The following is a 115,343-nucleotide window of genomic DNA, read 5'->3' as shown; positions in this document are numbered from 1 at the left end:
AATTTCTATACTGGTACAATTGATTTTGCGACTTTCTCAACAGTTCTTCAAACGTTTTTCCTTCTACTGGATAGCTAGCTGCTCCAAATAAAAGAGTGACACTGAGTAAATCACCTTCTATTTCACTTTCAATATTTTTCATTAATCGTTTTGTTATTGTTGATGTTTCATGACCATTATCAATTGCTACAATAACGTACTTATTTTCATCCCACTTTGTAACAACATCGCCCTTCCGAATTGTCTTTACAATGGTACTCTCTAATTTTTGTACTAACACTCCCAACTTTTTTTCTTGCAACGTGTCTTTTAATCCTTCCCATTCTTTTACAGAAAGAATGTACACTGTAATATTACGAGAATCTCTTTCAGATAAAGCAGCTACTTTCCCAAAAAAATCAACAACAAAATCATTGCTTGCCATTCCTCCTACTTCCATACCCATACGCTCGTTCGCTCTTTTATCGTACCAATGTCCAAAATAATAACTTAGTATCATTTGCAATATATAAATAATAAAGACGGTATAAAATGATCGTGAATCCAGTTTTGCAATTACATCCTGAAGTGCAATCCATTCTGTAACTGCCACAGTATTGCCAAGCAATAATCCACTAATTTTCCCTTTATGTTTCATACTTTTCCCCCTTTTATACCAATATATGTTTCTATATCAATAATGTTTTTCTACAAAATAAAAAATGTACATATGCAATGTACATTTCTGCTTAAGCTTGTATACCTTTTCTACTCTATTTCATATATATATAATATAACTTTTATAGAAAGGAGTAATCTATATGCTACAAAAAGAGAATCTATCAGATGCTATGCGTTTACTAGCTGGTTTTCTATTATCATTAAAATTATTATTTACCTCTTTCGGCATACACTTTATTACAAACGATCAAATCGACGCTATTGTTAATGTTGTTTCATTTTTATTTATTCTATACTTTGGCTACAAAAATAACTATGTAGGAAAAAAAGGAATGGAGCAAAAGAAAATACTCAAAAAACACAACCTTCACTAAAAAAGGAACCTTTTGTACAGGTTCCTTTTTATCATTGACGCACAACAACTTCATTTGTTTGCAGTGGGCCATATGATATCTCTTTATCTTGAAATGTATATGTAGCCTGAAAGAATGTTTGTTTAAGAGCTTTATCTTTATTAGCTTTTATTTTACAACGTAGTTCCACCTTCTCATTCGGTAACAAATCATCAATTCGCCATCTGACAAGCTGGAATAAAAACTCACTTATCCCCTTATCAACTTTTAAAGAATTAGGAATATAAGCAAAGTAATCTCGAATCATATGACTTACAACAACTCTCGAAATCATTTCTACTCCTTTATTTTCCACTTCAATTCGCATAATAAGTATGTCGTTTACATCGTAGGTCAATTCATACGAAAACTGTTCTGTATACATACTACCAATTTGTAATGTAACGGCTACTTGAGGAAATTCGTTTTCCTTTTTCGATCCGTCAATCCACAATACTGGTTGTAGCGGTATTGAATACTTTCCTGTATCCGAAATTCGTCCCCATATTTTCATAATATATATTCACCTCATTTCAGATGTAACATACACACAATGAATTCCCCAAATTACTAAAGCTTGCTACAAGCAATGTTTAATATTTCTCTTCCTTTTATCCTATTCGACAATATGAAGAAAAAACCATTTTTCATCTATTAACAGAAGGTGTTCTTTATGAAATTTTTTTACAATTTACTTCATTTCCTTTATAGCAATATTCAGTATGGCTCACTCGTTCTCTACTCATACGAAAGAATATTTTGACGGAAGAAAAAGTTTGCCTTATAGTCAAATTTGACTATAATATTCTTTATGGCATATCAGTGCACTTATGGAAAAGAAATTAAAATCAACTATACATTAAAATTTTTTATCCACTGCACTCAAAACTTAATATAGTTTACTTATTTCTAAAGGAGGGTTATATTTGGAAACTCAACCATTAAAAAAAGACGCCAACAAGACAAAATTTGTTGTTGCTGGTTTACTGCTTGGTATATTAATGGCCGCAATGGATAATACAATCGTTGCAACCGCAATGGCAACAATCGTTGGAGACCTAGGAGGATTTGATAAGTTTGTTTGGGTCACATCAGCTTATATGGTAGCAACAATGGCAGGGATGCCTATCTTCGGGAAACTTTCTGATATGTACGGACGGAAACGTTTTTATATTGGTGGCCTCATTCTTTTCTTATTCGGTTCTGCGCTCTGCGGAACAGCTTCAAGTATTGAGCAATTAAGTATTTATAGAGCTATTCAAGGTATCGGTGGTGGTGCCCTTATGCCTATCGCCTTCACAATTATGTACGATATCTTCCCACCAGAAAAACGCGGAAAGATGACAGGACTATTCGGTGCTGTTTTCGGGACATCTAGTGTATTCGGTCCTTTATTAGGTGCTTATATTACAGACTATATAAGTTGGCATTGGGTCTTCTATATTAATATTCCATTAGGACTTATCTCCTTTTTCTTCATTACTAAATACTACAGTGAGTCTCTAGAATTTAGAAAACAAAAAATTGATTGGGCTGGTGCTATTACACTTGTCATAAGTATCGTTTGCTTAATGTTCGCATTAGAACTTGGTGGTAAAGAATATGCCTGGAATTCTACTGTAATTATTGGCTTATTTACAACAGTAGTTATTACGCTTATTATTTTCTTCTTTGTAGAACGAAAAGCAACCGAGCCTATTATTTCGTTCCATCTATTTAAAAAACCTTTATTCGCAGCTAGTCAAGGAGTTGCCTTTTTCTATGGTGCCGCTTTTATTATCTGTACAGTTTATATTCCAATCTTCATTCAAGGCGTTCTTGGAGGTTCCGCCTCTAATGCTGGATTAATTTTAACACCAATGATGGTTGGTTCTGTAATTGGAAGTCAAACAGGAGGACAATTAGCGTCTCGAACAAGCTATCGTAACATTATGATGGTATCTGGTGTCTTCTTCGTTCTTGGTATTTATTTATTAAGTACTTTAACAATGGACACACCTCGTTTACTCGTAACACTATTTATGATTCTCGCTGGACTTGGTGTCGGTTTCTCATTCTCAGTATTAAGTATGTCTTCTATTCACAAGTTGGAAATGCGAGACCGTGGTTCGGCGACATCAACAAACTCATTCTTCCGATCACTCGGTATGACTCTTGGTGTAACGATTTTCGGTACAATTCAAAATCATATTTTTACAGATAAACTAAACTCTGTATTCCCCCCTGAACTAGCAAAATTAGCTCCAAAAGGCGGAGACACAAGTTTCTTATTATCACCAGGCGCTACCGCAAAAATTCCTGCTGAAATATTAGCGGGTATTAAAGAAGCTCTCGCTACATCTATTGCGAATACATTCTTCTGGGCACTCATCCCGGCTGTACTAAGTATTATTTGTATTTTACTTATGGGAAATGAACGCCTCTTTACTGGCCCTAAAAAGAAAGAAAAACAAAAGCAAGTTAGTTAATATAAAAAAGAAGCGGCATATTCCTTTATGAAAAAGGATATGCCGTTTATAATATGTATAAAGTGAAACTTTAATCAGTGGGGGTTGTTCATCTCCCACTGATTATTAGCCCTCACCAATCTGGTTTTTACGGGCAGTTAATCCCCACCTAACTTCTTTGCTTCCACTGAATTTTTGGGTGGGGTCTTACTGCCCGTTAATGCGGGATAAAGTTTTTGTATACAGGAGTTGAGACAGCATGAGCATGAAATTAGTCATTCTCGGCTTGCTACTCGAAGGAGATAAACATCCATATGAAGTGCAGCATATTATGAAAGAACGACAAATGGATTGTTACATTAAATATGCTAAAGGATCACTTTATTACGCCTTCGAGCAATTAGAAAAGCAAGGTGCAATTCATATTACAAATGTAATTAGAGACACAAATCGACCGGACAAAACAATTTTTCATATAACAGAAGAAGGCAAAAAACTATTCCATACTTTACTATTAAAACAATTTGAAGCCAAAAACCAAATATATAAACCTATTTATTCAGCATTATCTTTCGCTCACTTTAGCAATGATCACGAATTAGTTCCTATTTTAGAAAAAAAGAAAAACGATACTCTTCAATATTTACATACTATGCAAACGATATATGATTGTAATAAAGGAAAGGTTCCACGTGCACAACTATATATTTTGCAAAGTGTAATTGAGCATATTACAGTTGAATTACAATGGTTAAACACCCTCCTTAAAGATGCTATAGCAGGCCGACTTTCAGAAGTTGCTATAGATGAAAATTGAGCTATGAAAGAAGACATCCCTACTTCTTTCATAGCTCAATTTCTCTTTTTATACAGTACTATTATTAATTAATTCAGAATAATAAGAAATAAAAACTTTAGAATTTTCTTATTTCAAAACAGTAGACAAAATTCCAAAAATTGTGTTAGAATTTGTTTCAATATCATATCGCTTGTTAAATTCCTTTCAAAAGGAAAATAGGTACACGAAAGTTTCGTTTCGTGTTTAAAAGGGAAGCTTGGTGAAACTCCAACACGGTCCCGCCACTGTAAATGCTGAGATTTCTTTTTAGTACCACTGTGAAAACGGGAAGGTGAAAGAAATTATATGAAGCATAAGTCAGGAGACCTGCCTGTTTTAACAACACTGATAGATTCACGGATGATGATGAGGTGTTAAAACAAAAAGGAAGGCTTATTTTCTATGTCTTTGTACTTTTTGTTATAGGTATTTCCTAGTAAACGGAAATGCTTACTTTCAATTAGGGAGGAATTTAAAATGGCAATTCAAACAAGTAACTTAGGTTATCCACGTATCGGACTACAACGAGAGTGGAAAAAAACATTGGAAGCATTTTGGTCCAATAAAATCGATGAAGAACAATTTTTAACAACAATGAAAGAAATTCGCCTTCAACACGTAAAAGTACAGCAAGAAAAAGGGATTGAACTCATTCCAATTGGCGACTTTACATATTATGATCACGTTTTGGATACTGCCTATATGCTAGGATTTATTCCATCACGTTTTTCTGAGTTTACATCTTACCTTGATGTATATTTCGCAATGGCGCGTGGCTCTAAAGATCACGTAGCTTCCGAAATGACAAAATGGTTTAACACAAACTATCACTATATCGTTCCTGAATATGAAGAGGGATTACAAATCTCTTTAAAAGATAATCGTCCACTTCGCTTATACGAAGAGGCAAAACAAGAATTAGGAGTAGATGGAAAGCCTGTTATTTTAGGACCATATACTTTCTTAAAATTAGCTAAAGGCTATACACAAGAACAATTTTCTACCATTTTAAAACAGTTAGTTGTACCTTACGTACAACTGCTTTCAGAACTACATGCAGCTGGGGCACAAGCCATTCAAGTTGATGAACCGATTTTCGCTTCTTTAACGAAAGAAGAAGTTCAACAAGCAAAAGAAATTTATGAAGCTATTCGTAAAGAAGTTCCAAATGCGACTCTTCTTTTACAAACATATTTTGATAGCGTAGAAGAAAACTATGAAGAAATTATTACATTCCCGGTATCCGGTATTGGATTAGATTTCATTCATGGTAAAGAAGGCAATTTAAATGCTATTTCAAAATATGGGTTCCCAGCTGATAAAACTTTAGCTGTCGGTTGTATAGACGGCCGTAACATTTGGAGAGCTGACCTTGATGAAGTACTTACGTTATTTACAACGTTACAAAAACAAGTCCAAACGAAAGATATCATCGTTCAGCCTTCTTGTAGCTTATTGCATACACCAATCGATAAAACAGAAGAAACTCACTTATCGACTGAGCTGTTTGATGCGTTAGCATTTGCAAATCAAAAATTAGAAGAGTTAGTTCTTATTCATTCCGCTCTCACTCAAGGTACAGAAAGCATTAGTAATGAGCTGGAAACATATCGAAACGTACATCATACAATTCGTTCATCTGCTGCACGTAACCGAGAAGATGTCAAAGCAGCACGAACAGCACTAAAAGAAGAAGATTTTTCACGTCCTCTTCCATTTGAAAAACGATACGAATTACAACAAGTTGCCCTGGAGTTACCGCTATTACCAACAACAACTATTGGTAGCTTCCCGCAAACAACTGAAGTTCGTCAAACGCGAAAAGAATGGCGTAACGGTGTTATTTCAAATGAACAATATGAACAATTTATTGAAAAAGAGACAGAAAAATGGATTCGTTACCAAGAAGAAATTGGGCTTGATGTACTTGTACATGGTGAATTTGAAAGAACTGACATGGTTGAATATTTTGGTGAGCGCCTTGCTGGTTTCTCATTCACTAAAAACGGTTGGGTACAATCTTACGGTTCCCGCTGCGTAAAACCACCTGTTATTTATGGTGATGTAGCCTTTATTAACGGCATGACTATTAAGGAAACAGTTTATGCACAAAGCTTAACGGAAAAAGTTGTAAAAGGAATGTTAACCGGACCTGTTACAATTTTAAATTGGTCCTTCGTTCGAAATGATATTCCAAGAAAAGAAGTTTCGTATCAAATTGCACTAGCTCTTCGTCACGAAATTGAACTACTTGAATCTTCCGGAATTAGAGTAATCCAAGTCGATGAGCCCGCACTTCGTGAAGGAATGCCACTAAAAGAAAAAGATTGGGATGCTTATATTACATGGGCAGTACAATCCTTCCTTTTAGCAACTTCTTCTGTAGCAAATGAAACACAAATTCATACTCATATGTGTTACAGTAACTTCGAAGATATTGTTGACGCGATTCGCGCATTAGATGCAGATGTAATTTCTATCGAAACATCAAGAAGTCACGGAGAATTTATTGATACATTAAAACATACAACATATGAAAAAGGCATTGGCCTAGGTGTATATGATATTCATAGCCCACGTGTACCGAGTAAAGATGAAATGTATAAAATCGTAGAACAATCTTTAGAAGTATGTGATCCTAAATATTTCTGGATTAATCCCGATTGTGGTTTAAAAACGAGAAGAACAGAAGAAGTTATTCCAGCTTTAGAACATATGGTGCAAGCAGCGAAAGATGCTCGTTCCCTTTTAAAAACAAACGCATAACAAAAATGGGTTATCCTGAGAAAAGGATAACCCATTTTTTATTCTTTACTTTCAAAAAAGAATTCATATTGTATTTTATATAATTCATCATCCGTTGGCTCTTCAAGAGGAATTGCTTGTAATACAACTGTATACTCACCATTTGGAATAGGTATTTGAAATTTATTAGAAAGAATACTCGTTATAACGATACTTTCATTTTCAACTGTAAAAGGAACCGTAATCGTTCTAACTACTTCTTCTTTTTCAATATGTTTCCCTGGGGTCACTTTCACTTCACAAGTATAATCAGAAAGTGCTTCAAAAATAACAGTTCCATCTGCCTTAGCATAACCTCTTTCAAAATCTTCATCAGTCCAATCTACATAAGGCTGCTCACCGTCATAGTTCATCAACATTAATTGCGAATAAGAAATCGTTAACTCCATAGTTCCCCTTCTCCTTCATTATGAAATATACAACTACTACTTCACTTCAAATTTTACTCGCGTACCATCTGGGTATTTATCTAACTTATTCCCTACCCAAGAGCCTGCTCCACGGTTATCCGCCGGACTTATATATTCAATATGTGCTCCTTTTCCGCCTTCCTTGCACATCGCCATTGGCCATTCATCACGATCATACCCTTTTTTTGATGGATATGGTGCTAACGACAATTTCCTTCTATCTGCAGCACCACCACGATCGATTGTACAAACTTCTGAATGTCCTTCTTTTATAGCATCCGTAATATGTTTTCCTGTCTCTGGATAACGTTCTTTCGGAAATTCTAACACTTGATCATACGTATTCGTTTTCTTTACACTTGTTTCCTCTGGCACAAGTACTTCATAAACTGCTACTAAAATAGACAGAATTGCGATAATTGAAATGATAATACCTTTTAATTGCTTCATGTATACCTCCATGTTTCTACCAGTTTCTTTTCCTCCGTTATTATAACAAACTTCTCCTGTATATGTTTTCAGACATTATTTTAGTTATTCCTTGCCATTCCGCCAAAAATTTTCATTTTTTCACTAATGCTGTAGAAAACTAATAGCCTTCCGACATTCTTTTTCAAAGGAAGTCCTCATAAAAGATTGAAATGATATATACGATACTTTTTGGGGAGGAAATATGATGGAAGCTACCTATAAAACGAAAGATGTCACGAATAAAACAGGCATCCCAAAACATATAGTTCGCAAATATAGTCAACTGTTAGAGGAACATGGTTATATGATTTCCAAAACAGCTGATGCTCGTATTTATAAACTTGATGATTTAAAATTATTGAAATCTATACACGAAAGAGCTGCTACATTACAAGAAGATATTTCAGAAACGATACCGATTATTTTAAAAGAAAAAGAGGCCCCACCTGTACCAGTTATACAAGATAAGCAAGAGATACAAACGAAAGAAAAAGAAGATGGGCGTAACTTTGAGGAGTTCATGTTAAAACTTGAAATGCTAGCTCAATTAAATGAAGCAATTATTCATCAAAATTCTACTCTAATTACACAAAATCGTTTAAAGGATGAGAAACTAGACGAATTGATGCAACAAGTTTATGTAAAAGAAGGCTCTCAAGAAAAAATGCTTCAAGAGTTAGTCGATCACGCCGCTCAAACAGATGCACTGCAAAAAGAAAAGATGGACTTATTAATGAATCATATGTATAAACGAGAATCCAAACAGGAAGAAAAAATGAATAAACTTGTTAGTCAAATTTATAACAAAGACAGTAACCGTGATGCACAGCTTATGCAAGTTATTCGAGAAATTCAAGAAACAAAAAGAATGGTTGCTGCCTCAAAAGAGCAAAGCTTCTTTCAATCATTTAAAAGTTTATTTAGCCGAGCAAAACAAGAAAAAACAAATGAATAAACAATATAAAATAAAAAGTTACCTTTCATCGGTAACTTTTATTCCTTATTTTGTACAGCTGGTAATATAATAATTGCTTCAGTGCCTTTTCCGCTCTCACTCTTATATTCCAATGTACCATTATGCGCTTGTAAAATACTAAATGTTACCATAAGTCCTAATCCTGTCCCTTTTTCTTTTAAAGAATAATATGGTTGCCCAAGCCTTGCTAACTGTTCTTTCGTCATACCAACACCACTATCTTTAACTCTTATTATGATTGTTTCATCTTTTTGAATAGCTGTTACTTTTAAATATCCTTTATTTCCTTGAATTGCTTCAATACCATTTTTAACAACATTCATAATAGCTTGCTTCAATTTTGTCTTATCACCAATCGTATAAAGACTTTCTGAAATTTCAACTTGTAAATATACACCTTGCATCGCTGCAAATGACGACATAAGAGTGGTCATTTCTATTAATTGGGCTGATAAACAAATGTGTTCTTTTTTCTCAATTTGCGGCCTTGCTAAATTTAAGTAATCTGAAATAATTTGTTCCGCCCGATCCAATTCAGCTAATACGAGACGCATATAATCCTTATTCTTCACATCTTCCGTACTTTCTAGCAATTGGATAAATCCACGAACAACAGTTAGTGGATTTCGAACTTCATGTGCCACACTTGCTGCTAACTCACTTACAATATTAAGCTTTTCTGATTTTTGCATCTCTGTACGTAGCAATGCATTTTCATTTAAATATTCAGTTAAATACACCTGGAATACCATTGTCATGACCATGATAAGCGAGGCAAATATAAATCCGCTATATATTTGCGAAATATACGGTGTAAATCCTGTTTCCAAAAGAACATTAATCATGCCTAATACTAAAGAAACAAGCACATAAAATGATGAAATCATAAATGCTAAAATTAATTTCTTATCCCTTGAAAAAAGAGACCATTTCTTTGATAAAAATAGCGGAACTATCAATAAAAATATTACTTCTAAAACTGGAAGAAAGCTCATTCCCTTTAGTAACCATTCATATGCAACAAAAATAACCGCTGGGATTAAACCAACAATCCCACCATATAAAAAACCACTGACAATTGGAATGGGGTGAAAGTTATACCCACACACATTGCCAAAACAAATAGAGTATGTCATGGAGAGAACGAGCGTAACGCTAGATAAAAACATAATAAAGTAACGATTTGGCTTCGGAGGCATTTCTTGATAGCGATTTAAACGAATCGCTTCATATAAAAATAGTGGCAAAATTATGATGGCAATTTGAATCAATAAATCACGGATAAGCTCCATAACCTCTCATCCCCTATATGTATTTTGATATGATTATATCATTTTATAGGTTTATTTGTTTTAAAATTTTGATTTTTCTTAACATATTTGTTAATTCTTTGTTAACAACTCATAATAATTGTTACAGATTTTCGAAATGATTGTAAACCCTGTACCAAATTTCCTTCGTGCAGTATACAATGAATACGGATTACAAAGAAAATATAAAAATACTTTTTTAGACGGACAACTATAGCAAAATACAGCATATAATCCATACTATCTATGTTTACAAATAAGTGATCATTACTTTAGTAGGAGGAAGATAAATATGGCGGGTACTACGCTTGTTTTAAAAGAAGAAAATTTGGTTGTTCTAGAAAATGTTGAAAAATCAGTATATGAAGAGTTACAGCATAAAGCGGGAGAAGAAAACTGCACATGTGCTGTGAACGAATCAGTTGTTCACCTTGGCAAGGTATCCTCTGTACTCTGGAATGAAGATGAAATAGATTGGGAATACGGATATTAAAAAGTCGCTTATAGCGGCTTTTTTTCTCTTTTCTCTCTCTTTCTAAATAACATATACAAAGCGTAATCATAGAAAATGTGATAAAATGAACTTAATTTTCAAACGGAAGAAAGGGAGATACAATGGAACAATTCATTAACCCTAGAGTGAAGGATATCCAAATTTCTGGAATCCGTCAATTCTCTAACATGATTCAAAACTATGGTAATTTGATTTCTTTAACAATTGGACAACCCGATTTCCCTACACCTTCTCTCGTGAAAGAAGCGGCAAAACGGGCTATTACAGAAAACTATACAAGCTATACACATAACGCTGGTTTACTAGAATTACGTAAGGCAGCTTGTAACTTCGTAAAAGATAACTACGATTTACATTACTCACCTGAAAACGAAACCATCGTTACAATCGGTGCTAGCGAAGCAATTGATGTTGCATTCCGAACGATTTTAGAGCCAGGAACAGAAGTAATTTTACCTGCTCCTATTTATCCAGGCTACGAACCTATTATTCGATTATGCGGTGCTACGCCTATTTTTGTAGATGTTCGTGAAACTGGATTTCGTTTAACAGCTGAAGCGCTTAAAAATGCTATTACAGAAAAAACAAGATGTATCGTACTACCGTATCCTTCTAACCCAACCGGTGTAACTTTATCAACAGAAGAGCTAAAAGATATTGTAGATGTTTTAAAAGATAAAAATATTTTCGTCCTTTCAGATGAAATTTATAGCGAGCTTGTATATGAACAAAAGCATACATCTATCGCTCATTTCCCAGAAATGCGTGAAAAAACAATTGTCATTAACGGTTTATCTAAATCACATTCTATGACTGGCTGGCGTGTTGGACTTTTATTTGCACCAAGTTATTTAGCAGGACACATATTAAAAGTTCATCAATACAATGTAACGTGTGCTACTTCAATCGCTCAATACGCTGCAATTGAAGCATTAACAGCAGCTAAAGACGCACCAAAAATGATGCGCCACCAATATAAAAAACGCCGTGATTACGTATATAATAGACTCACTCAAATGGGATTAACAGTTGAAAAGCCAACAGGTGCATTTTACTTATTCCCATATGTTGGTCATTTGACATCTTCATCATTTGATTTTGCACTTGATCTTGTCAAAGAAGCGGGACTAGCTGTAGTTCCTGGAACAGCATTCTCTGAATACGGTGAAGGCTACCTTCGCTTGTCCTATGCGTATAGTATCGAAACTTTAAAAGAAGGCTGCGACCGATTAGAAGCCTTTCTAATGAAAAAAGCTAAGAGTTAAACTCTTAGCTTTTTTATGCATAATGATCACAAGTTTGACGTTTTAGTAATTTATGAGGAATAATGATACACTTTGCAGTGGATTCTGCATTCTCTACTTTATCAACTAAAGCTTTTGCTGCCTCATATCCTAGCTGATAAATATTCACATCAACTGTCGAAAGTGGAGGGCTCGCAATTTCTGATAATAAAGCATTATTAAAGCTTACAATAGAAACATCTTTCGGTACAACGAATCCTTTTTTAGAAAGAGCACTTAACACACCAAGTCCAATTAAGTCATCCGTTGCCATAATTGCCGTTGGCGGTTGCTGCAGTCCCATTAATTCCTCAACAGCTTGTTGACCACTTTCCCTCGAAAAATCAAAATGTAAAATATATTCTTTTGGTAATACAATGTCTGCTAATTTCAAGGCATCACTCATACCAGCTAAACGATCTCTCGTTACAAGTAAATCTGATCCACCACCAATGAACGCGATTTGCTTATGCCCTAATGAAATTAAATATTCTGCCACTTCTCTTGCAGCTGTATAATTGTCATTATCTACATATGTAATTTCATCTTTTCGATCATATGGTTTTCCTATTAAAACAAACGGGAAGTTTTGTTCATGTAAATATTGAATAATCCGATCATTCTCCCTTGAATATAAAAGAATAATGCCACCAATTTGGCGTCCCTGTACCATCTTTACGACACCATTAAAAATTTCTTCTTCCGTTTCACCTGTCGACATGTAAAGCGCATAACCTTCTACGTGTGCAAATGAACTAATCCCTCTTATAACTTCTGGGAAAAATGGATTTTGAAAAGCTTTACTTGCAGAACTTGGCATAACAAGACCAAGTGTTTTCGTCGTTTGGTTCGCAAGATTTCTCGCATTTAAATTGGGATGATACCCTAATTCACTCATCACTTTCCTAACACGGCGCTTTGTCTTTTCACTTATACTTGGATTATCAGCAATTACACGAGAAACTGTTGATGGTGCAACATTCGCTTGCTTCGCCACATCTTTAATTGTAACTGTCATAAAAATCCCCCTCCTCTCATTTCTCTGCCATTTTTCATATATTTTATCTCGCACTCATTGCAAGTCATAAACTTTCATTTCTTATATCTTGCAAAACTAATCCTATTCTCCCTCTTCATGTATTGTAAGGGATATAGCTATTTTTTCCTATACTATAATATACTATTTATTTCACTTCTTTTCACATGTGATGTCAAATCTCTTTTCATCTCCCTATAAACTTATTTATAGGGAGATGAAAAGAAAAATGGGACGTAATGTCCCATTTTTCATCCTTTTGTACCTCCAGCTGTTAAACCAGAAATAAAGTATTTTTGTAGTGATAGGAATAAAATTGAAATTGGGATCGCAATTAACACAGAACCCGCTGCAAACGTTGTAAATTCATTACCGAATTTCTTCGCAACCATTTCATATAATCCAACTGCTAAAGTATAATTTTCTGGTGTTCGCAAAATAATACTCGCTAAAATGAAATCTGTAAATGGACCAATGAAAGTAAATAACGCTACAACCGCTACGATTGGCTTTGCAAGTGGCATAATGATTTGCCAAAAAATACGAAAATGTCCTGCTCCATCCATTCGAGCTGATTCATCCAGTTCTTTCGGAATCGTATCAAAATACCCTTTCATAAGCCATGTATTCATCGGAATAGCCCCGCCTACATAAATTAAAATTAATGCAAGGTGTGTATCAATTAATCCTGTTAATTGAGCTAATACGTATAAAGCAATTAACGCTGCAAAGTTTGGAATCATTTGCAGAATTAAAAATGTTAATAAACCATTTTTTCTTCCAACAAAACGATATCTCGAAAATGCATAAGCGGTAAAACTAATTGCTAACACTGAGAAAATCATCGTTAAAACACTTACTTTTAATGTGTTTTTATACCATAGTAAGTAATTACTATTCTCTAGATCTAATAACTTACGATAATGATCTAACGTTGCATTTTGTGGAATAATACTTGATCCAGATAAACTATCACCTGGATTAAACGATGAGCCAATAATCCATAATAACGGATAGAAAATGATGGCACACATTACGAAAATAACTAAATAACTTAATGAGAGACGTAACATCTTCTGTCTTTTAATATTCATTTACATCATATCCTCTTCTTGGAATGATTTTGTTCTCTTAAATTGCCATAACGCAACTGTAATAACAATTAACGATAATATCATTGTAAGAGCTGCTGCTTTTCCGTACTGCGCTGAAGTCATCGTTAACTTATAAATCCATGAAATTAAAATATCCGTTCCACCTGCGTCTTGTCCAGCTACAGCAGGACCTCCACCATTAAATAGATAGATGATACTAAAGTTATTAAAGTTAAACGTATATTGCGTAATTAATATTGGTGCTGTTGCATATAACACAAGTGGCAATGTAATTTTACGAAACTGTTGCCAAGCTGTCGCTCCATCTACTGTAGCCGCTTCATATAATTCTCCCGGAATCGATTGCAGTATACCTGTTGTCATCGCAAAGATAAACGGGAACCCAAGCCACGTTTGAATCATAATTAAAGCAATCTTCGCCCAAAATGGATCTGTCATCCAAGCAATCTTTTCAATTCCGAATAAAGCTAATACTTGATTGTTAATCGCTCCGAATGTTTCATTAAACATACCAGAGAAAACAAGAATAGATACGAATGCTGGAACCGCCCACGGTAAAATGAAGATTGTTCGAATAATCGCCTTTCCTTTAATACCAGGCTGATTTACGATAATCGCTAAGAAAATACCAAGTGCAACTTGTAATGTTGTTGCAACGAATGTCCAAATGACAGTCCAAGAGAATACACTTACAAATGTCTCTCTCCACATCGGTAAAGTGAAAATATCAATAAAGTTTTTAAAGCCCACCCAATCTACTAATTTAGCTGGAGGAGAATGATATAAATCATAGTTTGTAAATCCAATTAAAATTACGAAGATGATTGGAAATACGACAACAAAGATAAGTAGTAGAAAACCTGGTGAAACCATTAAATAAGGAAAACCTTGATCTAACAAATTACGATATTGCTCTTTTACAGAATTTAACGGTGTTCCGCTATCACGTTTCTTTCCATTTTGGTATGCATCATATAAGTTAAATGCATATATGCCTAGCCCAAAAGCGATAACGATAAGGGCCAAGATTCCTTCTACTAATAGAAAGACAGAATGGTCACGTGGAACTTCTGTACCAAGCGTTACAATACCCCATAATCCCATATTTAATAAATCAGCAAAGGCTACAATAAAAGAACCTGTTAATACTAGAAAAATAAGACCTTTTACAAATTGTTTATTATACATTTGGCCCACGCCTGGAATGATTGATAACATGGTTGCCATTTTCCTATGCTTTGAACGGTTTAACCCATTTGCTGGTTCCATAGATGTTTGCATGTTCCTTCCCCCTTTTTTCTTCCTACATGGAAGGGAGAGAATTCGTGCCTCTCATATTAGAGGCACGAATTTCACCTTATTTTTTCTTGTTATGATTTGCCTCAATATTACCTTTAATTTGTTTCACTGCACTATCAAGCGCCGCTTTTGGTGCCTCTTTATCTGTAACAACTAATTGAAGCGCATCTCCAGCTGGTTTCCAAACTTCTTGCATTTCTGGAATGTTTGGCATTGGAATTCCATTTTCAGATTGCGTTGCAACTGCTTTTGCAGCTTCGTTATCTTTAATAATTGGATCTTCCATTACTGATTTTACTGGAGGAATTTCTTTTGTTTTCTCAAATCGAATTTTTGCGTTTTCTTCATTTGTTACCCACTCAGTGAATTTTGTAGCTAAATCATTTTGTTTAGAGAAACTTGTTACATGCCATCCTTTAACCCCAACAAACGTTTTCATTGGTTGACCATTTGGTAATTTCGGCATTGGAGCAACGCCATAATCAATCCCGTTCTTTTCCATTGCTTGGAATGCCCATGGGCCATTCATGATAGAAGCTGCTTTTCCTTCATTGAATAGTCCATCAGCAGCAGGCCCACCTGATTCACCGATAATACCTTTTGGGAATAATTTTTCCTTGTACCATTTTTGAAGATATTCAGCACCTTGTACTGCTCCACTATTATTTAATCCAACATCACTTGCATTTGGCTTTCCATCTTTTTCACCAAATACATAACCGCCCATACCTGCCATGAATGCATTAGCAAAGTAGAAGTTATCTCCTAATGCTAAAAATCCGTACTTGCCATCTTTCGTAAATTCTTTTGAGAAGTTAAACAGCTCGTCCATCGTTTCTGGCGCTTTTGGCATTAGTTTTTTATTGTAAATAAAGACTGGTGTCTCAATTGCTTTTGGTAAACCATATAATTTTCCGTTATATGTCTGTGCTTCTATTGATGAATTAGTAAATTTACTCTTTACAGCATCATCTGCTTTCACTTCAGAAAGTAAACCTTCTGTTACTGCATTTCCGATTTGATCGTGTGGCAATGTTACAACATCTGGTCCAGTCCCCGCTGGCCCATCAAGGCGTAACTTCTTCACTTGATCTGTCATTTGCATTTCAACAACTTTTACTTTTACTTTATATTTTTCCTCAAAGCTTTTCACTGCTGGTTCTAAACCAACACCTTTTTTATCATCTTCCCAAACAAGAAGATCATAGTCTTTTTTCGCTTTACTTTCCTCTTTTTTCCCTGAATCTTTCGGTCCACATGCAGATAACATACCAATAGATAATGCTGAAACCGTTAATAATGATAATGCTTTCTTCATCCCAAAAACCTCCCTAAATTGTCTATGTACCTCAGTGACTGAAAACGTTTGCATTTGATAGTTTAATTGAAGCGCAAACAATATCTCAATCTATGAAAACGTTTGCGCTATTTGTCTATCATTATACATTCTTTTATTCATTTTGCAAATATTAATTTAAAAATTATGTCATTATACTCTTTATACATTGACTTTATATAAAATGAATACTACTCTTATAAGCAATATTAAAGCTACGAGAAAGGCAATCGTTTGCAATACAGGCTTTATTATTACACTTAAGGGAATACTATGTATAGAGATATTGAAGGGGGATTTTCTATATGTTTAAAGAAGCCATTTATCATAGGCCGAAAGATAATTATGCATACGCTTATGATGAACAAACAATTCACATCCGAGTACGTACTAAGAGAGATGATATTCAAAGCGCCGATCTTATTTACGGTGATCCTTACGAATGGAAAGACGGGAAATGGATATCAGCAAGTACACCCATGAAAAAAACGGGTTCTACTGCATTATTTGATTATTGGTCCATTGCAATCGAACCAAAATTTAAGCGCTTACGTTATGGGTTTGAATTAAAATCTGAAACAGACACTCTTATTTATGCAGAGCGAGGATTCTTTTCTAGCATTCCAAATGATGATGTTGGTAACTTTTTCTGTTTTCCATTTATTCATGCAGATGATGTATTCAAAGCACCATCTTGGATTAAAGACACCATTTGGTATCAGATTTTCCCTGAGCGATTCGCTAATGGCGATAGTACGCTGAATCCAGAAAACACCCTTCCTTGGGGAAGTGCGAATCCAACTCCAACTAATTTTTTCGGCGGAGATTTTTCTGGTGTTATTCAAAACCTTGATTACCTTGTTAAGCTTGGCATTTCCGGAATATATTTCACACCTATTTTCAAAGCTCATTCAAACCATAAATATGACACAATTGACTATATGGAAATTGACCCACAATTTGGGACGAAAGAAACTTTTAAAGAGCTCGTTGAAGAATGTCATAAGCACGGTATAAAAGTAATGCTCGATGCTGTGTTTAATCATAGTGGATACTTTTTCGAGAAATTTCAAGACGTACTAGAGAATGGTGAGAAGTCCGCATATAAAGAGTGGTTCCACATTCATGAATTTCCGATTATAACCGAACCACTTCCAAATTATGATACTTTCGCCTTTACACCGTATATGCCTAAATTAAATACAGCTCATCCAGATGTAAAAGAATACTTACTTGAAGTAGGACGTTATTGGGTACGAGAATTCAATATAGATGGCTGGCGCCTTGATGTCGCCAATGAAGTCGATCACAACTTTTGGAGAGAATTCCGAACTGAAATAAAGACACTAAATCCTGAAGTATATATTTTGGGAGAAATTTGGCACGATGCCCTTCCGTGGCTACAAGGCGATCAATTTGATGCTGTCATGAGCTATCCTGTTACAAATGCTCTACTTTCTTACTTTGCTAACGATTCCATTAAAGCAAGTGAATTCATGAAGCAAATTACAGAATCTCTACATTCCTACTCTATGAATGTAAATGAAGCAGCATTTCATTTATTAGACAGCCATGATACTCCAAGAATTTTAACAACATGCAACGGAGATAAAAATAAGTTGAAATTGCTCTATGTATTCCATCTTTCTTTCATCGGCTCTCCTTGTATTTATTACGGGGATGAAATTGGTATGGATGGCGGCATGGACCCTGATTGCCGTAAATGTATGATTTGGGATACTAAAGAACAAGATCATGCATTATTTACCCATATACAAACATTGATTTTATTACGTAAACAACATAAAGCATTTGGAGGACATGGTACTTTTCGATTCATCGAAGCAAATGATGAACATAATTATATTTCTTATACGAAAACATATGAGGATGAAACTATCTTTTTCGTTTTAAACCCTACTAATAGTGAAGTTACAGTTTCACTCCCTCTTCATGTTACTGGTAAGAAAATAATTAACATTTATACAAACGAAGAATTTTCAGCGGAAGCAAGTGTATTACAAGTTACACTTCCTCCATATGGATTCTCCATATTAAAATGGTAATCCAAAAAAGCCTTATGCCAAGTTCGAAATGGCATAAGGCTTTTTCTTATTTCAATTTGAACACTATCGCTTCATACGGACGTAATGGAATGTTATCTATTGATCCGATTTCTACATCGTAATTGTGTATAAATAACTCTGATTCACTATAACTAATATCCTTAGGCATTTCAAATACACTTTCATCCGCAGTAAAGTTTGCAATGACAAGTAGTTTTTCATCTCCATATGTTCTTACATAAGCAAAAATAGAAGGGTCATTATCTAATATTAAATCATATGATCCATACACAACTATTTCATTATTTTTGCGTAGTTCAATTAATTTCTTATAGTAATAAAAAATTGAACCTTCATCTTGGATTGCTTGTTTCACATTAATCTCTTTATAGTTAGGATTTACAGTAATCCAAGGTTCACCTTTTGTAAATCCAGCGTGATTCTGATCATTCCACTGCATCGGAGTTCTAGCATTATCACGACCCTTTATATAAATAGATTCCATTACTTTTTCTATATCTTCACCATGGTCTATCACTTTTTCTTTATACATATTTAACGTTTCAATATCTCGATATTCATCAATTGATTGGAATCGAACGTTCGTCATTCCAATTTCCTCTCCTTGATAAATATATGGCGTTCCTTTCATCATATGAAGAACTGTCGCTAACATTTTTGCTGATTCAATGCGATACATTCCATCATTACCAAAACGAGATACAACGCGAGGCTGATCATGATTATTCCAATAAAGGCTATTCCATCCGGTATGCTCTAATGCTTTTTGCCACTTTGTTAAATTCTCTTTTAAAGTAAGAAGTGAGCATGGTTTTACATCCCACTTTCCACCTTCTCCTGAATCTAAATCCATATGTTCAAATTGGAATACCATTTGCAACTCTTTTCGTTCTTCTCCAGTATACAATTTCGCTTCTTCTGTCGTTACACCAGGCATTTCACCAACCGTCATAATATCATAATGCGATAATACTTCCTCATTCATTTCATGTAAATATTTATGAATGTTTGGACCGTTCATAAAATGCTTATGACCTGAAACATACCCCTCTTCTTCTGTTTCAACAGCTGGTAATCCCTCTTCTTTAGAAATAAAATTAATAACATCCATACGGAAGCCATCAATTCCTTTTTCTAACCAAAACTTCATCATTTCATAAACATCTTGTCTTACCTTTTCATTATCCCAATTTAAATCTGGCTGTTTTTTAGAAAACAGATGTAAATAATATTCATCCGTCATTTCATCATACTGCCATGCAGATCCACTAAAAGCAGCTCCCCAGTTGTTCGGTTCTTTCCCTTCTTTTCCAGGGCGCCATATATAGTAATCTCTATATTTATTATCTTTTGATTTACGTGATTCAATAAACCAATTATGTTCATCCGAAGTATGATTAACAACTAAGTCCATCATAAGTTTCATATTACGTTCATGCATTTCATATAATAGCTCATCCCAATCTTCCATTGTTCCGAACTCGTTCATAATTTTACAATAATCGCTTATATCATAACCATTATCATCATTTGGAGATTCATAGACTGGTGATAACCAAATCACATCAATCCCTAACTCTTTTAAGTAATCTAGCTTTGAAATAATCCCTTGAAGATCTCCTATACCATCACCATTACTATCCATAAAGCTACGAGGATAAATTTGATATACTACACTTTCTTTCCACCATTGTTTTTCCATTATGCTACCCCATTTCATTCATCATTCATTTTTCTCTTTTTTAAGGCGCAAACGTTTTCATTAATGAATGATAACAGATTCTATCTCAATTTAAAATAGCGCTTACAATTTTTATTGTTCTTTTTCTAAGAAAACATATGAAAACCACTAATAAATCTCCAATAAATGAAAACGTTTTATTTTTTTATTTATTTTTTGAATCTATTCGTTTATAATGAACTCAAAGAAAACGTTTGCATAATTATTTCTAGGGGGAAATACCATGGCAGAACTTAAATTAGAAAACATTTATAAAATATATGATAATAACGTAACAGCTGTAACTGATTTTAATTTACACATTCAAGATAAAGAATTTATTGTATTTGTCGGTCCTTCTGGATGCGGAAAATCTACAACATTACGAATGGTAGCTGGACTTGAAGATATTTCAAAAGGCGAGTTTTCAATTGATGGTAAACTAATGAATGATGTTCCTCCAAAAGATCGAGATATCGCTATGGTATTCCAAAACTACGCTCTTTATCCACATATGAGTGTATATGATAATATGGCATTTGGATTAAAACTTCGAAAAATACCAAAAGATGAAATCGATCGTCGTGTGAAAGATGCAGCAAAAATTTTAGGACTTGAACAATATTTAGATAGAAAACCGAAAGCATTATCAGGTGGACAGCGCCAACGTGTTGCGTTAGGTAGAGCAATCGTTCGAGATGCAAAAGTTTTCTTAATGGATGAACCATTATCAAACTTAGATGCTAAACTCCGTGTTGCAATGCGCTCAGAAATTTCTAAGCTACATCATCGCCTTGGAACAACAACAATTTATGTAACACATGACCAAACAGAAGCAATGACTATGGCTTCGCGTCTTGTCGTTATGAAGGATGGAAAAATCCAACAAATTGGAACTCCAAAAGAAGTATACGAAACGCCAGAAAACATTTTCGTGGGTGGATTTATCGGCTCACCAGCGATGAATTTCTTCCGTGGTAAATTGACTGAAACCGATTTCGTTATAGACAATACTATAAAAATTAAAGTATCTGAAGGAAAAATGAAGATGCTACGTGAACAAGGCTATGTAAATAGGGAAATTGTTTTAGGTATTCGCCCAGAGGACATTCATGATGAACTACTATTTTTAGAAGCTTCGCAATCTACTGCCTTCACAACAAAAATTGAAGTCGCTGAATTATTAGGTGCTGAATCCATTTTATATATGAAACTTGGAAATCAAGATTTTGCAGCACGTGTAGATGCAAGACATACATTTTCACCTGGTGATCAAATTAAATTAGCATTTGATATGAATAAAGCACATTTCTTTGATAACCAAACTGAACAACGTATTCGCTAAAAAATTTATCTTTACTATACACATACAAAAAAACCGTCCACATATATTGAGGGCGGTTTTTATTATTATACTAGGGCTTCTACTGTATGAAATGATTGTCCTTTTGTGCTAATAATACCGAAAATCGGTAAATCACTAAGCACCACTTCTTCTTGCTGTTTCATAAAAGATGACGTTAATTGTTTTATCTCTATCCAAACGTCATTAATACAAAGTACATTGGAATCGTTCTCTTGTTGGCGAGAAAAAATAGAATCTATTTTATATAAACCTGCATTTTGAAAAAGCATATCAATGCGACTGAATGCATTCAAAGTAATGCTAATAACGCGTTGCCAATCTCCTTGCTTTCCCATATCATAGGATACAAAAAGTGCCTCTCCGCCTAGATTCATAATTTCCTCCACTGTTGCTTGTCCACTCTCTTGATCAATGTCCGTCACAATAACTTTTGCGCCTTGTTTAGCCAACAAAAGAGCTGTATTACGTCCAATACCGATGCCACCGCCAGTTACGATAGCAACTTTTCCTGCAAGCTTCATTTTCATTACCCCTTCTATAAGTCTTACCGTCATTCAGTATACTCCTTTATAAGATTAATCTGCAAGCAAGAAAATTGCTATCTCATTTGTAAACGTTTACTTTTTATCCTTCTTTTTTCTTATTATTACGCTGGTCGAAAACTAAACCGATGAAAATTAAAATCCCCCAAAAGATTACACTACCTCCAGTCATTTTAATCTCCCCCTTATTATATAAAGTGAAATTTTAATCAGCCCCAATATGGCGGAATAAAGATATTATTTTTAATCATTATATCATTTTCTTAATTTTCAATCTATTATAAATAGAATTAACACATTTTAGCTTTTCCTTACTGTAAACATTCCCCATATACTTATAAAATCAAAAAGACCCTTTTATATATAAAAAGGTCTTTTTTTCATTATACAAGACTTATTACTTTCGTTTTTGTAATTAAATCCTGAAAACCACAATTATCTTTGCGGAACAACATCATATATATATTACATATTAATGGAATTCCTAATAGCAATATGTTCGGTAATAACACTACAAAAAATCTTATAATTAATGTTTGCAACGTTAGCTTTTCACTCTTCAATGAAATTAATTTTATTCTCGTTACCTTTTTTCCAAGTGTAACACCGTTCCAAATAAAGGGTAACACAATAAAATATATCGCCATTAATATAAAAACTACTGCGAAATCATATCTAAAATCACCTAAGCTTATATTAAAGCGCTTAAACATAGCACTATAGTTTCCGGTCATAACAGCTACTACTGCACCATACATAACCGAGATTAAAAACATGTCAATTAGGGAAGCACCTATGCGATTCATTACAAGCGCTGGACGATGCATCTTTAACTTCATTTTATGTCGACTCCTTCATATCCTTCTTTACCCGTCTCATCGTACCACTTCTAAAAAACATTGTAAACTAGCGTTTCTCTTACTTTTCTTGTACAATTTGTTACAATAGCATTATAAAGGAGGTTCCCATATTGAAAAAATGGATAATCCTATTCGTCGCCTTCCTATTAACTGGTTGTGCAGGAAACACAGGTCACTTAACTTATACGGTTAACGATGAATACGAACTCATACGTACTTCTGGAAATGCATTTGAACTTTTCCCCTCGCAAGATGCTGTATATGCCACACAATACATCCCTGCAAAAATTACAGACATTGCTTGGGATGATAAATACATTATTGCAAAACAAACCGAGGAAAAATCAGATCCGAATAACCCTGACGCAGCAATTGCAAATAAAAAAAGTGAACATTATTGGATTATTGACGTAAAGCACAATAAACGTTTCGGTCCCTACAATGAAAAGCAATTTAATGAACAAAAAGATGCGTTTAAAATTAAGGTACCTTTTCAAAATGTAGATTCATACATAAAAGAAATAAAAAAACAGTCAGCATAATATTTGAATGCTGACTGTTTTGTCTTACATTATTTTAGTGAGATGTTAAACGTTTGTGGCTCTTTTACAACATCTTGTGTTTCTGAATCCCCTGCAAGTAAATCATCAGTTGTAAACTGAATATCCTTTACCTTGTCTTTTCCATCGTCAAGTATTAAACCAATAATACCATCTCTTGTTTCACCAGGCTTATAGTCTTCTCTTGATACATTTTTTGTACCAACTAACGTATCTTCGTCATATAAAAAGTTTTGAGTGGCTACTTTAAAATGTTGCTTACCATTAATCATAACATCATTCATAGAGAAAAATTGCATATTTTTATTTCCGGTATTCTCCACTTTATATGTAATCTCAACGTAACGAATTGTATTACTAATCTCTGTTCCACTTAGCGATGCATATAATTCTGCATCTTCTTGGCTTACTTTATCCCCTAATCTCCGTTTTACTTCTTCAGGGGTTAGTGCCGTGTATACTTTCAATGTTTTTTTTGCCTTTTCACTCATCTGTGATAAAGAAATTACTTTCACATCTTGTACGTGAATTTTCATTGGCGCTACTTCAAATGTTTGATTCACAGAATGCATCTGCTCTAACTTGAAAGTACCCCATCCTGTTTCTTTCACTTTTTGTCCTACTTTTTTCAGCTCACGCCCACCATATTCTTTTGTTTCAGGAATAGATTCTTTCTTCTTTGGTTCAGCTTTCTTTTCTTCTTGATGGAAGCAACCACTTAACATAAGAAGAAAACTACATAAAACAAAAATACTTTTCCATGCTTTCATCATTTCATTTCTCCTAACGCTATCATTCATGAATATAAAATTAGTCCCTGGCTTTGTAAACTATAGAAACAATGACAAGTCCACAAAATGAACTTGTCAGTCCAGATACTATTATACCTCCAATTTGGAAAATATGAAAATAGGGATCTAGGAACGCGTGCACGATAAATATAATAGTTGCTACAACAATTACTGAAACCCAATACTTTCTTTTTTCCGAAGCTAAAATAAGATCTTTACCCATTTCATTTCTATACTTCCATAAAACGTATACTAATAGTAGAACACCAATACATGTACTTCCATGTTGCATATATTTATAAACAGAGATACCGTACCATTCTCTTTGTAATAATGGTATTTTCATAACAAAATAGCCTGTATTATGAGTAAATGCATCCCAAACGACATGCGTGAGCATACCGAATAATGCAGAATAGCAAAATACAAAGAATTCTTTCCATGTATATAGCCCCCACCTCTCATCTATTGCATATGAATAATAACCAGCAAACGGTTTAGGCAAATGCGTTATAAACGGCTTTTTTAAAATGTAATGATATATGTATGCTAACAAAAAGACAAGTGGTAAATTGAAATATAAGAATCCAAGCCACGTATGCCCAATTACACCATACGGTCTAAAGTGTAAGAAATATTCAAAGTCAGGCGCCATACTACCTAATATAAGAGCCGTTACTGAAATATGTTTAGAATGCTTTTTCGCAAAAGGAAGAACTGCTGCTGGATGTGCAAATGTAAACGGCATACTTTAACTCCTTCTCACATTTTCAATAGAATACCATATATCATAACGAGAGAATGGATCTTCATGCAATATTTATTTTCACATTGGAATATGATAGTTTAAATGATATAATCCACATAAAATATTCAGAAAATAAGGAAGGAATTCAGGTGTCATTAACACTTGTATTTGCCGCCTTTTTAGAATCAAAATCCGTTATGAATTGAGGTTTATATATTGATTGACGTACCCTTTTTACAAAATGTTACATTAAAAAAAGAAAATATCCCTAATTTTTCCGGATATCCTTACTGCTTACCTGCTATCCGAACATTACAATCACTAGTTTTTCATCCAAATGTAACATTCATTATTGGAGAAAATGGAACGGGTAAATCAACATTACTTGAAGGAATTGCAATTGCGTTAGGCTTTAATGCAGAAGGTGGAACGAAGAATTTCCGCTTTAGCACTAACGATTCACATTCATCTTTACATGAATACCTTCGAATTTCCAAAAGTTTCAATACACCAAACGACGGTTTCTTTCTTCGCGCTGAATCATTTTATAACGTTGCTTCTTATATTGATGAAATAGATGCTATAAAATCTTACGGCGGCGTTTCACTACACGAACAATCTCACGGCGAATCATTCTTTTCCTTATTTATGAACCGTTTTTCAGGACAAGGTTTATACATTTTAGATGAGCCTGAGGCAGCTTTATCACCAATGAGACAACTTTCCATGCTCATTCGAATGCATGAGCTAGTGGAACAAGGTTCACAATTTGTTATTGCGACGCATTCTCCTATTTTAATGGCCTACCCTGAATCCACTATATATTCTTTAACACAAGAAGGGATTCACGAATCCACATTAGAAGAAACTGAGCATTACCAAACGACGAAACTTTTCTTTGAAAATCGTGATCGATTATTTCATCATCTATTTGAGTCGTAAAAAAAGAAGCAGCAATAGCTGCTTCTTTTTTATAGTGCTTCTATAAATAAGGCAACCCCGATACCGCCACCGACGCATAAAGAGGCAATTCCTTTTTCTAACCCACGTCTTTTTAATTCGTGAATTAAACTTACTGTAATACGAGCCCCTGTACAACCAATTGGATGCCCAAGTCCTACGCCACTACCGTTTACGTTCACTTTTTCACGGTCTAAGCCTAACTCTTTCTCTACAGCTAAATATTGAGCCGCGAAAGCTTCATTAATTTCAAGTAAATCTGCATCTTCCAATGACCAATCTACTTTTTCTAAACCTTTACGAATTGCTGGTGCTGGTCCAATACCCATAATTTTCGGGTCTACTCCAGCTACTGAATATCCAACAATTCTAGCTAACGGTTGTAAGCCTTTTTCTTTCGCTTTTTCTTCGCTCATTAATACTAGAACTGCACTTCCGTCATTCAGGCCAGATGCATTACCTGCAGTTACAGACCCATCTTTACGGAATGCTGGTTTTAACCCTGCTAATTTTTCCGCTGTAATATCTGCACGTGGATGCTCATCCTTCGAAAATACTACTTCTTTTCTACGTTCTTTTATTGTAATAGGAACAATTTGATCGTCAAAGTGTCCAGACTCGATTGCCTTCAGTGCCAATGTATGACTGCGAAGAGCAACTTCATCTTGTTCCTCTCTTGTAATTTCATATTGTTCAACTAAATTTTCCGCTGTTTCACCCATCATAATATGGTGAATCGGATCTTCTAACACTTCCCACACCGTATCACGAATTTCTCCGTGCTGTAGACGTTGTCCCCAGCGGTGCTGTTTCAATGCATAAGGGCTCGAACTCATCGCTTCTACTCCACCTGCAACAACAACATCACTTACACCTAATTGGATTTGCATTGCAGCTGACATAATTGCTTGCATACCTGAAGAACATTGACGTTGGATTGTATACCCTGTAACTGTGTCAGGAAATCCTGCCGCTAATGCAGCTGTTCTCGCTGTATTTGCTTCATCAGTTCTTTGAATACAATGACCTAAAATTACTTCATCAACTTCATGTGGTTCTACCCCGCCTCGTTTTACAGCTTCCTGAAGTACAGGAACAGCTAATTCTACTGGCGTTACATTTTTTAGCGCTCCTCCAAAAGTTCCAATTGGCGAACGAACTGCAGCTGTAATAACAACATTATGCATTTTGTACTTGCCCCTCTCTTATGTACCCTAGTAAGTTTTTAGGTGAAATTCCATAAGATGTATATCTATAACTATCATACTATAAACATACTAAAAAATCAAAATATTTAATATAATAAAAATAGAAGGAATTAACCTTCTATTCTGTCAGTGCATATAAAAACTTTTGCAAAATTTTCTCTGTCGTTTCATTCAATTTTGGCAACTTATCTACTGGAAAATATTGAAGTTTCAACCCTTCATGATCGAGCTTTAATTCCCCGCTCACATGATGTGCCTGATACAGATGAATGACATTGAAAATTTCATCGCCATTCGGATAACGAAAATATACTTCTTTTCCTGATAGAACACCAAGAAATTGCATTATTTTTGCAGTTAACCCCGTTTCCTCAAATAACTCTCTACGTGCCGTTTCTTCTGTCGTTTCACCCAGTTCCATCGCCCCGCCAGGTACACCCCAATCATATGTATCTGAACGATATTGAAGCAATACTTCTTGTTTATCATTTAATATAATGATTGCTGATCCTACGAGAATAAGCGGTCTTGTACCAACGACTTTTCGTAACTCTTCAATATACCCCATATGTAAATTCCCCTTTCCCTAACCTCCCTTATCATAACAAAATTTCTCTCTTTTTGTTCATGTAATTTTAAAGAAAAAAAGGAAGCTTTCGCCTCCGTTTTTTCATCTTTATTTCTTAAAACTTTCATATTTTACAGCTTCAAAAGCTTCCTCAATTTCATCATTACGATAATGGACATATGTAAAACGACCCAATTCTACTAATCTTGCTATTTCCTGTAACGCTTTATGCTGCTCATATGTTTCTTTCAGCTTAATATGTACATAAAACTTCATTAAAGGATGTTCATATAAAGGTTCTCCCACCTCTACATATACATCTTCAACCCCTTGTACAACTCTTACATAACTCGCAAATTGATAAAGTGCTTCTCTGTCTGAAACGATTTTTAATGTATACATATATTCTCCCCCTTTCCTTTACTATATCAAAAAGACGACCATACCATGTTATAGAACTATGAAATTTTTTCGACTTGTCATCTATATATTCAATAAAGAAGGCGTTTATCCATACATGACATCTTTTCCCCACATATATTATAGGAAGAACTTTTTTCATTTGAGGTGTTCCTTATGGATCCATACGTCAATATATGTATTTGCATTACTCCCGGCGCCGATATTTCTGATGACCGCATCGCAAAAGATTTAGCTGTTGCAGAATCAATTTGGCACCCCATTACATTTCAAATTCAAGAAGTAATTGTATTAAATGAACTTTTCCGTTTTTTTGACCGTGAAATCAGTTATAAAAATTCCATTCAAAGTCAAGAAAAGTTGGCATCCTTTTTCCAAACATGTGTAAATGAAGCTCCTGAATGCGACCTTTATATTTGTTATATTGGCAGTGATTATTTCAAAGAAACAGCAGTAATTGCCTGCGCTTATTCTTTAGCAAAACAACAGCAACTTACTGGCTATATCGTTTTAACAAATTCGGCTGCCCCTATGAAAAATATATATACGCTCGCTCACGAAATCGGTCATATTTTATTTACAAGACGTATTCATGGAAAACTTACTCATGCAGATCCTCATTCTCCAACCGGCTCGGAGCACCACCCTTCTCCAACAAATCTTATGTATCCGATAGTCCCTCGTCCAGAAAACGTTCATATTCATTCCTTATTAACAGCAGAACAAAAAGCGCTCTCTTTACAAAGCTCTTTATTACAAAGAAAAAAACAGTAACCCTCATGTTACTGTTTAAAACAACTTATTCCAATCAACAAAACAAATCCCGGCTGCTAGAAATAAAAATAGACAACTAAATGTAAATGTAATCCCTCTAAAAATCCCTATATAATATTTCTTTGGAAATAATTTTTGGTATATCCAGAGCAGCCGCTTTTTATTGAATTTCTAGTTCATACTTTTTCTTTCTTCAATTTTTAAAGACCATTTCATTAATCCATATATACTTCCATACATAAGTAAGACCTTTGCAATTCCCCAAAATACATTACTTTCTTCTAAGTCTTTAAATAAGAACATAATCATAAGAGGAACAATTAGTACAAAAACACCCATCCAGCCAAGAACATATACTTCACCAATAAGAAGTAATAAAAAGATAATTGCTGCTAATATATATGTTTGCATTGTCGCCAATTGCAATACAGGTGTCCCATACCATTTATTCATAAACATCAATAACACCAATAATAAAATAGGAACCATTACTATTACATAAATCATTCCAAATTCTACTAATTTACTTTTAAAAGAAGACATTCTAAATGCAACAATCGTTCCAATAATCGTAATGATTAAAACGATAGGATAACCAATTAACTGTACATTTGTTAACGTAAATTGTTGATCTGGACTTCCAAATAAAATATTTGTCAGTAACCAATATCCACCAATACCAATAATCATCCCTAAAATACTTTTTATGCTCCCGCTTTTATCCTTCTCCATCTCTTTCGCTAATTCTTCCGCATACTCTTTTGGTGAGTCACCAAATATGTCACTTACTGTCTTTCCCTTTTTTTCACCTTCTATTAAATGAAGCTCTGCATCTTCTAGAAAAGCGTCCACATCTTCTTCTTTAATCCCTTTTGTTATTAAATATACTTTCGTATCGATTAAAAACTTTTCACCTTCTTTAGAAATCTTCATTATAACTCCTCCCTTATTTAACCATTTCTCTTCTATTCGTCTTCATCATAATTTCAACAAAAATTAAAATAAATAAACTTCCGTATAAACATATAATTTGAAATAGCATTGGCATAAGTTCTTCCGTTGTAAATGTTTTAAACACTAACATAATTGAAAGTGGAATGATTAAATATAAATTTTTAAACCATCCTTCAAAATATATATTTATAGTTACTGTGATGATAAAAATCCCACCAGACACTATATAACTTTGCACTTCGGTGAATGTGAGCATTTTTGTCGGATGTATCACATCTAATATCGTAACAGCTCCTAATAAAAACATTGGAGCAATCATAACTAAAGACCACATAGAAAACCATGTTTTTGTAAAGCTTGTTACGAAGGTCATTTTGCGAAGTAGAAAATTAGGACCTATAACAACTAAAATAAATGAAAAACTATAACCGATACACTGAATAAGTGAAATCTGTAACATTCCATTATTCACTATTAAGATAGAAGCAATAATCCAAAACGTTACGATATTCATTACTGTAAAACCAATTTGCTTCCACGTTTCCCGTCTATCCTTTTCCATTAACTTTACAAGTTCATGCGCATATTCTTTCGGGGAGCTTCCGAAAATATCTTCTACACTCTTCCCCTCACTCTCACCTTCTATTAAATGCAACTCTGCATCTTCTAAAAAGTTTTCAATATCACTTTCTTTTACACTCTTTGCCGTCAAAAATAATCTCATATCTAACAAAAACTTTCGTGCTTCTCTTGATAGCATTATTTTTTTCTCCCCTTCCCTACCAGTAGACGCTCTACACTACTTTGCATCGCTTCCCAGCGATCCATAAATTCATCAAGTGCTTCCTCGCCTTTTTCTGTTAATGTATAATATTTTCGCTTTGGACCAGATGGAGATTCCTTCATTACGCTTGTTATTAGTCCTTCTTTTTGCATTCGTATTAATAACGGATAAATACTCCCCTCACTCGCCATTGTAAAACCATACTTCGCTAGCTTTTCACTCATTTCATAACCGTATATTTCGCCTTCAGAAATAATAGCAAGTAAGCATCCTTCTAAAATCCCTTTCAGCATTTGACTTGTCGACATAATTCAAATCCTCCTACTATCTTGCTTTACAAAATAGTATAGCAAAGACTATTTTGCAAAACAAGATAGCTAACGATATTTTTTCCAAATGTTTGCAGGAATTTCATTATAGCTTCTCTAAATAGAGCACTATGAAAACTTTATTATGAAGGGATGTTTTTCATCATGGTTACAAATCGAGTTGTCTTTTTAACAGGTGCTGCAAGTGGCATTGGTTATGAAATGGGAAAGGCTTTTGCAAAAGAAGGTGCAAAAGTTGTGATTACCGATCGACTTGAAGAACGTGCAAAAGAAGCTGCTGAACAATTACAAAATGAAGGTTTTCAAGCTATCGGTTTAAAATGTGACGTTACATCTGAAGAGGAAATTACAGCAGCAATTTCTCAAACAGTTGATCATTTCGGTTCATTACATATATTAATTAACAACGCAGGAATGCAACACGTTTCACCCATTGAAGACTTTCCAACTGAAAAGTTCGAGCTACTAATTCAAATTATGCAAATTGCTCCGTTTATCGCAATTAAGCATGCCTTTCCGATTATGAAACAACAAAAATATGGTCGTATTATTAATGTCGCTTCTATTAACGGCCTTGTCGGATTTGCTGGAAAAGCTGCCTACAATAGTGCAAAACATGGCGTAATTGGATTAACAAAAGTTGCTGCTTTAGAAGGTGCTACGCATGGTATTACTGTTAATGCCCTTTGCCCTGGTTATGTCGATACCCCTCTTGTACGTAATCAACTACAAGACTTAGCTACTACACGAAATGTACCACTTGAAAATGTTTTAGAAGATGTTATTTATCCACTCGTCCCACAAAAGCGCTTATTACAAGTACAAGAAATCGCTGATTATGCGATGTTTTTAGCGAGTGAAAAAGCTAAAGGTATAACGGGACAAGCTGTTGTTATAGATGGTGGTTATACCGCTCAATAAAAATAAAGTTTGCTCAAGAAGAGCAAACTTTATTTTTATTCCCGAGGATCTTCGTACTTTAGTAATTGCCGCGGGAGCTTCTCAATTGCAACAATTACCCCCTCTAGTTTACTTTCAATACGGTGGAGTAAATATAATGTTACAACAATCGGAAACCCTACATTACCTATCATCTTGATCCACTCTTCCATCCTCTTCCCCTCCTTTCATTATATAAGTAAGAGAAAACACTGCATTTAGGCATAAAAAAACAAGCTATTATGTATTAGCTTGTTTTTCAAATAATGATGCAATTTCTCGTTTATAGTCCCCGCGTATAATACCTTTCTCAGTAATAATTCCTGTAATTAATTCATTCGGCGTTATATCAAATGCTGGATTATAAACATCCGTTCCAATTGGTGCTACTTGTTTTCCAAAGATTTTCGTAACTTCTGTTTCATCTCTTTCTTCAATAATAATTTCAGCTCCAGTTTCTTTCGTAACATCAAATGTTGACAGTGGAGCAGCAACGTAAAATGGGATATTAAAGTGCTTTGCTAAAATAGCTAAATTCATTGTCCCTATTTTATTTGCCGTATCTCCATTTGCGACAATTCGATCCGCCCCTACAATAATTGCATTTATTTCTTTCGTTTGAATAGCATGAGCTGCAGTATTATCTGTAATAAGGGTCACATCAATATTTGCTTGCTTCAATTCCCACGTCGTTAAGCGACCACCTTGTAAAACTGGTCTCGTTTCACACGCATATGCATGTAAACGCACACCTTTCTCTTTTCCAATATAAAAGGGAGCTAATGCAGTTCCATATCTGGCAGTTGCGATACTTCCAGCGTTACAGATTGTTAAAATATTATCGCCATCTTTAAAACATGTTAACGCATATTCCCCAATATTTCGGCACACCTCTTCATCTTCCTGCTGAATGCGAAGCGCTTCTTCTTCTAATATTTTTTGTGCTTCTTTTATTGTAGTAATCTCTCGAATAGATTCTCTCATACGATCCATTGCCCAAAATAAATTTACTGCCGTTGGGCGTGATGTCCCTAAATAGTTACAGTCTCTATTAAACTTCTTTTGAAATTCTTCGATATGTAAAGTATTATATTTTTTCGCTGCAAGCGCCAAACCAAATGCAGCTACAATTCCAATTGCAGGCGCTCCGCGTACTTCTAACATTATGATACTTTTCCAAACCTCTTCAATAGTCGTTAATGTTTTGTATTCTGTGCTATGTGGCAATTTCGTTTGATTTAATACCGCAATTGCATCACCTTTCCAACTTACAGATCTCGGAACAGTAACGATTGTACTCATACTTTTACACCCCTTGAAACTGTCTGTTGAAATAATGTTCGAAACAGTTGAATATCAGCACTTTTAGATTCATATTTTATTAGTTCTTTTCCTAAGGATAGCGCTTGTTTCTTAGCTTGAATTCTTGTTTCTTTATTTTCTATTTCATCTAAATCTGCTACATGAGCTAAACCAATTGTTCTACGAATTAGTTCACATCCGGCAAATCCAACAGCATCAGTAAAGATATTTTGCAAAATAATTGGTAACCATTGTTTTTCTTTCGTATATGCTTCTACACCTTCCCCAATCCATAACTTTGTAAAAGTCTCTACAAAATTACTCCACGTCTTTTCTATATGAAAAAATAGTACTCTTCTCTTTTCTTCTTCTCTAGATAAAGCATTTAATAATAGATTTGCAATAAATTGACCTATGTCAAATCCAAATGGGCCATATGTCGCAAATTCTGGATCAATCACTTTCGTTTCAGAAGGTGACGAAAAAATACTACCAGTATGTAAATCACCATGAATAAGAGTTTCTTTTCTTGTTAAGAACTTATATTTATATTGTGCTACTTTTAGTTTTAAAGTTTTATCACTCCAAAGTTCATCAACCACGAGCTGTAAATCTGGCTCATAATCATTTGTATCATAATGTCCAAATGGATCTGTAAACACTAAATCCTCTGTAATTTTACAAAGGTCCGGATTTACAAAGGCACCTTCTAGTACCCTCTTCTCTTCTGACTGTAAACCAAAATCTGAAGTGTAAAATAAAACATGTGCTAGAAAACGACCAATATGCTGGGATAAAAGCGGATATTCTTCTCCGTCTATTAATCCTTTTCTTGTAATTGTTAGTCTTGATAAGTCTTCTATTACCGTTATCGCTAACTCTTCATCATGACTGTACACTACTGGAACATAATCCGGTACATACTGCGCAAAAATTTGCAGTGCCTTGCTTTCAATCGTTGCTCTTTTTATAGACAATGGCCAGCTTTCACCAACTATTTTAGCATAAGGCAGTGCTTGTTTTATTATAATGGATTTCTCTCCATCATCTAATTTGAACACGTAATTTAAGTTTCCATCTCCAATTTCATGACAAATGACATTTGCCTTCTCTTCAAAATAGCCATGATCTTTCGCATATTGTACAGCTGTTATTTCTGTTAATGAATAATATCCCATCGTCTTCTCCCCCTTTTTAAATTCAGAGGTTTTTCTAACATAGAAAAACCTCTTTCCACTAAGAAAGAGGTTTGAAGTTTATCTTCTCCCCTCTTATCTGCCAGAAAGTTTTACTTTCTGCTGGAATTAGCACCGTGCCTTTTGGCGTAATAAACGCCCCATTTCACAATGGTATTACGGTCGGTTGCTGGGCTTCATCGGGCCAAATCCCTCCACCTGCTCTTGATAAGAGTTGTATAATTTTTTGAATTTTTAACTTTATGTTGAAGACTATACCAAGAATAAAAATCACTTGTCAACATTTTATTTGTATAATTCTGGACGGCGATCCGCAAAAACTGGAATTCCTTTACGTACTTCTTTAATTTTCTCGAATACAAGCTCTCCAAATAAAATTGATTCCTCTTCATTCGCCTCTACTACAACTTCACCCCAAGGATCCACAATTAAAGAATGACCTGCAAACACATTATTCGAATCCTTTCCTGCTCTATTACACGCAACAACATAACATTGATTTTCAACTGCTCTTGCTTGCAATAGCAAACGCCAATGTGCTAAACGAACTAATGGCCATTCAGCTACAACAAATAATACTTTTGCCCCTTTAGCAGTATGGACACGCATCCACTCTGGAAAACGAATGTCATAACAAATTGTTCCAGCGCATTCAACATCATCTAGCTTAAATTCGCCCGTACCATTACCAGCTATTAAATATTTATGTTCATCCATAAGCTGAAATAAATGTACTTTACTATATTCGTTGACTAGCTGTCCTTCATTATTTACAACATACATCGTATTTGTAACGCCTTGATCCGTTTGCTTCGCTATGGACCCACCAACAATATGTACATTATATTGCTTCGCCCATTCTATTAACTTTTCTTTCGTTTCCACTCCATCCTTATCTGCAATTTCAGAAAGTCTCGTTAAATCATATCCTGTTGTCCATAGTTCTGGTAAGACGATAACATCTGGCCTTTCCTTCATAGCTTCGCTTATTTTATTTTTAGCATTTTCAATATTTTTTTCTACCTCTCCAAAAACAATATCCATTTGAATACATGCGACTTTCATTTTTTCAGCCCCATTCTTATTTTTCTCTTTACAAAATACTGGAAAGATTATATCATTTGTCACTAGAATTGTAACAACTTTCAAAAGAGGTGGAAAGTATGAAATTATTTCAACCTTCTGAGATAGTAACATCATTGCCAACACAATTTTTCGCTTCACTTGTTGCAAAAGTTAACAAAGTCGTTGCAGCTGGTCACGATGTTATTAATCTAGGTCAAGGTAATCCAGATCAACCAACACCGCAGCATATCGTAAAAGCTTTACAAAATGCTGCCGAAAAGACCATTCATCATAAATATCCGCCATTTCGCGGACATGAAAGCTTAAAGGAAGCCGTGGCTACATTCTATAAACGTGAATACGGCGTCGAATTAAACCCAAAAACTGAAGTTGCTATTTTGTTTGGCGGGAAGGCTGGACTAGTAGAATTACCGATTTGTTTTACAAATCCTGGTGATACGATTCTCGTTCCGGATCCAGGTTATCCAGATTATTTATCCGGGGTTGCTTTAGCAAAAGCACACTTTGAAACAATGCCGCTTATTGCAGAAAATAACTTTTTACCAGATTATACGAACATTGATGACTCTATTGCAGAGCGTGCAAAATTAATGTTTTTAAACTATCCAAATAATCCTACCGGTGCTACTGCATCAAAAGATTTTTTTGATGAAACCATTCACTTTGCTAATAAACATAATATATTAGTTGTTCACGATTTTGCTTATGGCGCTATCGGATTTGATGGTCAAAAACCTGTTAGTTTCTTGCAAGCAGATGGTGCGAAAGATATAGGAATTGAAATTTACACATTATCAAAAACTTTCAATATGGCTGGCTGGCGCATCGCTTTTGCTGTAGGGAATGAAAGTGTGATTGAAACAATTAACCTATTACAAGATCATATGTATGTTAGTATATTCGGTGCAGTTCAAGATGCTGCTCGAGAAGCGCTATTAAGTTCACAGTCTTGCGTAATAGACCTTGTAAATAGTTACGAATCTCGAAGAAACGCTCTTATTTTAGCCTGTCACTCAATTGGTTGGAATGTAGACATTCCAAAAGGATCATTCTTTGCATGGCTTCCCGTTCCAAAAGGATATACCTCTGAGCAATTTTCTGATATTTTACTAGAAAAAGCACATGTCGCAGTTGCTCCTGGTGTTGGATTTGGTGAGCATGGGGAAGGGTATGTCCGTGTTGGTCTCTTGCATGCAGAAGATAGATTACGAGAAGCCATTAATCGAATTGATAAATTAAATTTTTTCAAAAAGTAATTGACAACACGAAAAATATCTGACAAAATTCAGTTATCTTAAAAATTTAAACATTTCTAAATACTTCTTATCAAGAGCAGGTGGAGGGACGAGCCCGACGAAACCCGGCAACCGATCTACAATTGTAGACACGGTGCTAATTCTCGCAGCATTACGCTGACAGATAAGGAGCTGGTTGTAAAAAAACCTCTCCTTAGCTGAGAGGTTTTTTTATTTAACTAGGAGGTTATAACAATGAGCGGAATTATAGCGACGTATTTAATCCATGATGATTCACATAACTTAGAAAAAAAAGCTGAGCAAATTGCACTCGGTTTAACAATTGGCTCTTGGACTCATTTGCCACACTTATTGCAAGAACAATTAAAGCAGCATAAAGGCAACGTCATTCATGTTGAGGAATTAGCTGAACATGAATATACCAATTCGTATTTACGTAAAAAAGTAAAACGCGGAATTATTAAAATCGAATATCCGCTATTAAACTTCAGTCCAGATTTACCAGCGATTTTAACGACTACATTTGGAAAGCTATCACTTGATGGCGAAGTAAAACTAATTGACTTAACTTTTTCAGACGAGTTAAAAAAACATTTTCCTGGTCCAAAATTCGGGATAGATGGTATTCGAAATCTTTTACAAGTGCATGATCGTCCCCTTTTAATGAGTATTTTTAAAGGAATGATTGGACGAAACATTGGGTATTTAAAAACGCAATTACGCGATCAAGCAATTGGTGGTGTAGATATAGTAAAAGATGATGAAATATTATTTGAAAATGCATTGACACCACTTACGAAACGCATTGTATCTGGAAAAGAAGTTTTACAATCTGTCTACGAAACATACGGTCATAAAACGTTATATGCCTTAAATTTAACAGGACGAACTTTTGATTTAAAAGAAAATGCTAAACGTGCAGTGCAAGCTGGAGCTGATATTCTATTATTTAACGTATTTGCTTACGGACTAGATGTACTACAATCACTTGCAGAAGATGATGAAATCCCAGTTCCTATTATGGCACATCCTGCTGTAAGTGGTGCTTATTCAGCATCCAAGTTATATGGAGTTTCATCACCATTATTACTTGGAAAGCTACTACGTTATGCTGGGGCTGACTTTTCATTATTCCCATCTCCATACGGAAGTGTTGCGCTAGAAAAAGAGGAGGCTCTTGCTATCTCAAAATATTTAACTGAAGACGATGCATTTTTCAAGAAGAGCTTTTCTGTTCCGTCTGCTGGTATTCATCCTGGTTTCGTTCCCTTTATTGTACGAGATTTCGGTAAAGATGTTGTTATTAATGCTGGCGGCGGGATACACGGACATCCAAATGGAGCGCAAGGCGGCGGTAAAGCTTTCCGTACTGCAATTGATGCTACTTTGCAAAATAAACCACTCCATGAAGTAGACGACATAAATTTGCATAGTGCACTACAAATATGGGGAAATCCCTCTTATGAGGTGAAATTATGAGTATTCAAGTATTTTGTGATTTCGATGGCACGATTACAAATAATGATAACATTATGTCCATTATGGAAAAATTCGCACCACCAGAAGCCGAGGAAGTAAAGAATAAAATTTTATCACAAGAACTATCCATTCAAGAAGGTGTTTCTCAATTATTTCAATTCATACCTACTAATCTGCACGATGATATTATTCAATTTTTAATAGAAACTGCTGAAATCCGTAGTGGTTTTCATGAGTTTATACAATTCGTAAAGAAAAATAACATTTCTTTTTACGTGATATCAGGTGGAATGGATTTCTTCGTCTATCCACTCTTACATGGAATCATTCCAAAAGAGCAAATTTATTGTAATGAAACAGACTTTTCAGCAGAGTTTATTACAGTTAAATGGCCTCATTCTTGTGATGATCATTGTCAAAATCATTGCGGATTATGTAAATCATCATTAATCCGTAAATTAAGTGATACAAATGACTTTCATATTGTAATTGGAGATTCTATTACTGATTTACAAGCCGCGAAACAAGCTGATAAAGTATTCGCTCGCGATTTTCTTATTACAAAGTGTGAAGAAAATCATATTGCTTATACACCGTTTGAAACATTTCAAGATGTGCAAGCTGAATTAAAACTTTTGTTGGAGGTGAAGGCATGAAACAACTTTTTCGTCAATGGTATGACTTAAGCGAGTTAAAAAAAGAGTTAACAACACGAAATTGGTTTCCAGCAACAAGTGGTAATATTTCTATAAAGGTTAGCCATGAACCACTTACTTTTCTTATTACAGCAAGCGGTAAAGATAAAACAAAAACCACTCCAGATGATTTTCTATTAGTAGATCATGTAGGAGTTCCCGTTTTAGAGACTGAATTACGCCCTTCAGCAGAAACAATATTGCATACACACATTTATAACAATACGAATGCCGGGTGCGTACTTCATGTTCATACAACTGATAATAATGTCATCACAAATTTATATAGTGATGCAGTCACCCTTCAAAATCAAGAAATTATTAAAGCTCTCGATATTTGGGAAGAAGGTGCAACAATTCAAATTCCTATTATTGAAAACCATGCCCATATCCCAACGCTTGGAGAAAACTTCCGAAAGCATATACAAGGAGATTCGGGTGCAGTATTAATCCGTAACCACGGTATTACCGTATGGGGTCGAGATAGCTTTGATGCAAAGAAGAGATTAGAAGCTTATGAGTTTTTATTCCAATTTCATATAAAACTATTATCAATTCAAGGAGGCGTTTCTAATGGCGCAAATTCGTATTCATGAAGTAAATACTCGTATTGAAAATGAAGTGGAAGTATCTAAATTTCTACAAGAGGAAGGCGTTTTATATGAGAAATGGAATATTTCTAAACTTCCTACTCATTTAAATGAAAATTATTCTTTAACAGATGAAAACAAAGCTGAAATATTAGCTGTGTTTTCAAAAGAAATCGCTGATGTTTCAGCACGCCGTGGTTATAAAGCACATGATGTAATTTCACTTTCAAATAGCACCCCTAACCTTGACGAATTATTAATTAATTTCCAAAAGGAACACCATCATACAGATGACGAAGTTCGTTTTATCGTCAGTGGTCATGGCATTTTCGCTATTGAAGGTAAAGATGGGAAATTCTTTGATGTTGAACTTGAGCCAGGCGATTTAATATCTGTTCCTGAAAATGCAAGACATTATTTTACCTTGCAAGATGATCGCCAAGTTGTAGCTATTCGTATTTTTGTGACAACTGAAGGCTGGGTTCCAATCTATTAAGGTAGTTAGTTGAATAAAAGGACTTGGACCCCCTTTTCCAAACTTTTATTCACTCTACATATATACATCCTCCTATGGAACAGGCTTATTTCATTTTGAAATAAGCCTGATTTTTTATTTACTTGAAAGTACCATTTCATCACAAGTTTAACACCTTGATTTTTCAAGTGCATTTTTTGAACATTTTTTGAATTTTTTCTGAAAATTCTGTTTTATATGTGATATACTACAATTAACTAAGAAGGAAAATAATATCGCAAACAGAGGGGGATAATCATGAGCTTACTTATCGCACTTATACTTGGAGTTACATGTGGAGCATTTCCTGTTATTTTAGGAGCTATTATGGAAGAGTTAGAAATTGGTGTTTTAGGATTTGTCGCATCTTGTGTAAGCGCTTTATTTTTTGGTTTATTCGGCGCTATTCCTGTTTCAATTCTGTGTGCTTTTTATATAATACGCCATGCTCGTACAAAACAATTTGGCCCTAATCACATCGCACAAATTATCCCGTTCCCGGTTGAACGATGCCGCCGGGCTTCTAACTTATAATTATAAAAATTAAAGATGACTAAATAAATAAAAGTCCTCATTTGAGGACTTTTATTTATTTTCTTCTAGAAATTGAAACAATTCTTGTAAATGTAGGGCATCTTCACCATAGCTAACAGATACATGAAATATGCCGTCAATCTCAGCTTGCATATAAAGATCCACTCCATCACGATCATATTTCAATGCTAAATAAAACTCCATTTCTTCTAACATCTTTTTTGAGGTTCGAATTACATAATGCCCCTTCTCATCTCTTCCATATTCAAATTCTGGTTCAAAATCATATTTTTGTTTAAAAGCTTCTTTTTGTCTTTCATTAATTTGCATACAAGTAGCTCGCTGTACAGTATCAATCATCTCATCAAACTTTTGAAGGTCCACCTCGTTTACCCCCTTATATATTTTTTATATAATACTTGTGTTCCACTATTTTCTTCGCCATCCTTAATTAACTCTTCATACAATTCTTTCGCCAAACTTAAGCCTGGGACTGGTAATTGTAATTTTTCTGCTTCCTCTAAAGCAATTTTCATATCTTTCATAAAATGCTTTACATAAAATCCTGGCTCAAAGTCTCCTTTTAACATTCGAGGAGCTAAATTACTTAATGACCAGCTACCTGCTGCCCCTGTTGAAATACTCTCTAACACTTTATCTGGATTCAGTCCAGCCTTCTTCGCGTAAGCAACAGCTTCACATACTCCAATCATATTGGAAGCAATGGCAATTTGATTACACATTTTTGTATGTTGTCCACTCCCAGCTGGTCCTTGTAATTGAATGTTTGTTCCTAACTTTTCAAGTAAAGGTAAACATCTATCATATATTTCTTTCTCTCCACCTACCATAATTGCGAGTTTTGCTTCTTTCGCGCCAACATCTCCTCCTGAGACAGGTGCATCTAACGTATATATTTTTTTACTTTTTGCAACTTCATTAATACGTTTTGCTAAAGTAGGTGTAGATGTCGTAAAGTCAATTGCTATCGTACCTTCTTTTGCATGTTCTATAATTCCTTCTATACCAAAATACACTTCTTCTACATCATGTGGATATCCAACCATTGTCATTACAATATCAACTTGCTTCACTAACTCTTTTGGCGTATCACACCAATGTGCACCAGCTTGCACTAAAGAATCTGTTTTTGCTTTCGTTCTATTATATACATATACTTTATGACCATCTTGCATTAAGTGATAAACCATACTTTTTCCCATTACGCCAATACCAATGAAACCTATTGATACAGTTTTATGTTCCATTTTCTCATCCCCTTTGTTCTAATAAATCATTTACCATCTTTCGGAACTCTTTATTAAAGTCATCATCCATACTATTTTTCACATTTGAAAATAACATAACAAAAATTCCTTTTTCTTTATTAAAATTATTGAAAGTGTTCCAACCAGATAATACACCATGATTATGAAAATAATCTGGATATATATAAAAACTAAATGCATATTTCCGTTCTGCTGAAGGCGAAAACATTGCTTGTATACTTTGTTCAGAAAGAAGTTTTCCATTTATAATAGCGCTTCGTCTAACTTCTTCATATCTCCAACTGTCGTATACATCTCACCACAACCATATAGCCAATCCATGCCTAACTTCTGCGCTGGTACAAGCTCTTGATTTTTTTTCACATAACCCTTTGCAAAATTTTTATCTCCAGGTACCATATTTCCCATACCGGATTCATGCATATCTACTTTTAAAAATATGTTTTCTTTTATGTAATCTCCTAAAGGTTTTTTGGAGATATGTTCTATTATATAAGCAAGAACCATATAATTATAATCTGTATATCTCCAACCTGTTCCTGCAGGAAATTCTAAATTTTGACGTCCAATCCAATTAATTAACTGTAAACGGGAAGCAGCATTCACATTTCCTTTCGCATGTTCAGGTAAACCAGAGGTATGCGTTAATAAATGATATAGCGTAATATTTTTATTCTCCGGAAATGAAGGAATATATTTATTTACATTATCTTGAATATTCAATTTACCTTGTTCTTGCAACTGTAAAATAGATGTGGCAACAACTGTTTTCGTAATAGAACCGATACGATATTTTGTTTGAGGCGTATTTTCTATTTTATTTTGAACATCAGCATACCCATATCCTTTATTCAATATAACACGCTCTTTATCTGTTACCAAAACTGTTCCATTAAATTGCTTTCCGACTAAATATTGATCTAATTTTTGAGATATACTAGCATAATCAATTTGTTGCTCTTCTTTTTCTTCTATATTCCCTTGTACTTCCGATTCAATAGTAGGATTCACTTTAGTTGTTAATACAGTGTTTTCCTTTATATTGGGGCTAACAAGAAAATAGTATACTCCGCTGCCAACTATAGCAGACAGTGAAGCCATCACCATTACTTTTTTTATCATATTGATCCTCCATAATTCCTTCGCTAAAAATTATCCCCCCTATTCTATTATCAAACAATAAAAAAAAATCGCAACAATTTGTTGCGAAAAATTACATTTTTTCTTTTCTATACACACATACTTGATTCTTTCCATTTTTTTTCGCTTCATATAATGCAATGTCCGCTCGTTGCATTAATTCTTCTCTTGTAGTTCCTTGTTCATATAACGCAACTCCAAAGCTAGCTGTTAACTTCGAAATTCCAGTAAATTGCTTTGTTTCAATAAAGAATCGTAATGACTCCGCAACTTGAAATGCTTCCTTTTCTACTGTATTTGTCACTAATATAATGAATTCTTCTCCTCCCCATCTTGCAAATACATGTTGCTGCTCCACTTTAGATTTCATAAGCTCTGCAAGTTGTATTAATGCTAAATCGCCAAAATCATGACCATATGTGTCATTAACTGTTTTAAAATTATCTATATCAAATAAAATGATTGCTATTTTCTCATCACTACGTATTACCTTTTCCCATTCTACCTCTAGTATTTGTTGAAACTTTAAACGATTATAAATCTCTGTCAATGAATCTATCATAGCAAGTCTTTCTTGTTCTTGATAGATTTCATCTAATTCTGTAATTTCCGTGCACTTTACAATAAATCTTGATAAATCTTCTGGCAATGGTGTCGCACGTAATAGAAAAGTAGATACTACCCCTTCATAATTTAACATCTTAATTCTTCTACCACTAGATAAAGTATCGTCTAGCCATGTTATATCATGCGTCGTCGAGTAGTATCCATTTTCTCTAATAAAATGTTCAGCAAATACTAAATGTTGCTCACGATAGGCAAACAAATTTTCATATCCGAAAAAAGCCAAAAAATTTGTATTACAATCAACTATTTCATCATCTTCTACTATAAATAATAGATCATTTTGAAAATCAAACATCGTTTGAAGCAATTCCTGCTGCAAACTAACTTGCCTCACTAAAGAAAGTTGATACAAACTCTTATTCACTTCCTCTAACACTGCTTGCGGAGTTACAGGAGCTATTACAATATTACGTATTCCTAATGCAAGTACATCTGTGAATTCTTTTGTTATTTGTTGATCCCAAATGACAATGAATGTACTGTGCGGAGTATACATATTCTTTATATATTTTATTTGAGAATAATCTGTTACATACGTAATGATAATGTGTGGTTTCGTTCTTTGAAATAATAGTTCGCCCTCTTCAAAACTATTTGCTATAAACATACATTTGGGATGGATATTTTCTACCGTTTGTTGATGCTTACATCCATTTTCTATATAAAGGACATTTAACTGCAGATCTTGTAACACATTTTGGAAAACCGTATTCTCTAATAAAAAATGTAGTATGTTCATCACTAGTCTTCACTCACTTCATATATCTTGTTCTACTGAATTCCTCACAAACTTTTTTAAAAGACTGGTCTCCAATAAACTTTAATTTGTGAGAGATACATATTAACAAGCTAATTGAGAATGTTATCTTCGCTTTTCACTCTATAAATTCCTTTTTTAGTGTATGATTGTAGGAATTGTATCGTTTGTATGAATGCCCTAGCTAATTTTTAAAACTTGACAATTAAAATAAAGATATTATATTCTTAAATTCGATAACTTACAAAATGTAAGTAGTGTATATTATTTTTTTGAAGATAATTCGATATACAATTTGGAGGATATACAATGACAAACGACAACTTTTTTGATGTTCTATATGAACGCACATCTACACGTGCATTCAACCCAAATAAAGAAATCTCATCTACAGAATTACATGAGATTTTAAAAGCCGCAGCACAAGCACCTTCCGCTTGGAACTTACAACACTGGAAATTCCTTGTTTTTCAAGGTGAAGATGTACAAAAACGATTACACCCAATAGCTTATAACCAACAACAAATTCTTGATGCTTCTGCAGTAGTCGCTATTTTAGGCGATTTAGAAGCTTATAAAAATGTTGAGCCGGTATATGGTCCAATTGTAGAACAAGGATTTATGAAAGAAGAAGCAAAAGAACGCTTAGCTAAAAATATTGAATCTGCATATGCTCGTGAACAATTCCCAAGAGATGCTGCCTTTTCAAATGCATCTTTAGCAGCAATGCAACTTATGCTTGCAGCTAAAGCAACTGGTTGGGATACTTGTGCTATTGGTGGCTTCAATCCACAAGCACTGACAGACGAATTTAACGTTTCATCTCGTTACGTTCCAATTATGCTTATTACAATTGGTGAATCAACTTTAAAAGGCCACCCTGCACCTCGCATGAGCGTAGAGCAAGTGAGTGAGTGGGCAAAATAATAAAAAACGAAGGTAACTACGTTGCCTTCGTTTTTTTATTCCCTGTCATACTTTTGTAATATTACTACAAATCATTCGACATTTATACTTATGGAAAAGTATATTCTATTCCCTCCTCATAAATAAACGTGACGTTTCGTGTCGAATTTTGTTAAGGTGTTGAAATATACCCGTGTATTTTTGTTACAATTGTGATACAATGATAACAAATAGATAACAAGAGAGGGATTTTCATTGAGTTCATACGGAAGCTTTATCGCACTTTTATGTTACATAGTAACTGTACTGCTTCTATATTTTATTGGTGATGCCGCAAACATCTCCATTTTACAATTTCCAAAAGAAGAAGCATTCCAATTAGAATCAGAAAAACATACTGCACGATCCATTGTGCCACTACTCCTAGCTCTTCCTGTATATATCATCGTTTTATATAAAAGTAAAAAAGTGTAAAGGCTACCCATTTCATTTATTTCGGTGGTTTTTACATTTTTTGTTATATTCCCCCTATTTTAAACATCATTCCATACTAAACACCCAGCTAGTCATTTAAAATGAGAAAATCCCCTAGAAAAAATTCCACTCTCTGTCCAGTCACTAACTACCGAACTTACATAGATTATAAGTGTGAAGGGGGTGATGAGGATTATGTTTGGATCATTTGGATGCTGTGATAACTTTAGAGACTGTCATCATCGTGAAAGAGAGTGTGACCATCGCGAACATCGCGAGAAAGAGAGAGAAGTAGTTAGACCACAACAACCAGCTGTATGTAACGTACTTGCTAGCATTTCAGTTGGAACAGAGCTTTCTCTTTTAAGCATTAGAGGTAATGGCACTTTCAATAATGTAATTTTTGAAGGTTTCGCTAACGGTGTTGCTCTTTTCTCTGCTTTAGCTCGTAATAACAAAGATAACAAAGATAACAATAAAGACGATAAGAACAATCAAAATCGAAATACTTTTACTGGTATTTTACGTGTATGCCCAACTGATATCGTTGCAATCGCTATCTAATTCTGTCTCTTATCCTCAATAGTAAGCAAATAAGATTTACTTTTCTCATAGAAAAAACCTGAGACCGATTTCAAATCGGCTCAGGTTTTTTTATTGTTTATATGCTTTTAACTAGTTCAACAACTTCTTCAGCAGTTGACATCATTAATGCTTTTTCTGCTAATGTTTCCATTTCTGCTTTTGACAACTTGCTTAGCTGTGTTCTTGCAGGAAGAATAGATGTTGCACTCATACTGAACTCATCTAAACCTAATCCTAATAATAATGGGATAGCAAGTGAATCGCCCGCCATCTCACCACACATACCAGCCCATTTGCCTTCTTTATGAGCAGCATCGATAACCATTTTTACAAGACGTAAAATAGATGGGTTATATGGTTGGTATAAGTAAGATACTTGTTCGTTCATACGGTCTGCAGCCATTGTGTATTGGATTAAATCATTTGTTCCGATAGAGAAGAAGTCAACTTCTTTCGCGAATTGATCTGCTAATACTGCTGAAGCTGGGATTTCAACCATCATACCAACTTCAATAGAATCAGAAACAGTTGTACCCGCTTCTACAAGTTTCGCTTTCTCTTCTAATAAAATCGCTTTCGCTTGACGGAACTCATCAAGAGTCGCAATCATTGGGAACATAATTTTTAAGTTACCGTATACGCTAGCACGAAGTAATGCACGAAGTTGTGTACGGAACACATCTTGCTCATCAAGACATAAGCGAATTGCACGGTATCCTAAGAATGGGTTCATTTCTTTTGGTAAATGTAAGTATGGAAGCTCTTTATCTCCACCGATGTCAAGTGTACGAACAACGACTGGTTGACCTTCTTTTACACCTTCAAGAACTGCTTTATACGCTTCGAACTGCTCTTCTTCTGTTGGAAGATTATCACGGCCCATGTATAAGAATTCTGTACGGTATAAGCCAACGCCTTCTCCGCCATTATCGATAATACCTTGTACATCATTTGGTGTTCCGATATTTGCAACAAGCTCAACGTGATGTCCGTCACTTGTTACAGTAGCTTGGTCTTTTAATTTAGCCCATTCAGCTTTTTGCTCTTCAAATTTCGCTTTCTTTTCTTCAAACGAACGAAGAGTTTCTTCTGATGGATTTACAATTACTTCTCCATCTAAACCGTCAATGATAACGATATCGCCGTTTTGGATTTTCTCCATAACAACTTTCGTACCAACAACAGCTGGAATTTCCATAGAACGAGCCATAATTGCAGAGTGAGATGTACGTCCACCGATATCAGTAGTGAAACCTTTTGCATACTTACGGTTTAACTGAGCTGTATCAGATGGTGTTAAATCTTCAGCAATGATGATTACCTCTTCAGAAATTGTACCAGGATTTGAGAAGTTAATTCCTAGTAAATGTGCAAGAACGCGTTTTGTTACGTCACGAATGTCCGCAGCACGTTCTTTCATATATTCGTTATCCATGTTTTCAAACATAGAAATAAACATTGATGCAACTTCATCCATTGCAAATTCAGCATTTACTTTTTCGCTATTTACTTTATCTTTTACTGGGTTTACTAGTTCTGGATCATTTAACACTAATAAATGTGCTTCAAAGATCGCAGCTTTGTCAGCACCTAGTTCAGCAAATGCGTGGTCCTTAATGGCTTCTAATTCAGTTTTTGCTTTCTCAAGCGCAGCGTCTAAGCGTGCAATTTCTGCAGCTTCGTTTGTAATTGATTTCTTTTCGATGTTAAATTCAGGATTTTCAAGTCTGAAAGCCTTTGCAATAGCAATCCCACTTGATGCAGCGATCCCTTGAATGTTAAGAGTCATTATTCTCCTAATCCTTCATTTTTCATAGTTTCTTCGATAGCTGCTAGTGCTTGAGCTGCATCATCACCATTTGCAGTGATTTTAATTTCTGCGTTTTGTTGAATGCCTAAAGACATAACGCCCATGATTGATTTTAAGTTAACGTTCTTTCCGTTATACTCTAAGTTAATGTCAGAACCGAATTTGCTTGCAGTGTTTACAAGTAGAGTTGCTGGACGAGCATGAATTCCTGAGTCGCTAGTTACTTTAAAGATTTTTTCCATGATAATTTATCTCCTTTAAATTACAGTATTTTTTAGTTGTATAGACGTGAGTACTACACCATCTATTGTATATAATAGGCGATGTTCGGTCAACCACATCGCCTATTATAATTATAAACATTTTGCGTCAAATTCCTACTGAATGTCAATAATAGCGGTTTCGCCCTTCTTAACATTTCCATCTTTTTTCAATTCGACTTGTTGCCCTTGTTGTAAGTTTGTAAAGACAATTGGTGTAATGATAGATGGTGCATTTTCTTTTACAAATGCAAGATCTACTTTTAATAATGGTTGGCCTTGTTTCACCTTGTCGCCTTGTGCTACAAGCGCTTCAAAACCTTCACCATTTAATTTTACAGTATCAATACCGAAGTGGATTAAAATTTCTTTTCCGCCTTCAGATTGAATGCCAATCGCATGTTTTGTAGGGAATACATTGACAATCTCACCGTTCACTGGAGAAACTACTGTTCCTTCAGTTGGTTCAATTGCAAATCCGTCTCCCATCATTTTTCCTGAGAATACTTGGTCAGGTACTTCTGTAATTGGTAAGATTTTTCCTTCGATTGGTGATACAATTGTTTCATTTTCATCAACTTTTTGAGGAGTTTCTTCCACTTTTACAGGTTCTTCTTTTTCAACATGAGGTGTACGACCTGACATAATATCATGAATTTGTGATTTTAATGTGTCAGATTTCGGCCCGAAAATAGCTTGAATGTTATTTCCAACTTCAAGTACACCAGCTGCTCCAAGTTCTTTTAAGCGGTCTTTGTTTACATTCTTTTGTTCGTTAACTTGAACACGTAAACGAGTAATACAAGCATCTAAAGAAGCAATGTTTTCTTTACCACCAAGTGCTACTAATACTTCACGAGGAAGTTCGCCTGCTTCTGCTTTTCCTGCGCCGTCATTTGCATTTGCCACTTCACGACCAGGTGTTTTTAGATTCCATTTGCGAATTGCAAAGCGGAATCCGAAGTAGTAAATAACTGCTAGTACAAGACCAACAATAATTACCCACCACCATGCTGTACGGCCTGGTAATACACCGAATAATAGGAAGTCAATTAAACCACCAGAGAATGTCATACCAATTTTAACACCTAAAATTTGCATTGTCATAAATGATAGACCAGCAAATACAGCGTGAATTCCGAATAATACTGGCGCTACGAATAAGAATGAAAATTCAAGTGGCTCTGTAATACCTGTTAAGAAAGATGTTAATGCTGCAGAACCTAAAATACCTGCTGCTAATTTTTTATTTTCTGGACGTGCTTCATGGTACATTGCTAAAGCTGCTGCTGGAAGACCAAACATCATGAACGGATACTTACCAGTTGTAAATGTACCTGCTGTTAATTCTACACCGTCTTTTAACTGTGCCATAAAGATTTTTTGGTCACCACGGATTAATTCGCCAGCTGCATTTGTATACTGACCGAATTCGAACCAGAACGGTGAATAGAAAATGTGATGTAATCCAAATGGAATTAATGAACGTTCAATTAAACCGAATATAAATGCTGCGATTGTTCTATTTGCATCAATCATTTGATGTGAGAACGTGTTTAAGCCACCTTGAATGTATGGCCAAATGAAGCACATGATAATACCTACTATTAAAGAGAATGTTGCAGTTGCGATCGGTACGAAGCGCTTACCTGCAAAGAAACCTAAGTATGATGGTAATTCAATGTTGAAGTATTTATTATAGCAATATGCCGCTACTATACCGACGATAATACCACCAAATACTCCTGTTTGTAGCGTTGGAATACCTAATACGTTTGCATACGCTGGATCTGCAAATCCAATTTTTACTGGGTCTGCTCCAGAACTTGTTACTTTCACTAGCTTATCTACTTCTAAGAACACACTCATCGTTTTGTTCATAATTAAGTAGCCGACGAATGCTGCTAAACCAGCTACTCCGTCTCCACCAGCTAAACCAATTGCTACCCCAACTGCGAATAATAATGCAAGGTTAGCGAAAATAATATCACCAGATTGTTCCATAATTTTTGCAACCATTACGAACCAATCTGCTTTTAAAGCAGGAATAACATTTGTTAACTGTGGATTTTGAAATGCATTACCAAATCCAAGTAAAATACCTGCCGCCGGTAAAATCGCTACTGGAAGCATTAACGCTTTTCCGACTTTTTGAAGAACACCAAAGATCTTCTTAAACATGGAAACCCTTCCTCTCTTATCTATATTGATACCTTCCGACAAACGCCAAAAAGACATGAGGAAAAAAAGATAGAACGATAGCTATACAAAGGGTAGTATATCCCTTTCTCTAGCTTACATTCCTTACTTTTCTCCACTCATGCCTGATCGAATCAGTAACACGTGTCAAAAATAGGTTTACGTATAAGTTCACTATAATTAAGGCAAACGTTTTCGTTACTCACCTTAATGTGTTTGTCGAAATTTGTATAACTTTGCAATAGTTATTATACATAACTATTGTAAGCGATTCAATCATTTTTTTTAACGTTTTCATTTTAGACAAAAATATATGACTTTTTACACATGCTCTGCCTTCACTAAGCGTTGCAAGTGCATCGTTAAATAAATACTTTCAGCTTCATATACAGGTAGTTGCAACTCTTTTTGCATGACCTTAACTAGCTTCCAAGCCAAGTTATAGCAAACTGGATACTCCGCCTTTAATAAATCAGCAAAACTTTGCGATTCTTCTACTTTTTCTCCTTTTTTCACCCTCTCAATAGCATATTGAAGATGACGAATAAGGCGTAAATAATGAATGCTCTCTTGGTCTAATGTAATTTGTAAGTTTGTCTCAATTAAAGATACAAGTTGTGCAATGAGACGGGAGTTTTGATTAACTGAAGATAAATCAGAATTTGTAAGCGAACTGTAAATGTGAAGTGCAATAAAACCAATTTCTCCTTCTGGCAATGTAATTTGCAAACGAGAATTTAAAAGTTGTACAACACCTTCCGCAATTGCATATTCCTCTGGATAGAGCATTTTTGTTTCAACTAAAAAAGGGTTATCAATTGTAAGTCCTTGTTTTAACCTTTTAATCGCAAATGAAATATGATCCGTTAACGCAATATGAATATGTTCATTTAGTGGAGATTTCGCTTTTTCTTGAATGTACAGCATAATATCGTTCATCAATTCAATTAATTTTTCACTAATATGCGGCACTAATAATTTATATTGTTCACGATCACGTTCATTTTTTAAGACAAACATTTTTTCGATTTGTTCTTGCTCCAATACATCTTTCGCTTTTTTCCCAAATCCAATTCCTTTTCCAATCACTACTACTTCCTCGTGTTCAGGATGGCTAGCAATGATGACATTATTATTTAAAACTTTTTTAATTTCTAGATAATTATTCATATAACACCACCCTCGTACTTAAATAGCCTACTTTCATGTTACAGAATATTCTTCTTTGTCGTCAATGTAAAACATCTGCCATTTAATAAAAATTCATTTTTTAGACATGTTTATATATGATGCGTATAATGTAAGAGCAACTGTACATAGAAAGGAGATAACAGCATGATTAAAATGTTTGTAAGTGATATCGATGGTACAATGATGCAACACGGAGGTCTTATTGATGAACAAGATGTTGCGGCACTACGCAGCCTTGCCGAACAAAATGTTATTCTTTGCTTCGCTTCCGGAAGACTTGATAATGAAATTGCAGACTTAATGAAAGCTGTAAATACAAATTTTCATCGCATTAGTGTAAATGGTGTTTTTGTATATACACATGAAAATAAACAACTATTATCTGCAACTTTTGATTCCAGCATACTTCCCGATTTGTTAGCTATGACGAATGAAGATCCTTATTTCCGTTATGTAAGTGATGAGCATAATTATTACATTGAAGAGAAAACACCTTTTATTCAAGAACTTGAACAACAAGTAACTATGACTTCTGTTGAAGAACCAAACTTACTACAGAAGATTGATGATACAATTTTCCCAAATAAAATTTCTGTCGGTGGAACAAAGGAGAGCTTGCAACTCCTTCAGAAAAAAATTGATGAAAAATTCCACGGGAAAGTTAGTACTTTCATCTCAGCAGAACAATGTTTAGATGTAATGCCACCGAATGTTAGTAAAGGCTCTGCCATTTCTGTTTTATTAAATGAGTTTCAAATAAAACCTGAGGAAATTGCTTGTATAGGGGATTCTTACAATGATATTCCTATGTTTTCTTTAACTCCTCACAGTTTTGCTATGTCACAAGCAGATGATGCAGTAAAAAATCACGCTCACTATGTAGTAAATCACGTCAAAGATGCTGTTAACCACGTAATTGCTCATAATAAAAATACGACTCATTCCTTATAAGGATGAGTCGTATTTTTATTTCTTTACATGTTAACCATTTTCAATTCCACTGTACTTCACAAACTGAAATATACTATTTGTTACGTGCGATATTCGTAATAAATTTATAACGATCTCCACGATAAATACATTTCACGTACTCTAGCGGTACCTCACCTTCTGAATATGACCATTGACGCATTACAAGTACAGGCGCCTTTTTAGGAATATGCAGATGTTCAGCTTCATTTTCCGTCGCAACGGAAGCTTCAATTGACTGAGTAGCGCTAACAAGTTTAAAGCCCAGTTTTTTCTCTAAATGTTCATATAAAGATTGTTGCAATATCTCTTCGTTAATATCTTTTACAAGAGCTGGCGACAAATATGTCGTCTCAAAAGCAATCGGTTCATCATCAGCTAAGCGAATACGCCTCACTTCATAAACCGATTCCCCCTCCTGTATTCTCAACCGGTCTGCTATTTTCGCAGTAGCTGGAACTAGGCGGAAACTAAGTAATTGACTACTTGGGTTCATCCCACGAGAAATCATGTCTTCTGTGAATCCCGTCATTCCTTGCAATTTTTGTTCCACTTTCGGAAGTTGGACAAATGTTCCAATTCCACGCTTCCGATATAAATAGCCTTGTTCCACTAAATTATTAATCGCCTGTCTGATTGTCATTCGACTCACTTCGAACTTATCACAAAGTTCATTCTCAGATGGGATTTTATCTCCCGGCTTCCATTCGCCGTCCTCAATTAGCTGTTTCACCCACTCTTGAATCTGATAATAGATCGGAAATGGTGAATACTTGTCGATGTTCATCAGCAATCGCCTCACTGCATAAAGATAGAGCTTCTTGATCAGCGATTACGGTTACATTCGGATGACGTTGTAAAACTGTAGCCGGACACTCTTCACTATATTCACCTTGCAATAATTCTTTAACAGCTTCTGCCTTTTTAGAACCCATAGCAACTAGTAGAACTTGTTTCGCTTTCATAATGCTTCCAATTCCCATTGTAATCGCATGAGTTGGCACATCTTCTTCTTTTTCGAAGAAGCGAAGGTTTGCTTGGCGTGTAGATTCTGTTAATTCAACAATGTTTGTTGGAGAATTAAACGGTGTTCCTGGCTCATTAAATCCGATGTGACCGTTTTCACCGATTCCAAGAATCTGTAGGTCAACTGGGTTAGCAGCTAGAATGCTCTCGTAACGTTTGCACTCTTCCTCTAAATCACTTGCCATCCCGTTTGGTACATAAGTTTGTTTAAATGGAAGATGATCAAACAACTGTTCTTGCATGAAATAATGATAGCTGTTTTTATCTTCATGTGGTAAATTTACGTACTCATCTAAGTTTACAGTGGTTACACGGCTTGTATCAAGTTTATTTTTTCGCATTTCTGCATAAATACCTAATGGAGAGCTTCCTGTAGCCATTCCTAACGTTGGATTTTCTTTTGTTTTTACAACTTCTTCAATTAATTTATAACCTGCTTCTGCTAGTTCTTCTGGAGTTTTTACAACAAGAATATTCATTTAATTACTTCCCTTCCTTCATATGAATTCCTAAACGAACCGTATCATATACATGTAAATCTTCATTCATCACAACAAAGTCTGCATCTTTTCCTACCGCTAATGCACCTTTATTATTTAATCCAAACTCTTCTGCTTGGTTAACTGATGTCATCAGTACTGCATCTTCGATTGAACAACCTGTAAATTCAATTACATTTCGGAAAGCTTGATCCATTTTTAAAATACTACCAGCTAATGTTCCATCTTCTAATCGAGCACTACCATCTTTTACATGTACTGGCTGTCCGCCAAGCTCATATAATCCATCTTCAAGACCCTTTGCACGCATTGCGTCAGTGATAACACTTACTTTTTTTGGTCCTTTTAACTTATATGCTAATTTCACCATATCAGGGTGAATATGAATGCCATCTGTAATTACTTCAACCATTACATCTGGATTTAATAACACATGACCAACAACTCCTGGTTCACGGTGATGTAATCCACGCATTTGATTGTATAAATGTGTCGCATGTGTAATCTTTCTATTTTTTAGTTGCGCATCAATTGCATCTGTATGCCCCATTGTGCCAACTACACCAGTTTCAGCAAGATATTGTTCAAACTCTAACGCTCCCTCTTCTTCTGGTGCATATGTTACTAATTTAATTAAATTCCCACTTGCTTCTTGCCATTGTTTAAATTGCTCAATATTTGCAGGAACGATATGTTCAAGTGGTTGTGCACCTGCACGTTTCTTTGAAACATAAGGTCCTTCTAAGTGAATATATTCGAAATGCGCTCCTTTTTCTTTTGCTTCTTTTGCAGCAGTTAACGCTGCTTCAATTGCCTCTGGAGCTTGTGTCATTGTTGTTGGGAAGTAAGTTGTAACCCCTTCTTTTAACATTTCTTTACCTAGAGTTACTAACCCATCGCTATTTGCATCCATCGCATCAATATCGTATCCACCATGAATATGAACATCGATCATACCTGGAATTACAATCTTCCCTGTAGCATCAAAAACAGTTTCATTTTCTTGTGGTACATATTGAGCCATCAAACCAATTTCTTTAATGGTTTCTGCGTAACGAATAAATCCGTTTTCCACTATTTCTTGACCTGTGTAAATTTTGGCATTGATGACAATTTGCGTTTTCATTTTCATCGATCCTTTCCCATGAATTACCTACTTGTTATTATTACCTTATTCGCCTAGTTCCATCTTAATATACGCACGAGTAGTTGTCTATACATTCTAATGAAATTTCCTTTTTATTCAACAGAAAAGGAAATTTCTTACGTCTCTTATAATTATAATATATATTATTCATTTTTCCAAAAAGGGACAGTATCGCCCCCTAATCTAGAAATCACTTCAATAATGGCATTAACCCGCTAGATTCTAACATAATATGTTCACCATCTGTTTCCATTTCTACTGTACGTTTATTCGTTCTATATACCATTATACCGTGCCTTTTTAAGCGTTTCACTACACTTTGGTGAGGATGTCCATACGGATTACTACTCCCGTACGACAAAATAGCAAACTGCGGTTCCACTTTTTTTATAAACGTTTCACTTGTTGAAGTATATGAGCCGTGATGCCCCACTTTTAACACATCTGCATGGACATCAAATTGTTTTAATATTTCATGTTCTGTCCGTACATCCGCGTCACCCATTAATAAAAAATCCGCTTTTCCATATCGCACCTTTAAAACAATTGAGGATTCATTATTTTCATCTTTTGATTTCCCGTTGTTTAATACTTGTATAGAAACATGTGGATCCAGCGGTATATATTGTCCTTCCTTTACTGAAACGAAAGGTATCCCTCTTTTTTTAATATTATTCCGATACGTATGATAAGTAAGAGAACTATATGTTTTTCCGCTATCTAATATAAGCGATACCGGCATTTGCTCTACAATTGGAATTAACCCCCCTATGTGATCCATATCGGGATGCGTACTGACAATTACATCTAAATGATTAATCCCTTTCTCAATTAATTTCTGAATAATAACCTCTCCTGCTTCATAAGGTCCTCCATCAATTAACATTGTTTGTCCATTTGGCATTATAATAAGTGTTGCGTCACCTTGCCCCACTTTTAAAAAGCTCACTTTCATTTTACTAAGATGTTGCCGATGCATATGTAAAGGAGACGTAGTATGAATGGACATCATATACCTTTTAGCTGATGCGCTATTTAAAGAAAAACATAATAAAACAGAAACTAATAATAAAATAATCCGCATACCTCTCATAACTCGTCTCCTTTTTTCATTTAGTATGGCACTGTAAATAATTGATATACAAAAAAAGCTTAGCAAAATGCTAAGCTTTTATTTCGATATCTCTTGTAAGGAACCGAAGAATAAATCTGCTTCATTCATTTGTTCATTCTCTTCAGAAAGCAGTGGTAAATCATCTAATGTTTTCAATCCAAATGTGTCCAAAAATTCTTTTGTTGTTCCGTATAAAATAGGACGCCCTGGTCCTTCTGCTCTTCCCATTTCTTTTATAAGTAAATGTGAAACCAACGTTTGTAACGCCTTATCGGTTTTAACTCCTCTAATCTCTTCCATTTCAGTCCTTGTGATTGGTTGGCGATATGCAACAATCGCTAAAGTTTCGAGGGCAGCTTGTGAGAGTGAAGCAGCTGTTGGTGTATCTATTAATTTTTGATAATATGAAGCATGTTCTTTCTTTGTAGCAAAACGATATACTTTTGCATACTGTACAATTTGCAAACCACGGTTTGCACCTTCACATTCTTGTTGCATTTCTTCTAAAATATTAATTACTTCATTCATTTCGATTTCAAGAACTTTTGCTATTTGTTCTGGATAAATCCCTTCATCACCAGAAACAAATAAAAGGCCTTCAATAATTGACTTTTGTTCTTTCCTATCCATTTCACGAGCTCCTTCCTTCTATTTTCCCATAAAAATACACATCAAAAAACCGAATCACAATTAATGCGTTCGGTTCAATATTTTTTCTCTTGTTCCAAACGATACATTAAAACATAGCATGAGATAAAATGTTTCTATCCCATTTTCACATACTTGCTCTATGCAGATTTATTAGAGCTTGATACGAAAATTTCATCAAAATTATGTTCTTGCTCAATTATGATTTGTTGATTTTTCATAAGTTCCAGAACTGCTAAAAATGTTACAACCATTATTTCACGTTCATCATCAACAAACAAATCGTAAAAACTTTGGCGACCACCCTTTATTTTTAACTGCTTTAAAATATCAGTCATTCGCTGTTCAATTGGTATTTCTTGACGAGTAATACGTGTTGTTACAGGTTTTTTTGCCTTTTTACGGCGCATTAATTTTTGAAATGCTGCTAGCATATCATATAACGTAACATCAAGAGGTAAGCTTGTCTCCTCTTCTTGTTGCAACGATGTAAAGTCAATTGGTGGACGTGTATATAGCTGTGCTCTTTCTTGTTCTCTTTCTTTTAACTCAGTAGCAACTTGCTTATATTTCTTATATTCAATTAACCTCTCCATCAATTCTTGACGAGGATCATCTATAAAATCATCACCGTTATCAAGTACATCTTCTTCATGTTTCGGCAACAACATCTTACTTTTAATTTGTAATAACGTTGCAGCCATTACTAAATACTCACTTGCAACATCTAATTGAAGTTCTTTCATCGTATGCACATAAGATAAATATTGCTCTGTAATATCTGCTACAGGAATATTATATATATCAATTTCATAACGATGTATTAAATGTAACAATAGATCTAACGGCCCTTCAAAAGCCTCTACTTTAAAATTATATTGCACAAAGCATCCCACCACATTTTTTCTATAACAACATAAGTATAGAGCATACTCATGTTCTATCCAACCTTTTTAAGAAATTTAATTAAAAATAGACCGATGCCTATGTCATCATGCCCACCACTTCATATGATAACAGTGTAGTAAGAACAATGTAGGAGGTCAAAAAACTATGGGTCACGTTGATTGTGGTTTTAGCGGTGGGTTCGCATTACTTGTTGTACTGTTTATTTTACTAATTATTGTAGGAGCAGCTTGCTTCTGCTAATATGAACAATAACGGCTAGGGGGAAACCTCCTAGTCGTTTATTGTTCATATTTCTATGATACACTTATATGTATAACCGTTAGATAGGAGCGAGAAAACATGTATCCTACCGAATACATACAATTTTTAATTCATTTCCATGGAGATTATGACTATTTTGAATGCCACGAAATACTAGAAGAGTATTGGAAAACAAAACCAAGAGGTAATCGTGATCATTACTTAGTTGGTCTCATTCAAATCGCAGTTTCTTTATACCACCAAAGACGTGCTAATTGGAATGGTTCCACAAAAATGATGAAAAGCGCAATCACAATTTTAGAAAAAAGCGGTGTGCCTTTACAACGTTTAGGGATTAATCAAGTACAACTTCTTTCCTTGCTCAATGAAAGATTGCAATCTATCCATAAAAAAGAACGTTTTGTACCTTTATTTTTACCCTTATCAGATCCATCGTTAGAGAAGCAGTGCATAAAGTTATGTCAAAAACAAAACCTCTCTTGGAAAGACTTGAATGCTATCCCAGGTGAATATATTATAAACAAGCACACTATGCGTGATCGCACAGAGGTCATTACTGAACGAAACGAACAATTACAAAAAAGAAAGCAGAGATAATAAACTACTTATCTCTGCTTTCACGAATGTATATTTTGTTCTAGCCCTTTACATTTTTCGCAAAAACTTGCCGTTTGCTCATTTCCGCAAATTGTAAACTCAAGAAATTTACTCTTTAACTCTTGAACCATCTTCGTCCCAATCCCCACATGACGGTGAGACGGGTTCACACTCAAATGCTGAATTTCTAATACTTGATTCTCTTTTTTTACAATCCCCATTATTCCAACAAAATCTTCATTTTCTTTCCACAAATACAATTGCCAATCATCTTTTGCTTCATATTCTTTCATTGTCAATTGTAATGTTTTCACATCTTTTTCAGTTGGCATAAACGAAAGAAGCCCCATTGCAATTTTTTCATAACTTTTTTTAAAACGAATTAACATAACCCTTATCCCTTCTTACAAAAGTTACAAACTAGTAATCCCCTCAATCACTCTTTTCATATCACATTCATTTTACAATATTTTCAACAGAGTGAGAAGAGTCTAAAACAACTTGATAATCATACAAAGCGAAAAGAAGAAAGTCAAATCTATGTTTCAGCACTATTCCTTTAATAAATAGAGTTAAAAAAAGAAAATTTTATATGGAATGGAAAGAAACATATCATTCAACAGCACTTCATTTATAGTTACCCTAAAGCAGCACAATTCTAGCAAAATTAATATAACAAAAAATATTTATTGAAACATATAATGTAATGTATTCTATGTAATTGGTTAAAGGTTTGTTCTCACAAGCAATATATTTTAGCAACAATACTACTTGTATGATGAGCTGTAGAAGAAGTACTCAATCTCATTAAAAATAAAAAAGAGAGCAAAAGCTCTCTTTTTCCTTACCTTATTCTTCCCAAACTTTAACTTCTTTCATTACATCGCCTTGACGCATTTTTAATACTGTTTCAATACCGCTTGTTGCTTTACCAAATACAGTATGAACACCATCTAAATGCGGTTGTGGCTCATGAACGATAAAGAATTGGCTACCGCCTGTGTTACGGCCAGCGTGAGCCATAGAAAGTGATCCTACAAGGTGTCTATGAGGGTTTCCATCAGTTTCACATGGAATAGAGTAACCTGGGCCACCTGCACCTGTACCTGTTGGGTCTCCACCTTGGCTTACGAAGCCAGGAATAACACGGTGGAATGTAACACCGTCATAAAATCCTTGCTCTGCTAATTTTTTAAAGTTTTCTACTGTTTTCGGTGCTTCTTCTGGGAAAAATTCCAAGTCGATTTTTTCACCGTTTTCCATTAATATGTATCCTAAAGTTTTCATGCGTATATGTCTCCTTTCAATTATCTCAGCACTATATTACCACATTCATGACTAGAAACAAAAAGAATCCGACAATCTAGATACTTCTTTTTTGAAATGTGGAAAAAGCTAGGTGACAAATAAGAAATATATACTATAATAACTTTGTTGCCCGAAAATTTTAGAAAGAGAAAGGGAGCGATTTTTCGTGAAAACGAAATTATTAGCTCTGCTATTAGCTGTAACGGTATTTATGATGCCAACAGCTTCATTTGCAGACATCATCGAGGGAGAATCAATTGTTACATTAGGAGAGAACTTATCCGAACAACAAAAACAAGATCTGTTAAAAGAAATGAAAGCACCAAAAGATGCTACAATTATCACTGTATCTAATGCGGAAGAACATAAATTTCTAGAAGGCATTGTTCCAAAAGCACAAATTGGTACGAGAGCAATTTCTTCTTCTATGATTACATACACAAAACCAGGATCTGGTCTTATTGTACGATCAAAGAACATTAACTGGGTAACAGATGCAATGTACACTAACGCTTTGATTACAGCAGGTGTAAAAGATGCAGAAATTCAAATTACTGCACCTTTTAAAGTTTCAGGAACTGCAGCTTTAACTGGATTAATGAAAGCATACGAAACTGCGTCCAATAAACAAATTCCTGAAGAAGTTAAAAAAGTAGCGAATGAAGAAATGGTACAAACAGCCCAGCTTGGTGATAAAATTGGTGAAGAAAAAGCAGTTCAACTTGTTGCAAAAATTAAAGAAGAAATTGCAAAAGAACAGCCAAAAACAACAGAAGATTTACGTTCATTAATTAAAAAAATTGCTGACCAACTCGGCATTACATTAACAGATGAACAGTTAGATAACTTAGTATCGTTATTTGATAAAATGAAGAATCTTAATATCGATTGGAATCAAGTTGGTAGTCAATTAAACAAAGCAAAAGAACATGTTTCTGCCTTTTTAGGATCTGAAGAAGGGCAAAGTTTTCTAGATAAAGTGAAAGATTTCTTCTCAAGTATCATTGATTTTGTTAAATCTTTATTCAAGTAAAAAAGAAGCCCGCCAATGACGGGCTTCTTTTTTATACAAGTAACGGTAATTTCATAACAGCCTCTTCAACCGAACGCACTATATGATTTGCTTTCTCCTTTACATATGGATGGGCATGATGAAGAGTAAATGAATGCGGGGTTACTTCAAACATAGAAATATCATTGAAAGAATCTCCAATACAAGCAACTTCATTTGCTTCAATTTGCAAATGATCCATTAGTCGCTTTAGAGCACTCCCCTTACTCACGCCTCTTGGCATAATATCAACATAGCGTTTACCTGATATAAAAACTTCCGCTTCGCCTTGAAACGTATCTCGTAGCTCTTGATCTAACGTCACAATTTTCTCTTCTTCTCCAAAAACAAACAATTTTGCAGGGTGTACAGTCTTACCAAACTCTTCTTCTAACGCTTCAATTTCAGCGATATGCACGCCCATATATGCTTCAAAATTATGGTGATGTTCATTCTTCCTTTTTGTATATCGCTGCTCATTTGCACAAACAATATCCGCTAGTCCTTTTTTATGTATATATCGATATATTTCCTGGGCAACCACATTTTCAAAACTCGATTCATGAAATAAATTTCCATCTGGAAGTAACATTGTCGCTCCATTTAAGCCAGTTGTGTAATATGGGAATGCAAACCTTTTTACAACTTCATCAATTCTGTGTGTAAAGCGGCCAGAGGCAAAACAAATATTTGTCCCTTTCTCAGCTAACCAACACAGCGCACGTTCATCTTCTTTTTGCATATGATTCACATCGTAAACGAGCGTGTCATCTAAATCACTTACAAATAATTTAATCATGTCCTCTTCCCCTTTCATACACAATATCTACTCTAAGTGTACACAAAAAATGTTTGATTTTTGTTAAAAAATAATAAATTTTTGCTAAAAAAAATAAACGGGTGTATAATCCCGTTTATTTTTGTCTTTTTACATTTTGAGGTCTTACAATACTTGGTCGTACTTTTAAACTAGACATCGTTGGACGGAGTAAAATTTTTGTTAACGCGCCCCAATCAAATGGTAAAAACGGCCATAAATAAGGTGTTTGTAAACTTTTTATAGACGTTAAAAATAAAATTAATATCGTCATACCAATTACAAATCCCATCTCATGGAAGAGACCTGTTAAAATAATAACAAACAATTTCCCAACCTTATTCCCTAATCCTAGTTCATAACTCGGTGTTGCATATGCACCAACCATCGAAACTGCTACATACAAAATTACTTCTGGCACAAACAAACCTACATCAATTGCAATTTGACCAATTAATATAGCGGAAATTAACCCTGCTGCAGACGATAACGGCGTTGGAGTATGAATGGCTGCCATCCTTAAAAACTCAAGTCCGACCTCTGCCATTAACACCTGTAATAAAATTGGTAAATGCGTCATCTTAGTCGGTCCAATAAAAGCAAGATTTGCTGGCAAAAGAGTTGGATCAAATACAAACACTAACCAAAATGGTAATAAAAATAACGAGAATATAACACCTAAAAAGCGCACCCAGCGTAAAAATGTACCGACAGCTGGATTTTGTCTAAACTCTTCCGCGTGCTGTAAATGATGAAAATATGTTGTCGGTGTAATCATAGCACTTGGCGATGTGTCAACAAGTACTAACACATGTCCTTCTAGTAGATGATTTGCTGCTACATCTGGCCTTTCTGTATATCGAATAAGTGGGAATGGGTTATAGCTTTGCTTTACAACAAATTCTTCTACTGTTTTATCCGCCATCGTAATTCCATCTACATCGATGTTATTTAATTCTTGTTTTATAATCTTTACTAAATCTGGATTTGCAACATCTTGAACGTATGTAATACAAATATCCGTTTGCGATCTATCTCCTACTCGAACCATTTCATTTCGAAGACGTGGATCTCGAATTCTCCTACGAATTAACGCTGTATTTACAACGATATTTTCAACAAATCCATCCCTCGCACCTCGTACTACCTTTTCGGTATCCGGTTCTGTCGGTGTTCGCCCTGGATAACTACGAACATCGATCGCGAACGCTTCCGTTTCACCTTCCACAAATATCACGATCAGTCCTGATAATACTTGGAGCATTACCTCATCCATCGTTTTCACTTTACTTACTTGTTGATGGATTAAGCGATTCTCTAAAAGCTTCACTGTATCTTCTTCTACATCCCTTATCTCATTTGTATCCACCGCTTCTTCTAAAATAGGGATAATATAATTTGTATCACAAAGTCCGTTTACAAATAACACACCAATTTCTTTATTCAAAATTTGAAATTTACGAATGCCGACATCGTATGTAACGCCTAGTCCAACTGTCTGCTTTAAATAATTTTCATTGTCACTTATGAAAGTTGATATAGGGATATCCACTTTTTTAGGCTTCGTCATAAAAACCACTCCTTTCCAAAATTAATTGAATTGCTTTCTTCGTAATAGGTGATCCCCTCTCCCATTCATCATTTCCACACATCTTACCAATGTCACCGACTCCAACAATGACAGGAACATTTAAATCGTCTAAACAATATATTGTATCTCCGCTAATCCTGCCAATTTCACCATCTGGAAGTCCAAATTTATCAACACCGTATTCGGTTAAATTCCCGTTCCGATCTACACTTACATCTACACGTGCCCATTCCCAATGATGCGTATTAGACGCTACTGCTAAAATACCGAGCACATCAATTTGTTTATGGGTAGCCACATATTTTAATGCCTTTTCACCAGATCCTTCTCCAATAAATCCACTGTCATCAAACATGACAAATACAGGGTCATATGGCGTTTGCATAATAAGCTCAACAACTTTTTTCCCTGTCAATTTGGTTGGATTACTTTGTGATGCTGAAATACACCTTCCCCCAAATTCCTTCGTTAAAAGCTCAATTGTCCGCTTTGCATATTCATCTCCATCTGTGACCAAAACAACCCTTCGTCTCATTTGATTTATCCTTTCGGTTTACATATAAGTGCTATAAAAAATGAAAACAATATCGCTGCGGAAATGCCCGCAGACGTTAAACTAAACATGCCAATACCAATTCCTAAATATCCATGTTTTTCTGCTGCATGCATTGCTCCGTGCAATAGTGAATGTCCAAAACTTGTAATAGGGACTGTCGCTCCAGCACCTGCAAATTTTATTAGTTTATCGTACAATCCAAATCCATCTAAAATTGCTCCGATGACTACAAAAGTTGCCATTAAATGAGCTGGTGTTAACTTTACGAAATCTAACAATAGTTGCCCAATTAAACAAATAGATCCACCTACAAGAAATGCATATATAAAATCCACAATTCACTCTCCTTTAACTCTCTCAAATACGACACCATGTGCAATTGTTGGAATCGTTTCCTTCTGTTGCATCATCATCGGGCTTAATAATGCACCAGTCGCAACGACAAAAATTCGTTGTAAATTCCCTTTTTGCATCTCGTGTAATAAATGGCCATACGTAACAACTGCTGAACAAGCGCAACCACTACCACCTGCAAACACTTCTTCTTGACTTGATTCATAAATCATCAATCCACAATCATTGTATATATGCCCAAGATCATAACCTTCCTCAAGTAAAAGTTGTTTCGCAATCGGCGTCCCAACAGCTGATAAATCACCCGTAACAATCAAATCATAATCATCGGCACTTCTTCTTAAATCTTCAAAATGTTGTTGAATTGTATGAGCTGCTGCTGGAGCCATCGCTGCCCCCATATCCAAAGGATTTGTAATTCCTAAATCTTGCACTTTTCCGATAGTAGCTGACGTAATTTTAATTGCACTTTTTTCATTGCTAATTAATATAGATCCTGCACCAGTCACAGTTGAATTTGCTGTCCCTGGTTTTTGCCCACCGTACTCTGTTGGATAGCGAAATTGTCTTTCAGCCGTTGCATTATGACTGCTTACTGTAGCTAAGACACGATTTGCAAATCCACCGTCTATAAAAGCTGAGCCAACTGCTAAAGTCTCCATAGACGTTGCACAAGCGCTAAACATTCCTAAAAAAGGAATGCCCCACTTACGCGCAACATAATTTGCTGTCACTGTTTGATTTAATAAATCTCCCGCTAAAAAGAAATCAATTTGCGATGTTTTTATATTCCCTTTTTGCACTGCTTGTTGAATTGAGTCTGACATTAATCTTCGTTCGGCGAGCTCCCAATTTTCTTCTCCACAATGCAAGTCATCATATGAAATATCAAATTTTTTCCCAAGAGGGCCCTCAGCTTCTTTCGGACCGACAGCAGTACCCGTTGCATTCACATATATATCATTTTGAAATACCCACGTTTGTTTTCCGGTCAACCTCATACTAGCCCCTCCTTTAAGACATAAAAATTTTAAAGGTATACCTTATTAACCCAATGACATATGCACCAACAACCCCAAATACAATCACACTTCCTGCCAGTTTAAACATATTTGTAGCAATCCCTAGAACAACCCCTTCGCTCTTATGTTCTAAGGCAGCGCTCGCCATAGAATTTGCAAATCCCGTTACCGGTACCGCTGATCCTGCTCCAGCAAATTGACCGATTTTATCATATACACCACACCCTGTTAAAATCGCGGATAATAAAACAAGGGTTGCAACAGTTGGGTTTCCTGCCTCTTGTTCACTGAAGTGAAAATAATGTATATAAAATTTCATCAATACTTCTCCAACTGTGCAAATGAGTCCACCTACAAGAAATGCTTTGATACAATTTAGTAAATAGTTTGGCTTTGGATGATACTCCTTCACTTTATTTATGTAATCATCCTTCAATTTCTGACTTGTCATTTATATACTGCCTCCTACTTTACGAAATAAATCCAGTGAAACAACGATCCTATTACTTTCCCAAGTACAAGGGCAACGAGTAAAACAATAATCTTCCCCTCTACCCCTACTCGTTTCGCTAAAATAGGCAGAACATTTAACACCTCTGTTAATGCCGCAGCAAGCATTCCAATGAACGTGCCACAAAATATCCCTAATATAACGAGCCAATATTGCGACGTTTGAAATGTAATGTTTTTCAAACTGCACCAAGCCCCTGTTAAAGTACCTGCAATGACTGCCCACTCAAAATATTGAATATGCTTTCCACTTCTCGTTAATTGGGCTAAACGGGGGATTATACCAAGTACAGCTAAAAATGCGACATATCCGCTACCTACCGCAATCCCTCCAGCTAAACCAATTAAAATAACAAATCCAGACTCAATCATCGGTAAGTTGTTTCATATTATCCTTGTTTTCATTAACGATTACATACTGATCAAGTGACTGTTGGTATTGAAACATCTCAACTTCTAGCGGACTCGGCTCTTCATTAATTCGCTTTTGAAATACATGATTAAAGAATAAAACCATCCCTAAGCCAAGACCTAAAGAATAAGGAATTTGAAATAAAAGTGGTTGCGCATTAAATTCTCCAGTAATCATGTAATATAACCGTTGATGTACTTGTTGCATACTTACATCTTCATGGAAATAAATGATCGCAAGGGCCGCTCCAATGAAAAGTAATAGCCATACAAGCCCGAAAAAAATTGGGTGTGTCTTCTTTTTTTCGTATATAATTTCAACAAGAGTTTGTCCAGAACCGAGTAAATTAATTTGTAGATGAGATGCTTTCTGTTGAATAATCTCAATTACTTTCATAACATCAATTACAACATGCGTCTTATCATGCGCTGTTATTTTGTAAACTATCTCATTTTGTAACAACTCAACTACGGAAGAATCTCCGGCAAGTTGAGCAACATCGCCCAGCTTTACTTCATAAGTAGGAGAAACTTTTAAACGATTGCGCATTTTAATATAAATCGTTTGTTCCAACTTTCATTCACCCCTTCACTCTTCCTCGTAGTTGTAGTATGGTTATTGAATTTTTTTCTAATACAATTTTTTCATAAAAAAACATCTGCACCATTTCGGTACAGATGTTTTTTACTTATGCCTTTTTCTTAAATAAGTTTGCAATACTTAATGCAAGCCCTCCCCAAATGACTACTATTCCAATAACCATCATCATAATTGCTGATCCACTCATTATGAAACACCTCGATCTTTCCATTCTTTTTCAAGCTTGGCAGAATCCGAATGTATTTGTGCATTCCATTTCTTTAGACTAATAATTAGCGCAACAATAAGGAAGGCTGCTGCTATCGACCAACCATACGTTACAACAAACTCAGTCGGATAATCTCCATAATTCTTTTTAATATTTTGGATTGTACCATCAATTAGCATATACCCTAACATAAGCGGAGTAATAACGAGTAAACTCACTCTCCAAAACATTCCTAATTTAATATCAGATACAAAGTTTGCATGATTTTGATAAACTGGTAAACGACGTAAAATGAGCCCTATCGTCACTACTTCCGCAAGTGCAATTGTAATTAATCCGAAATTATTAGCGAAATAGTCGACAACATCTAAGAACATAAGCCCACCACGTGTTGCAAATACAAGAGAAACTAACACGAGAAGGGTTCCCATAATTCCAATGGTTTTTTCCCGACTTAAACTGAATTTTTCAGATACAGCGGCAAAACATACTTCCGCGAGTGAAATAAGTGATGTGATTCCAGCAACCGTTAACGATAAGAAAAATAATACACCAAACAACGGTGACATCGGCAATTCATTAATAATTTGCGGAAATACTACGAACGCAAGCCCAACGCCAGCACTTGCTACTTTATCAACCGGTACTCCCATATTATTCGCCATAAATCCAAGAGCTGCAAAGACCCCAATACCTGCTAATAATTCAAATCCTGAGTTTGCAAATCCAGTAATAAAGGCATTATTTGTTGTATCCGAGTTTTTCGGTAAATAACTAGAATACGTAATCATAATTCCAAATGCTAAAGATAAACTAAAGAATATTTGACCATAAGCAGCAAGCCATACTTTCCCATCAAAAATACGACTCCAATCTGGTTTAAAGAATGCATCTAGTCCTTGCATAGCACCTTCCATCGTCACTGCACGAACGACGATAATAAGGAACATAACAACTAATAAAGGAATAAATATACGGTTAACAACTTCTATTCCTTTTTTAACTCCTTTAAATGCAACGCCAAGTACAATAATCCAAACGAGAGCTAATGGAATTAATACTTCCGGTACAAGTCCTCCAAATTGCCCTGGCTTATCTGCAACATGTAAGTACTCTTTAAATAAAAATGATTGCGTGTCTTTTCCCCATGCTCCAGTAATTGCAAAGTATGTATACGATATAGACCAAGCAATAATCACTGCATAATATGTTGAAACGATAAATGTTACGCACATTTGCCACCATCCAATAAATTCGGCACGCGGGCTAATACGGAAAAATGTAAGTGGTGCTGAACCACGATGACGATGACCAAGGGCAAACTCAAACGCTAACAATGAAATACCAGTCGTTAATAATGCAAATAAGTACGGTAAAAAGAATGCTCCTCCTCCATTTTCATACGCTGTATAAGGAAAACGCCATATGTTTCCTAATCCAACGGCAGATCCGACCGCTGCAAAAATAAATCCAGCTCTCGTTCCCCATTGTTGCCTCGTTTCCATGTTTCCTTCCCCCTTTATGACAAGTTCATACTTGGATTATATTTTAAATTAACTAAATTATCAATAAATTCTGTTAATTTTTGCGAAAATTAACATCTCTCTCCTATTAACGGCATAAAAAAATCGAATAGACAATTATTCGTCTATTCGATCTTTCATCTGTTTTAATATTTTCTTTTCAAGTCTTGAAACTTGTACTTGCGAAATGCCTATGCGCTCTGCTACTTCTGACTGTGTTTGATCTTTATAGTAACGCAAGTATACAATTAAGCGCTCTCGTTCATCTAGTTCTCTAATCGCTTCTTTTAAAGCAATTTTATCGAACCATTTCGTTTCAGATTGATCTGCAATTTGATCTAAAATAGTGATTGGATCTCCATCGTTTTCATATACAGTTTCATGTATAGACGAAGGGGCCCGGCTCGCTTCTTGTGCTAGAACAACTTCCTCTGGCGTTAGTTCTAGTGCCTCTGCCACTTCATTAATCGTTGGAGCCCTTCCGAATTCTTTCGAAAGCTCATCTCTCATCTTTCGAATTTTGTTTCCTGTTTCTTTTAAAGACCTACTAACTTTCACTGATCCATCATCACGTAAGAAACGTTGTATTTCACCAATAATCATTGGAACTGCATATGTTGAAAATTTCACGTCGAAAGATAAATCAAATTTATCTACCGATTTCAAGAGCCCAATACATCCAATTTGAAATAGGTCGTCTGGTTCGTATCCTCGATTAAGAAACCGCTGTACAACCGACCAAACGAGGCGCATATTACTTTGAACGATTGTATCTCTCGCTCGTTGATCTCCATCTTGACTTTTTTGAATTAACGCTTTTAGCTCGTGGTCCTTTAACTGAGGTTTCTTCTTCTCATTTTTGACCTCTATGTCCATAGGCTATTCTCCTTAATTGCATAGAGCGTTACTATTTGATAAGTATTTTGTCAAATGGATTGTTGTCCCGAAAGATTCGTTTGAAATAACTTCTACTTCATCCATAAAATTTTCCATGATAGTAAATCCCATTCCGGAACGCTCTAATTCAGGTTTAGTTGTAAAAAGGGGTTGTCTCGCTTCATCTAAGTTAAAGATTCCAATCCCTTCATCTCGAATCGTGAGTTTCACCATTGCTTCTTCCAAAATTACAGAAATATAAACAATACCTTCTGCATTTCCTTCGTATCCATGAATAATTGCATTTGTAACCGCTTCTGACACAACTGTTTTAATCTCCGTTAATTCTTCCATCGTTGGATCTAGTTGTGCAATGAAAGCCGCTACTGTAACGCGAGCGAACGATTCATTTTGACTTAATGCTGAAAATTGAAGGTTCATTTCATTTCTCATCTATGCCACCCCCAACGTCGCGAGCGCGTGCGCTTCACTTTCTTCTAAGCGAACGATTTTGAATAAGCCCGACATTTCAAATAAACGCTTAACAGGCGGTGAAATTGCACAAACAACCATTTCTCCACCTAATCCCTTTACGTGTTTATATCGGCCTAATATAACACCTAGACCAGAACTATCCATAAAAGATAAGTTCTCTAGGCTCAAAACAATATGATGAACACCATGTGTCTCAATCATATCTGTTACTTTCGTTCGCAACTCTTCAGCCGTATGATGATCTAATTCACCCTCTAGTCTCACACATAGGACGTCACGTTTTACTTCTAATTGTATGGAAAGACTCACACGATTTCCTCCTTATGCTCAAACTTTACTTATTCACATACATAAAGATTTTCGTGATACAAAATAAGAATCCTTCCTGCTGACAAAAGAAGAACTATTTCGTCATAAAGTGAAACCTTTCAGCATTATTCACTTACATACGAATAGAAAAGCGGCAAAATATTTGCCGCTATTTTGATGTTGAAAACATCCCAAAACTTCTTTTAAATAACTCCCACCAGCTCGCTGCAGCAACATCTTCTTTTGCTACAATTGTTTGTTTTAATAAAACATCTTTATCTTTTTTAATAACAAGTGTACCAAGCGCGTCACCTTTTTTAATCGGTGCTTTTACTTTCTTTTCAGCAATTACTTCTTGTTTTACCTTGTCCATATTCTCGCCCTTCTTCATAAGAAGAGAAACATTATCTGATGCAACTAAATCTACTTTTTCTTTTTTCCCTTTCCCTACTTGAACTGTCTTAATTTTTTCGCCGCGCGTATACAATTTCTTTGTCATATATTGACCAAATGCGTAGTCAAGAAGCTTCGTCACTTGGTTGTTCCGTTCTTTTGATGTTGGTGCTCCCATGACAACTGAAATGACACGCATGCCATTTTTTTCAGCCGATGCTGTTAAACAATATTTCGCTTCTGTCGTAAAACCTGTTTTTACTCCATCTACGCCAGGATAAAAACGTACTAGCTTATTCGTATTAACGAGCCAAAACTTTTTATCCGTATCTTCACGTAAATAATCTTCGTACTTACCTGTGTATTTACGAATAAGTGGATACTTCATCAATTCTCTCGCCATTATAGCCATATCATTTGCTGTCGAATAATGGTCTTTGGCCGGAAGACCTGTTGGGTTTTGAAAATGTGTATTTTTCAGCCCTAGATCTTTCGCCTTTTTGTTCATCATATTTACAAATCCTTCTTCTGAACCTGCGATATGCTCGGCTACTGCAACAGATGCGTCATTTCCAGATGCAATTGCAATACCCTTTAACATCTCGTTTACAGTCATCTCTTCCCCAGGTTCTAAAAAGATTTGCGATCCACCCATTGAAGCTGCATGTTCGCTCGCTCTAACTTTATCGGTCAGTTTTAGTTTTCCTTTTTCAACTTGTTCCATAATTAAAAGCATTGTCATAATCTTTGTCATACTAGCAGGTGGTAATTTTTCATTTGGGTTTTTATCAAATAAAACTTTACCTGTATCTTGCTCAATTACGATTGCTGACGACGCTTGTTCCGCTAACTTCGGTGTTGTTTCTTCTGTTTTCTCCTGCTTCGTTTTCTCAGATTGTGCGAAACTCACTGAAGTTCCAGAAAGCAATAACATGAAACAAACAAGTATTCCAAAAACTCGCTTCATGACTAACCCTCCATTCTATATCAGACCTATTTTTTCCAATTTACCTTTTTTTAATACCAAATTTTTCTAAAATTTTCAGTTGACAAATACATTCGTCCCCTATATTGTATTAAGTGTATTACATACAGTAGTACACTTAATACATATGAGGAAGGAGACATTGCTCTTGCATATTCAACTTGACCCAAGAAGCAACACTCCGATATGGGAACAAATTGTTCAAAATATAAAAGAACTCGTATTGAAAAACATGTTGGCTCCAAGTGATAAACTTCCTTCTGTACGCGAACTCGCTTCTTTACTCGTTATAAATCCAAATACAGTGAGTAAAGCGTATCAAGAGTTAGAGCGACAAGGAATTATTGAAACGTTACGAGGAAAAGGAACATTTGTATCCCAATCGATTACCCCAACATTAGACGAAAGGAAAATCGCTATGGTTGAAAAGCAATTTCATCAATTACTATTAGAAGCCTCTTATCTTGGTATTACGAAAGATAAAATTCATGATTGGATAGATTCATACTATAAAGAGATTGGAGGGAATACGGATGTTGAAAGTGACAAGCTTGAAGAAAACAATTGATAATCAAACAATTTTAGACGATGTTTCTTTCACATTGCAAAGAGGGAGTATAATCGGATTACTCGGAAGAAATGGCGCGGGAAAAACAACTTTATTGCGAACGATGGTCGGTATTTTAGACCCAGACGAGGGAACTGTTACATATGAAGATACAAACATTCATCAGTTTCCTGAAATAAAGCAAAGAATTGTATATGTTCCTGATTCTACTAATATACTGAACGGCTATACGATAAAAGAAATCGTAAAGTTTTATAAAGAAGTTTATACCGCATTTGATGAAACACATTTCTATGAACTGTTAGAACATTTCAACTTACCAAATAAACGAATTCGTAGTTATTCAAAAGGAATGAAAGCACTGCTCGCCATCATTTTAGCCGTTTCTACAAAGGCAGAATATATCATTTTAGATGAACCGACAAATGGACTTGATCCTATCGTGAAAAGGAAAATTTTACAGTTTCTCGTTGGAGAAGTTGCAGAAAAAGAGATTACCATTTTCATCTCCACTCACCATTTAGATGAAGTAGAACAAATTGCAGATACAATTATTATATTAAAAGGCCATACTATCTCGTCTATTACATCACTAGACGATGCAAAATCACGATTTGCTAAAATACAAGTTGCTTATGAACGTTCACTACCTCAAAAACTAGAAAACTTAAGCAATATTAAAATATTAAATCAAACAGGAAAAGTATATACAATCTTAATCGAAGGAAATGTGGCTACAACACTGGAGAAGTTTTACAAAGAGCAACCTATACTTATTGAAGAATTAACAATGTCACTTGAAGATGTCTTCGTTACGACACTGGAGGAGGATGGGTATGTTTCATAAAGCGTTGTGGATGTGGAATTGGAAGCGTGGGAAATATGCTGCGTTACTTTTTCTCTTCAGTTCACTTTATTTTTTATCTTTCGAATACTATCAAGAAGCAGAAACTCAACAGTCTCTCTTTCTCCATCCAGAAAAAATAGGTGAAGAAAAGTTCTACTATCATTATTCTTTTTATTCTTCTAATTGCTTTTGGTTAGGTATTATTACAATTATCCTATCCTGTATATTAATTGGCTGGGAGCGAAGTAATCAAAATGGAGATTCACTTATGACATTTCCATTTAAAAGACGTGATATGTTCTTATCGAAATGGGTTTTTGGTGGATTTTTCATTGTACTATCATTTCTAATCAATTGGGGTCTTATGTATTTTATTTATAAATCTACGATTCACTTTGAATATCAATCTTTCGAACCATTTCATCGATATTTCCTGTACGCAATTTTCACATATATCGCTATCTATACTGTCTCTTTATGTATAGGTACATTTACTGGCAGTATTATTTCACAAAGCATCTTCAGCATTACTTTTTGCATAATGGGAATGGGAATCTTTTCACTCTTACTCCTTTTCTTTACAGCTCACGCTGAGGCAATACAGGGGAATAAAAGTTATACGAATTTCGAAAACATTTATAAATTCAATAAAAAGACCAACATTTCAAGCGCTATATTAGACTTTTCAATTAGTTATAATTACCACCCTACTGTCCAATCAGATGAAGATCATGGAAAAGTAATACAAAGGGGACCCACTTTTCATAGTTACTACTCTGCAAAAGTAATACTTGTTCCTATCTTCTATACTATTTCCAGCTTACTAATTGGTATGTTTCTTTATGCACGATCACCTAATGAACATAATAAGAAAATTTTCCTTTTTCCAAAATACAACTCACTCTGGATGTGGGGTACTACCTTTTATTTTGCATTAATAGGTGGGCAAATGTTAAAACGTTTTGATTTATTATTTAGTTACTATGTTGGATTCTTTTTATTTGGAATCGTCACTTATTTTATATTATCACGTCTTACAAACTATAAAGTTTTTTAAAGGAGAGATCCTATGTTTCAAAAAGCATTATGGGTGCATACCTACAAACAAAGTAAATATATTGTTTGGCTATTTTGGTTAGTAAGTTTTTATGTACTATCATATAAATACTATTTAGCAGCTGCCGAGCAATTAAAATATTTTCATGAACATAATGAATGGAAATATATATACCGATATAATTATCAACTTTCACTTCCCGATGCTATTATGGTTCAAGGAGGACTCCTTATTATATTAGCCTGTATTCTTATTGGATGGGAACGTCAAAATCAATCAAGTGACATTTTATGGTCTATGCCATTTAAACGAACACATCTCTTCATAACGAAATGGCTTTTTGGTGTGTGTAATATTGTAGCTATCGTTATACTAAATTGGGGACTTTTTGCTATTATGAAAAAGACAACCTTTCATAATAAGTATCAAATATTTTCACCATTTCATACTTACTTCTTATACATGGTTATTATCTTAATTGCTATATATACACTTGCATTATGCATAGGAACAATTGCTGGTAATATGATTTCACAAGGGTTTTTCAGTGTTGCTATACTTGGATTCCCTTTTATTTTGCCGACTCTAATTGCCGGGGCTATTTCTATTCATACGGTTGGACTTATTTCCAATCATCCCGTCTATACGGAGGAAAATGTAGATCGTTACGGTTCAGTAATAGAAAAAGTGAGTATTTTAGCGCCAGTTCGCGGATTCAATATTAATTTTAATTACGATCCTCAACGTGCTTATACTGATCAACAAGGCGTACGTCATGTTGAACCTAATTTTACGTATATTCCTTCAGCAACAAAACTTATCGGTCCAATCGTAAATATACTTATTCTATTACCTTTAGGAATGTACTTATATACAAGATCACCTAATGAACAAAACGGAAACTTTCTATTATATCCGAAGCTTAAAACACTATGTATGATATGTTGTGTAACCTTTATTGGAATGTTTGGAGGAATGGCAGCGGGCGGAAGTCATTCTATCGTAAATTATTATATTGGTTTTATAGGGACCAGTACGATAGTCTACCTACTATTATCTTGCTTATTAAAATTCAAATTTTCTTGGCGTGTGAAATAACCTCCTTTTAAAGGAGGTTATTTCACATTCTCTCTCCTATCCCCATACACCATCTCTTCTTTCATCCCAAATCCATCACCATTTTGCACAATTTGCTCTGTCGGTGCAACTACACTTTCAGCAATTTTCCATTCCCCACGCTCTTTCACAAATACTTGTAGAAAATAGTTCATGCCATCTAGTTGATATGCATTTTCTTTTTTCACATTATAGTGAATCGCAATGTAGTATACTTGAATGTTTTCTTTTCCTGCTTTTGATACGTATTGCGATAATCTCGGTATATAGAGGGCCGCTTTCTGAAAAGGTAGTTGTTTCGCTTTAACAAGCGATGAACTTGTTACATTACGTAATGTGTCCTGATTACGAATATTATCGCTATGGTGGAATAATACTGCGTTTTGCATAGAACGAACCCATAATTTCGAATATAAGACTGTATTATCGTTTTCAATGTACTTCACTTCTTTTCGTACCACTTGGATAGGTGTATCTGCGTACGTGAATGTTTGAAAATAGAAAAAACCACCAAATAAAATGGTAAGTGCAGCAATATATTTCATAATCTTTCCTCCGATCTTTTAATTAAAGTATCGGAGTTTCAAAATATTTTTATTCAAAAGAAAAAGGATAGGAATGCTTTCGCTTCCTATCCTCATTTATTATAATACGCGGCCAAATAGTTCTAAGACCATTTCTATTTCTTGGTCGCTCCAACCTTTAAATCTCTCTTTATAATATTCTTTACGCACAGCTTCAAGTTTTTCAGTTACTTCTCTTCCGTGCTCTGTAATTTCTAAGTACACGATTCGACGATCTGAATTAGAACGTTTTCTTTCTACTAATCCTTTTCGTACGAGACGATCTGTAACAGCTGTAATATGACTGGAGGTTACGTTTACTTCACTCGCAATTTGCGAAGCCATCTGTGGACTCTTTAAAAATAACGCACGTAATACAGAAAATTCATTATATGGCATATGTTCTGCAAAACGTGTATTAATATCATTTTGTAATAAACGTATCATTTTTCGAAATGATGCAGATAAATCTAAAATCAGCGTTTCTCTTTTTTCGTTCAATAGCCTCGTCCCTTTTTTATCATATTTACACATATTATAATCTATAAATACCTATGTTGTACATGCTTTCTTTCCTCAACATTCTCATTTCTGTAACTTTTTTCATATAAATTTCTTTTTTGTTCACACATATACATATAAAAAGGATGGTGATGGAAAATGCAGGGTGGAATGAATCCTTATTTACACAACGTACGCACAACTAATACTGGTAAAGAAGCTACTATTACTGTACAAGGCGAAGGCGTTGTCAAAGCAAAACCGAATGTTGTCATATTAACGCTTGGCATTCGAACAGATGATAAAAATGTAAAACAGGCTCAAGAAGAAAATGCAGTGCAATCCAAACAATTGCTGGATGCACTTAAACAGCTTGGTATTGCCGATAAAGATATAGAAACGATTTCTTATACGATTACTCCTCAATACGAATATGTAAATGATAAAGCATTGCTACAAGGATACCGTGTGGAGCATTTGTATGAAATTACCGTTTTAAATGTACAAAAAGCTGGGGAAGTATATGATATAGCCGTTTCAAATGGCGCAAATGTAGCAAAAGGGTTACGTTTCCGAGTATCTCATCCAAATAAATATTATGAGCAAGCTCTCATTCAAGCTCTGCACCAAGCAGTAGAAAAAGCTCGTGCTATTGCGAGTACATATAATTTAAATATTAATCCTGTTCCCCTCTCATTCGTTGAAGAATCTGCCCAATTACCACGGGAGGTTACGTCTTATGCTACTTTACATGCGCAAGCGGCCCCACCCATTCAATCGGGTGAATTAGAAATCATTTCATCCATACGGGCTATTTTTACGTATTTATAACGAATTCTCTTTACAAGTAAACGTTATCATTTTACTTGTTGTAAAAACATGATGTTCTGATATAATAAAGAACGGTGAGCTCTTACAAAAGAGATATCACGGGTGGGAGAGGGATATGAAAAAGAAGGTTTAACATGAAAGGAATACTTGAAAGAACATTTAAATTAGGTTTACACGAAACATCACCAAAACAAGAAGTTTTAGCTGGAGTTACGTCATTTTTCACAATCGTATATATTATGATTGTAAATGCGTCAATCTTATCAGATGCTGGCATTCCTCTTGAAGCTGGAATTTTAGCAACTGTTTTTAGTTCATTTGTCGGATGTCTACTCATGGCATTTTGGGCAAATGCACCTGCTATTCTTGTCCCGGGTATGGGTGTAAATGCATTCTTCACGTACACAGCTGTGCATACGCTTGGACTAACTTGGCAAGAAGCATTGGCTGCTGTCTTTATCTCTGGTATTATTTTTGCAATTGCCGCTTTTACACCAATCGCTCGCGTGCTATCAGTATCAATTCCAAAGTCATTAAAGGAAGCGATTACTGTCGGCATCGGATTATTTTTAGCGTTTATCGGATTGCAAAAAGGTGGTTTAGTCGTTTCGAACCCAAATACTGCTGTGGCAATGGGGAAATTAAGTAATCCTGTCGTTCTTGCGACATTACTTACTCTTATCATTGCACTTGTATTATTTATTCGTAACGTACGTGGAAACTTTTTATGGACGATTGCAATAGGAACTGGTATCGCATGGCTATTTGGTCTTGTGGATACGAGTCAAGTGGGAAATAGTTCATTCTCATTCGCTAATTACGGTGATGTGTTTGGAGCTATGTCATTTGGGAAACTTTCTTCCTTACCATTTTGGATTGCAACATTCTCTTTAAGCATGGTGCTTATTTTTGAGAACATGGGACTTCTGCACGGTTTATTAGAAGATGATCGTAAATTCCCACGTGCTTACCAAGCCAATGCAATTTCAGCAATGACATGTGGTCTATTTGGCACAAGTCCTACCGTTTCAACAGTAGAAAGTGCCGCAGGTATTACTGCAGGTGGTAAGACAGGTCTGACGTCTATCGTTACTGGATTGCTATTCTTTGCATCACTGTTTGCTCTTCCATTTGTCAAATTAATTCCTGATAGTGCCATTGCACCAATCTTAATTATTATTGGCGGTCTGATGATTACAAGCATTCAACAAATTCCTCTGAATGACTTTTCAGAAGGATTTCCAGCATTCTTAATTATCGTTATGATCCCGCTCACATATAGTATCGCTGATGGCATTGCGTTCGGATTTATTGCTTACCCTATCTTAAAAGTTGCTCTTGGAAAGCGTAAAGAAGTCGCACCATCTATGTATATCATTACATGCTTATTCTTAGCTATGTTTGTATTACATGCTATTGGTTAAAAAAAACACCGAGGAAATCCTCGGTGTTTTTTTTACTTAAACCATCCTTTTTTATAAAACCAGGCCATCATTCCGCCGCCAATTAGTGCCATAATAAGTAGACAAATAAAATAACTATATTGTCCTCCAAGCTCTGGCATATGCGTAAAGTTCATTCCATATACTCCCGCAATAAATGTTAATGGCATGAAAATAGTCGAGAATACAGTTAATGTTTTCATAATGTTATTCATATGATGTGAGTTTAATGAAAAATAACTATCCCGAATATCTGCTGTTAACTCTCGGCTTGCCTCAATCATTTCTGTTAGTTTAAGCAAATGATCATGTATATCTTTAAAGTAAATTTCATGATCGCTTATACCGTAAAAACGAGTCGAATTTAAAATACGATATAATAAATCACGCATCGGAATAATTGTACGCCTTAGCTTTGATAAATCTGCACGTATATCAAATACCTCTTCTAATACACTTCCTGCTGTCTCCCCCGTTAAATTATCATCAATTGCATTTAAATGATCCTCAATGTAATATACAGGCGCAAAATAGTCATCTACAATTTGGTCGATAATTGTATGAGCTACGTGTAAAGGACTATTTTTAATACGCTTCTTTTCTCCAAGTGTTTTCCATACTCTTTCGATTGCATTGTTATGAGAAAAGTGGAAAGAAACAATATAACGATCACTAATAAATAAATCGATTTCGTGCGGTTCTAGTCCATCTTCCCCAAATGCATGAAGAACTAAAAAGTTATATCCATCATAAAAATCAACTTTTGGCCTCTGTACATATTCTATACAGTCTTCAATTGCAAGGGGATGGAACTTAAAATGGTCTTGCAGAATATATGTATACTCTTCTTTCGTTGGCTTATATAAATCTAGCCAATACCATACAATATGGTCTTTCTTTGTTTCTTCTAGCGAAACATCATATAATACTTCATCTGTTTTTGTTACTGCACAAATTCTAATCATAATTTCACCCATTATTATTATAAACAAAAAATAGTAAAAAAAGCCAAGGAGAAATCTCCTCAGCTTTTTTTATTACTTCGTTACGATACCGTGTACTAAAGTTGGTGCATCTACATGTTCTTTAGAAATCTTCATGTTCTCATAAATTTTCGCTTTTACATCTTCAACATTTTCGCGGTTTGCGTAAATTGTAACAAGGGATTCACCTTGCTTCACGCTATCGCCTACTTTTTTGCGCAGCATTAGACCAACTGCTAAATCAATTTCAGACTCTTTCGTTGCACGTCCTGCTCCTAAAAGCATTGCTGCTGTTCCGATTTCATCTGCAACGATTTCTGATACATATCCGTCTTCTTTCGCTTCCACTTCAATTTTAAATTGTGCTTGTGGCAATTTAGAAGGATCATCAACAACAGATGCATCGCCGCCTTGCGCTGATAAGAACGTTTTAAATGATTCTAGCGCTTTTCCGTTGTTCATTACTTCAATTAGCTTTTCACGTGCATCTTCTAAAGATGAAGCTTGTCCAGCAAGGTACACCATTTGACTTCCAAGTGTTAAACATAACTCTTCTAAATCTTTCGGCCCTTTACCTTGTAATGTATCAATTGCTTCTTGTACTTCTAGTGCATTACCAATAGCTTCACCAAGTGGTTGACTCATATCCGAAATAACTGCCATCGTGTTACGACCAACGTTATTACCGATACGTACCATTGCTTCTGCTAAACGTTTTGCATCTTCATCCGTTTTCATAAATGCACCTGCTCCAGTTTTTACATCAAGAACAATTGCATCTGCACCAGCAGCAATTTTTTTACTCATAATCGAACTTGCAATAAGCGGAATTGAGTTTACTGTTGCTGTTACATCACGAAGTGCATATAACTTTTTATCAGCAGGCGTTAAGTTACCACTTTGGCCGATAACTGCGATTTTGTTTTCATTTACAAGACGCATGAATTCATCGTTTTCAATTTCCACATGGAATCCTGGGACTGCTTCTAATTTATCAATTGTACCACCAGTATGTCCTAAACCGCGTCCAGACATTTTCGCTACTGGTACATCTAAAGCAGCTACTAATGGACCTAATACAAGTGTCGTTGTATCACCAACACCACCTGTTGAATGCTTATCTACTTTTACACCTTCAATAGCTGATAAGTCGATTGTATCACCGCTATTTACCATTGCCATCGTTAAATCAGCACGCTCTTGATCGTTCATATCTTGGAAGAAAATTGCCATTGCAAGTGAACTTACTTGATAATCAGGAATATCACCATTTGTATATCCTTCAACAATAAAATTAATTTCTTCTGTCGTTAATGCATGTCCGTCACGTTTTTTTGCAATTAGGTCCACCATTCTCATTGTGAGGTCACCCCTTCATTTGTTTTACGATTGCTTTTACTAATGCTAAGAAGTTCGCTTTAACACGTTCTGTCGTTTCAATTACTTCATCGTGGTGAAGTGGCTGATCTAAAATACCAGCTGCCATATTTGAAATACAAGAAATACCTAATACTTTCATACCAGCATGACGCGCTACAATTACTTCAGGTACTGTTGACATACCAACTGCATCTCCGCCAAGTGTACGAAGCATACGAATTTCAGCAGGTGTTTCATATACAGGACCTGTCATTCCTACGTATACACCTTCTTGTACTTTAATATTTAAGTCTGCTGCAACTTGTTTCGCCATTTCGCGAAGTTCTACCGTATATGACGTAGACATATCAGGGAAACGTACGCCCATTTCAGAATCATTTGGTCCGATTAATGGATTCGTACCCATGAAGTTAATGTGGTCTGAAATTAACATAAGATCGCCTGGCTCAAATGATGTATTTACACCACCAGCTGCGTTTGTTACAACAACTGTTTCTACACCTAGTTCTTTCATAACACGAACTGGGAATGTTACTTTTTGCATGTCGTATCCTTCATAGAAGTGGAAACGTCCTTGCATTGCTACTACTGTTACACCTTGAAGTGTACCGAATACTAGTTGACCTGCATGGCCTTCTACAGTTGATACTGGGAACTCAGGGATTTCACTGTAAGGTACTGTTACTGCGTTCTCAATTTCGTCTGCTAATACACCTAGTCCTGATCCAAGGATTAGTCCTACTTGTGGTGTCTCTTGAAATTTCTCTTTTAAGTATGAAGCTGATTTTGTAATAAGTTCACGATTCATTTGTTTATCCCCCTATTTCTTTAGCTCGTTTAAGAAGCTTGTTCCGTATTCTGGCATTTTCACACCGAAGTTTTCTGCTACTGTTGCACCAATATCAGCAAATGTTTGACGAAGTGGTAACTCTTGTCCGCCTTCTTTCATGCTTGGGCTATATGCTAATAATGGTACATATTCACGTGTATGGTCAGTACCAGGATGAATTGGATCATTACCGTGGTCTGCTGTAATTAGTAATAAATCATCTTCTTTTAGTTTTGCGAATACTTCTGGAAGACGTGCATCATATTCTTGCAGAGCTTCTCCGTATCCTTGTGGATCACGGCGGTGGCCGAATAATGCATCAAAGTCAACTAAGTTTAAGAAGCTAAGACCTGTAAAGTCCATATTTAATGTATCTACAAGCTTATCCATTCCATCCATGTTAGACTTCGTACGAAGTGATTCCGTTACCCCTTCGCCATCATAAATATCAGAGATTTTACCGATAGCAATTACATCGTAGTCACTATCTTTTAATTCATTCATTACTGTACGGCCGAATGGTTTTAGTGCATAGTCATGACGGTTTGGTGTACGTGTAAAGTTTCCAGGTTCACCAACGAATGGACGAGCAATAACACGACCTACCATGTATTTCTCATCTAATGTTAATTCACGTGCAATTTTACAGATTTTATATAACTCATCAAGTGGCACTACTTCTTCGTGTGCTGCAATTTGTAATACGCTATCAGCAGAAGTATAAACGATTAAAGAGCCTGTTTCCATTTGCTCTTGACCAAGTTCATCAAGAATCTCAGTTCCTGAAGCTGGCTTATTACCGATAATTTTACGGCCTGTTTTTTCTTCTAATTCATCAAGTAATTCTTTCGGGAATCCTTCCGGGAACACTTGGAATGGTGTATCAATGTAAAGGCCCATGATTTCCCAGTGACCTGTCATTGTATCTTTACCAGTAGATTTCTCTTGCATTTTTGTGTAATATCCAAGTGGTTTCTCTACTTTAGAGATACCTTTCATTTCTCGAATGTTACCAAGACCTAATTTCACCATGTTAGGCATTTGTAACCCATTCATATGTTCAGCAATGTGACCAATTGTGTCAGATCCTAAATCACCAAATTGCTCAGCATCTGGTGCTTCACCGATTCCCACAGAGTCCATTACGACTAGGAATATACGTTTATATTTATTCATAACTGCGACCTCCTATAAGTTCAGTTCTACTTCTTGTAGTATGTTCAAAACGCTATAAAGTGAAACTGTTATCCAAAAGAATTCTCATTGTCAAACAGTACTTCTTTAAATCATTTTCTAACCTATTTCGTTTACTTGAAACGATTCAAAAACATTTCTAGTTTTTTCTAAGTCAGATGTCAGACATCTGATACTGATATCATAACATGTTTACGCTTTCTTTTTAATACATTTTCGTAGAATTTCTCATTTTCTTCACACTTCTATTGTAATCCATTCTGCAACGAAGTGCTAATTTTTTTATGATTTATTTCTTCATATTAAAAATAAAAAGTAGCTCTAAAGAGCTACTTTTTATTTTACTTCTATTGTTTCTTCTTTATGTTCATGCAATTCGCCTTTTCTTACATGTACTTTCACTTTGTAAGCACCGTTCTCTTTGAAAGTATGTTTTGTTTCATACTCTCCTTTATTCCCTTCTTTCGCTGGAATAAATTCGTGTTTTTCAACACCATCTTTCCAAATCTCTAGTTGTACTTCAGCACCAGTTAGGGCTTCTTCTTTTTGTTTTAAATGAACTTTCATTGTAGATTCAACATTTGCCTTTATGTCTCCAGCCATAAGATGGATCATTGTGTCACTTTTATGATCTCCATGTCCTGCACTGTGATCACTATTTTCTTTTTTTGCATCTTCTACTTTCGCATTTCCTACAGCAACTTTTACTTCTGGCATAACGTGCATTTCACGTGCATTTGTGTGAGCGATAATATGGTATACTCCATCCGTTTCGAATGTTTTCTCTACTGCATAAACACCTTTTCCTTTATGCTTACCATCTAACATCTCGTGTTTTTCGTCGCCATCTTTCCAAATTTCAAACTTTACATCATCGGCATCCGTTACTTTTTCTTTCCCTTGTGTAACAAGTGCTTGTACTTCTGTTTTTTCACCTGGTTTAATTTCTTTCGGATTTGTTTGTACTGCTACTTTTACAGCTTCAAGTTTCTGTTCTTTTTTCGGTTCTTCTTTGTTTGTATTACAGCCAGCCAACGCTAGCATCGCGATAAATAAAGTTATAATCAGTTTTTTCATCATCATTTCCTCCTTTATACTTTATTTAGTATAGAGGAAATACATTGTAATATTCCAGTCTTCTGCTGAAAACAATATACGAAATGTTTGTGAAGTTTCTGTGAAACGCTCTTCCCCTCTTAATCTATGAAAAAAAGAGCATAGTAACTATGCTCTCGGATGAAACTGTTTATATACATCTTTTAATCTAGTTTTTGAAACGTGCGTATAGATTTGCGTCGTTGAAATATCTGCATGTCCAAGCATTTCTTGTACAGCACGTAAATCTGCTCCATTTTCTAATAAGTGCGTAGCAAACGAATGACGCAACGTATGAGGTGTAAGCTCTTTTTCAATATTTGCTTCTTTCGCTAATCGTTTTAATATTTTCCAAAATCCTTGTCTTGATAATCGATTACCATGATGGTTTAAAAAGAGTGCATCTACTACTTTTTTCCCCATTAATTCTCTTCTTCCTTTTTCAATATACTTTTGAATCGCTTCCGTTGCTAAACTTCCTAGTGGAATAATTCTTTCTTTATTCCCTTTCCCTATGCAACGAACAAATCCCATTGTTAAATGTACATCTTCTAAATTGAGTGCAATCAATTCTGAAACACGAAGTCCTGTCGCATACAGTAACTCTAGCATCGCCTTATCACGAATCCCAAAAGCACTTGTCATTTTTGGTGTTTGAAGTAACGCCTCTACTTCATCAACTGATAATACTTTTGGTAATTTCCGTTCCCCTTGTGGCGTTTCAATATGTACGGATGGGTCGTGTTCTACCGCTCGTTCACGAAGTAAAAATTGGTGGAACGAACGAATTGATGCGATATGACGCGCCAATGTTTTCGAAGATTTTCCGTTCTCTTTTAAATACTGCAAAAAGTTAACAATGTGTAAACGGGTCACTTCATGAAAAGTTTTCGTCTGTTCCACATTTTGCAAATACTTTACGTAGCTTTTTAAATCCCGTTCATAAGATACTACTGTATTCTTTGCTAATCCTTTTTCGACAACCATATAATGAATAAAATCTTTTAATTGATCTTCCACTCTACACTACTCCCCATTTTCATAGAAAAACATCATTCTATTTACGAAAGCATCCTTTGCCGGTTCTTCATTCCCTGATACTTTTTCTACAGTCTCTTCTTTAGGTTTTTCATAACGATGATAGCTTTCATATTCTTCATTTATCCATAGTATAGCGAAATAAAACAAAATCGTACAACTTGTAAATAATAAAAATACTTTTATTCCATCAAAAGTTAATTTTAAAGCTCGGCGCATTGTAAATTCCTCCAAAATATAAGTTATTACAACATATGCCAAGCTTTCACCAATTTATACCTTATTCAAATAAAAAACCTCTTCCTAGATAAATAGGAAAAGGTTATTTTTCATCCGTTTCATTTTCTTGACAATTTTTACAAATCCCATGGAATGTTAAACGATGATCTTTCACCTTAAAGCTCCAGTCTCGTTCTACTTTCCTTTCCACTTCACCAAGTAAATCTTCTTGTATTTCTTGTACAGCACCACATTGTGTACAAATCAAATGATGGTGGAAACGCTGCGCACCTTCTTGGCGTAAGTCATAGCGTGAAACACCGTCTCCGAAGTTAATCTTATCGACAACTTTTAACTCAGATAATAGTTCTAAAGTTCGATAGACGGTTGCTAATCCGATCTCTGGCGACTTTTCTTTTACAAGGAGGTAAACATCTTCTGCGCTTAAATGATCTTCTTCATTTTCTAGCAGCACACGAACTGTTGCTTCACGTTGCGGTGTTAATTTGTAGCTCGCTGCATGTAATTGCTTCTTAATTCGTTCAATTCTTTCTTCCATTCGGTACTACTCCCTCCTCGCCACTCTTACACCATTATATCAGAAGAAGGGCTTCTGTCAAAAGAAAAAACAATAAAAACAAATTGATAATTATTCTCAAAAAGTATTTATTTTTTATTAATAGCCTCAACGACTTCTTTCATTAAAACTGGTGATGCGTAAGCCTCCACACTAGAAGCAAGTGCTAACACTACTCCAATTACGAGAAAGAAGCATGTATAACGGATTAATAATGGTAATAGTGGCTCGGTTATTTTTCTAATAAATTGATGCCTAATCATCCGTAAAGAAAAACTTGCAGCAATAGTTGTCATAACGAGAAAGACTGGAATGATAATTAAATTTTGTGGCAAAACAGATACAAATGCTAATAATAGTCCATTCCATCCATGCTGACTTACTAAAAAACCAACTGTAAATCCAACGACAACTCCTTTTACAAATAATAAAATAAAAATAAGTGGTAATCCAATAATTGAAATCCCTAAAATCCAAATAAACCCGATGTATTTTAATTGCGAAAAGTAACTTTCTCGAAACATTTCGCCCGCAATAGCAAATTCTCCTTTAGAGACTTGTCCAAAAAAACGTTGTAAATAAAATGATAAATCTTGTTTTTGATTGATTTGTAAACTATTCACCAGAATGGCTCCGAATATTACTCCCATCAATAATAAAACGGCGTTAAATATATATAATGAAGAGTTTTCCTGTATGTGAGACATTACACGGTCTTGCCAATTTTTTCGCCACATTTTTCTTCCCTCCGTTCACACTCTTATTAAAAATGTATGAAAGAAAGAAAAAAGTATGACGAATTAACATTGAAATTCCGCTCTACTTTGCTAAACTAAAAAGTAGAGAATAGGAGGGATTTCTCTTGAAACCATTATTATTAGATTTTCCAACATTATTTCAAACTGAACGCTTGCAAGTTCGTAAACCATTTCCAGGTGATGGTGCAGAAGTATATGAAGCAATCCAAGCTTCTCTAGAAGACTTAGTACCGTGGATACCAATTAACGCTGAAACAGAAGAGAGTGCTGAAGAAATTGTTCGCGAAGCTCACGGACAGTTTTTACTTCGTGAAACACTTGATTTTCACTTATACGATAAAGTATCTGGTACATTCATCGGAGCAATTACACTAAAGCCTGAAAACTGGGATATTCCAAAGTTTTCACTTCACTTCTGGCTACATAGTGCCTATACAAAACAAGGCTATATGACCGAAGCTGTTAAAGGTGCAATTCAGTTCGCCTTTGATAAACTAGGCGCTAGAAGAATTGAAATTCGTACTGATGCAACAAATATAAATGCATGTAGCTTAGCAGAACGTCTAGAATTCATTCTAGAAGGTACAATGGAAAATGATTTCCTAGCACCAGATGGTAGCTTACGTGATGCACGTGTATATGCAAAAATCAATTAAAAAACACTCGCCTTTGGCGAGTGTTTATTTTTGTAGTTGTAAATATTGTACTGCAAACATCGTCTTCGCATCATGAATACGAAGATCTTTCATAAGAGTAATCGCTTCTTCTAACGATACTTCCATTAATTCCACAAACTCATCTTCATCTAACTCAGCTTTATTTTCTTTTTTTGTCAAACCTGTCGCTTTATATACATATAAAATTTCATCTGCGAATCCTGGAGATGTATAGAAAGAAGTAATGAGCTCCATATTTTCACATACATATCCTGTTTCCTCTTCTAATTCACGAACTGCTGTTACCTCAGGTTTTTCACCAGGTTCTAACTTGCCAGCCGGAATTTCTATAATCGCCTTTTCAAGTGCTTTACGATACTGCTCAACAAGCACAATTTTCCCCTCATCAGTAATAGCAATAATAGCAACTGCACCAGGGTGATTTACAATTTCACGTTTACTCATTGCTCCATTTGGTAATACTACATCATCAACACGAACTTTTATAACTCTACCATCAAAAATCGGCTCAGTTTTTACTGTTCTCTCTGCAAGATTACTCACACTACTTCATCTCCCTGTTCTATTTCCTATTCTTTCCTCATACATTTTACCACATTGAAAGGAGCGTGATAGAAATGAAAGTTTATATTTTACCAAATCGCGTCACTTTAGTCGGAAAAGCATGGCAAATTCGCCATAAGCTAAAGCAATATAGCAAAGAGTATACAACTGTACAAGAGTGGATTACAGCAAATAAAGTGAAACATTAATCATGCTTTTACGGGCAGTTAATGCGCAGCGAAAAGTAAACGTTTGTCAACCTCTTTTCCCTCTCGTACAATAAAGGTAAGGAGGTTGACCTATGAAAAAACGTCAATTAGGAAACTCAGATTTGTTTGTTACAGAAATGGGCCTTGGCTGTATGTCTCTCGGTACATCTGAAACAGAAGCTATGCATATTATCGATGAAGCGATCGATTTAGGAATTAATTTTTTTGATACAGCAGATTTATATGATTACGGATTAAATGAAGAATTTGTTGGAAAAGCCTTGAAGGGAAGAAGAGACCAAATTGTACTTACAACGAAGGTTGGAAATCGTTGGACAGAAGAAAAAAATGGCTGGTCTTGGGATCCTTCTAAAGCTTACATAAAGACTGAAGTAAAGGAAAGTTTACGTAGACTTCAAACTGATTATATTGACCTTTACCAACTTCATGGCGGAACGATTGAAGATCCAATAGATGAAACAATTGAAGCTTTTGAAGAATTGAAAAAGGAAGGTATTATTCGCCATTACGGTATTTCTTCTATACGCCCAAATGTCGTTCGTGAGTATGCAAAACGTTCAAACATCGTTAGTGTACTAATGGAATATAGCCTTTTAAATCGTCGCCCTGAAGAATGGTTCCCACTTCTGAATGAACACCAAATTAGCGTCATTGCCCGCGGGCCACTTGCAAAAGGAATTTTAACTGACAACAATGCAAGAAAAATAGAAAGAGTAAAGGAAAAGGATTATCTTTCTTATTCTTACGATGAATTACATACAACTCTAGCGAGTGTAAAAGAAACGATTGGAGAACGCTCTTTAACAGGAACAGCTATTCAATATTGCTTACATAATAAGACTGTTGCAGCTGTTATACCTGGTGCAAGCTCGCTTCAACAATTACAGGAAAATATACGAGCTAGCCAACAGTTACCTTTAACGAAAGAAGAATATATACAACTTCAAAAGATTGTTAAATATGACACATATGCTTTGCATCGTTAAAAATATCGAATTACCGATAAATAGAAGACTGTCTCCAGTATCAGGAGACAGTCTTTTTTATAACGTATCATATTTATCAGGATTCGTTCCTACATGTAAATCACGATTCAACGTGTTAATTTGACGTATCTCTTCTTCAGTTAGTGCAAAATCAAAAATAGTAAAGTTTTCTTTAATACGAGATGGTGTAACAGATTTAGGAATTGTAACAATCCCGCTTTGAATATCCCACCTTAATATAACTTGTGCAGGTGTTTTTTCATATTTGTTAGCAATAGCCTGAATGATTGGATGCTGGAATACTTCTCCGCCCCTCATTAACGGACTCCATGCTTCCATTTGAATTTGCTCATCTTGACAATAATTGCGCAACTCAAATTGCGTCAACATCGGATGAAGTTCCACTTGGTTTACCATCGGCTTCACTTTGCAATTTGGTAATAATAGTTCTAAATGATGTTTATGAAAATTAGAAACACCAATCGCGCGCACTTTACCTTCTTCATACAATTTTTCCAAAGCTCGGTACGTATCAACATACTTCCCTCTTACCGGCCAATGTATTAAATATAAATCTACATAGTCCATTTGTAATTTTTTTAAACTCTTTTCAAATGCCTCGAGTGTCTCCTCATATCCTTGATCGTCGTTCCATACTTTTGTTGTAATAAATAGATCTTCTCTTGGAATTCCTGATTCACGTATCGCCTCTCCGACACCGCTTTCATTTTCATATACAGTTGCTGTATCAATCGAACGGTATCCAACTTCTAACGCTGTTTTTACTGCTTGCTTTACTTCGTCTCCTTCTTTCGCTTTATATACGCCTAGACCAATCATCGGCATTTTCACGCCATTATGAAGTGTAGTTGTTGGAATATGCACAGTCGTCTCCCTTTCATTGTTACATTTTTTATAAGCCACAACTTTATTTCAACAAGATTCATCCCAAAAGTCAAAACATACGTACAGTTTACATAACACTTTTATATAGTTAAAAAATAACGTGAATTCATTCATTCACGTTATTTTTTCTCCATTCTTTCGCTTTTTCATCCACATTGCGCACAAACTCATTTTTTCCTTCCGTATATAACGCGCCATCATATGTATACTTTTCGGCTAATTCTTTCTTTAAGGTTGCATATGTCTCTGCTTCTTCACAATGAGCCATCATATAATCACGAAATGCTAAATGCCTTACTATCTCTGGATTTCCTTTTTCAAACACGTGTAAATGATACGAACGTTTTTCTTCAGTTCCATGAATAAAATATCGGCGTCTTGAAATACCATTTTCCCCTTTTACGATGTAACCAAGCTCTATAAATCGTTCATTCCACCCATCTACTCTTTCGATATTTTCTACTTCCATGATCATATCAATAATAGGTTTAGCTGCCAGTCCAGGAACTGACGTACTTCCAATATGATGAATTTTTACCGTTTCTGGCATCGCTGATTTTAATCTTTTAGCCTCCATTTGAAATTTTTCACTCCAATGGTTTTCATGTGGAACAACGACAATTTTTCTCATTCTAACTCCCCTTTTCTTACAAGCTCGTCAAAAAATGATCAGTGGTATTTCACTGATCATTTTTTATTATTTAAAGTCTTTCCAAGTAAGGTTACTTTCACTTAGCAGTTCTTCAAATGATTTATTCTTTTCACGTTCTTTTTGTTCTTGGCGCTTTCTTTCCAGTTCAGCTGCCTCTTTTTCCTCTTCTCTCACTTGCAACTCTTTCTTCTTACTCTTTAATTGTTGCATGAGTGAATCATTTAATTGATCGCCTAATGTAAGTGTTTCTTTCTTTGGTTGATTCACTTGCGATTGTCTTTGCATTTGTCTTTGTTTCTTTTTCTTCATGCTACTCACCTTTTACTTTTTTCTCCATTATAGTAGATACACGATGAAATCGACAATAAAAAAGGGTCTTTACTCTATTATTCACTTTTTGTAAATATGTTAATTTTTCGAAAAGACTAAATTTTTGTGTAGCTATAATCCTATGAATCTATTAAAATTATGTCGTATGATGTCAGATTATAAAAAAAGGAGAATTATATTATGTGGAAAAAAATTATTCCTGCCGTTGCTGTTTTAAGCACCATTACTTTTTCAAGCGTATTTGCCGCTCCCCCATCTCAGAATCCAGCTGAACAAAACCGCTACATAGACGTACAAATGCTTGGTATTAATGATTTCCATGGACAACTAGATACTGTTAAAAAAATCAATAATAAAGAAGCTGGTGGCGCTGATTACTTAGCTACTTATTTAAAAGAACGTAAAAAACAAAACCCTAATACACTTCTCGTACATGCTGGTGATATCGTCGGAGCTAGTCCACCAGTTTCAGCATTATTACAAGATGAACCGACAATTGAATTTTTAAATGACTTAAAATTTGATGTTGGTACAATCGGAAACCATGAATTTGATGAAGGTATTGATGAAATGCAACGCCTCATTTACGGTGGATATCATGAAAAAACAGGAAATTTCAAAGGAGCTAACTTCCCCTATGTAGCTGCTAACTTCTACAACAAATCAACTGGCCGCTTATTTTTACCACCGTTTACTGTAAAAATGGTAGATGGTGTTCCTGTAGGATTCATTGGGGTTGTTACAACTGATACACCAAATGTCGTTATGCCTACGATGCTTAACAATGTACAAATTACTGATGAAGTAGAAGCAATTAATAAATCAACACAACAATTAAAACGTCTCGGCGTTAAATCTATCGTCGTTCTTGCTCATGTCGGTGGAACAACCGATGAGTCTGGGGTAACAAATGGCGATCTTACTCGAATTGCAAATGAAACAGACCCAGAAGTTGATGTTATTTTCGGTGGACATAGTCATACGTATGTAAATGGTACAGTAAATAATAAACTAATTGTCCAAGCAAATTCATACGGAACGGCTTTCTCAGACGTGGATGTAACAATTGATCGTAAAACAAAGGATATTGTAAAGAAAAAAGCTGAAGTTGTTACAACGTATCATGAAGGTGTAGAACCTGATAAACAAGTAAAGAAAAAACTAGATCAATATAAAGAAAAAATTGCACCACTTGTAAATGAAGTAGTCGGAAAATCTACAGCACCTATCGACCGTAAACAAAATGATGCTGGTGAGTCCACTCTTGGAAATTTAGTTGCCGATGCTCAGCGTCAAACAATGCAAACTCAAATCGCCCTCATGAATCCTGGTGGCATTCGTAATGACTTAGATGCTGGTGATATTACGTGGGGTGAGTTATACGGCATTCAACCTTTTGGAAATCAATTAATTAAAGTAGATTTAACAGGTCAAGACATTCGCGATATTTTAAATCAGCAATGGCAAAAAGGAACAACAAGAATGCTTCAAATTTCAGGTATTCAATATACGTGGGATGCAAATAAACCAAACGGTGAAAAAGTTACAAATATACGTTTAACAAACGGTGAAGAATTATCTCCATCTAAAATGTATAGCGTAGTTGCAAATGCCTTCTTAGCTTCTGGCGGTGACGGATTCGTATCATTTAAAAATGGTAAAAATGCAGAAACTGGTCCAAACGACTTTGAAGCGTTAGTCGATTACGTAAAACAATTAAAAGAACCAATTCAGCCAGTTATTGATGGAAGAATTCAAAAAGTAAATTAAGTGTTTCTCTAATAATAAATTTCATTTTTCACGCCATAAAGGATTTATACTGATCCTCTATTTTATATGTAATATACATCATAAAAAGGATACTCGTTCTTCCAATGAACATAGTATCCTTTTCTTTAGTTATCAAAATGTGATGTTTTGTCAACTTCATATTGCTGTAAAAATTGGTGCAACGCCTCTTCTACAAGTTTAGATTTTTGAACTCCTTTCGATTCTGATATAAGGTCCAATTGTGATAATATTTCTGTATTAATAGAAAAGGTTCGTCTCTTCTTCTCTGTACTTTTACTCATAATTGGTACAATTACTTCTTCTCTTTTTCTTAATAATTCATAAATGCTTTGTAATTGCTCATAAATTAACAATTGATAATCTGTTTTCTCATATTGAAGGGCGGTCGCTTCTTGGAGTTGTAAGTGACGTGGTTCTTCTCCATCTCCTACAAAAATACGTTTCTTCTGCTCTCCATCATATTCGTATCCAATCAATCTTAATTTCTTCGATAATGTATACGGGCTTATTTCAAGACGTTTTGCTATAATAGCGATGGGTTCACGTCTATTTAAACCATCTATAATTTCTCCAATCGTCACAATTTCCCTCCTCCCGTGTTGAAATGACACTAGTATGGTATGTTACAATGATTTTCTAACAGTATATGCAAAATGAATAGCCTGTGCGATTCATACGATTTCACAAAAGGAGGTTTTCAATATGCTTTTTCGTAGCTACACCCCTCAGTTCTATAATGAAAACAAACAACTCATTCCTAATAGTATCGCTACGATAGAAAGCGTTATGATTAATAATCGAAAACAAACTCTCCTTATGCGTGGACAAAACGTAGAGCAACCTATTTTATTATGCTGTCACGGCGGACCTGGGATGGCACAAATCGGATTTATTCGCCATTTTCAAAAAGAATTAGAGAAGCAATTTATTGTTATTAATTGGGATCAGCGCGGGGCTGGTAAATCCTTTTCACTGAAAGATTTCGGAGCAAATTTCACAATCGAACAATTCGTTTCCGATGCAAAAGAAGTGATTCAATATGTACTTAAAAGGTTCAACAAACAAAAACTATTTCTCGCTGGTCATTCTTGGGGAAGTATTATTGGGCTTAACATAGCACATCAATATCCAAAGTATATCGAGGCTTACATCGGTATTGGGCAAATTGTACATATGAAACAAAATGAAGAATTGCTATATCAACATTTAATTCATTCTGCAAAAAAACATGATCATAAAAAGGCATTAGCTTCCCTTTTGAAATTAGGCAAACCACCATTTTTAGATACGAGACGTCTCATTATTCAAAGAAAGTGGCTTGGCACATTTGGAGGCGCAATCCAAAACGGATCTTCCTTTTCTTTCATACGAAAAGGTTTCTTTTCTCCTGAGTATACGCTATTAGATTGGTTCAAGTTTCTCGCAGGAAATTTAAAATCTGGCGTTTTATGGGAAGAAATGCTGACAATCGATTTCTTTTCTTCTATCTCAAGTTTATCTATTCCAGTTTATTTTTGTTCTGGTCGCTATGATTATCAAACTCCTTATGCACTCGTTCAAGAATATTGCGATATTATTGAAGCGCCTATAAAAAAGATGATTTGGTTCCCAAATTCAGCACATTCTCCTGATTTAGAAGAACCAGAATTATTCGCTAATTCTTTGCAATCAATTAAACAAGAGCTAGCTTTTCAGCATTAGTAACAAAAGGCTCTTTTACATTTCATAGAAAACATTTTATAATAATATGTCGCAAGTATGTATAAACATAGCAAAACATTTCATATTTACTTGTCTTAACAGAATAAATATTTAGGGAGATTACATTTATTATGAACGCTGTACTCGTCGCAGTAGCAATTATGCTATTGCTTAGTTTGTTACGTGTCCAGGTCATTGTCGCCATCATTGTTGGAGCTTTAACAGGCGGAATTATCGGCGGACTCGGTATTTCAGAAACGATTAACACTTTTACAACTGGTCTTGGAAATAGTGCTCCAATCGCTTTAAGTTATGCAATGCTTGGTGGTTTCGCTATTTCCCTTTCCAAAACAGGACTTCCAGATGCTATGATTCAAACTGCATTAAAATGGATTGGCAATGAACAAGACACGAAAAAACAAGTTTATTCTAAAATACTTATTTTATTCATTATTTTAACGATGGCTTGTTTCTCACAAAATTTGATTCCTGTTCACATTGCTTTCATCCCCATCTTAATTCCAGCACTTTTAAAAGTATTAAATGAGCTGAAAGTGGATCGCAGACTTGTCACATGTATTATTACATTTGGATTGATTACTCCTTATATGTGGATCCCTGCAGGATTCGGAAAAATTTATCATGACGTATTACAAACCAACGCTGCGCAAAGCGGCCTTACATTTGATGTCACACTTATTCCAAAAGCAATGACTATTCCAGCAATTGGTATGATTATTGGATTATGTGTAGCGGTATTCATTACGTACCGAAAACCTCGTACGTATGAAACAGAACAAATTCATACTACCGAAAATGAAATCGTTCCCTATACAAAACGTAGCATTACTTTCGGGTTATTATCTATTATTGCTACATTAACTGTTCAATTAACAACCGAATCAATGATTTTCGGTGCTTTAGCAGGTATTATCGTCTTATCAGTTAGTGGCAGTCTACCACTTAAAGAAGCAGATGCGATATTAACAAGCGGAATGCGTATGATGTCCTTCATTGGCTTTGTTATGATTGCTGCCGCTGGATTCGGCGCTGTTCTTCGAAAAACAGGACATGTTGAATCTCTGGTGCAAACGAGTGCACATATAATCGGAAATAACAAACCACTCGCTGCATTTCTTATGCTCGTTATTGGACTTCTCGTTACGATGGGAATTGGTTCATCCTTTTCAACCATCCCTATCTTAACAACCATTTTTGTACCTCTTTGCATTCAGCTTGGATTTAGTCCAATGGCCACAATTGCAATTATCGGTACAGCCGGAGCACTAGGTGACGCAGGATCTCCAGCATCGGATAGTACCCTTGGACCAACATCCGGTTTAAATGCTGATGGTCAGCACCATCATATATGGGATACATGTGTACCCACTTTTCTACATTACAATATACCGTTACTTATATTTGGCTTTATTGCCGCAATTACATTATAAAAAGGTGCGTATAAAACGCACCTTTTACTTTTTTATTTTTCCTTTTAATTGTTGAAAAGCTACTTTTCCGTTATCTTTGACATAGCTTTCAATTGTCGGTAGTGATGAACCTATCCATTCACACTCTATACTCCCGTTCGGTCCAACAATTTTTAATTTATCTGGTATATGTATATTTAGAAATCTCGCTGACCGAATTAACTCAATAGCAATCTGATCACTTGAGGCTACAATTCCATCTACATACGGATTGTTTTGCAATAATGTAATAAATTGTTTATTTGTATACCCTTGTACACATTCTTCTCGATAAGAGATGCCTTCATCCCAAACAGCGTCTAAAAACCCTGCTATATGATCTTCCATTTCTTCACTTTCTTCTCCCTCACCGAAATATGCAAGAAAGTGACACCCTTTCTCTTTTAATAAAGAAACAGCTCTCTGTCCACTTTCATAATAATTTCCATGTGATTGTTGCTCATCGATCACAACAAACGGAAATGGAATTTTTCCTACACTTTTAAAAACTGCTCTTGTCAAAATAACACCTGCAATGTTATTTTGCTTCAGCATATGTATGTATCTATCTTTATTCTCTATATTACAAATAATGATTTGATAACCTTCTTTATATGCTATTTCCTCAATACAATGTAGCAAAGTGATGTTTGATTGGTTACATAAATTATCTACAAGTAATGCAATTATCGTTGAATTCTCTTTAAATAGTGGCTTCGCTGCACTGTTTGGCCTATAACGTAATTCTTCAATTGCTTCCTTTACTTGTTTTACTGTGTCCTCATGAACGTATCCTTTTTCATTAATAACTCGTGAAACGGTTGCGACTGAAACACCTGCCAATTTTGCAACATCACGTATAGTTGCCACATCGTCACCCCTTAATATGGTAATAGATTACAAATTTACGGTAACCTAAATTACACTATCCGTCAAGATTAATAACTCACATTTCTGAAAATTGTTACATCATTTCACTAAACGATACTCCAACTGAATTTCATGTAAAATTGGGATATTATCATATCCAATACGTGGAATTTCTTTCTTTATTTTTCGTGCCTCCTCTACCGCATTCACATATAAATTAGTCATTACAAAATTACGTTTTTGGTAAAATCGTAACGCATTCATATTATCATTTGTTGTAATAAGCCAAACCTGTCTGCACCGTTCTTCTTCTGCAACTTGTAATACACAATCCACAAGTTTCGTCCCTATTCCTTTTCTTTCTTCAAAGCTATCTAGCGATACAATTTCGCACATATTCCCGATCACTTCATACGTTATAATTCCGATTATTCTGTCATCTAAGAGCGCAACAAATCCTGGCAACTCTTCTAACTGATGTCCCTTACCACGTGAAACCATCAATGAACTTCCCCAGTTCTCACACATGAACATTCGGATTGTTTCTTTCATCGCTGGCGTAATTTTTTGTATATGCAGCATTTCCTATTTCTCCCCTTTTATATCATTGTGATACAATATAAGTGTATCACATGTAACGGTATTTGGAGGATGAGGTAAAGTATGAAACGTTTTTTTGCAGCATTGTTTACTATACTAGGTGCAATAACTGCCCTTGGGATTTTCTTTACAAATAAAGTGATGTACTTAAAGAAAAAAACAGAGGAAGAAGTACTCGAAAGAGAAACGAAAAAACATTTTCGTATAGAGGATTTTGATGCTCTTCATAAAGAAGAAATTCATATCCCTTCACAATTCGGATACGACCTTCACGGATATTACATTCCTGCTGGTCATTCCACCAATAAGTTTATGGTTTTTTGCCACGGTGTAACTGTAAATAAAATAAACTCTGTAAAATATGCAAACTTATTCTTAAAAAGGGGATATAACGTCCTCATTTACGATCATCGTCGTCATGGTAAAACTGGCGGAAAAACAACAAGCTATGGATACTATGAAAAACATGATTTAAAATCCGTAGTTGACTGGCTAAAAAACCGTTTTGGCACCAATATTACACTTGGTATTCATGGTGAATCTATGGGAGCTGCAACACTTCTTCAATACGCAGGACTTGTAGAAGATGGTGCTGATTTCTATATTGCAGATTGTCCTTTCTCTGATTTTCACGGACAATTACAGCACCGTTTAAAGGTTGAATTCCATTTACCAAAATGGCCTTTATTACCTTTAGCAAACGCATTTTTGAAAGTTCGTGACGGTTATACAATTCGTGAAGTTTCACCAATCGACTGTATAAAAAACATTAACAATCCCGTTCTCTTTATTCATAGTAAAGATGACGACTATATTTTAGCTGATATGACAAAAGCGTTATATGAAGCGAAAGAAAATAATAAGCAGCTTTATATTGCAGAACACGGTGCACACGCTTGCTCTTATAACGAAAATAAAGAAGAGTACGAAGCAGCCGTCGATCAATTTTTAAACACATATGTGAAAGAAACAAAAAACAGGCTTGCATAAGCCTGTTTTTTATTGCGCTAAAACGTCTGTAACTTGTTCCATATTTTCAGAAATCCATTGCATTGCATCATCTAACGTTGGGAATTCTGTCGTTTGAAATGTTACTTCATCTTGAAGTAACCAAACATCCTTTGCCTCTTGCCCTACACCTGCAATGGACCAATGTAACAAACTATATGGATGATTATCATTCAAAAATGATGCCCACGTGCGCTCATTTGCAATGTTTCGTAATGTATGTAATTGTTTATCCATCTCTCGTCACCTTACTCTAGTCAGTTATGAAAACTATTATAACACTCTCTTCTTTCTCAAACAAAGTGCTCTTTTTTCCCCGCTATTTGTGGGCAGTAAAACTCCCACCTCAAAATTCGGCTGAAACAAAGAAGTTAGGCGGGAGATTAACTGCCCCTAAAAGCCCGATTGGTTCAAATAATAATTAGTGGGGGATGCCTCCCCCACTAATTAAAGTTTCACTTTATATTGCCAAGCACTTCCCTTGATTATATGATGAAATTAAGCGTTTGGGAAGGAGGGATAACGTTGGCAAAAGTACAAATTAAAGTAAATGATAATGGCTCTTTTCGCGTTACAGGGGACGTGGAATTAGTCGACTCACAAGGGAATGTATTCCCAGCAAAACCGGCATTTTCTTTATGCCGTTGTGGTTTATCAAAAAATATGCCTTATTGCGACGCTTCGCATAAAGGTAAATTCGAGTCTGTTGTTAGAGCACCAGAGGCAGAATAATTTTACATGTGACATGCACATTTTTTTGTGCATGTTTTTTCTTTTTAGCAACTCCGTTATATCCCTTCTCCTTACAACATTTCTAATACTTTTATTTCCATTCCAGCCTACATATATTTTCACACAATTCTTCACATTCGAATATTTTTTACTAGCCTTTTATTTTTTTTGTGCTATAATTTGAGCAAACAGCATCCTTCGGGGTCGGGTGAAATTCCCAACCGGCGGTGATGAAGTGAAAACTTCTAAGTCCGTGACCCGTTTTCAACTCGAAAACGGTGGATCTAGTGAAACTCTAGGGCCGACAGTATAGTCTGGATGGGAGAAGGATATGTTTCTAGTTTTTTATATAGTGAATACACTTTTATTTCAGTATGCATATTTTTAAAGATTCATTTTGATTCTTTATATATGTTTAATTTTCTATACTTATTTTTTATACTGAAATAAAAAGAGACAACTAGCGTTTAAAAATTCGATATTTTGCTAGGTTTTTTCCTTATGCAGAAATATCAATTATCGTTAGGTTTCTTTCCTATGCTTTCGTATTCAAACTATATTTCTAGAAATCACGTCTCCCAAACCCCAAGGATATTAAATCCTTGGGGTTTTTTGATTTTTTTAGGAGAGGTGAAGAAAATGACAGATCAAGAATATATGAGGATTGCCCTGCAGTTAGCAGAAGGAACATCAGGACAAACAAGTCCAAATCCTATGGTTGGTGCTGTTGTTGTAAAAGATGGAAACATCGTTGGTATGGGGGCTCATTTACGGGCTGGTGAAGAACACGCAGAAGTTCATGCCCTTCAAATGGCTGGTCAGAACGCCAAAGACGCTACCGTTTATGTAACACTGGAACCGTGTAGCCACTTTGGAAAAACACCACCTTGTTGTGAATTGCTCATCGAAAAAGGAGTTAAGCGTGTTGTAATTGCTACTCTCGATTGTAATCCGCTCGTTTCTGGTAACGGAAAAAGAAGATTAGAGGAAGCTAGAATTGAAGTAACTACCGGTGTTCTTGAAGCAGAAGCAGTTTTATTAAATCGCTACTTTTTTCACTACATGAAAACGAAACGCCCTTTTGTAACAATCAAAACAGCGATGAGCTTAGATGGAAAAACAGCAACTGTAACTGGTGAAAGTAAGTGGATTACAGGTGAAGAAGCACGTGCTGATGTTCACCAATATCGCCATATACATGATGCAATTCTTGTTGGAGTGAATACAGTTATAGCTGATAATCCTCATTTAACAACAAGAATTCCAAATGGTGGGAAACATCCTATTCGCGTTGTTTTAGATACCCATTTACGAACACCACCATCTTCTCATGTTATAACAGATGGTTTAGCACCGACATGGATTATTGTCGGTAAGGATGTAAAGAAAGAGAAGATATCTTCTTATGAATCTAAAAATATAGCTATATTCCAAATGGAAACGAAGCATATAGAAATTGAGGACCTTCTTTCCTTTCTTGGAGAAAAACAAATTCTTTCTCTATTCGTTGAAGGTGGCCAATCGATTCATGCAAGTTTCTTAAAAACAAACAATTTTAATGAAATTGTAACCTATATAAGCCCGAAATTAATTGGTGGGAAAGATGCTCCTACTTTATTTGGAGGAAATGGTTTTTCAAAATTACAAGATGCGCTTTCCTTGAAAATTCAAGAGATGAAACAAATTGGTGATGATATAAAAATTGTTGCGAATGCCCGAAACGAGGTGACGGAATGTTTACAGGAATTGTAGACGAATTAGGAACGATAGCAAACATGCAACAAAGCGGAGAAGCGATGAAATTAACGATTCATGCAAAGAAAATTTTATCAGATGTTCACTTAGGTGATAGTATCGCGGTGAACGGTATTTGCTTAACTGTAACAAGCTTTACAACTAATTCATTTACAGTTGATGCAATGCCTGAAACGATGCAGTCGACATCACTTCGCATGCTTAAACCGCACTCTAAAGTAAATTTAGAGCGAGCAATGGCTGCAAACGGACGATTCGGTGGACATTTCGTTTCAGGACATATTGATGGCATCGGAACGATTTTAAATAAAAAACAACATTACAATGCCGTCTATTACAAAATAGCAATTTCTGATGAACTGCTGCGCTATTGTTTGCAGAAAGGGTCCATTGCTGTTGATGGAACGAGTTTAACGATATTTGCTATAGACGAATCTTCCATAACGATTTCACTCATCCCGCACACAGTAAGCGAATCTGTCATTGGGGAAAAAAATGCCGGAGATATCGTAAACATTGAGTGTGACATGATTGGTAAATATATCGAACGCTTTATTACTAAACCTACAAAACGAGTAGGTTCAATGACTGAAAGCTTTTTACAAGAAAACGGATTTCTATAAGGGGGAAGCACAATGTTTCATCGTATTGAAGAAGCTCTAGAAGATTTAAAACAAGGTAAAGTCGTTATCGTATGTGATGATGAAAACCGAGAAAATGAAGGCGATTTTATTGCTTTAGCAGAGTACATTACACCAGAAACAATTAACTTTATGATTACACATGGCCGTGGTCTCGTTTGTGTACCGATTACAGCAGGGTACGCAGAACGTCTACAATTAGAACCAATGGTATCTCATAATACAGATTCACATCATACTGCGTTTACAGTGAGCATTGACCATGTTTCTACAACAACAGGGATTAGCGCTCACGAACGTGCAACTACGATACAAGAATTGTTAAACCCCGCATCAAAAGGCGCTGATTTCAATCGACCTGGACATATCTTTCCATTAATTGCGAAAGAAGGCGGTGTCCTGCGTCGTGCAGGTCATACAGAAGCTGCTGTTGATTTAGCAAAGCTATGCGGTGCCGAACCAGCTGGAGTTATTTGCGAAATTATAAATGAGGACGGCACGATGGCACGTGTACCTGATTTAATAGAATGCGCAAAACAATTTGATATAAAAATGATTACAATAGAAGATTTAATTGCTTATCGCCGCCATCATGAAACACTTGTGACGAGAGAAGTGGAAATTACATTACCTACAGATTTCGGTACTTTCCACGCAATTGGCTATTCTAACTCATTAGATACGAAAGAACATATCGCACTTGTAAAAGGTGATATTTCAACAGGTGAACCGGTACTTGTACGTGTTCATTCTGAATGCTTAACAGGAGATGTATTCGGTTCACATCGCTGCGATTGCGGACCACAACTCCATGCAGCACTTGCTCAAATTGAGCGTGAAGGAAAAGGTGTTCTTCTTTATATGAGACAAGAAGGAAGAGGCATTGGGCTTCTTAATAAGCTTCGCGCTTATAAATTACAAGAAGAAGGATTCGATACTGTAGAAGCAAATGAAAAACTCGGCTTCCCTGCTGATCTTCGTGATTACGGTATCGGTGCTCAAATATTAAAAGATTTAGGTTTACAAAGCTTACGATTATTAACGAATAACCCAAGAAAAATTGCTGGCTTACAAGGTTACGATTTAGAAGTAGTCGAGCGTGTACCGTTGCAAATGCCGGCAAAAGAAGAAAATAAATCGTATTTACAAACGAAAGTAAATAAATTAGGACACTTACTAAACTTATAATTAAAGGAGAGATTTATTATGGTATTCGAAGGTCATTTAGTTGGTACAGGATTAAAAGTTGGAGTTGTTGTTGGACGTTTTAACGAATTTATTACAAGTAAGTTACTTGGCGGCGCTTTAGACGGATTAAAGCGTCACGGTGTAGAAGAAAATGATATTGATGTTGCTTGGGTTCCTGGTGCATTTGAAATTCCTTTAATCGCTAAAAAGATGGCTAGTAGCGGAAAGTATGATGCTGTTATTACACTAGGTACTGTAATCCGAGGTGCTACAACTCACTACGATTACGTTTGTAATGAAGTAGCAAAAGGTGTTGCGTCTTTATCACTACAAATGGACATCCCAGTTATTTTCGGCGTATTAACGACAGAAACAATTGAACAAGCGATTGAACGCGCAGGTACGAAAGCTGGTAATAAAGGATATGAATCAGCTGTTGCTGCAATTGAAATGGCTCACTTATCAAAACAATGGGCATAAAAAAAAGAGGCTGCGGCCTCTTTTTATTTTTTCACCTTTTTTTGTACATCTTTTATTAATTCATTCATCGTTTTTCCTTCTGTTTTTATATGAAGAGCTTGTGCTGTTCTCCATACATTCTCTCTTTTTTTCGCTTCTTCTATAATAGTACTTTCTTTTCTAACTTCCTTTAAATCTTTTCCTTCCGTTTTCAATCCAAAATGTTCAGCTTTCGTTCGAAAGTGTTGTTCGATTCTTTGTTGCATCTCTTTTTGTTCAGGATTTTCAGCAGCCTTAACTGGATCAGAACTTATTGCTTTTATTAAAATTAAACAAGTCATAATCGCTAATATGTATTTGTACATGTAAAATCCTCCAACCCAATATAAATTACATATTTACTATGTACAACTAGGGCTTGGAAAATTCGTCCACAAAAATTCTTTTTTTCGTTCAAAAACCAATAGTATCAAGCGTTCACAACTATTTATTACATTTTATTTACAAAAAAGCAAACTCTTTTACAAGTTTGCTTTTTCATCTATCTTATAATGCACATTCTTCAATCTCAAATCCTAAATCTGCAATCATACCCCAGTCCGCAGTCGGCTCTTGCCCAGCTGTCGTTAAGTAGTCCCCGACAAAAATAGAATTTGCTGCAAATAAACCGATTGGCTGTACAGAACGTAAATTGATTTCACGTCCTCCTGAAATACGAATTTCTTTTGTTGGGTTTACAAAACGCATCATTGCAAGTACTTTTAAACATTCTACTGGCGTTAACTCTTTTTGCCCTTCAAGAGGTGTCCCCTTTACAGCAACAAGGAAATTACAAGGGATAGAATCTGCATCTATACGTTGTAATTCAAATGCAATTTCAGCACGCTCTTCAATTGTTTCTCCCATGCCAAAAATTGCTCCAGAGCATGGTGAAATACCAGCTTGTTTTGCTTTTTGAACTGTATCAACACGATCATCATACGTATGAGTTGAACAAATACTATCGTAATTATTTGCATGTGTATTTAAGTTGTGATTATAACGGTGCACGCCTGCTTCCGCTAAACGTCCTGCTTGATCTTCATTTAAGAAACCTAAACAACAACAAATCTTCAAGTCTGTCGTTTCACGAATTTCTTTAACTGCTCCAATTACGTGATTTACCTCTTTATCCGTCGGACGACGACCAGACGCTACAATACAATATGTACCTGCTTTACGGCGTATTGCTTCATGTGCCCCTTCTACAATCTTCTCCTGCGTTAACCATGCATATTTATCAATCGGTGCTTCTGAAATAATAGACTGTGAGCAATATCCACAATCTTCAGGACATAATCCAGATTTCGTATTAATAATCATATTCAATTTTACTTTCTTACCAAAGTGATGATGGCGAATAATGTAAGCTGCATTCATAATTTCTAAAACTTCTGTATCATCAGCTTCTAATATCGCTATTGCATCTTCTTTCGTAATCATTTTCTCTTCCACTACGTCGTATGCAAGTTTTTTCCAATCCCTTTTTGTTTGTACTTGTTTCATTTCATCTCTTCCCCTTTTTTGTTATATGTATAAATAAAGCATGATACGTTGCCATTATCCCTTCATTTCCCGTGAAGTCTCTTTCGTATATGCGTAGCATCGCACGAAAGAGTGAGGGACTTTGACAATATGATCCTTCATTGCTATTAGTTGCTCCTACTTTTCGAATAGAATGCAGAAACTCCTTAACTTCTGTAAAACTCTCTATGTAACATGTTTCAGAAACATGCACATCCCCTGTTTCTATCTTACATATATGAAGCAACTGATCTTTTGAATAAAAACGTTGACCAATCGATATTTCATTTTTTATATTTCTTTCTTCTTTCGCACGTTGGAACGAAGCATGCAATTCTTGAAATGTTTCATGTCCAAACGTTGAAAAGAGTAATATCCCATCTATAGACAAATGTTGAAATAAATTTCTTAACACTTGTTGTAAATTATTTAACCATTGAAATGTAGCATTTGAAATAATGACATCATATGATTCTTCTAATCGTAATTGCTCAATATCTTCACAGTGAAACGTTACATTTTTTACATTTTGTCTAGTTTGCGCAATCGCAATCATACTTTCAGCAAAATCAACTGCTGTAATATGTGCTTTCGGAAATAACTTTGATAATTGTTCTGTTACATACCCCGTCCCGCATCCCAGTTCTAAAATACGTATTGATGCCGTTTCACTATATCGTTCCTTTAAGATTGAAAGTAATGAATGTGCCATCTTTTTTTGTACATTTGCATATCGATCGTAAGATACGGCTGCCCCATTAAACCGTTTTTGTAGTAACGTTTTGTTGATCATGTCGTATCCCCTCTACAAATTGAATTATCTCATTTGCACAATATTCAAAATTCGTTACACATAATGCATGCCCTGCTTCACTTACTACTTTCAGCTCGCTGCTGCTATTCTCCGTCATACTACGTGCCGCAGACAATGGGCATATTACATCCTGTTCTCCGTGAATAAGTAGTATAGGTACTTTAATTTCTTTTAGTTCTTCTCTCATATCTGTTTCTATTAAATAATCCAAACCTAGTTGTAAAGACTGAATAGAATCACCTTTAAAACGGTCTACAATGTCTTCAAAGTTTTTATTCCCTTTTAGCTCATCTTTCGTAAACATATTTTCATAAAAACGCTTGAGCGTATCCTCTCTCCTTCTCGCCAAATTCCTTTTCAGCCGTTCTATATGCAAAGCATTCCATCCATTACTATAGTCGCTCGTATTTGTAAATTTAGCAGTCCCACCAATTAATACGATGCCTTTTGCCTGAATCTTTTTATAAGCTTCAACTGCTGCTAACGCTCCTAGTGACCATCCAACTAAAATTACGTTGTCGTTATGCGCTACATCTATAATTCGTTCCGCAAATTCACTTCGTTCTTTCACATTACGCCAATCTACGCATTCAACAGGATATCCTTTAAAATACGGAAGTACTAAATCCCAAATATTCTCTTCCATTCCCCATCCGGGGATAAAAATAATCTTTAGCTCGTTCATACGAAAATCTCCTCTTCTTTCGCAATGTGAATAATTCGGTCAATAGCCCATTTTAAATCAGCTATTGTATGTTGCGATGTAACTGCAAAGCGAATTCGAGAACTATGAACCGGCACAGTTGGCGGACGAATTGCAATGGCCGCAATCCCTGCCTCTTGCAACCTTTTACTAAATCGTAAAGCATGTTCATTTGAACCGACTACAATCGGTACAATATGAGTTGAACTATTCCCAATATCAAAACCAGCATCCCTTAATTTAGTTCTGAAGTATTCTCCGTTTGCTATAAGGTTCTCTCTTCTTTCATTATCTTCTTTTACAATTTCAATTGCTTTTTGCACTGCTCCTAACGTACTTGGTGGTAAAGCTGTAGTAAAAATAAAGCTTCTCATCATATTTTGTAAATACTCTATATAAATTTCATCACCTGTCAAATACGCACCATAACACCCTAAAGCCTTGCTAAACGTCCCCATATGTATATCAATTTTTTGAGCAAGATTTTTTTCTATATGAGATAACCCAGCTCCGCCGATTCCATATATTCCACTCGCATGTGCTTCATCGGCTATAATGATTGCCCCGTATTTCTCTTTCAGCTGTACTAAATCTCTCAAATACGCAGTATCACCATCCATACTAAAAACGGTATCTGTTACGATTAATTTTCTGCTTTCAGGCGAAGCCATTTTCAACAGCTTCTCTAAATGATCCAAATCATTATGACGATACCTTTTATGCTCTGCCCCGCTTAATATGATTCCATCAACAATACTTGCGTGATTTAACTTGTCACTAAAAACAATATCGTGCCGAGAGGCCAAAGAAGATATGGCACCTATATTTGCCGTATACCCACTATTTACGATTAAAGCTCTTTCAGTACCTTTCCATTCACATATGCTTCTCTCAACCTCTTCATATAATGGATGATTTCCTACAACGAGACGAGAGGCAGTCGCTCCAGTTCCATATCTTTTTGTACAGGCAATAGCAGCTTCTTTTAACCTTTCATCTCCAGCTAACCCTAAATAATTATTTGACGCTAAATTTAACATCCTTTTTTTATCTCGAATAAGCCAAGTCTCTTCTGCCTTCTCTGTTACATGCAAATCACGATACTGCCCTTGCTCATGTAATTGTTGTAATTTACATTGAAGGTGCGCCCGCCACGTTTGATTCATTTTGGATAAACTCCTCTAATTTTGAAATCATAATATGTTCTTTTGCAGATTCTAATACTTCTTCTTTCGTAAACTCACCTTCAAAGAATGGTAATAATCCTAAAACTGGTACCCCGCTCAGCTCTTCAATCATCTCTTTATTTTCTTGCACTCTTTCCATTTCACATTCTTTGCAACCTGATAAAATGACACCCGCTACGGTTAAGCCATGCGCCTTTGCGTAAGCAATCGTTAACACTGTATGATTTACTGTTCCTAATGTAGGACGAGCTACTACAATAAGAGGCAACTGTAATTCTTTTGCAAAATCAATTACTAAAGCATCTTCTGTATATGGGACAGCAAGCCCACCTGCCCCTTCTACAAATAAGCTATTAAACTCTTTTAATAGTTCATTATAGTAATCAGTAATTTCTTTTAACTTTACTACTCTTCCAGCTCTTTTCATGGCAAGTCTCGGAGCAAGTGGTTCTTCAATAGAATAAGGGCAAATTTCATTTTCTTGTGTCGGCACACCTGATAATGCTTTTAACCTTGCCGCATCTCCCTCAGGGTTTGATGCAACATGCCCACTTTGCAACGGTTTATATACTCCGATGTTATATCCCAATTCTCTAAATACACCGGCTAATGCACCGGCAACGACAGTTTTCCCCACTTCAGTATCTGTTGCTGTTATAAAAAAACCGCTCATTATTCTCCCTCCGTAACATCCGAGATTGCTTTATACAAAATACGTAACATATCATCAATCTCCTCAATTGTAGAAGCAAGAGGTGGCATAAATACAATCGTATTACCGAGCGGTCGTAAGATCATACCCAGCTCTCTTGCGCGTTTACATACTTGAACACCGACTCTTTCTGTCCAGTCAAACGCTTCTTTCGTTTCCTTATTCTTCACAAGCTCAATACCAACCATTAATCCGCACTGACGAATATCACCTACATGTTTATACGCAAAGAGCTTTTCTAATTGCGCTGCCACATAATCCGTTTTACGTGCCACTTCTTCTATTAAATTTGTTTTTTCATATAGCTCTAAATTCGCGATTGCTACGGCACACCCTAACGGATTGCCTGTGTAGCTATGTCCATGGAAAAATGTTTTTTGTTCTTCATATTCTCCTAAGAAGGCATTATATATTTCATCCGTCGTTACCGTAACTGCAATTGGTAAATATCCACCTGTTAAACCTTTCCCAGCAGTTAAAATGTCTGGCGTCACATTTTCATGTTCACACGCAAACATTTTCCCTGTACGCCCAAATCCAGTCGCTACCTCATCTGTAATAAATAATACATTGTACTTAGTACATAAATCGCGCAGTCCTTTTAAATATCCTTTTGGCATTGTAATCATCCCGCCAGCACCTTGCATTAATGGCTCCACAATGATGGCAGCTACTTCTTCATGCTTTTCTTTCAACAATTCTTCCATTTCTTCTAAATGGCTTTTTACAATTTCCTCCCTATTATTCCCGTAAGGAGAACGATATGTATATGGATACGGCATTTTAATCGCATCAAATAAGAGCGAACTATACACTTGGTGAAACAAGTCTATTGCTCCTACCGAAACAGCTCCAATTGTATCACCGTGATATGCTTCTTTTAATGTAACGAATCTTTGTTTCTTTCGTTTCCCTTTATGCTGCCAATATTGGAAAGCCATCTTAATTGCAATTTCAACAGCGGTAGAACCTGAATCAGAATAGAATACCTTCTTCAATCCATCTGGTACAACCTCAATAATTTTTTCTGCTAATAAAATAGATGGAACGTTAGCAAGTCCTAACATAGTAGAATGAGCAATTTTATTTAATTGCTCACGAATTGCTTCATCTAATTCCGGTACTTGATGTCCGTGAACATTTAACCATATAGATGAAACACCATCCCAATATTCATTACCATTTACATCGTATAGCTTTCTTCCCTCTCCACGTTCAATAATGACAGGATCTTCTTCTAAATAATCTTTCATTTGTGTAAATGGGTGCCATACGTAAGCTTTATTTTTCTCTGCTAATTCTTCATATGTATAAGATGATTTTTCAATCGTTTTACTATTTATTGTCACAATTGTCACCCCTAATGTTAACTTGTTTATAAATATAGTTAACATTAAATCTGAATGACTGTCAATTATTTTAAAATCAAATAGTTCTTAAAAAAGAACAACTTATCATACGATAAGTTGTTCTACTTTCCATGCTGTATCTTTCCAATTTCTAAAATAATTTCTTCATCTTTTTTCCCCTCTGTATCAATTCCAAGTTGCTTAGCGTGCTCAATTAATAAATCATGACGCTTCTCAAATCTAGCGGTATTTACTTCTTTCGTAACCTCTTTTTTTGTTTTCCCCTCAGTAGAAACTCCTAGTTTTTCTGCTGCTTTTTCCATTGATTTCTTCTCTTCTATTTCTTTTACTTTCTTCACTTCTGATTGTTGTATTTGCTTTTGTTTCAGCTGCTCTGATTCAGCCGCAAAAGCTGTGTAAATTCCAGCACTTCCTCCAATAACTAATAAAGTGGTAAAAAGAATTATTTTTTTCTTCACTCTTTCCTCCCCCTTTCAAATTCATTATAACGTACATTTTTACAGCATTAAAAACCATTATCCTTTATTTCCCTAAAAAAACATTTAATATTTTTATTGACATGTAAGATGAAAATATGATAAAAATTTAACTAACATCATATGAATCGGCGTTGATAGGATTTAGTAGTATTTCGATTTCTGATTTCAGAGAGCTGGTGGTCGGTGCGAACCAGTACAGAGCGAATTATGAATTACCCCCTGGAGCTTCTTTTACGAAACGTGAGGAGTAGTGAAAGACGGTTATAGACCGTTATGTCTAAAGAGTGGTGAAACGACACTGTTTCACAATTTAGGGTGGTACCGCGAATTTTTCGTCCCTGCATATATTGCAGGGGCGTTTTTTATTTTATAAGCGCATATCATATGACCCTTTATTTTGTGATACATTCATTTCACAAGCTAGGGTGGTACCGCGATTTCTTCGTCCCTGCATAATTATATGCAGGGACGTTTTTTTATCCAATCTTTTCCGTATCATATAGAAGAACAAACAATTACCGGTAATTTGTCGCAAAATTCTAAATTTTAGAAGGAAATATACAATATTGGCGAATTTTATATAAAAAAGAGCTATTTCACATTACTTAGGAGGGGAAAACAATGGTTTCAAAAATTGAGTCTGTTCTTTTAACAATTTTTATCTTTTTCTGCATTGGCTTTAGTGTTATCAAATTAGAAGTTTCACCACACATCCCGATTTTATTTGGCATCGTTCTTTTATTAGCGTTTGGATTTATGAAAAAAATTGATTGGTCTACTATGGAAAAAGGAATGATAAGTAGTATTTCAGCTGGTATTCCATCTATATTTATTTTCTTACTTGTAGGCGTATTAATTAGCATTTGGATCGCAGCTGGAACTATTCCAACTTTAATGGTATACGGCTTCCAACTTGTATCTCCAAAAATTTTCGTTCCAACTGTTTTTGTTGTTTGTGCAATTGTTGGAACGAGTATCGGTAGTGCATTTACAACTGCTGCAACTGTAGGACTTGCCTTTATGGGAATGGGTACTGCCCTTGGATACGATCCAGCTCTTATTGCTGGGGCAATTATTTCTGGGGCATTCTTCGGAGATAAAATGTCTCCTTTATCTGATACAACAAACTTAGCGCCTGCTGTAACGGGTGTAGATTTATTTGAACATATTCGTAACATGCTTTGGACAACAGTGCCAGCTTTCATTATTGCTTTTATCGCATTTTTCATTTTAGGAAGCGGATCTGGTGGAAACGTTGATTTCTCAGCATTTATTAACACATTAGAAAAAAATGCAACGATTTCTATCGTTACACTGATTCCTATTTTATTACTGTTCCTATTCGCATTTAAAAAGGTACCCGCAGTTCCAACATTACTTGCAGGAATTGTGGTAGGGATTATTATTCTCTTTATTTTTAAACCTAGCACTTCTTTAGCTGATTTAATAAAAATTATGCAAGACGGTTACGTTTCTAAAACTGGTATCAAAGATATTGATAGCTTATTATCTCGCGGTGGCCTGCAAAGTATGATGATGTCAATTGCTCTTATTTTCCTAGCTCTTTGTATGGGAGGATTATTACAAGGAATGGGTATTATAGCGCAGCTGATGAATATTATCTCTAGCTTCGTAAAAACTAGTACACGCTTAATTATTTCTACTGCTTCAACTGCAATTGGTGTAAACTTCTTACTCGGTGAGCAGTACTTATCCATCGTTTTAACAGGACAAGCATTTGCTAATAAATACGATGAAGTCGGTTTAGAACGTCGTAATTTATCACGAGTATTAGAAGATGCTGGTACAGTAATTAATCCACTCGTACCATGGGGTGTAAGTGGCGTATTCTTAACAAACGTTCTTAGCGTTCCAACATTCGATTACCTGCCATACGCAATCTTCTGTTTAGCATGTCCAGTCGTAACCATTATCGTCGGCTTTACTGGATTCGGCCTTTCATGGAAAAAAGAAAAAGCAGTACCAGTTTCATAATATAATAAAAAGGATTACCAAATCGGTAATCCTTTTTATATTTCTCGACTATCTATTCGCTTTCTTTCTTCTAAATAACATAAGTAATCCCGCTCCAACAAACGCAAGACCCGCTCCAATTGTAGAAGCAATACTTGCACCTGTTTTCGGTAAATCACGTTCATCTTTTTCAGCTTCTTTATTTTCACTTACAGTTGTTGTTGTTTCTTTTGTATTTTGATCATCTGTTGTAGTTTGTCCAGATCCAGTATTGTTTCCATCTTGTTTTGGTTCATTACCATTATTACCTTCTTCTGTTGGTGGTGTTGGGTTTTCTCCATTACCTGTTGGCGGTGTTGTTGGATTTTCTCCCCCACCTGTTGGCGGTGTCGTTGGATTTCCTCCCCCACCTGTTGGCGGTGTCGTTGGATTTCCTTCACCAGTTTCTTTATCATCATTTTTCTTCGTTATATCAATTGCATATTTAGCAAATTCATTTTCAGATGGTCCAACATATGATATGTTCCCATCTTTCTTTATATACTTTTGTGCATTTGGTGAAGAATCAAATGTTGTATTTAATTTATCTGCAACAATCGGTTTAAACGTCCAATTTTGATCAGCTGCTGGATCAATATTTTTTATTTTTTGCATATACTTCACAATGATTTGACGTGTTTCATCTTGTGATTGGTATACAACCTCCCCTTTACTTACACCTGGGAACGTTTGACTACTTCCACGATAGTTATTTGTAGCGACGATGAACTCTTGATCATCAGCTACTGGCTTACCTTCATATGTCATATTTACAATACGATTCGTATTTGCATTTACAACTTTTCCATCTTTATCGTATTTCGCCGGTTGTGTTACATCAATTTCGTATTTTAAGCCATCTAAAATATCGAAGTTATATGTAGGATAGCCTATATTTACTAATGGCTGTTCTTCTGTTTTCTTTGGATCAATTGTATTAAACTGACCTGCAGACATTTCAAGCCATTCTTTCACTTGTGCCCCATTTACTTTTACAGCATATAACGTATTTGGATACACGTATAAATCTGCAACGTTTTTAATTGCTAACGTTCCAGCTGGAATATCCGTATAATATGTAGCACCGTTTCGGCCACCTGCTTTAAATGGTGCGCCTGCAGATAAAACCGGAATATCTTTAATCTTTTCGTACTCTGGTTTTTTAAGTTCTTGTTCTACATACCATTTTTGCGCATTTGTCACAATTTGTACGGAAGGATCATCTTGTACTAATGAAAAATAACTATTAATTGGTGCTTTCGTTTCACCTACAGGTGTATTTACATAGTCGATTGTCGCTTGATGCTCATCTTTAATTTCATTAACTAATTTTTGATCAGATTCTACTAATGGGGTACCTTTACTATTAGCAATCGGGCGAAGTTGCGGCTTAGATTGATCTTTTTGTACTTCCCATTTTCCGTTTACCTTTTTCAATTGCATATCAATAATACCTAAGTTACTACCAAAAACACCAGGCATTACAACTGGAACACCATTAAATACATCCTTCACTTCAGTATGTGAATGTCCCATTAATACTGCATCTACGCCAGGAACTTGTGTTGCTAAATGATATGATGCATTTTCCATTCCTTCGTTGTATCCACTCTTATCAACACCTGAATGCGCTAGTGCAACGACAATATCTGCATGTTCCTCATTTTTCAGTTTCGGTACTAATTTATTCGCTGTTTTGACAATATCTTTCGCTTTTACTTTTCCTTCTAAATTTGCCTTATCCCAGTTCATAACTTGAGGTGGGACAAATCCTATTACACCAATTTTTACTATTTGTTTTTGGCCTGCTTCATCCACTACTTCTTTCTCTAAAATATGATATGGTTTAAAATAATTTTCATCGTTCGCTTCATTATTATCATGATCATCTTTATAAACATTCGAGTTAATAACCGGGAATTCCGTTTTACTAATTACTTTGTTTAAATAGTCTAAGCCGTAGTTAAATTCATGATTCCCAAGAGAGATGACGTCATACTTCATTAAATTCATTACACGATATAATGGATGTGTATAACTAGGATCCACAGGATTCTTCGGATCTTTTATTTTATTTGCTACATAATCTCCAAGCGGTGTCCCTTGTAATGCATCTCCATCATCAAATAGGACAGAGTTTTTCGCTTCTTCACGTGCTTTATTAACGAGTGTTGCAGTTTGCACGAGACCTACTTTATTATCTGTTTTCGTTTGATAATAATCGTAATTCATTAAGTTAACGTGAATATCTGATGTTTCTAGAATTCGTAAGTTAACTGTACTCTCCCCAGTTTGCTCATCCGCATGAGCTGTTGCTGGCAATACTTGCGGCGCTATAACACCAATAGCAAGAGTTGCTCCAGCTAGCATTTTTTTTGACTTTTTCACAAAAA

The 115,343-nt window shown here is 35.3% G+C and carries 127 protein-coding genes, 2 pseudogenes, 4 riboswitches and 1 other annotated feature (1 of these 134 only partly in view); of the genes and pseudogenes, 45 read left to right on the top strand and 84 right to left on the bottom strand.

What is annotated here, in order from left to right; all coding sequences use genetic code 11:
- Positions 1 to 637, bottom strand: the 5' portion of a protein-coding gene (locus tag ACTFR8_RS12715) for a diguanylate cyclase domain-containing protein (protein WP_000680811.1). The gene continues 17 nt to the left of window position 1, outside the view; 637 of the gene's 654 nt are visible here — the first part of the coding sequence; the start codon lies at positions 635 to 637; its stop codon lies beyond the left edge, outside the window.
- Between the two features lie 163 nt (positions 638 to 800).
- Between ACTFR8_RS12715 and ACTFR8_RS12710 the strand changes: the two genes are divergently transcribed.
- A complete protein-coding gene (locus ACTFR8_RS12710; RefSeq protein ID WP_000939448.1) occupies positions 801 to 1,034 on the top strand; it encodes an SPP1 phage holin family protein in 234 nt (77 codons plus the stop codon).
- 31 nt (positions 1,035 to 1,065) lie between these two features.
- Here the strand turns inward: ACTFR8_RS12710 and ACTFR8_RS12705 are convergent, their stop codons facing one another.
- Positions 1,066 to 1,566 (bottom strand): hypothetical protein, encoded by a 501-nt coding sequence (locus ACTFR8_RS12705; protein WP_000708120.1) that lies wholly within the window; start codon positions 1,564 to 1,566, stop codon positions 1,066 to 1,068.
- A gap of 412 nt (positions 1,567 to 1,978) precedes the next feature.
- On the opposite strand from ACTFR8_RS12705, the gene ACTFR8_RS12700 reads away from it, so the two are divergent.
- The 3 genes from ACTFR8_RS12700 (at position 1,979) to metE (ending at position 7,103) form a co-directional block, all read left to right on the top strand.
- Positions 1,979 to 3,520, top strand: coding sequence for an MDR family MFS transporter (locus ACTFR8_RS12700; RefSeq protein WP_000449901.1), 1,542 nt, complete (start codon positions 1,979 to 1,981; stop codon positions 3,518 to 3,520).
- Between the two features lie 238 nt (positions 3,521 to 3,758).
- Entirely contained in the window at positions 3,759 to 4,316 is a 558-nt protein-coding gene (locus ACTFR8_RS12695; RefSeq protein ID WP_000062063.1) for a PadR family transcriptional regulator, read from the top strand.
- 182 nt (positions 4,317 to 4,498) lie between these two features.
- Positions 4,499 to 4,686, top strand: a riboswitch (cobalamin riboswitch).
- A gap of 128 nt (positions 4,687 to 4,814) precedes the next feature.
- Positions 4,815 to 7,103, top strand: coding sequence for a 5-methyltetrahydropteroyltriglutamate--homocysteine S-methyltransferase (gene metE, locus ACTFR8_RS12690; RefSeq protein WP_001007613.1), 2,289 nt, complete (start codon positions 4,815 to 4,817; stop codon positions 7,101 to 7,103).
- Between the two features lie 38 nt (positions 7,104 to 7,141).
- Here metE and comJ read toward each other — a convergent pair whose 3' ends face one another.
- A complete protein-coding gene (comJ, locus tag ACTFR8_RS12685) occupies positions 7,142 to 7,531 on the bottom strand; it encodes a competence protein ComJ (protein ID WP_000424030.1) in 390 nt (129 codons plus the stop codon).
- Positions 7,532 to 7,567: 36 nt separating this feature from the next.
- Entirely contained in the window at positions 7,568 to 8,002 is a 435-nt protein-coding gene (gene nucA / locus ACTFR8_RS12680; protein ID WP_000811494.1) for a DNA-entry nuclease, read from the bottom strand.
- Positions 8,003 to 8,228: 226 nt separating this feature from the next.
- On the opposite strand from nucA, the gene ACTFR8_RS12675 reads away from it, so the two are divergent.
- Complete coding sequence (locus ACTFR8_RS12675) at positions 8,229 to 8,978, top strand: DUF3967 domain-containing protein (RefSeq protein WP_000388471.1); 750 nt, start codon at positions 8,229 to 8,231, stop codon at positions 8,976 to 8,978.
- A gap of 38 nt (positions 8,979 to 9,016) precedes the next feature.
- Here ACTFR8_RS12675 and kinB read toward each other — a convergent pair whose 3' ends face one another.
- Entirely contained in the window at positions 9,017 to 10,291 is a 1,275-nt protein-coding gene (kinB, locus tag ACTFR8_RS12670) for a sporulation sensor histidine kinase KinB (RefSeq protein WP_000420369.1), read from the bottom strand.
- 310 nt (positions 10,292 to 10,601) lie between these two features.
- Here kinB and ACTFR8_RS12665 point away from each other — a divergent pair, with 310 nt between their 5' ends.
- A complete protein-coding gene (locus ACTFR8_RS12665; RefSeq protein ID WP_000929280.1) occupies positions 10,602 to 10,802 on the top strand; it encodes a hypothetical protein in 201 nt (66 codons plus the stop codon).
- A gap of 122 nt (positions 10,803 to 10,924) precedes the next feature.
- Positions 10,925 to 12,088 (top strand): aminotransferase A, encoded by a 1,164-nt coding sequence (locus tag ACTFR8_RS12660; RefSeq protein WP_000434600.1) that lies wholly within the window; start codon positions 10,925 to 10,927, stop codon positions 12,086 to 12,088.
- A 13-nt stretch (positions 12,089 to 12,101) separates the two neighbouring features.
- Here the strand turns inward: ACTFR8_RS12660 and malR are convergent, their stop codons facing one another.
- The 4 genes from malR to ACTFR8_RS12640 form a co-directional block, all read right to left on the bottom strand.
- Positions 12,102 to 13,124 (bottom strand): maltose operon transcriptional repressor MalR, encoded by a 1,023-nt coding sequence (gene malR / locus ACTFR8_RS12655; protein WP_000219053.1) that lies wholly within the window; start codon positions 13,122 to 13,124, stop codon positions 12,102 to 12,104.
- Positions 13,125 to 13,393: 269 nt separating this feature from the next.
- Positions 13,394 to 14,236, bottom strand: coding sequence for a maltosaccharide ABC transporter permease MalD (gene malD, locus ACTFR8_RS12650; RefSeq protein WP_001022608.1), 843 nt, complete (start codon positions 14,234 to 14,236; stop codon positions 13,394 to 13,396).
- On the bottom strand, positions 14,237 to 15,538 hold the full coding sequence (malC, locus tag ACTFR8_RS12645) for a maltosaccharide ABC transporter permease MalC (protein ID WP_001194997.1): 1,302 nt from the start codon (positions 15,536 to 15,538) through the stop codon (positions 14,237 to 14,239).
- Positions 15,539 to 15,614: 76 nt separating this feature from the next.
- Positions 15,615 to 16,874, bottom strand: a complete 1,260-nt coding sequence (locus ACTFR8_RS12640) for an extracellular solute-binding protein (protein WP_000709923.1) — start codon at positions 16,872 to 16,874, stop codon at positions 15,615 to 15,617.
- 323 nt (positions 16,875 to 17,197) lie between these two features.
- Between ACTFR8_RS12640 and ACTFR8_RS12635 the strand changes: the two genes are divergently transcribed.
- Complete coding sequence (locus ACTFR8_RS12635; RefSeq protein ID WP_044584818.1) at positions 17,198 to 18,958, top strand: alpha-glycosidase; 1,761 nt, start codon at positions 17,198 to 17,200, stop codon at positions 18,956 to 18,958.
- Positions 18,959 to 19,004: 46 nt separating this feature from the next.
- On the opposite strand, the gene malL is transcribed toward ACTFR8_RS12635, so the two are convergent.
- Positions 19,005 to 20,681: an oligo-1,6-glucosidase gene (gene malL / locus ACTFR8_RS12630; RefSeq protein WP_000415182.1), complete on the bottom strand. Its 1,677-nt coding sequence runs from the start codon at positions 20,679 to 20,681 to the stop codon at positions 19,005 to 19,007.
- A 262-nt stretch (positions 20,682 to 20,943) separates the two neighbouring features.
- On the opposite strand from malL, the gene ACTFR8_RS12625 reads away from it, so the two are divergent.
- Positions 20,944 to 22,044, top strand: a complete 1,101-nt coding sequence (locus ACTFR8_RS12625; RefSeq protein ID WP_070184361.1) for an ABC transporter ATP-binding protein — start codon at positions 20,944 to 20,946, stop codon at positions 22,042 to 22,044.
- Between the two features lie 65 nt (positions 22,045 to 22,109).
- Here ACTFR8_RS12625 and ACTFR8_RS12620 read toward each other — a convergent pair whose 3' ends face one another.
- From ACTFR8_RS12620 to ACTFR8_RS12610, 3 genes are all read right to left on the bottom strand, one after another.
- Positions 22,110 to 22,619 (bottom strand): SDR family NAD(P)-dependent oxidoreductase, encoded by a 510-nt coding sequence (locus ACTFR8_RS12620; protein WP_000218410.1) that lies wholly within the window; start codon positions 22,617 to 22,619, stop codon positions 22,110 to 22,112.
- A gap of 70 nt (positions 22,620 to 22,689) precedes the next feature.
- Positions 22,690 to 22,779, bottom strand: a complete 90-nt coding sequence (locus ACTFR8_RS12615; protein WP_000145650.1) for a hypothetical protein — start codon at positions 22,777 to 22,779, stop codon at positions 22,690 to 22,692.
- A 211-nt stretch (positions 22,780 to 22,990) separates the two neighbouring features.
- Positions 22,991 to 23,446, bottom strand: coding sequence for an RDD family protein (locus ACTFR8_RS12610; protein ID WP_100619295.1), 456 nt, complete (start codon positions 23,444 to 23,446; stop codon positions 22,991 to 22,993).
- Positions 23,447 to 23,577: 131 nt separating this feature from the next.
- Here ACTFR8_RS12610 and ACTFR8_RS12605 point away from each other — a divergent pair, with 131 nt between their 5' ends.
- Positions 23,578 to 24,009 carry a DUF3997 domain-containing protein gene (locus ACTFR8_RS12605; protein ID WP_000758785.1) on the top strand — a complete coding sequence of 144 codons (432 nt, stop codon included), beginning with the start codon at positions 23,578 to 23,580 and terminating at the stop codon, positions 24,007 to 24,009.
- A 29-nt stretch (positions 24,010 to 24,038) separates the two neighbouring features.
- Here the strand turns inward: ACTFR8_RS12605 and ACTFR8_RS12600 are convergent, their stop codons facing one another.
- Positions 24,039 to 24,800 (bottom strand): hypothetical protein, encoded by a 762-nt coding sequence (locus ACTFR8_RS12600; RefSeq protein ID WP_000973895.1) that lies wholly within the window; start codon positions 24,798 to 24,800, stop codon positions 24,039 to 24,041.
- A 37-nt stretch (positions 24,801 to 24,837) separates the two neighbouring features.
- The gene (locus tag ACTFR8_RS12595; protein ID WP_001116848.1) at positions 24,838 to 25,566 is read right to left on the bottom strand and encodes a DUF4184 family protein; all 729 of its coding nucleotides are present in this window, start codon (positions 25,564 to 25,566) and stop codon (positions 24,838 to 24,840) included.
- 216 nt (positions 25,567 to 25,782) lie between these two features.
- On the opposite strand from ACTFR8_RS12595, the gene ACTFR8_RS12590 reads away from it, so the two are divergent.
- On the top strand, positions 25,783 to 26,508 hold the full coding sequence (locus ACTFR8_RS12590) for an AAA family ATPase (RefSeq protein WP_000567992.1): 726 nt from the start codon (positions 25,783 to 25,785) through the stop codon (positions 26,506 to 26,508).
- A 29-nt stretch (positions 26,509 to 26,537) separates the two neighbouring features.
- On the opposite strand, the gene ACTFR8_RS12585 is transcribed toward ACTFR8_RS12590, so the two are convergent.
- The 3 genes from ACTFR8_RS12585 to ACTFR8_RS12575 form a co-directional block, all read right to left on the bottom strand.
- A complete protein-coding gene (locus ACTFR8_RS12585) occupies positions 26,538 to 27,713 on the bottom strand; it encodes an acetyl-CoA C-acetyltransferase (protein WP_000552075.1) in 1,176 nt (391 codons plus the stop codon).
- Positions 27,714 to 27,852: 139 nt separating this feature from the next.
- Positions 27,853 to 28,302, bottom strand: a complete 450-nt coding sequence (locus tag ACTFR8_RS12580; protein ID WP_002005651.1) for an NUDIX hydrolase — start codon at positions 28,300 to 28,302, stop codon at positions 27,853 to 27,855.
- A gap of 108 nt (positions 28,303 to 28,410) precedes the next feature.
- Entirely contained in the window at positions 28,411 to 28,704 is a 294-nt protein-coding gene (locus ACTFR8_RS12575) for a DUF3928 family protein (protein ID WP_000288330.1), read from the bottom strand.
- 174 nt (positions 28,705 to 28,878) lie between these two features.
- Here ACTFR8_RS12575 and ACTFR8_RS12570 point away from each other — a divergent pair, with 174 nt between their 5' ends.
- Positions 28,879 to 29,496: an ImmA/IrrE family metallo-endopeptidase gene (locus tag ACTFR8_RS12570; RefSeq protein ID WP_000371605.1), complete on the top strand. Its 618-nt coding sequence runs from the start codon at positions 28,879 to 28,881 to the stop codon at positions 29,494 to 29,496.
- Between the two features lie 15 nt (positions 29,497 to 29,511).
- Here the strand turns inward: ACTFR8_RS12570 and ACTFR8_RS12565 are convergent.
- The 4 genes and pseudogenes from ACTFR8_RS12565 to ACTFR8_RS12550 form a co-directional block, all read right to left on the bottom strand.
- Positions 29,512 to 29,655: pseudogene (locus ACTFR8_RS12565) on the bottom strand (DNA-binding protein); the annotation flags it as partial.
- Between the two features lie 12 nt (positions 29,656 to 29,667).
- Positions 29,668 to 30,429, bottom strand: a complete 762-nt coding sequence (locus ACTFR8_RS12560; protein WP_000703262.1) for a DUF1129 domain-containing protein — start codon at positions 30,427 to 30,429, stop codon at positions 29,668 to 29,670.
- A gap of 13 nt (positions 30,430 to 30,442) precedes the next feature.
- Positions 30,443 to 31,210, bottom strand: coding sequence for a DUF1129 domain-containing protein (locus tag ACTFR8_RS12555; protein WP_098481112.1), 768 nt, complete (start codon positions 31,208 to 31,210; stop codon positions 30,443 to 30,445).
- Positions 31,210 to 31,542, bottom strand: a complete 333-nt coding sequence (locus tag ACTFR8_RS12550; protein WP_000107978.1) for a PadR family transcriptional regulator — start codon at positions 31,540 to 31,542, stop codon at positions 31,210 to 31,212. The genes ACTFR8_RS12555 and ACTFR8_RS12550 overlap by 1 nt, the downstream gene beginning before the upstream one ends.
- Before the next feature lie 165 nt (positions 31,543 to 31,707).
- Here ACTFR8_RS12550 and ACTFR8_RS12545 point away from each other — a divergent pair, with 165 nt between their 5' ends.
- Positions 31,708 to 32,484: a 3-hydroxybutyrate dehydrogenase gene (locus tag ACTFR8_RS12545; RefSeq protein ID WP_000258428.1), complete on the top strand. Its 777-nt coding sequence runs from the start codon at positions 31,708 to 31,710 to the stop codon at positions 32,482 to 32,484.
- A gap of 35 nt (positions 32,485 to 32,519) precedes the next feature.
- On the opposite strand, the gene ACTFR8_RS12540 is transcribed toward ACTFR8_RS12545, so the two are convergent.
- From ACTFR8_RS12540 to ACTFR8_RS12525, 4 genes are all read right to left on the bottom strand, one after another.
- Positions 32,520 to 32,675, bottom strand: coding sequence for a YvrJ family protein (locus ACTFR8_RS12540; protein ID WP_000393337.1), 156 nt, complete (start codon positions 32,673 to 32,675; stop codon positions 32,520 to 32,522).
- A 67-nt stretch (positions 32,676 to 32,742) separates the two neighbouring features.
- Entirely contained in the window at positions 32,743 to 33,804 is a 1,062-nt protein-coding gene (mtnA, locus tag ACTFR8_RS12535; RefSeq protein ID WP_100619293.1) for an S-methyl-5-thioribose-1-phosphate isomerase, read from the bottom strand.
- On the bottom strand, positions 33,801 to 34,982 hold the full coding sequence (gene mtnK / locus ACTFR8_RS12530; RefSeq protein ID WP_100619291.1) for an S-methyl-5-thioribose kinase: 1,182 nt from the start codon (positions 34,980 to 34,982) through the stop codon (positions 33,801 to 33,803). The genes mtnA and mtnK overlap by 4 nt, the downstream gene beginning before the upstream one ends.
- A gap of 90 nt (positions 34,983 to 35,072) precedes the next feature.
- Positions 35,073 to 35,214, bottom strand: a riboswitch (SAM riboswitch).
- A gap of 71 nt (positions 35,215 to 35,285) precedes the next feature.
- Positions 35,286 to 36,149, bottom strand: coding sequence for a carbon-nitrogen family hydrolase (locus ACTFR8_RS12525; protein WP_047387054.1), 864 nt, complete (start codon positions 36,147 to 36,149; stop codon positions 35,286 to 35,288).
- A 14-nt stretch (positions 36,150 to 36,163) separates the two neighbouring features.
- Between ACTFR8_RS12525 and ACTFR8_RS12520 the strand changes: the two genes are divergently transcribed.
- The 6 genes from ACTFR8_RS12520 to ACTFR8_RS12495 all read left to right on the top strand — a co-directional run bounded on the left by ACTFR8_RS12520 (position 36,164) and on the right by ACTFR8_RS12495 (position 41,154).
- The gene (locus ACTFR8_RS12520; RefSeq protein WP_252209686.1) at positions 36,164 to 37,342 is read left to right on the top strand and encodes a pyridoxal phosphate-dependent aminotransferase; all 1,179 of its coding nucleotides are present in this window, start codon (positions 36,164 to 36,166) and stop codon (positions 37,340 to 37,342) included.
- Between the two features lie 64 nt (positions 37,343 to 37,406).
- Positions 37,407 to 37,512: riboswitch (SAM riboswitch) on the top strand.
- A 64-nt stretch (positions 37,513 to 37,576) separates the two neighbouring features.
- Positions 37,577 to 38,821 (top strand): 2,3-diketo-5-methylthiopentyl-1-phosphate enolase, encoded by a 1,245-nt coding sequence (gene mtnW / locus ACTFR8_RS12515; protein WP_000014192.1) that lies wholly within the window; start codon positions 37,577 to 37,579, stop codon positions 38,819 to 38,821.
- Entirely contained in the window at positions 38,818 to 39,477 is a 660-nt protein-coding gene (locus tag ACTFR8_RS12510) for a 2-hydroxy-3-keto-5-methylthiopentenyl-1-phosphate phosphatase (RefSeq protein ID WP_000027457.1), read from the top strand. Before mtnW ends, ACTFR8_RS12510 begins: the two co-directional genes overlap by 4 nt.
- Positions 39,474 to 40,112, top strand: a complete 639-nt coding sequence (locus tag ACTFR8_RS12505) for a methylthioribulose 1-phosphate dehydratase (protein WP_000811347.1) — start codon at positions 39,474 to 39,476, stop codon at positions 40,110 to 40,112. Before ACTFR8_RS12510 ends, ACTFR8_RS12505 begins: the two co-directional genes overlap by 4 nt.
- Entirely contained in the window at positions 40,090 to 40,602 is a 513-nt protein-coding gene (locus ACTFR8_RS12500; protein WP_000057317.1) for a 1,2-dihydroxy-3-keto-5-methylthiopentene dioxygenase, read from the top strand. Before ACTFR8_RS12505 ends, ACTFR8_RS12500 begins: the two co-directional genes overlap by 23 nt.
- 276 nt (positions 40,603 to 40,878) lie before the next feature.
- Positions 40,879 to 41,154, top strand: a complete 276-nt coding sequence (locus tag ACTFR8_RS12495; protein ID WP_000054658.1) for a hypothetical protein — start codon at positions 40,879 to 40,881, stop codon at positions 41,152 to 41,154.
- A 51-nt stretch (positions 41,155 to 41,205) separates the two neighbouring features.
- Here the strand turns inward: ACTFR8_RS12495 and ACTFR8_RS12490 are convergent, their stop codons facing one another.
- The 4 genes and pseudogenes from ACTFR8_RS12490 to ACTFR8_RS12475 form a co-directional block, all read right to left on the bottom strand.
- On the bottom strand, positions 41,206 to 41,538 hold the full coding sequence (locus tag ACTFR8_RS12490; protein ID WP_000365622.1) for a DUF3909 family protein: 333 nt from the start codon (positions 41,536 to 41,538) through the stop codon (positions 41,206 to 41,208).
- 5 nt (positions 41,539 to 41,543) lie between these two features.
- On the bottom strand, positions 41,544 to 42,422 hold the full coding sequence (locus ACTFR8_RS12485; RefSeq protein WP_000400471.1) for an NAD(P)-dependent oxidoreductase: 879 nt from the start codon (positions 42,420 to 42,422) through the stop codon (positions 41,544 to 41,546).
- Positions 42,423 to 42,426: 4 nt separating this feature from the next.
- A pseudogene (locus ACTFR8_RS12480) lies at positions 42,427 to 43,565 on the bottom strand (serine hydrolase domain-containing protein).
- A gap of 91 nt (positions 43,566 to 43,656) precedes the next feature.
- Complete coding sequence (locus ACTFR8_RS12475) at positions 43,657 to 44,949, bottom strand: GGDEF domain-containing protein (RefSeq protein WP_001023192.1); 1,293 nt, start codon at positions 44,947 to 44,949, stop codon at positions 43,657 to 43,659.
- 327 nt (positions 44,950 to 45,276) lie between these two features.
- Here ACTFR8_RS12475 and ACTFR8_RS12470 point away from each other — a divergent pair, with 327 nt between their 5' ends.
- From ACTFR8_RS12470 to ACTFR8_RS12460, 3 genes are all read left to right on the top strand, one after another.
- Positions 45,277 to 45,894, top strand: coding sequence for a nitroreductase family protein (locus tag ACTFR8_RS12470; protein ID WP_000180372.1), 618 nt, complete (start codon positions 45,277 to 45,279; stop codon positions 45,892 to 45,894).
- A 234-nt stretch (positions 45,895 to 46,128) separates the two neighbouring features.
- Positions 46,129 to 46,347 carry a hypothetical protein gene (locus ACTFR8_RS12465; RefSeq protein WP_000100485.1) on the top strand — a complete coding sequence of 73 codons (219 nt, stop codon included), beginning with the start codon at positions 46,129 to 46,131 and terminating at the stop codon, positions 46,345 to 46,347.
- Between the two features lie 195 nt (positions 46,348 to 46,542).
- Positions 46,543 to 46,911: a DUF3915 domain-containing protein gene (locus ACTFR8_RS12460; RefSeq protein WP_000468039.1), complete on the top strand. Its 369-nt coding sequence runs from the start codon at positions 46,543 to 46,545 to the stop codon at positions 46,909 to 46,911.
- Between the two features lie 97 nt (positions 46,912 to 47,008).
- Here ACTFR8_RS12460 and ptsP read toward each other — a convergent pair whose 3' ends face one another.
- The 4 genes from ptsP to glcT all read right to left on the bottom strand — a co-directional run bounded on the left by ptsP (position 47,009) and on the right by glcT (position 52,371).
- Positions 47,009 to 48,721, bottom strand: coding sequence for a phosphoenolpyruvate--protein phosphotransferase (ptsP, locus tag ACTFR8_RS12455; protein ID WP_000174207.1), 1,713 nt, complete (start codon positions 48,719 to 48,721; stop codon positions 47,009 to 47,011).
- A complete protein-coding gene (gene ptsH / locus ACTFR8_RS12450; protein WP_000411080.1) occupies positions 48,721 to 48,984 on the bottom strand; it encodes a phosphocarrier protein HPr in 264 nt (87 codons plus the stop codon). The genes ptsP and ptsH overlap by 1 nt, the downstream gene beginning before the upstream one ends.
- A gap of 135 nt (positions 48,985 to 49,119) precedes the next feature.
- Positions 49,120 to 51,183 (bottom strand): PTS glucose transporter subunit IIABC, encoded by a 2,064-nt coding sequence (ptsG, locus tag ACTFR8_RS12445; RefSeq protein ID WP_000473174.1) that lies wholly within the window; start codon positions 51,181 to 51,183, stop codon positions 49,120 to 49,122.
- Between the two features lie 339 nt (positions 51,184 to 51,522).
- A complete protein-coding gene (gene glcT / locus ACTFR8_RS12440; RefSeq protein ID WP_001067317.1) occupies positions 51,523 to 52,371 on the bottom strand; it encodes a glucose PTS transporter transcription antiterminator GlcT in 849 nt (282 codons plus the stop codon).
- 165 nt (positions 52,372 to 52,536) lie between these two features.
- Here glcT and ACTFR8_RS12435 point away from each other — a divergent pair, with 165 nt between their 5' ends.
- Complete coding sequence (locus ACTFR8_RS12435; protein ID WP_000594244.1) at positions 52,537 to 53,343, top strand: Cof-type HAD-IIB family hydrolase; 807 nt, start codon at positions 52,537 to 52,539, stop codon at positions 53,341 to 53,343.
- Positions 53,344 to 53,416: 73 nt separating this feature from the next.
- Here the strand turns inward: ACTFR8_RS12435 and phnF are convergent, their stop codons facing one another.
- From phnF to scpA, 6 genes are all read right to left on the bottom strand, one after another.
- Entirely contained in the window at positions 53,417 to 54,148 is a 732-nt protein-coding gene (gene phnF, locus ACTFR8_RS12430; RefSeq protein ID WP_021727649.1) for a phosphonate metabolism transcriptional regulator PhnF, read from the bottom strand.
- Positions 54,078 to 54,866, bottom strand: coding sequence for a glucosamine-6-phosphate deaminase (gene nagB / locus ACTFR8_RS12425; protein ID WP_001024210.1), 789 nt, complete (start codon positions 54,864 to 54,866; stop codon positions 54,078 to 54,080). Before nagB ends, phnF begins: the two co-directional genes overlap by 71 nt.
- A gap of 4 nt (positions 54,867 to 54,870) precedes the next feature.
- Positions 54,871 to 56,013, bottom strand: a complete 1,143-nt coding sequence (gene nagA, locus ACTFR8_RS12420; RefSeq protein WP_001987227.1) for an N-acetylglucosamine-6-phosphate deacetylase — start codon at positions 56,011 to 56,013, stop codon at positions 54,871 to 54,873.
- Between the two features lie 211 nt (positions 56,014 to 56,224).
- Positions 56,225 to 57,127: a ComEC/Rec2 family competence protein gene (locus tag ACTFR8_RS12415; RefSeq protein ID WP_001214829.1), complete on the bottom strand. Its 903-nt coding sequence runs from the start codon at positions 57,125 to 57,127 to the stop codon at positions 56,225 to 56,227.
- A 78-nt stretch (positions 57,128 to 57,205) separates the two neighbouring features.
- The gene (gene scpB / locus ACTFR8_RS12410) at positions 57,206 to 57,778 is read right to left on the bottom strand and encodes a segregation/condensation protein ScpB (protein ID WP_000375170.1); all 573 of its coding nucleotides are present in this window, start codon (positions 57,776 to 57,778) and stop codon (positions 57,206 to 57,208) included.
- A 158-nt stretch (positions 57,779 to 57,936) separates the two neighbouring features.
- Positions 57,937 to 58,680, bottom strand: a complete 744-nt coding sequence (gene scpA / locus ACTFR8_RS12405; RefSeq protein ID WP_001199753.1) for a segregation/condensation protein A — start codon at positions 58,678 to 58,680, stop codon at positions 57,937 to 57,939.
- 169 nt (positions 58,681 to 58,849) lie between these two features.
- On the opposite strand from scpA, the gene ACTFR8_RS12400 reads away from it, so the two are divergent.
- On the top strand, positions 58,850 to 58,945 hold the full coding sequence (locus ACTFR8_RS12400; RefSeq protein ID WP_000510194.1) for a YjcZ family sporulation protein: 96 nt from the start codon (positions 58,850 to 58,852) through the stop codon (positions 58,943 to 58,945).
- A 99-nt stretch (positions 58,946 to 59,044) separates the two neighbouring features.
- On the top strand, positions 59,045 to 59,563 hold the full coding sequence (locus ACTFR8_RS12395) for a DUF309 domain-containing protein (RefSeq protein WP_000283594.1): 519 nt from the start codon (positions 59,045 to 59,047) through the stop codon (positions 59,561 to 59,563).
- Between the two features lie 20 nt (positions 59,564 to 59,583).
- Here ACTFR8_RS12395 and ribT read toward each other — a convergent pair whose 3' ends face one another.
- Together ribT and ACTFR8_RS12385 are read right to left on the bottom strand one after the other, a co-directional pair.
- Positions 59,584 to 59,952: a GNAT family N-acetyltransferase RibT gene (gene ribT / locus ACTFR8_RS12390; RefSeq protein ID WP_000908401.1), complete on the bottom strand. Its 369-nt coding sequence runs from the start codon at positions 59,950 to 59,952 to the stop codon at positions 59,584 to 59,586.
- Positions 59,953 to 60,412: 460 nt separating this feature from the next.
- Entirely contained in the window at positions 60,413 to 60,850 is a 438-nt protein-coding gene (locus tag ACTFR8_RS12385; protein ID WP_000853782.1) for a peptidylprolyl isomerase, read from the bottom strand.
- Between the two features lie 187 nt (positions 60,851 to 61,037).
- On the opposite strand from ACTFR8_RS12385, the gene ACTFR8_RS12380 reads away from it, so the two are divergent.
- Complete coding sequence (locus ACTFR8_RS12380) at positions 61,038 to 61,904, top strand: DUF1002 domain-containing protein (protein ID WP_000850515.1); 867 nt, start codon at positions 61,038 to 61,040, stop codon at positions 61,902 to 61,904.
- 31 nt (positions 61,905 to 61,935) lie between these two features.
- Here ACTFR8_RS12380 and ACTFR8_RS12375 read toward each other — a convergent pair whose 3' ends face one another.
- From ACTFR8_RS12375 to dacF, 14 genes are all read right to left on the bottom strand, one after another.
- Positions 61,936 to 62,739, bottom strand: coding sequence for a Cof-type HAD-IIB family hydrolase (locus tag ACTFR8_RS12375; RefSeq protein ID WP_001987215.1), 804 nt, complete (start codon positions 62,737 to 62,739; stop codon positions 61,936 to 61,938).
- A 97-nt stretch (positions 62,740 to 62,836) separates the two neighbouring features.
- The gene (spoVAF, locus tag ACTFR8_RS12370; RefSeq protein ID WP_000165596.1) at positions 62,837 to 64,309 is read right to left on the bottom strand and encodes a spore germination protein SpoVAF; all 1,473 of its coding nucleotides are present in this window, start codon (positions 64,307 to 64,309) and stop codon (positions 62,837 to 62,839) included.
- Entirely contained in the window at positions 64,296 to 64,865 is a 570-nt protein-coding gene (locus ACTFR8_RS12365; protein WP_001254415.1) for a stage V sporulation protein AE, read from the bottom strand. Before ACTFR8_RS12365 ends, spoVAF begins: the two co-directional genes overlap by 14 nt.
- A gap of 5 nt (positions 64,866 to 64,870) precedes the next feature.
- Positions 64,871 to 65,221 carry a stage V sporulation protein AE gene (gene spoVAE, locus ACTFR8_RS12360; protein WP_025966313.1) on the bottom strand — a complete coding sequence of 117 codons (351 nt, stop codon included), beginning with the start codon at positions 65,219 to 65,221 and terminating at the stop codon, positions 64,871 to 64,873.
- A 3-nt stretch (positions 65,222 to 65,224) separates the two neighbouring features.
- Positions 65,225 to 66,241 (bottom strand): stage V sporulation protein AD, encoded by a 1,017-nt coding sequence (gene spoVAD, locus ACTFR8_RS12355; RefSeq protein ID WP_001241163.1) that lies wholly within the window; start codon positions 66,239 to 66,241, stop codon positions 65,225 to 65,227.
- A 13-nt stretch (positions 66,242 to 66,254) separates the two neighbouring features.
- A complete protein-coding gene (gene spoVAC, locus ACTFR8_RS12350) occupies positions 66,255 to 66,713 on the bottom strand; it encodes a stage V sporulation protein AC (RefSeq protein ID WP_000203811.1) in 459 nt (152 codons plus the stop codon).
- Positions 66,714 to 66,727: 14 nt separating this feature from the next.
- A complete protein-coding gene (gene spoVAB / locus ACTFR8_RS12345) occupies positions 66,728 to 67,144 on the bottom strand; it encodes a stage V sporulation protein SpoVAB (RefSeq protein ID WP_000572936.1) in 417 nt (138 codons plus the stop codon).
- On the bottom strand, positions 67,137 to 67,757 hold the full coding sequence (locus ACTFR8_RS12340; protein WP_000438366.1) for a stage V sporulation protein AA: 621 nt from the start codon (positions 67,755 to 67,757) through the stop codon (positions 67,137 to 67,139). Before ACTFR8_RS12340 ends, spoVAB begins: the two co-directional genes overlap by 8 nt.
- 115 nt (positions 67,758 to 67,872) lie before the next feature.
- A complete protein-coding gene (locus ACTFR8_RS12335) occupies positions 67,873 to 67,971 on the bottom strand; it encodes a methionine/alanine import family NSS transporter small subunit (RefSeq protein ID WP_000016826.1) in 99 nt (32 codons plus the stop codon).
- Complete coding sequence (locus ACTFR8_RS12330) at positions 67,971 to 69,497, bottom strand: sodium-dependent transporter (RefSeq protein WP_100619290.1); 1,527 nt, start codon at positions 69,495 to 69,497, stop codon at positions 67,971 to 67,973. The genes ACTFR8_RS12335 and ACTFR8_RS12330 overlap by 1 nt, the downstream gene beginning before the upstream one ends.
- Positions 69,498 to 69,632: 135 nt before the next feature.
- Positions 69,633 to 70,391 carry an RNA polymerase sporulation sigma factor SigF gene (sigF, locus tag ACTFR8_RS12325; protein WP_000350731.1) on the bottom strand — a complete coding sequence of 253 codons (759 nt, stop codon included), beginning with the start codon at positions 70,389 to 70,391 and terminating at the stop codon, positions 69,633 to 69,635.
- 12 nt (positions 70,392 to 70,403) lie between these two features.
- A complete protein-coding gene (spoIIAB, locus tag ACTFR8_RS12320; protein WP_001243398.1) occupies positions 70,404 to 70,844 on the bottom strand; it encodes an anti-sigma F factor in 441 nt (146 codons plus the stop codon).
- Entirely contained in the window at positions 70,845 to 71,195 is a 351-nt protein-coding gene (gene spoIIAA, locus ACTFR8_RS12315; protein WP_000058931.1) for an anti-sigma F factor antagonist, read from the bottom strand.
- Positions 71,196 to 71,364: 169 nt separating this feature from the next.
- Entirely contained in the window at positions 71,365 to 72,555 is a 1,191-nt protein-coding gene (gene dacF / locus ACTFR8_RS12310) for a serine-type D-Ala-D-Ala carboxypeptidase DacF (RefSeq protein ID WP_000831998.1), read from the bottom strand.
- 166 nt (positions 72,556 to 72,721) lie between these two features.
- On the opposite strand from dacF, the gene ACTFR8_RS12305 reads away from it, so the two are divergent.
- From ACTFR8_RS12305 to ACTFR8_RS12290, 4 genes are read left to right on the top strand one after another with little or no spacing between them, the layout of a single operon-like run.
- Positions 72,722 to 73,141 carry a GntR family transcriptional regulator gene (locus ACTFR8_RS12305; RefSeq protein WP_000548027.1) on the top strand — a complete coding sequence of 140 codons (420 nt, stop codon included), beginning with the start codon at positions 72,722 to 72,724 and terminating at the stop codon, positions 73,139 to 73,141.
- Entirely contained in the window at positions 73,107 to 73,988 is an 882-nt protein-coding gene (locus ACTFR8_RS12300; RefSeq protein WP_098481115.1) for an ABC transporter ATP-binding protein, read from the top strand. Before ACTFR8_RS12305 ends, ACTFR8_RS12300 begins: the two co-directional genes overlap by 35 nt.
- Positions 73,978 to 75,045 carry an ABC transporter permease gene (locus ACTFR8_RS12295; RefSeq protein WP_000468527.1) on the top strand — a complete coding sequence of 356 codons (1,068 nt, stop codon included), beginning with the start codon at positions 73,978 to 73,980 and terminating at the stop codon, positions 75,043 to 75,045. Before ACTFR8_RS12300 ends, ACTFR8_RS12295 begins: the two co-directional genes overlap by 11 nt.
- A gap of 12 nt (positions 75,046 to 75,057) precedes the next feature.
- A complete protein-coding gene (locus tag ACTFR8_RS12290) occupies positions 75,058 to 76,143 on the top strand; it encodes a hypothetical protein (protein WP_000486562.1) in 1,086 nt (361 codons plus the stop codon).
- Between the two features lie 17 nt (positions 76,144 to 76,160).
- Here ACTFR8_RS12290 and ACTFR8_RS12285 read toward each other — a convergent pair whose 3' ends face one another.
- Both ACTFR8_RS12285 and ACTFR8_RS12280 read right to left on the bottom strand, forming a co-directional pair.
- The gene (locus tag ACTFR8_RS12285; RefSeq protein WP_000873778.1) at positions 76,161 to 76,706 is read right to left on the bottom strand and encodes a hypothetical protein; all 546 of its coding nucleotides are present in this window, start codon (positions 76,704 to 76,706) and stop codon (positions 76,161 to 76,163) included.
- Between the two features lie 99 nt (positions 76,707 to 76,805).
- A complete protein-coding gene (locus ACTFR8_RS12280) occupies positions 76,806 to 77,225 on the bottom strand; it encodes a MarR family winged helix-turn-helix transcriptional regulator (RefSeq protein WP_001003305.1) in 420 nt (139 codons plus the stop codon).
- A 159-nt stretch (positions 77,226 to 77,384) separates the two neighbouring features.
- Between ACTFR8_RS12280 and ACTFR8_RS12275 the strand changes: the two genes are divergently transcribed.
- A complete protein-coding gene (locus ACTFR8_RS12275) occupies positions 77,385 to 78,056 on the top strand; it encodes an SIMPL domain-containing protein (protein ID WP_001161465.1) in 672 nt (223 codons plus the stop codon).
- Positions 78,057 to 78,190: 134 nt separating this feature from the next.
- Positions 78,191 to 79,480: an NCS2 family permease gene (locus ACTFR8_RS12270; protein ID WP_000676240.1), complete on the top strand. Its 1,290-nt coding sequence runs from the start codon at positions 78,191 to 78,193 to the stop codon at positions 79,478 to 79,480.
- A 32-nt stretch (positions 79,481 to 79,512) separates the two neighbouring features.
- Here the strand turns inward: ACTFR8_RS12270 and corA are convergent, their stop codons facing one another.
- The 9 genes from corA to spoIIM all read right to left on the bottom strand — a co-directional run bounded on the left by corA (position 79,513) and on the right by spoIIM (position 87,520).
- Entirely contained in the window at positions 79,513 to 80,475 is a 963-nt protein-coding gene (gene corA / locus ACTFR8_RS12265; protein ID WP_002000765.1) for a magnesium/cobalt transporter CorA, read from the bottom strand.
- 60 nt (positions 80,476 to 80,535) lie between these two features.
- Entirely contained in the window at positions 80,536 to 81,840 is a 1,305-nt protein-coding gene (locus tag ACTFR8_RS12260) for a pyrimidine-nucleoside phosphorylase (protein ID WP_001243069.1), read from the bottom strand.
- Positions 81,841 to 81,847: 7 nt separating this feature from the next.
- A complete protein-coding gene (locus ACTFR8_RS12255) occupies positions 81,848 to 82,669 on the bottom strand; it encodes a purine-nucleoside phosphorylase (protein ID WP_001078446.1) in 822 nt (273 codons plus the stop codon).
- A gap of 12 nt (positions 82,670 to 82,681) precedes the next feature.
- Positions 82,682 to 83,866, bottom strand: coding sequence for a phosphopentomutase (gene deoB / locus ACTFR8_RS12250; RefSeq protein WP_001046079.1), 1,185 nt, complete (start codon positions 83,864 to 83,866; stop codon positions 82,682 to 82,684).
- 354 nt (positions 83,867 to 84,220) lie between these two features.
- Entirely contained in the window at positions 84,221 to 84,961 is a 741-nt protein-coding gene (locus ACTFR8_RS12245) for a FixH family protein (protein ID WP_033697394.1), read from the bottom strand.
- A gap of 147 nt (positions 84,962 to 85,108) precedes the next feature.
- Positions 85,109 to 85,999 (bottom strand): site-specific tyrosine recombinase XerD, encoded by an 891-nt coding sequence (gene xerD / locus ACTFR8_RS12240; protein WP_000390088.1) that lies wholly within the window; start codon positions 85,997 to 85,999, stop codon positions 85,109 to 85,111.
- A 6-nt stretch (positions 86,000 to 86,005) separates the two neighbouring features.
- Positions 86,006 to 86,236: a YqzK family protein gene (locus tag ACTFR8_RS12235; RefSeq protein WP_001250432.1), complete on the bottom strand. Its 231-nt coding sequence runs from the start codon at positions 86,234 to 86,236 to the stop codon at positions 86,006 to 86,008.
- Between the two features lie 103 nt (positions 86,237 to 86,339).
- Complete coding sequence (gene fur / locus ACTFR8_RS12230) at positions 86,340 to 86,795, bottom strand: ferric iron uptake transcriptional regulator (protein ID WP_000392657.1); 456 nt, start codon at positions 86,793 to 86,795, stop codon at positions 86,340 to 86,342.
- A gap of 107 nt (positions 86,796 to 86,902) precedes the next feature.
- Positions 86,903 to 87,520 carry a stage II sporulation protein M gene (spoIIM, locus tag ACTFR8_RS12225; protein WP_013142149.1) on the bottom strand — a complete coding sequence of 206 codons (618 nt, stop codon included), beginning with the start codon at positions 87,518 to 87,520 and terminating at the stop codon, positions 86,903 to 86,905.
- A gap of 155 nt (positions 87,521 to 87,675) precedes the next feature.
- On the opposite strand from spoIIM, the gene ACTFR8_RS12220 reads away from it, so the two are divergent.
- Positions 87,676 to 88,227 carry a GNAT family N-acetyltransferase gene (locus ACTFR8_RS12220; protein WP_000803479.1) on the top strand — a complete coding sequence of 184 codons (552 nt, stop codon included), beginning with the start codon at positions 87,676 to 87,678 and terminating at the stop codon, positions 88,225 to 88,227.
- A gap of 24 nt (positions 88,228 to 88,251) precedes the next feature.
- Here ACTFR8_RS12220 and ACTFR8_RS12215 read toward each other — a convergent pair whose 3' ends face one another.
- Entirely contained in the window at positions 88,252 to 88,791 is a 540-nt protein-coding gene (locus ACTFR8_RS12215; protein WP_000067041.1) for an NUDIX hydrolase, read from the bottom strand.
- A gap of 74 nt (positions 88,792 to 88,865) precedes the next feature.
- On the opposite strand from ACTFR8_RS12215, the gene mciZ reads away from it, so the two are divergent.
- On the top strand, positions 88,866 to 89,000 hold the full coding sequence (mciZ, locus tag ACTFR8_RS12210) for a Z-ring formation inhibitor MciZ (protein WP_000870302.1): 135 nt from the start codon (positions 88,866 to 88,868) through the stop codon (positions 88,998 to 89,000).
- 92 nt (positions 89,001 to 89,092) lie between these two features.
- Positions 89,093 to 90,007: an aldo/keto reductase gene (locus tag ACTFR8_RS12205; RefSeq protein ID WP_000747213.1), complete on the top strand. Its 915-nt coding sequence runs from the start codon at positions 89,093 to 89,095 to the stop codon at positions 90,005 to 90,007.
- Between the two features lie 57 nt (positions 90,008 to 90,064).
- Here ACTFR8_RS12205 and ACTFR8_RS12200 read toward each other — a convergent pair whose 3' ends face one another.
- From ACTFR8_RS12200 to ACTFR8_RS12190, 3 genes are all read right to left on the bottom strand, one after another.
- Positions 90,065 to 90,892 carry an aldo/keto reductase gene (locus tag ACTFR8_RS12200; protein WP_000547994.1) on the bottom strand — a complete coding sequence of 276 codons (828 nt, stop codon included), beginning with the start codon at positions 90,890 to 90,892 and terminating at the stop codon, positions 90,065 to 90,067.
- Positions 90,893 to 91,019: 127 nt separating this feature from the next.
- On the bottom strand, positions 91,020 to 91,544 hold the full coding sequence (locus tag ACTFR8_RS12195; RefSeq protein ID WP_001227188.1) for a GrpB family protein: 525 nt from the start codon (positions 91,542 to 91,544) through the stop codon (positions 91,020 to 91,022).
- Positions 91,545 to 91,610: 66 nt separating this feature from the next.
- Positions 91,611 to 91,874, bottom strand: coding sequence for a YqkE family protein (locus ACTFR8_RS12190; RefSeq protein ID WP_000727561.1), 264 nt, complete (start codon positions 91,872 to 91,874; stop codon positions 91,611 to 91,613).
- 201 nt (positions 91,875 to 92,075) lie between these two features.
- On the opposite strand from ACTFR8_RS12190, the gene ACTFR8_RS12185 reads away from it, so the two are divergent.
- Positions 92,076 to 93,665: a bifunctional metallophosphatase/5'-nucleotidase gene (locus ACTFR8_RS12185; protein WP_000265548.1), complete on the top strand. Its 1,590-nt coding sequence runs from the start codon at positions 92,076 to 92,078 to the stop codon at positions 93,663 to 93,665.
- A gap of 125 nt (positions 93,666 to 93,790) precedes the next feature.
- Here the strand turns inward: ACTFR8_RS12185 and ACTFR8_RS12180 are convergent, their stop codons facing one another.
- Entirely contained in the window at positions 93,791 to 94,267 is a 477-nt protein-coding gene (locus ACTFR8_RS12180; RefSeq protein ID WP_000151927.1) for a ribbon-helix-helix domain-containing protein, read from the bottom strand.
- 121 nt (positions 94,268 to 94,388) lie between these two features.
- Between ACTFR8_RS12180 and ACTFR8_RS12175 the strand changes: the two genes are divergently transcribed.
- A complete protein-coding gene (locus ACTFR8_RS12175) occupies positions 94,389 to 95,387 on the top strand; it encodes an alpha/beta fold hydrolase (RefSeq protein ID WP_000898966.1) in 999 nt (332 codons plus the stop codon).
- Between the two features lie 131 nt (positions 95,388 to 95,518).
- Positions 95,519 to 96,838 (top strand): Na+/H+ antiporter family protein, encoded by a 1,320-nt coding sequence (locus ACTFR8_RS12170; protein ID WP_000994808.1) that lies wholly within the window; start codon positions 95,519 to 95,521, stop codon positions 96,836 to 96,838.
- Between the two features lie 24 nt (positions 96,839 to 96,862).
- Here the strand turns inward: ACTFR8_RS12170 and ACTFR8_RS12165 are convergent, their stop codons facing one another.
- Entirely contained in the window at positions 96,863 to 97,726 is an 864-nt protein-coding gene (locus tag ACTFR8_RS12165; RefSeq protein ID WP_000201351.1) for a LacI family DNA-binding transcriptional regulator, read from the bottom strand.
- Between the two features lie 99 nt (positions 97,727 to 97,825).
- A complete protein-coding gene (locus tag ACTFR8_RS12160; protein ID WP_000902432.1) occupies positions 97,826 to 98,308 on the bottom strand; it encodes a GNAT family N-acetyltransferase in 483 nt (160 codons plus the stop codon).
- Between the two features lie 81 nt (positions 98,309 to 98,389).
- Here ACTFR8_RS12160 and ACTFR8_RS12155 point away from each other — a divergent pair, with 81 nt between their 5' ends.
- On the top strand, positions 98,390 to 99,316 hold the full coding sequence (locus ACTFR8_RS12155; protein WP_000819234.1) for an alpha/beta hydrolase: 927 nt from the start codon (positions 98,390 to 98,392) through the stop codon (positions 99,314 to 99,316).
- 9 nt (positions 99,317 to 99,325) lie between these two features.
- Here the strand turns inward: ACTFR8_RS12155 and ACTFR8_RS12150 are convergent, their stop codons facing one another.
- Positions 99,326 to 99,571, bottom strand: coding sequence for a DUF2552 family protein (locus ACTFR8_RS12150; RefSeq protein WP_000360793.1), 246 nt, complete (start codon positions 99,569 to 99,571; stop codon positions 99,326 to 99,328).
- A gap of 288 nt (positions 99,572 to 99,859) precedes the next feature.
- Between ACTFR8_RS12150 and ACTFR8_RS12145 the strand changes: the two genes are divergently transcribed.
- The 5 genes from ACTFR8_RS12145 (at position 99,860) to ribH (ending at position 104,130) form a co-directional block, all read left to right on the top strand.
- Positions 99,860 to 100,066 (top strand): CDGSH iron-sulfur domain-containing protein, encoded by a 207-nt coding sequence (locus ACTFR8_RS12145; protein ID WP_001151582.1) that lies wholly within the window; start codon positions 99,860 to 99,862, stop codon positions 100,064 to 100,066.
- Between the two features lie 190 nt (positions 100,067 to 100,256).
- A riboswitch (FMN riboswitch) is annotated at positions 100,257 to 100,400 on the top strand.
- A gap of 305 nt (positions 100,401 to 100,705) precedes the next feature.
- Positions 100,706 to 101,818: a bifunctional diaminohydroxyphosphoribosylaminopyrimidine deaminase/5-amino-6-(5-phosphoribosylamino)uracil reductase RibD gene (ribD, locus tag ACTFR8_RS12140; protein WP_000131984.1), complete on the top strand. Its 1,113-nt coding sequence runs from the start codon at positions 100,706 to 100,708 to the stop codon at positions 101,816 to 101,818.
- Positions 101,800 to 102,444, top strand: coding sequence for a riboflavin synthase (gene ribE, locus ACTFR8_RS12135; protein WP_030027927.1), 645 nt, complete (start codon positions 101,800 to 101,802; stop codon positions 102,442 to 102,444). The genes ribD and ribE overlap by 19 nt, the downstream gene beginning before the upstream one ends.
- 12 nt (positions 102,445 to 102,456) lie before the next feature.
- A complete protein-coding gene (ribBA, locus tag ACTFR8_RS12130) occupies positions 102,457 to 103,650 on the top strand; it encodes a bifunctional 3,4-dihydroxy-2-butanone 4-phosphate synthase/GTP cyclohydrolase II (RefSeq protein WP_000468983.1) in 1,194 nt (397 codons plus the stop codon).
- An 18-nt stretch (positions 103,651 to 103,668) separates the two neighbouring features.
- A complete protein-coding gene (ribH, locus tag ACTFR8_RS12125; protein ID WP_000230895.1) occupies positions 103,669 to 104,130 on the top strand; it encodes a 6,7-dimethyl-8-ribityllumazine synthase in 462 nt (153 codons plus the stop codon).
- Positions 104,131 to 104,153: 23 nt separating this feature from the next.
- Here the strand turns inward: ribH and ACTFR8_RS12120 are convergent, their stop codons facing one another.
- The 8 genes from ACTFR8_RS12120 to ACTFR8_RS12085 all read right to left on the bottom strand — a co-directional run bounded on the left by ACTFR8_RS12120 (position 104,154) and on the right by ACTFR8_RS12085 (position 110,916).
- Positions 104,154 to 104,474 carry a hypothetical protein gene (locus ACTFR8_RS12120; RefSeq protein WP_252209687.1) on the bottom strand — a complete coding sequence of 107 codons (321 nt, stop codon included), beginning with the start codon at positions 104,472 to 104,474 and terminating at the stop codon, positions 104,154 to 104,156.
- Between the two features lie 181 nt (positions 104,475 to 104,655).
- Positions 104,656 to 105,654, bottom strand: a complete 999-nt coding sequence (bioB, locus tag ACTFR8_RS12115; protein ID WP_000815856.1) for a biotin synthase — start codon at positions 105,652 to 105,654, stop codon at positions 104,656 to 104,658.
- A 1-nt stretch (position 105,655) separates the two neighbouring features.
- Complete coding sequence (gene bioC, locus ACTFR8_RS12110) at positions 105,656 to 106,465, bottom strand: malonyl-ACP O-methyltransferase BioC (protein ID WP_000608907.1); 810 nt, start codon at positions 106,463 to 106,465, stop codon at positions 105,656 to 105,658.
- The gene (locus ACTFR8_RS12105) at positions 106,431 to 107,171 is read right to left on the bottom strand and encodes an alpha/beta fold hydrolase (RefSeq protein ID WP_001004163.1); all 741 of its coding nucleotides are present in this window, start codon (positions 107,169 to 107,171) and stop codon (positions 106,431 to 106,433) included. Before ACTFR8_RS12105 ends, bioC begins: the two co-directional genes overlap by 35 nt.
- Positions 107,168 to 108,355, bottom strand: coding sequence for an 8-amino-7-oxononanoate synthase (gene bioF, locus ACTFR8_RS12100; RefSeq protein ID WP_030027935.1), 1,188 nt, complete (start codon positions 108,353 to 108,355; stop codon positions 107,168 to 107,170). Before bioF ends, ACTFR8_RS12105 begins: the two co-directional genes overlap by 4 nt.
- Positions 108,321 to 109,049, bottom strand: a complete 729-nt coding sequence (gene bioD, locus ACTFR8_RS12095) for a dethiobiotin synthase (protein WP_000012496.1) — start codon at positions 109,047 to 109,049, stop codon at positions 108,321 to 108,323. Before bioD ends, bioF begins: the two co-directional genes overlap by 35 nt.
- Positions 109,049 to 110,482 carry an adenosylmethionine--8-amino-7-oxononanoate transaminase gene (gene bioA, locus ACTFR8_RS12090; protein ID WP_044584832.1) on the bottom strand — a complete coding sequence of 478 codons (1,434 nt, stop codon included), beginning with the start codon at positions 110,480 to 110,482 and terminating at the stop codon, positions 109,049 to 109,051. Before bioA ends, bioD begins: the two co-directional genes overlap by 1 nt.
- 77 nt (positions 110,483 to 110,559) lie before the next feature.
- On the bottom strand, positions 110,560 to 110,916 hold the full coding sequence (locus ACTFR8_RS12085) for a hypothetical protein (protein WP_100619284.1): 357 nt from the start codon (positions 110,914 to 110,916) through the stop codon (positions 110,560 to 110,562).
- 143 nt (positions 110,917 to 111,059) lie between these two features.
- Positions 111,060 to 111,280 (top strand) — a binding site (T-box leader).
- 278 nt (positions 111,281 to 111,558) lie between these two features.
- Between ACTFR8_RS12085 and nhaC the strand changes: the two genes are divergently transcribed.
- A complete protein-coding gene (gene nhaC, locus ACTFR8_RS12080; RefSeq protein WP_000253716.1) occupies positions 111,559 to 112,932 on the top strand; it encodes a Na+/H+ antiporter NhaC in 1,374 nt (457 codons plus the stop codon).
- 48 nt (positions 112,933 to 112,980) lie between these two features.
- Here the strand turns inward: nhaC and cpdB are convergent, their stop codons facing one another.
- On the bottom strand, positions 112,981 to 115,338 hold the full coding sequence (gene cpdB, locus ACTFR8_RS12075) for a bifunctional 2',3'-cyclic-nucleotide 2'-phosphodiesterase/3'-nucleotidase (RefSeq protein ID WP_252209688.1): 2,358 nt from the start codon (positions 115,336 to 115,338) through the stop codon (positions 112,981 to 112,983).
- Positions 115,339 to 115,343: the final 5 nt, after the last annotated feature.

The organism is Bacillus cereus group sp. MYBK15-3 (assembly GCF_051916765.1).
In the GTDB taxonomy this organism is placed as follows: Bacteria; Bacillota; Bacilli; order Bacillales; family Bacillaceae_G; genus Bacillus_A; species Bacillus_A cereus.
The sequence above is the reverse complement of the archived record's forward strand: the minus strand, read 5'-3'. Positions and strand labels throughout refer to the sequence as shown.

Bases quoted from the DNA above. Each gene is read 5' to 3' on its own strand.
- ACTFR8_RS12710 (WP_000939448.1), top strand. From the start codon at position 801: ATGCTACAAAAAGAGAATCTATCAGATGCTATGCGTTTACTAGCTGGT.
- ACTFR8_RS12705 (WP_000708120.1), bottom strand. From the start codon at position 1,566: ATGAAAATATGGGGACGAATTTCGGATACAGGAAAGTATTCAATACCG.
- ACTFR8_RS12695 (WP_000062063.1), top strand. From the start codon at position 3,759: ATGAGCATGAAATTAGTCATTCTCGGCTTGCTACTCGAAGGAGATAAA.
- metE (WP_001007613.1), top strand. From the start codon at position 4,815: ATGGCAATTCAAACAAGTAACTTAGGTTATCCACGTATCGGACTACAA.
- comJ (WP_000424030.1), bottom strand. From the start codon at position 7,531: ATGGAGTTAACGATTTCTTATTCGCAATTAATGTTGATGAACTATGAC.
- nucA (WP_000811494.1), bottom strand. From the start codon at position 8,002: ATGAAGCAATTAAAAGGTATTATCATTTCAATTATCGCAATTCTGTCT.
- ACTFR8_RS12675 (WP_000388471.1), top strand. From the start codon at position 8,229: ATGGAAGCTACCTATAAAACGAAAGATGTCACGAATAAAACAGGCATC.
- kinB (WP_000420369.1), bottom strand. From the start codon at position 10,291: ATGGAGCTTATCCGTGATTTATTGATTCAAATTGCCATCATAATTTTG.
- ACTFR8_RS12665 (WP_000929280.1), top strand. From the start codon at position 10,602: ATGGCGGGTACTACGCTTGTTTTAAAAGAAGAAAATTTGGTTGTTCTA.
- ACTFR8_RS12660 (WP_000434600.1), top strand. From the start codon at position 10,925: ATGGAACAATTCATTAACCCTAGAGTGAAGGATATCCAAATTTCTGGA.
- malR (WP_000219053.1), bottom strand. From the start codon at position 13,124: ATGACAGTTACAATTAAAGATGTGGCGAAGCAAGCGAATGTTGCACCA.
- malD (WP_001022608.1), bottom strand. From the start codon at position 14,236: ATGAATATTAAAAGACAGAAGATGTTACGTCTCTCATTAAGTTATTTA.
- malC (WP_001194997.1), bottom strand. From the start codon at position 15,538: ATGCAAACATCTATGGAACCAGCAAATGGGTTAAACCGTTCAAAGCAT.
- ACTFR8_RS12640 (WP_000709923.1), bottom strand. From the start codon at position 16,874: ATGAAGAAAGCATTATCATTATTAACGGTTTCAGCATTATCTATTGGT.
- ACTFR8_RS12635 (WP_044584818.1), top strand. From the start codon at position 17,198: ATGTTTAAAGAAGCCATTTATCATAGGCCGAAAGATAATTATGCATAC.
- malL (WP_000415182.1), bottom strand. From the start codon at position 20,681: ATGGAAAAACAATGGTGGAAAGAAAGTGTAGTATATCAAATTTATCCT.
- ACTFR8_RS12625 (WP_070184361.1), top strand. From the start codon at position 20,944: ATGGCAGAACTTAAATTAGAAAACATTTATAAAATATATGATAATAAC.
- ACTFR8_RS12620 (WP_000218410.1), bottom strand. From the start codon at position 22,619: ATGACGGTAAGACTTATAGAAGGGGTAATGAAAATGAAGCTTGCAGGA.
- ACTFR8_RS12615 (WP_000145650.1), bottom strand. From the start codon at position 22,779: ATGACTGGAGGTAGTGTAATCTTTTGGGGGATTTTAATTTTCATCGGT.
- ACTFR8_RS12610 (WP_100619295.1), bottom strand. From the start codon at position 23,446: ATGAAGTTAAAGATGCATCGTCCAGCGCTTGTAATGAATCGCATAGGT.
- ACTFR8_RS12600 (WP_000973895.1), bottom strand. From the start codon at position 24,800: ATGATGAAAGCATGGAAAAGTATTTTTGTTTTATGTAGTTTTCTTCTT.
- ACTFR8_RS12595 (WP_001116848.1), bottom strand. From the start codon at position 25,566: ATGCCGTTTACATTTGCACATCCAGCAGCAGTTCTTCCTTTTGCGAAA.
- ACTFR8_RS12585 (WP_000552075.1), bottom strand. From the start codon at position 27,713: ATGCATAATGTTGTTATTACAGCTGCAGTTCGTTCGCCAATTGGAACT.
- ACTFR8_RS12580 (WP_002005651.1), bottom strand. From the start codon at position 28,302: ATGGGGTATATTGAAGAGTTACGAAAAGTCGTTGGTACAAGACCGCTT.
- ACTFR8_RS12575 (WP_000288330.1), bottom strand. From the start codon at position 28,704: ATGTATACATTAAAAATCGTTTCAGACAGAGAAGCACTTTATCAATTT.
- ACTFR8_RS12570 (WP_000371605.1), top strand. From the start codon at position 28,879: ATGGATCCATACGTCAATATATGTATTTGCATTACTCCCGGCGCCGAT.
- ACTFR8_RS12560 (WP_000703262.1), bottom strand. From the start codon at position 30,429: ATGAAGATTTCTAAAGAAGGTGAAAAGTTTTTAATCGATACGAAAGTA.
- ACTFR8_RS12555 (WP_098481112.1), bottom strand. From the start codon at position 31,210: ATGCTATCAAGAGAAGCACGAAAGTTTTTGTTAGATATGAGATTATTT.
- ACTFR8_RS12550 (WP_000107978.1), bottom strand. From the start codon at position 31,542: ATGTCGACAAGTCAAATGCTGAAAGGGATTTTAGAAGGATGCTTACTT.
- ACTFR8_RS12545 (WP_000258428.1), top strand. From the start codon at position 31,708: ATGGTTACAAATCGAGTTGTCTTTTTAACAGGTGCTGCAAGTGGCATT.
- ACTFR8_RS12540 (WP_000393337.1), bottom strand. From the start codon at position 32,675: ATGGAAGAGTGGATCAAGATGATAGGTAATGTAGGGTTTCCGATTGTT.
- mtnA (WP_100619293.1), bottom strand. From the start codon at position 33,804: ATGAGTACAATCGTTACTGTTCCGAGATCTGTAAGTTGGAAAGGTGAT.
- mtnK (WP_100619291.1), bottom strand. From the start codon at position 34,982: ATGGGATATTATTCATTAACAGAAATAACAGCTGTACAATATGCGAAA.
- ACTFR8_RS12520 (WP_252209686.1), top strand. From the start codon at position 36,164: ATGAAATTATTTCAACCTTCTGAGATAGTAACATCATTGCCAACACAA.
- mtnW (WP_000014192.1), top strand. From the start codon at position 37,577: ATGAGCGGAATTATAGCGACGTATTTAATCCATGATGATTCACATAAC.
- ACTFR8_RS12510 (WP_000027457.1), top strand. From the start codon at position 38,818: ATGAGTATTCAAGTATTTTGTGATTTCGATGGCACGATTACAAATAAT.
- ACTFR8_RS12505 (WP_000811347.1), top strand. From the start codon at position 39,474: ATGAAACAACTTTTTCGTCAATGGTATGACTTAAGCGAGTTAAAAAAA.
- ACTFR8_RS12500 (WP_000057317.1), top strand. From the start codon at position 40,090: ATGGCGCAAATTCGTATTCATGAAGTAAATACTCGTATTGAAAATGAA.
- ACTFR8_RS12495 (WP_000054658.1), top strand. From the start codon at position 40,879: ATGAGCTTACTTATCGCACTTATACTTGGAGTTACATGTGGAGCATTT.
- ACTFR8_RS12485 (WP_000400471.1), bottom strand. From the start codon at position 42,422: ATGGAACATAAAACTGTATCAATAGGTTTCATTGGTATTGGCGTAATG.
- ACTFR8_RS12475 (WP_001023192.1), bottom strand. From the start codon at position 44,949: ATGAACATACTACATTTTTTATTAGAGAATACGGTTTTCCAAAATGTG.
- ACTFR8_RS12470 (WP_000180372.1), top strand. From the start codon at position 45,277: ATGACAAACGACAACTTTTTTGATGTTCTATATGAACGCACATCTACA.
- ACTFR8_RS12460 (WP_000468039.1), top strand. From the start codon at position 46,543: ATGTTTGGATCATTTGGATGCTGTGATAACTTTAGAGACTGTCATCAT.
- ptsP (WP_000174207.1), bottom strand. From the start codon at position 48,721: ATGACTCTTAACATTCAAGGGATCGCTGCATCAAGTGGGATTGCTATT.
- ptsH (WP_000411080.1), bottom strand. From the start codon at position 48,984: ATGGAAAAAATCTTTAAAGTAACTAGCGACTCAGGAATTCATGCTCGT.
- ptsG (WP_000473174.1), bottom strand. From the start codon at position 51,183: ATGTTTAAGAAGATCTTTGGTGTTCTTCAAAAAGTCGGAAAAGCGTTA.
- glcT (WP_001067317.1), bottom strand. From the start codon at position 52,371: ATGAATAATTATCTAGAAATTAAAAAAGTTTTAAATAATAATGTCATC.
- ACTFR8_RS12435 (WP_000594244.1), top strand. From the start codon at position 52,537: ATGATTAAAATGTTTGTAAGTGATATCGATGGTACAATGATGCAACAC.
- phnF (WP_021727649.1), bottom strand. From the start codon at position 54,148: ATGAACATCGACAAGTATTCACCATTTCCGATCTATTATCAGATTCAA.
- nagB (WP_001024210.1), bottom strand. From the start codon at position 54,866: ATGAATATTCTTGTTGTAAAAACTCCAGAAGAACTAGCAGAAGCAGGT.
- nagA (WP_001987227.1), bottom strand. From the start codon at position 56,013: ATGAAAACGCAAATTGTCATCAATGCCAAAATTTACACAGGTCAAGAA.
- ACTFR8_RS12415 (WP_001214829.1), bottom strand. From the start codon at position 57,127: ATGAGAGGTATGCGGATTATTTTATTATTAGTTTCTGTTTTATTATGT.
- scpB (WP_000375170.1), bottom strand. From the start codon at position 57,778: ATGGATAGGAAAGAACAAAAGTCAATTATTGAAGGCCTTTTATTTGTT.
- ACTFR8_RS12400 (WP_000510194.1), top strand. From the start codon at position 58,850: ATGGGTCACGTTGATTGTGGTTTTAGCGGTGGGTTCGCATTACTTGTT.
- ACTFR8_RS12395 (WP_000283594.1), top strand. From the start codon at position 59,045: ATGTATCCTACCGAATACATACAATTTTTAATTCATTTCCATGGAGAT.
- ribT (WP_000908401.1), bottom strand. From the start codon at position 59,952: ATGTTAATTCGTTTTAAAAAAAGTTATGAAAAAATTGCAATGGGGCTT.
- ACTFR8_RS12385 (WP_000853782.1), bottom strand. From the start codon at position 60,850: ATGAAAACTTTAGGATACATATTAATGGAAAACGGTGAAAAAATCGAC.
- ACTFR8_RS12375 (WP_001987215.1), bottom strand. From the start codon at position 62,739: ATGAAAGGGGAAGAGGACATGATTAAATTATTTGTAAGTGATTTAGAT.
- spoVAF (WP_000165596.1), bottom strand. From the start codon at position 64,309: ATGACGAAGCCTAAAAAAGTGGATATCCCTATATCAACTTTCATAAGT.
- ACTFR8_RS12365 (WP_001254415.1), bottom strand. From the start codon at position 64,865: ATGAGACGAAGGGTTGTTTTGGTCACAGATGGAGATGAATATGCAAAG.
- spoVAD (WP_001241163.1), bottom strand. From the start codon at position 66,241: ATGAGGTTGACCGGAAAACAAACGTGGGTATTTCAAAATGATATATAT.
- spoVAC (WP_000203811.1), bottom strand. From the start codon at position 66,713: ATGACAAGTCAGAAATTGAAGGATGATTACATAAATAAAGTGAAGGAG.
- spoVAB (WP_000572936.1), bottom strand. From the start codon at position 67,144: ATGATTGAGTCTGGATTTGTTATTTTAATTGGTTTAGCTGGAGGGATT.
- ACTFR8_RS12335 (WP_000016826.1), bottom strand. From the start codon at position 67,971: ATGAGTGGATCAGCAATTATGATGATGGTTATTGGAATAGTAGTCATT.
- ACTFR8_RS12330 (WP_100619290.1), bottom strand. From the start codon at position 69,497: ATGGAAACGAGGCAACAATGGGGAACGAGAGCTGGATTTATTTTTGCA.
- sigF (WP_000350731.1), bottom strand. From the start codon at position 70,391: ATGGACATAGAGGTCAAAAATGAGAAGAAGAAACCTCAGTTAAAGGAC.
- spoIIAB (WP_001243398.1), bottom strand. From the start codon at position 70,844: ATGAGAAATGAAATGAACCTTCAATTTTCAGCATTAAGTCAAAATGAA.
- dacF (WP_000831998.1), bottom strand. From the start codon at position 72,555: ATGAAGCGAGTTTTTGGAATACTTGTTTGTTTCATGTTATTGCTTTCT.
- ACTFR8_RS12300 (WP_098481115.1), top strand. From the start codon at position 73,107: ATGTTGAAAGTGACAAGCTTGAAGAAAACAATTGATAATCAAACAATT.
- ACTFR8_RS12295 (WP_000468527.1), top strand. From the start codon at position 73,978: ATGTTTCATAAAGCGTTGTGGATGTGGAATTGGAAGCGTGGGAAATAT.
- ACTFR8_RS12290 (WP_000486562.1), top strand. From the start codon at position 75,058: ATGTTTCAAAAAGCATTATGGGTGCATACCTACAAACAAAGTAAATAT.
- ACTFR8_RS12285 (WP_000873778.1), bottom strand. From the start codon at position 76,706: ATGAAATATATTGCTGCACTTACCATTTTATTTGGTGGTTTTTTCTAT.
- ACTFR8_RS12275 (WP_001161465.1), top strand. From the start codon at position 77,385: ATGCAGGGTGGAATGAATCCTTATTTACACAACGTACGCACAACTAAT.
- ACTFR8_RS12270 (WP_000676240.1), top strand. From the start codon at position 78,191: ATGAAAGGAATACTTGAAAGAACATTTAAATTAGGTTTACACGAAACA.
- corA (WP_002000765.1), bottom strand. From the start codon at position 80,475: ATGGGTGAAATTATGATTAGAATTTGTGCAGTAACAAAAACAGATGAA.
- ACTFR8_RS12260 (WP_001243069.1), bottom strand. From the start codon at position 81,840: ATGAGAATGGTGGACCTAATTGCAAAAAAACGTGACGGACATGCATTA.
- ACTFR8_RS12255 (WP_001078446.1), bottom strand. From the start codon at position 82,669: ATGAATCGTGAACTTATTACAAAATCAGCTTCATACTTAAAAGAGAAA.
- deoB (WP_001046079.1), bottom strand. From the start codon at position 83,866: ATGAATAAATATAAACGTATATTCCTAGTCGTAATGGACTCTGTGGGA.
- ACTFR8_RS12245 (WP_033697394.1), bottom strand. From the start codon at position 84,961: ATGAAAAAACTGATTATAACTTTATTTATCGCGATGCTAGCGTTGGCT.
- ACTFR8_RS12235 (WP_001250432.1), bottom strand. From the start codon at position 86,236: ATGCGCCGAGCTTTAAAATTAACTTTTGATGGAATAAAAGTATTTTTA.
- fur (WP_000392657.1), bottom strand. From the start codon at position 86,795: ATGGAAGAAAGAATTGAACGAATTAAGAAGCAATTACATGCAGCGAGC.
- spoIIM (WP_013142149.1), bottom strand. From the start codon at position 87,520: ATGTCTCACATACAGGAAAACTCTTCATTATATATATTTAACGCCGTT.
- mciZ (WP_000870302.1), top strand. From the start codon at position 88,866: ATGAAAGTTTATATTTTACCAAATCGCGTCACTTTAGTCGGAAAAGCA.
- ACTFR8_RS12205 (WP_000747213.1), top strand. From the start codon at position 89,093: ATGAAAAAACGTCAATTAGGAAACTCAGATTTGTTTGTTACAGAAATG.
- ACTFR8_RS12195 (WP_001227188.1), bottom strand. From the start codon at position 91,544: ATGAGAAAAATTGTCGTTGTTCCACATGAAAACCATTGGAGTGAAAAA.
- ACTFR8_RS12190 (WP_000727561.1), bottom strand. From the start codon at position 91,874: ATGAAGAAAAAGAAACAAAGACAAATGCAAAGACAATCGCAAGTGAAT.
- ACTFR8_RS12185 (WP_000265548.1), top strand. From the start codon at position 92,076: ATGTGGAAAAAAATTATTCCTGCCGTTGCTGTTTTAAGCACCATTACT.
- ACTFR8_RS12175 (WP_000898966.1), top strand. From the start codon at position 94,389: ATGCTTTTTCGTAGCTACACCCCTCAGTTCTATAATGAAAACAAACAA.
- ACTFR8_RS12170 (WP_000994808.1), top strand. From the start codon at position 95,519: ATGAACGCTGTACTCGTCGCAGTAGCAATTATGCTATTGCTTAGTTTG.
- ACTFR8_RS12160 (WP_000902432.1), bottom strand. From the start codon at position 98,308: ATGCTGCATATACAAAAAATTACGCCAGCGATGAAAGAAACAATCCGA.
- ACTFR8_RS12155 (WP_000819234.1), top strand. From the start codon at position 98,390: ATGAAACGTTTTTTTGCAGCATTGTTTACTATACTAGGTGCAATAACT.
- ACTFR8_RS12150 (WP_000360793.1), bottom strand. From the start codon at position 99,571: ATGGATAAACAATTACATACATTACGAAACATTGCAAATGAGCGCACG.
- ribD (WP_000131984.1), top strand. From the start codon at position 100,706: ATGACAGATCAAGAATATATGAGGATTGCCCTGCAGTTAGCAGAAGGA.
- ribE (WP_030027927.1), top strand. From the start codon at position 101,800: ATGTTTACAGGAATTGTAGACGAATTAGGAACGATAGCAAACATGCAA.
- ribBA (WP_000468983.1), top strand. From the start codon at position 102,457: ATGTTTCATCGTATTGAAGAAGCTCTAGAAGATTTAAAACAAGGTAAA.
- ribH (WP_000230895.1), top strand. From the start codon at position 103,669: ATGGTATTCGAAGGTCATTTAGTTGGTACAGGATTAAAAGTTGGAGTT.
- ACTFR8_RS12120 (WP_252209687.1), bottom strand. From the start codon at position 104,474: ATGTACAAATACATATTAGCGATTATGACTTGTTTAATTTTAATAAAA.
- bioB (WP_000815856.1), bottom strand. From the start codon at position 105,654: ATGAAACAAGTACAAACAAAAAGGGATTGGAAAAAACTTGCATACGAC.
- bioC (WP_000608907.1), bottom strand. From the start codon at position 106,465: ATGATCAACAAAACGTTACTACAAAAACGGTTTAATGGGGCAGCCGTA.
- ACTFR8_RS12105 (WP_001004163.1), bottom strand. From the start codon at position 107,171: ATGAACGAGCTAAAGATTATTTTTATCCCCGGATGGGGAATGGAAGAG.
- bioF (WP_030027935.1), bottom strand. From the start codon at position 108,355: ATGAATCAAACGTGGCGGGCGCACCTTCAATGTAAATTACAACAATTA.
- bioD (WP_000012496.1), bottom strand. From the start codon at position 109,049: ATGAGCGGTTTTTTTATAACAGCAACAGATACTGAAGTGGGGAAAACT.
- bioA (WP_044584832.1), bottom strand. From the start codon at position 110,482: ATGTTAACTATATTTATAAACAAGTTAACATTAGGGGTGACAATTGTG.
- nhaC (WP_000253716.1), top strand. From the start codon at position 111,559: ATGGTTTCAAAAATTGAGTCTGTTCTTTTAACAATTTTTATCTTTTTC.